Raw genomic sequence first — 110101 nt, 5'->3', positions numbered from 1 at the left:
CATCCGGCACCGGGCCCGATCCGGCCGATGTCAGCGCGGTCATCGAGCGGGCGATGGCGCGCCGAGCGGAAAGCTGAGGCGCGCGATCGGATTTGGGGCCGGCTACGCCGGTTGGGGAGCGGCGCCGGCCATGGACCGGGCGTAGCGCGCCGGGTCCAGGCGCATGGTGAGTGCCGCCACGAACGCCACGCAGCCAAGGTGGTACCACCACCCGGTCACGAAATCGCCGGTGTGCGAATGCAGGGCCGCGGTGATCCACGGCGCCAGCGAGGCCAGCAGGAAGCCGCCGCCCTGCATCAGCGCGCTCAGCGCGCCCGCGCCGTCGGGGTCGGGCAGGTGGTCAAGGGCGACCACCAGGTACAGGGCGAAGCAACCGCCCAATCCCGCTCCGCCGATGGCAGCCCAGGCGTAGGGCGACCATTCGGGCCACAGCGCCAGGCCGGCAAACCCCACGGCCTGCATGGCCAGGGCCGCGGCCATCCACAAGCGGCGGTCCTGCCGGCTGGCGGCGAGCGTCGGCAGCAGTAGCGCGGCGGCGGCCTGGGCCACCGCCATCACGGCCACCAGGCTGCCGCTGCGCGCCACGCTCCAGCCATGCTGCTGGTAGAACGGCGCCAGCCACGCCACGAGCGAGGCATAGCCTCCGTTCATCGCGCCGAAGCAGGCCATCAGCATCCATGTGCGGCGGCGGCGCAGCAGCTGGCTGGCCGGCCGGTGCGCGGCACGGGCCGCGGATGCGGCTGCCCCTGGGGCCGGCAGGGCGCGCCAGGCCAGGACAAATGCCGCCGCGGTGGGCAGCGCCCACCAGGCCAGGCCTTGCTGCCAAGCGCCGGACAGATCCGAGATCAGCGGGGCCAGCTGCGCGCCCAGCGCGCCGCCGCCCATCAGCGCGGCCGAATACAAACCCATGACCGGGGCCACGCGCCGCGGGAATTCCTGCTTGATGATGCCCGGGAAGGCCGCCTGCACCACGGCCACGCCAAGCCCGCACAGGGCCGCCGTGGCCACCAGGATCGCGCCATCGGTCGCCAGCGCGCGCAGCGCCGATCCTAGGCACAGCGTGGCCAGCGCGGCCAGCACCGCGCGGCGTGCGCCAAGCCGCTGGCGGATGGCCGGGGCGGCAAACGCCCCGGCACCCATCAGCAGCATGGGCAGCAGCGTCAGCCACGCCATGCCTTCGTAGTCCAGCCCGGTGCCGGCGCGAATGGTGGTGGCCAGAGGCCCGACGGCGGTCAGGAACGGCCGCAGGTTCAGGCCGATCGCCACGACCGTGGCCAGGATCAGCCAGCGCGGCGGTGCGCGGTGCGAGACGTCGAACGACATGTCTTCACGCGCGCGGCGCACGCGAGCCGTAAAGCTGCACGGCGGCGATGTCCACCGGCACCCGCTGCAACGGCAGCGGCGGCGGCACCAGGGGCAGGCGCAGCGCCTGGTAGGCGGCGTCGCTGGACAGGCCGTAGGGCGCGGCGTCGTTGTTGTCGAAGGCGTAGTAGACCGCCTGCACGCCGGCCATGGTCATCGCGGCCAGGCACATCGGACACGGATGGCCGCTGGCATAGACCACGCTGCCGCGCAGGTCTGGGCGGCCGAGCTTGCGGGCGGCGGCGCGCAGCGCTTCCATTTCGGCATGCGTGGTCGGGTCGTGGCTGTGGACGATGTCGTTGACGCCGGTCGCCACGACTTCGCCGTCGATCGCCAGCAGCGCGCCGAACGGGCGGCCGCCGCGGTTCCGGTTGATCAGCGCGAGGTCGACGGCCTCGCGCATGAGTTGTTCGTGGGTTGCCATAGCGTAGCGAAAGTAAGCGCACGCTGACCGCAGAGTTCCGTCAAGGCGGCCCGCGGGGAGGGCGCGAATGGAGGAGAGCCGCCAATCTACGCCGTGGCTTGGCAATTGGGAAATTAAATGATGAAATCCCCGGCAGTGGAAAATCCAATACCTGACTGCCGTGCATGACGCCCGCCTCGATCCCGCGCTGTTGCAGAGCTTTGTCGCCGTGGCCGAGAGCGGAAGCTTCACGCGCGCGGCGCAGCGCGTTCACCTGACCCAGTCGACCGTCAGCCAGCAGGTGCGCAGGCTGGAGGAGCAGCTGGGCTGCCAGCTGCTGGACCGGGGTGGCCGCTATGTCACGACCACGCCCGAAGGCGAGCGCCTGCTGGGCTACGCGCGACGCCTGCAGCAATTGATGGCCGAAGCCGTGGAGCAGGTGCGACAGACGTCAGGCCAGGGCGAGATCCGGCTGGGGGTGCCGGAGGATTTCGCGGCGCAGCCGCTGACGGCGATGCTGGCGGGGTTTGCGGATACCTGGCCGGGGATCCGGCTGGAGGTCACCAGCGGTCTCAGCCACGATCTCTGGCAGGGCTTCCAGGACGGCGAACTGGACCTGGCACTGGTCAAGCAGCGCGTGGGCCATGCCGCCGGCATGGCTTGCTGGCCGGAGCCGCTGGCGTGGATCGACAGCTGCACGCGACCAGCCGTGGCGCGCGACCCGGTGCCGCTGGTGGCATTCCCGAGCGGCGGCCTCTACCGGGGCGAGATGACGCACGCGCTCGACGCCAGCGGGCGGCGCTGGCGCATCGGCTTCGTCAGCGCCAGCCTGGCCAGCATCAGCGCTGCCGTGGCCGACGGGTTGGGCATCAGCCTGCTGCCGCGCCGGCTCGCAGCGGCGCCGCATCGGCTGCTCGACGATCAGCCGTGGCTAGGCGCCGTGCCGGCCATCGAACTGACGCTGCACGCCCAGCCGGAGCCCTCCGCCGCCGCGCGCGACATGATGGAGCGGCTGGTCGCGCTGTGCGACCAGGCCATGGGCGCGAGCGCGGCGCCGCTCAGCTGAAGAATTCGCGGAAGTACCCGGCGCAGGTGCCGGTCTGGCGGAAGGTGTAAGGCAGTTCGACCATGGCGGCGGCGTCGAGCGAACCGAACGGGATGTCCGGCTCGTTGTCCGGGCGGGCGATGTCTTGCTCCTTGCTGTCAGGGTGCGGCGAAGTCATGTCAGGCTCACTGGTGGCGATGAGTTTGGCGGGTTGCCGCCTGACCCACATCCTAGCGGGCTTGCCCCCGGCGATCAGCCTGCCGCAGTGCAACACACTGTTTCCGTGTTGCGTCCAATGCGCGGCACGCATGGCAGCGGGGCGCGACGCCGGGGACAGACTATAGTGACTTAGGGGGTGCGGTCCTGCCCCATGTGTCGAATTTGCCGACCACGCCGACACGCCGTCACGCCTATACGCCGACAGCCGGCCACCCTGCAGGAGCGCGCCATGCCATTGCCGCCGTGCTTTGCCGACCGACGTGAGGCCGGCCTGTACCTTGGGCGCCGCCTGGCCGAACTCGGTGTGGGCCAGCCGCGCGACGGCGTGCCCGCGCTGGTGCTGGCGCTGCCGCGCGGCGGCGTGCCGGTGGCGTTCGAGGCCGCGCGCGCCATCGGCGCGCGGCTGGACGTGCTGCTGGTGCGCAAGATCGGCGCGCCGGGCTATCCTGAACTGGCGCTCGGCGCCGTCGTGGAAGGCGATGCCGGACGGGATCCGCATACCGTCGTCAATGACGATCCGTGGGTGCGTCGCACGGTCGAAAGCGGGACCTTCGCTGCCGAACGGGGGCGACAGATCGACGAGATCGTGCGGCGGCAGCAGCGCTACCGTAACGGCGCGCCGCTGCCGCGCCTGGCGGGGCGCACGTTGATCGTGGTCGACGATGGCGTGGCGACCGGCGCGACCATGCGCGCCGCGCTCGAGGGCCTGCGCATGGCGGGCGCCGCGCAAGTGATCGCCGCCGTACCGGTAGGGGCCGCGGAAGGGCTGGCCAGCCTGGAAGCCGCCGCCGACCAGGTGATCTGCCTGAACACGCCGGCCAACTTCGGTTCGGTGGGCGCGTTCTACCTCGACTTCACCCAGACCAGCGACGAAGAAGCCCTGGCGCTGCTGAGAGAGGCAGCCAACTGGCCGCCGCAGGGCCCGGCGCAGGGCCCGACATAGGCGCCGGGCCGGTCGTCAGGCGCGCGCCAGCCTGGCCTGCAGATGCGGGATCAGCCCGCCCGCGCTCAGGATCTCGCGCAGGAATGCCGGTACCGGTTCGCAGGCGACGGTGGTGCCGTCGTCCAGCTGCAGCACCGCGTTCTCCAGGTCGACCCGGGCCGGCGCGCCATCCGCCAGCCGGCTGGTGTCCGGGCAGACCAGCACCGGCAGGCCGAGATTGATGGCATTGCGGTAGAACAGGCCGCCAAACGATGGCGCCACCACGGCTTGCACGCCCAGCTGGCGCAGCGCCTGCGGCGCCTGCTCGCGCGACGAGCCGATGCCGAAGTTGGCGCCCGCTACCACCACGTCACCGGCGCGTACCTGGCCGGGGAACTCCGCACGCAGGCTTTCGAGGCAATGCGAGGCGAGGACCTCCGGCGCGGCCTTCATCCATACCGCCGGGGCCATGGCGTCGGTATCGATGTCGTCGCCAAAGCGCCAGATGCGGCCGGCGCGCGCGGGGAGGGAAGGCTCGGTCATGCGGAAAACGGGTTCAGAGCAGGGTGCGGGGATCGGTGATGCGCCCGGTCACGGCGCTGGCCGCCACCGTCAGCGGCGATGCCAGCCAGACGGCGCTGCCGCCATCGCCCATGCGCCCGGGAAAATTGCGCGCGGTCGAGGCAATGGCGCGGCTGCCGGCGGGAAAGCGCGCGGCGCCATAGCCGGCACAGGCACCGCAGGCATTGGGCAGCAGTTCGGCACCCGCTTCGGCCAGGATGGCGAGGATGCCCTCGCGTTCCGCCTGCTGCTGGTCGCGCACCGAGGCGGGCGCCACTTGCAGGCTGACGCCGGGCGCGACGCGCCGGCCCCGCAGCACCTGCGCCGCCATGCGCAGGTCGTCCAGCTTGGCACCGGTGCAGGCGCCAAGGTAGGCAATCTGCACGGCTTCGCCGGCCGCCTGCTCCACTGGCGCGCTGTTGGCCGGCGAATGGGGCGCGGCCACCTGCGGCACCAGAGCGCCGGCATCGAAGACATGGGTGGCCAGCAGCGGCGCGCCGGCATCGGTGCGCCACCAGGCCAGGTCGATGCCGGCCAGCGTCGACGCCGGCACGCCCGCCGCCGAGAGCCAGTCCAGCGTGGTGGCGTCGGGCGCGACCAGGCCCGTCTGGGCGCCAAGCTCGGCGCTCATATTGGCCAGCGTCATGCGTTCCTGCATGGACAGGGCCGCCACCGCGCTGCCGGCGTACTCGACGGCTTCATAGCGGCCGCCGCCCAGGCCCAGGCGCGCGCACAGGAACAGCATCATGTCCTTGGCGCAGACGCCGGGCGCCAGCGCGCCGTCCCATTGCAGCCGGATGGTCTGCGGCACGCGCAGCCAGATTTCGCCCGTGGCCAGCACGCCGGCCATCTCGGTGGCGCCGACGCCGAACATGTAGGCGCCGAACGCGCCGCCGGTCGGGCTGTGGCTGTCGCCGCCGACGATCAGCCGGCCCGGCAGCACATGGCCGTGCCCGGGCAGCACCACGTGGCAGATGCCCTCGCCGTCGATCAGGTGCGCGCCGCTGCGGCGTGTCCAGTCGCGGGTGAAGTGCAGGATCGCTTCGGCCGAGGGATCTGCGGCGGGCACGAAGTGGTCGGTCACGACCACGTAGCGCGAGGGGTCCCACACGGTGGCGCCCAGCGCTTCCAGCAGCGGCGCGACACGGCGCGGCCCGCTGGAATCATGCGACATCGCCAGGTCGACCCGGCACATCGCCAGCGCACCCGGCTCGACATGTGCCTGCCCCGCGGCGCGCGCCACCAGCTTCTGGGCCAGCGTTGCCGGACGGGCGGGCGCCGAGGCCGCGGCCACGTTCATTCCGAGGTGGCCCCCGAGTACTTCACCACGGCGGCCCAGCGCTTCACGTCCTGCTTCACGAACGCGGCGAAGGATTCCGGCGTGGTGCCGAGCGGCTGCGCACCGTCCGCTTCCAGGCGCTTGCGTACCGCCGGCGCCTCCAGGCCTTGGTGGGCCGCCTGGTAAAGGGCTTGGGTCACGTCTGCCGGCAACCCGGCCGGTCCGAACAGGCCGAACCAGGCGCTGGATTCGAAGCCCTTGACGGTGGCGCCGATCGGGGCGGCGCCCGGGAACTGCGGCAGCGGCGCGGGGCTGGTCACGCCCAGTACCTTGAGCTTGCCCGCGCGCACGTGCGGCAGGACATTGAGCGTGCTCGCGAACATCAGGTCGCACTGCCCGGCAAGCAGGTCCGTGATGGCGGGCGCGGTGCCCTTGTACGGAATGTTCACGATGTATGTGTGGGTCATCATCTTGAACATGTCGCCGGCCAGGTGCACCGACGAACCGACCGAGCCGATGGCGAAGTTCAGCTTGCCGGGCTGCGCACGCGCCAGCCGGATCAGTTCGGGGACGTTGTTGGCGGACAGCTTTGGATTGGCCACCAGCACGCTGGGCACCGTCGCCACCAGCGTGATCGGCGTGAAGTCCTGCAGCGGATCGAACGGCAGCTTCTTGTAGAGCGTTGCGTTGATGGTATGGCTGGTGAAGCTCATCAGCAGCGTGGACCCGTCGGGCGCGCTCTTGGCGACCAGGTCGGCGGCGATGTTGCCGCCCGCGCCGGGGCGGTTCTCGACCACCACCGGCTGGCCCAGCTGCTGCGACATTTCCTGGGCTATGCTGCGCGCCAGCGTGTCCGTGGTGCCGCCGGCCGGGGCCCCGACCAGGATGCGGATGGCCTTGCCGCCGGCGATCTGCGCATCCGCCGCCATCGGGAACGCGCACAGCGCCAGCACGCAGGCGCCTGCGGCGGCACGAAGTCGGGTGGCGAGTGAACGTCTGTGGGTAGACGTGCGCGGACGGAACGACGGCATGACGGCTGCTCCCTGCGAAAAGTGAAAAAGTGATCACGAATGCGCATTATCGCCCGGGACCGCGCTCGCGTGGGGCGGTCCCGATGGCGTGGCAGGGCGTTGAGGCGCCTGCCGTGGCCTGGCGCGCGGTGTCAGTCGCGCAGGCCCGGGCGGGTTTCGTTTTCCACCCAGACGTTGGTGCTGTCCTCACCGGCCGGCGACAGTTCCATGCGGTACTCGTAGCGATCCGGCCGGTACTGGCCCAGCAGGAACTGGACCGGACGGCCATCGGCGTCCTTGACCACGCGGCGGACCGCCAGCAGGGCGCCGCCCACCGGCACCTCGAGCAGCGGGGCGACCACCACGTCGGCCAGCCGCGCCGACAGGACCTGGCTGGCGCGGCCAAGCCGCACGCCGCTGCTTTCGAGCAGGCGCAGCACCGGCTGCTCCTCGAGCGCCTTGCGCGTGAGCGGTCGGCCCAGTTCGGCGGGCAGGTAGACCGTGATATGCGAGAGCGGCCGGTTGCGGTAGTGCCGCACGCGGATGATCTTCACCACCGGATCGCCCGGCGAGAGGTCGAGCGCCTCGGCCACTTCCGGCGTGGCGTGGACCTCGTCGATCGAGATCACCTTCACCGCCGTCTTCTGGCCCATGTCGATGATGTTGTCGAGCAGGCTGGCGCTGCGCTCTTCGGTCGTCGAGACCGGCCTGACCGGATGCGGGTTGACGAAAGTGCCCAGCCCGCGATGCCGGCGCACCAGTCCTTCCTGGACCAGCCGGTCGAACACCCGCCGCATGGTCACGCGCGACGCGTGGAACTGTTTGGCCAGGTCAATTTCGCCCGGCAGCGGTCCCTGGCCGAAGCGGCCTTCGACAATCTGCTGGCGCAGTACCACGTAAATCTGGTGATACAAGGGGACGACGGCTTCGCTCATGGTTTCGCTTGCGGAGACATGACAAGTCTGTAATGCCTCTAATGTACTGTAGATCAGACATAAGTCCTAGATGGACTGTGCAATGAGTGCGTTTCGGCACCGTGGCGGCGGTGAATCTGTTGCAACGGTGCACCTGAGGCCCGAACGCCGCATTCCGGCTGCGTGCGGACGCACGCAATGTCTTGCCCGAGCCGCTGCCACGGGGCTTTGCGGCATGCGATCCCAAGGCGATTTCTGCAGATTGCCACGCCCCCGAACGCCTGCCGGTCTGTGCATCGCCGGGCACCCTGTTTCAGTGCCGATACGCACCCAGGCGCATCGGCCATTCCCGAGTGGGTCGGGTAAGCCACTGAAAACAATAAGCTTCTGTCCCGGGTCGAAAAACCGCCCAGCAGGCACGCGGGAGTCGGTGTCACATCGGTGTGACATGTCGCTTGCGATGCACTGCGGCGAAGGTGGGAGAGGATTGCCAATGGCCCCGGAAAGTTCCCCGCATCGGGTTGGCAAGCCCTTGTCCTGCAAGGGATTGTCCATTCGCGTCTAGAAGCTGGCACCGATTATGCGCAAGGGGAGTCTGGTTTGGCACTGTGCCGGACCGAACCTCCAGCCATCACTCGGGATGGGTGTTGCGCGGAGGCTGAGCCGCTGTGTGAAATTCTCCTGGGAGCTTCATATGAAAAAGACTTTACTGGCGTCGGCGATTGCCTTGGCATTCGGTTTTGGCAGTCAAGCGATGGCGAACCCGACAACGAATGCGGGCGATAGTGGCACGAGCAATACGCAGACCGCGACTGCCAACTCGACTCAGGGCGGCGGCGGTGCACAGGCGAATGAAAATTCACGTTCCCTGAACGTGACCGGCAATACCTCCACCTCCACTTCCAACAGGACATCGAACCGGACGTCGAACCGGACCCTCACCCGCGCGGATCAGGATATGAGCGGTTATGGCAATGCGGCCGCCGCCAACGGAAGCACGGCCCAGGCCAATTTCTCGAATTCATTCAACCATAGCAAGGCGCTGGCCATCAGCAAGCTGAATGGATACGTTTCCAATAACTCGTTCGCCGGCGTGGGTAACCAGGCCTGGAACACCGGCACTACCAGTGCTGGCGCGGGCGGAGCCGGCGGTGCTGGCACGGGCGGAGCCGCTACGGGCGGGACCGGTGGACACGGTACTGGCGGAAACGGCGGAAACGGTGGTAATGGCGGCAATGGCGGTAGCGGCGGCCTGAATGGCAGTGCGAGCGCCGGACAGGTGACGAATGGCAGCGCTACTGCGGGCGTCGGTGGTACCGGCGGCGGTGCGGGCGGTGCGGGCGGTGGCGGTGGCAGTGCTACGTCGACTGGCGGTAGCACGCTCAGTGCATCCGGCAGCGCCGGCGGCGATGGCGCAAGCGGCACCAGCCGTGGCGGCGGTGCGCTCAGCGCATCGATCGGTGCCGGTGGCCGTGGCGGTAGCGCCCTGGGCGCGAGCGGCGGCTTTGGTGGTTCGGCAGGTGCGGCGGGCGGCGGCACGTCTGCGACCAGTGGCGCGGGTACTGGCAGTTCCGCTGGCGCGGGTGCGGGCGGCGGAGCTGGCTCGCCCACGGCTAACGGTTCTGGCGGTACCGCAAGTGGCAGTGGCGGCGCTGGTGGTGCCGGTACTTCGTCGGCCAGCGCAACAGGGGGCGGAGCCGGTGCAACCGGTGGTGCCGGCGGTGCAGGCGGCGCGGCAACGGCTAGCGGCACGGGCGGCGCTTCCACCAGCAATGCTGGCGCTGGCGGCGCGCAAGCGAGCATTGCCGGCAATGGTGGCGCAGGCGGTACGGCTACCAATGGCAGCGCTTCGAGCACGGCCTCCAACGGCAGCGGCGGCGCCGGTGCTGCTGGCGCTGCTGGCGCTGTTGGCGCGACCGGCGGTGTCGGCAATGGCGGCGCTGGTGCTGGCGGCACGGGCGGTACCGGCAACGGTGCGGTCGGTGGGGTCGGCGGCGCGGGCGGCTATATCTCCGTCAGTGCCGGTTCGTTCCAGATGCAAAACGTCATGACCAGCGTTGGCCAGACCGCTGCCGGCATCATGATCGCCGCGCAGAACAATGGCGCCGGATCGATGATTCAACATAGCGTCAACGTGCAGGCGAACATGAACGTCGGCAAGTGAGGCCTCGCACGGCGCGGTCCGGCCAGTAGCAGTCATGGCCGGCCGGACGGTGCCGTCGCAAAGCTTCACGCGGCCGGGAGCGGCATCTCGGGGGCGCGGTTCGTCCCGGCGTGATGCCGTTCTCCTGGCCTGTCAGCCTGTGAGTATCGCCATGGGCCACCGGATGGGGGCGGAACGTGGCGAGCAACAAGGAGACGCACCATGCGACCGGTTCGCACCGCAGTCACCCTTCTGGGGACGGCATTCCTGGCTTGGCCCTTCGTGCAAGCCAAGGCGGATCCCATGGCGGACCCTGCGTCCGCGGCAGCGCAGGTCAGCGCGGCCAGCGTAATTGGCATCGGCACGCAAGCCGCTGCAAAGACCGACCTGAATACGGGGGCCCAGCGCAATCCGTTTGGCCCGAAGATCGTGGCCGTGGCAAGCGACAAGCTTGATGGCGTGCGTGGCGGTGCGGAACTGGTCGTCAACGACATGCGGCTGCACGGCACGGTGGCGGACAATACGACCAACAACTCGGTGTCCGGCAACAATATCGTGACCGACGGCGCGTTCGCCAATGCGGCGGGCATACCGACGGCAATCCAGAACACCGGCAACAGCGTGCTGATCCAGAACGCGACCATCATCAACGTTCAGTTCAAGTGATGAAGATGCTTCGACGGGGGTGGCTGGGGGTTCTGTCGTTCGCGCTGGCTTTGGGACACACCGCGCCGGCGCTCGCGGACCGGGTGGCAATCTACGGACCCGTCGGCGAGTACTACAGCGTGCCGGTGACGAGCCTGCGCGAAGCCCGCTTCAAGACCACGGTCCGGCAGCAATACGACTTCAGCTGCGGCTCGGCCGCCGTGGCGACCCTGCTGACCTTCCAGTACGGCGAGCCCGTGACCGAGGAACTGGCCTTCGCCAACATGTACGTCAACGGCGACCAGGCAAAGATCCGCCATGAAGGATTTTCCCTGCTGGACATGAAGCGCTTCCTGGAGTCGCGCGGCTATCAGGCCGACGGCTATGAATTGCCCCTGTCCAAGCTGGAGGAGACGCAGATCCCCGCGATCGTGCTGATCTCCGAAGGGGGCTACCACCACTTCGTGGTGGTCAAGGGGGTCAGGGGAGACCGCGTGCTGATCGGCGATCCCGCGCGCGGCACGCGCTCCATTTCGCGCGAGCATTTCGAGAGCGTCTGGGAAGGCCAGCTGCTCTTCGTGATCCATAACCGTACCGATCGTGCGCGGTTCAATCTTGCGGCCGACTGGCGCGTTGCGCCAATGGGCCCCTATTGGATGGGAGTCAACCGGGACAGCTTGTTCTTCACCGTCATGCCTTCGCATGGCGCCAGCGATTTCTGAGGAACACATCATGCTCGAGACGTCCGCTTCATTTCCTGGCCTGGCCGGCAGCCGATGCGGCACGGCGGGGCAGGCCACCGTCCTGTTGCTGCTCGGGGCGGGCATGGCCTATGCTGGTTCCGTGCGCGCGGCCGATGCATCGCCGCCGGACCCGCTCGATGCCGGGGCGGTCCCGGCGCAGGCGGCGCTGGCGCGCGGCGACCGCGCCGATGACATGCCGCCGGACAGCCATGTTGCCGCCGCGCGTAGCGACATGACCGGCTGGAAGCCGGTCGCGCAGGAACGGCTCGAAGACGCGCGGGGCGGGTTCGATGCGGGCGGACTGCAGGTTTCGTTCGGTATCGAACGCGCGGTGTACATCAACGGTGCGCTGGTCGTGGCAACCACCCTTAATATCCCGGATGTGGGGAGGATCACGACGGAACAGGCTTCTCGCCTGGCCTCGACCCTGGGACCGTCGATCGTCAGTGCGACCCAGGGGGCCGCCCTCGGTCCGGCGACCGGTGTGTCGGTCGCGGCCGGCAGCAATGGCGGTGCAGGCGGCGCGGCCGGTGCGAGTGCGGCGGGCGGTGCCGGCGCGGCAGGCGCCAGCACCGCCTCGGCCGCCGGGGCAACCTCGGTCGCGACCGCGGCGGCCGGCGCGGGTGGCATGCCGGTGACGACGGTCAACACCGGAGCCGCCCAGGTTGTCACCAATGGCGCCCTGACCGTCATCCAGAATGGCCCGGGCAATCTTGCGAACGTCGGCGCGCTCGCGGGCTCGCCGGCAACGGTGATCCAGAACTCGCTGAACAACCAGAGCATCCAGAGCGTCATGACAATCGACGCCGGCGTGAATACATTGCAGGCATTCCGATCACAGCTGGCCAACACAGCGCTGAACAGCGCGCTGATGCGGGCCGCGAGCATGAGGTAGTCGTAGCGAAGGCATCGCGCAGTGCAGGCAGCGGACTCCTGTCTAATCAGTCCGCCGTCCGGGGGAGGATAGACGTCATGAAGAAGCGGTCGATGCAGGGCATCCGCAACGCGGGATGCTCGACGTTGCTATTGGTCGGAGGGCTGGCACAGGCCCAGACCTTGCCGGATGCCGGCGCACCGCCCGCACCGGGCATCGAAGCCTTGCAACACCAGTTGACCGAGCAACAGAGTCAGCTGGAGGCCATGAAGCGCGCGCTGGCCGAGCAGGAAGCGGTCATCAGGGAGCTTCGCAGTGTGATCGGCAACGATGTCCTCGCCAGGAAACGCGGGGGCGCGGGGCCGGGCGTGGCACCGGCGGACTATGCGACCAATGCCGCGGCCGCGGCCGCCGCCGCGAGTGCCACGCAGGGTGTGGCGCCCAATGTCGTCAACGCGCCCCAGCAGGTCACGGGCCAGCAGCAGGCCGTTGCGCCACCGCAGCAAGGCCAGCCCCAGCAGGGCGAATCGGCGGACCCGCAGACCGTGGCCGGCGTCGAGGAGCCGGTGGGCCAGCCGCCCGAGCGCAATACGCGGCCGCCTGAAATTGCTCCCATCACGGACCAGCCCGGCGTGCTGACCGGCGAAGGGAAACTGGTAGTCGAGCCCGGGCTCCAGTATGGCTACTCATCCAACAATCGCGTGGCCCTGGTCGGCTACACGGTCATTCCCGCCATCCTGATCGGCCTGGTCGACGTGCGCGAGGTCAAGACCACCACGTACCTCGCCTCGGTTGCATTACGCTACGGCATCACCAAGCGCCTGGAAATCGAAGCGAAGGTGCCCTATGTCCACGCCTCCGGGTCTACCGTCAGCCGCGAGATTTTCACGGGCACCGCGGTCGACAACGTCTTCAATTCCAGTGGCACCGGCCTTGGCGACGTGGAAGCGACCCTGCGCTACCAGCTCAACTACGGCAATGAAAAGATGCCGTACTTCATCGGCTGGCTGCGCTACAAGTCGGCCACCGGCAAGGACCCGTTCGAGGTCGTCACCGATTGCATCACGCGCTGCGTGGGCAACGCGACCGGCACGGGCCTGCCGCTCGGCCTGCCAACCGGCACGGGCTTCCAGGCGCTTCAGCCTGGCATCACCTGGCTGCTGCCGACCGATCCGGCGGTGTTCTTCGGTACCTTCAGCTACCTGCATAACTTCGCGCGCGACAACGTCAGCCGCACCGTGCTGAATGGCCAGAAGGAAGACCTCGGCAAGATCGCCCCGGGCGACATCTTCGAATTCAGCTTCGGCATGGGTCTCGCGCTCAACGAGAAAGCGTCGTTCTCGATCGGCTACGACCAGGCCATCATCTGGCCGACCAAGCAGAACGGGCAGACGGTGCCGGGTTCCGTGCGCGTGACGCAGGGCACGCTGCTGGTGGGCTACTCCTATCGCTTCAACAACCGCTACACGATCAACCTGTCGGTGGGCGCGGGCCTGACGCGCGACACGCCCGACCTGCAGGTTAATGTGCGTCTGCCGATCACATTCTGAAGCGCGTTTCCGGCGTTTGTGACGCGCGCGGCCGATGCGCGCGTCACATCGCCAGGCCACCGGATTGCTTGCCTTGCACTCGCTGCATGAAGGGCGTACAAAGAAACAACCCCCGTCCCACAGACGGTATCCCCACTCCCGGGACGGCCTGATTAAGGAGACAGACATGCGCAAACGCATCTTCTGGTTATTGCCCGATCTGGTCAGCGCCCGACGTACCATGGACGACCTCCTCCTGGCCCGCGTGGAAAACAGCCACATCCACTTCGTGGCGCGCGACGGGGCCGACATAACGGGCCTGCATGAAGCCAACCTGTTCCAGACTTCCGACATCATCCACGCCGCCGAGATGGGGCTGATGGTCGGCGGCGGCGTGGGCCTGGTGGCGGGCGTGGTGGTGGCCATGTTCCCGATCGCCAGCGATACCCCGCAGTGGGGGCTGGTCGGCGTGCTGGCGGTGCTGGGCGCGGTGTTCGGTGCCTGGGCCTCGAGCATGATCGGCAGCTCGGCGCCCAACAGCCGCTTGCGCGCGTTCGAGAAGGACATCGAGGCGGGCAAGATCCTGCTGATGGTCGACGTGCCGCGCGGCCGTGTCGAGGAAATCGAGATGCTGCTGCAGCAGGCGCATCCGGAAGCCGCGTTCGCCGGCCTGGATCCGGCCGTGCCGGCATTTCCCTGAGCCACGCGATTGCCATCCTGAACCCGGTAGTTCGATCCCTCCGGGCGCGCCCGTGCGGCGCGCCCTGATGCGCGGTTGCGCCTTCATTCCTGCCTCACGCCCGCACCGGCGGTCGGTGCCGGTGTGAGGCCGCAGCAACACTCCCCCGTTCCCCGTTTGCTCCGATACCCTGCTTGGGGTAATTTGCGAAGCGTCGCTCGCGCCTCCACGCCAGCGACAGTCACGCTACAACTACAGACACGCCAACCAGGCGGAGGGGTCGAGACGATGAAGGCAACATGGATGGCGTGCGGCATGATGGCCGCCGCGCTGGGGTTCGCCGCGCCTGCGGCAATGGCGGAGCCGGGGGTCAGCAAGGCGGCGATCCGCATCGGGCAATCGGCCGGCGTGACCGGGCCGGTGGCGGGTTCGGTCAGGGAACAGATCGAAGGCGCGCAGGTATACCTGCGCGCGGTCAATGCGAACGGCGGTGTCGCGGGGCGCCGCATCGAACTGGTGACGCTGGACGACGGCTTCGACGCCAAGCGCACGCCGGACAACGTGCGCAAGCTGTTGCAGGACGAGAAGGTCTTCGCGCTCTTCATGGTGCGCGGCACGCCGCAGAACGAAAGCATCCTGCCGATCATCGCGACCGAAAAGGTGCCGCTGGTGGCGCCGCTGACCGGCGCGATCACGCTGCATCGCCCGGTCAACCGCTACGTCTTCAACGTGCGCGCCAAGTACCAGGATGAAGTCGCGCGCGCGATCAACCATCTCGCGACTTCGGGCATGACGCGCATCGCCATCGTCTATGCCAGCGACGGCTTCGGCAAGGACGTATACGAGGGCTTCAACATCGCGCTGCAGGCGCGCGGCGTGCAACCGGCTGCATCCGCCAGCTTTGCGCGGCCGATGGGCGACATCACGCAGCAGGTGGCGACGGTGAACAAGGCCGATCCGCAGGCGGTGCTGGTGATCGGCTCGGGTTCGGAGGCCGCGCGCGTGATTCGCGATATGCGCAAGGCCGGCAGCCAGGCGCAGTTCGTCACGCTGTCGAACAACGCGGCCGATTCCTTTATCAAGGAACTGGGGCCGGATGCCCGCGGGCTCATCATCACGCAGGTCGTGCCGGGTATGAACTCGAGCCAGATGTCACTGGCCAGCGAATACCGCAGCCTGGCGCGCCAGCAGAACGTGGACCCGACCAATGCCGGCATGGAGGGCTTTATGTCCGCGAAGGTGCTGGTGGAAGGCCTGCGCCGCGCGGGCCCCGACCTGACCCGCGAACGCCTGGTCGCGGCGCTGGAGAACCTGCGCGACTATGACCTTGGCGGCATTCTCATCAGCTACAGTCCGGCCCGCCACACGGGCTCGTCCTTTGTCGAGATGTCGATTGTCTCGTCGACGGGCAAGCTGATCCGCTGAGTCATCGAAGGCAGGGCGTACCCGTTTCTGCGTGGTGCTTCGCCCTGCCTTGCAAGGCCGGCCGCACACACCCTGCCGGGCGGCAAACATCCCCAAAGCGTACCCAATTCTGCGTGCCTTCAACCCCGGCGGCGACGGTAGTGTTCGCGCAGGCAATCGACCATTGCCGCCGCCGCGGCGGAGTCGCCACGCTCGCGCAGCCGCACCAGGCAGATATCCCTGACCAGCGACGGCATCTGCAGCGGTCGTATCGCCAGCCCTTCGCGCTGGAACTGGAACAGCGCCAGCGACGGCACCACGCTCACGCCCAGCCCCGCCTGCACCAGCGCGGCAACCGTGGCCAGGTGCTCCACTTCCATCACGCTGCTGAGCTTGAGCGGATGCAGCGCGGCATCCAGGTGCTGGCGCACGCTGCTGGTCCGCGACAGGTGGATGAACGGCTGGCCCGCCAGCATCTGCGGCGTGATGCGGCGCTTGCGCGCCAGCGCATGCGTCGCGGGACAGACCAGGTGGAAGGTGTCGTGCACCAGTGGCTCGACGCTCAGGTCATCGTCCTGGGCGGGCGCCGGGGCCAGCGCAAAGTCGGCGCGTCCGCGCCGTACCATATCGATGCAGCCGTCGGCCAGCTGGTCGAACAGCTCCAGCGCAATGCCCGGGTAGCGCCGGCGAAAGGCTGCCAGCAACGGCGGCAGGTCGCCACCGGCAATCGACGGCAGCGCCGCGATGCTGACGCGGCCCTTGCGGCGCTCGGCGTGGTCGCGCAGGTCCGCGAACGCGGTTTCGAAATCGGCCAGCAGGCGCCGCGCGGTTTCCTCGAAGCGCACGCCGTCGGCGCTCAGTTCGACATGCCGCGTGGTGCGCTCGAACAGGCGGCTCCCGGCCTGCTCTTCCAGGGTCTGGACCAGCGCGCTGAATGCCGATTGCGACAGGTGGCACGCACGCGCGGCGCGCGTGAAGTTGCGATGGGTGGCCAGCGCCACGAAGGCGCGTAGGTGCTTGACGGAGAGGTTCATGGCGGTCCCGCCGGATTCATCCGGAGAGTCGATAGATTAATCCAAATAATCTGTTTTTTGGTTGATTGAAGCCGGCCTAGAATGGGCCGTAACACGATGCAACCGTCCCAGACACCATGACCGCTCCCCTGCTGATCGGCTCCGGCGCCGGCTTCTCCGGCGACCGCACCGATGCCGCCCTGCCAGTCGTGCGCACGCTGATCGCCGCGGGCGCACCGGCCGCGCTGATCTTCGAGACGCTGGCCGAGCGCACGCTGGCGCTGGCGCAGCTGGCCCGCCGCAACGATCCCGCGGCCGGCTACGAGCCGCTGCTCGATGCATTGCTGACGCCCGTGCTCGGCCTCTGCCTGGCCCACGGCATTCCCATCATCGGCAACTTCGGCGCGGCCAATCCGCGCGGTGCGGCGGCGCGCGTGCGCGAGCTGGCGCACGCGCTTGGGCTGCCGGCGCCCCGCGTGGCGGTGGTGGAGGGCGATGACCTGTCGCACGATGCCGGTCGCGCGCTGCTGCGCGATATCGTCGGGCCGGCGTTTGCCGAGGCGCGCTTTGTCTGCGCCAACGCGTATATCGGCGCGCGCGGCATTGCCGACGCGCTGCGGGCCGGCGCGCAAGTGGTGGTCTGCGGCCGCGTGGCGGACCCGGCGCTGGCGGTGGGCCCGGCCATGGCGCACTTCGGCTGGTCGTGGCAGGACTGGGACCGCCTCGCGGCGGCAACCATGGCCGGGCACCTGCTCGAGTGCGGCGCGCAAGTCACCGGCGGCTACTTCGCCGACCCCGGCAGGAAGGACGTGCCGGACGTCCACGCCGTGGGGTTCCCGATCGCGCAACTCGACGAAGCCGGTGGCATCGAGATCTTCAAGGCCGCCTGCACCGGCGGCTGCGTGGACCTGCGCACGGTCAAGGAGCAGTTGCTGTACGAGGTGCACGATCCGGCTGCGTACCTGACGCCCGACGTGGTCGCGGATATCAGCGCGGTCACCGTCGCGCAGATCGGTCCGGATCGCGTCGCCGTGCGCGATGTGCGCGGCCATGCGCGGCCGGAGCAACTGAAGGCGAACCTGTTTTTCCACGGCGGCTGGATGGCGGAAGGCGAGATTTCCTACGCCGGCCCGAATGCCGCCGCGCGCGCGCGGCTGGCCGCCGATATCGTGCGCCGGCGCATGGCGCTGCTCGGGCACGATGTGCCCATCCGCTTCGACCTGATCGGCGTGCTCAGCGTACTCGCCGACGATGCCGGCCGCATGCTGGCGCAACCGGGCCCGCATGAAGCGGCCGCCGAGGACGTGCGCCTGCGCGCCGCGCTGGCGCACGAGGACATCGCGGTGGCGCAGGCCCTGCTGCGCGAAGTCAACGCGCTGTATACGTGCGGCCCCGCGGGCGGCGGCGGCGTGCGCACCGCGCAGCGCGCGCGGCTCAACGCCATGTCCTGCCTGGTCCCGCGCGATGCGGTGACGCCCGGCCATACCTTCATCGATTGAGCGGAGCCCCGACATGACCGCCACTGCAACGCTCTACCAGTTCGCCCACGGCCGCACCGGCGACAAGGGCAACCGTTCCAACATCAGCGTGATTGCCTACGACGCGCGCGATTTCGATCACCTGGTCGAACACGTGACCGAGGACGCCGTGCGCGCGCTGTTCCGCGATCGCCAGCCCACCGCCGTCACGCGCTATCTGGTGCCGTCGCTGCAGGCGATGAACTTCGTGATCGACGGCGCGCTGGACGGCGGCGTCAACGATGCATTGAATCTCGACGCGCACGGCAAGGCGCTGTCGTTCCGCGTGCTGCAGTTGCAGATCCCGTTGCCGCCGCGGCTGGCCGCAGGCAGCTGAGCAAACGCTTGTCCGCTTATACATCGAATAACACCCCTCAACAGGAGACATCCATGCCAGGTATCCACAGGATCCTTACCGCTGCTGTACTCGCACTGTCCGCGCTGCCTGCTGCACAGGCGTTCGCCGAGTACCCGGACAAGTCGATCCGCTTCGTCGTGCCGTTCGCGGCCGGCAGCGCCACCGACCAGCTTGCGCGCGCGATCGGGCAGGCCGTGACGGTGGACAGCAAGGTCACCGTGGTGGTCGACAACAAGCCTGGCGCCAACGGCTTCATTGCTGCGAGCGATGTCGCCAAGGCCAGTCCCGACGGGTATACCGTCCTCATCACGACCAACACCACGCACGCCGCCAACGAGCACCTGTTCCGCAAGCTGCCGTATGACCCGGTCAAGGACTACGCGCCCATCACGGCGCTGGGCCGCGGCGGCCAGATCATGGTGGTGAACCCGCAGCTTCCGGTTAAGACCGTGGGCGAGTTCATCGCGCTGGCCAGGAAGCAGCCGGGCAAGCTGAGCTTCGGCAGCGGCAGTTCGTCGTCGCGCATCGCCGGCGAGCTGTTCCAGCAGATGGCGCATGTCGAGCTGCTGCACGTGCCCTACAAGAGCAACCCGCTGGCCGTGACCGACCTGCTCGGCAACCAGATCCAGATGATGATCACCGATACCGCCACCGGCCTGCCGCAAGTCAAGAGCGGCAAGCTGCGCGCGCTCGGCGTCTCGGGCAAGACGCGTTCGCCGCTGGCGCCCGATGTCCCGACCATCGACGAAGCGGGCGTCAAGGGTTATGAGATGAGCTACTGGTTCGCGGCGTACGCGCCGGCCGGCACGCCGCCGGCGGTGGTCAACAAGCTCAACGCGATGCTGGTGAAGGCCGCGCGCAGCGACACCGCCGCGAGCTTCTACCACGGCACCGGCACGGAAGTGTTCACGAGCACGCCGGCGGAACTCGCCCGCTTCCAGCAGCAGGAGTCGGCCAAATGGGGCCGAATCATCAAGGCCGCGAATATCCAGCCTGAATAAGGGGAACGCGATTTTCGCCTGCAACGGGGCCGCTGGCCCCGTTTGCCTTACCTTTGTTTTACGCAGAAGTAGGTACGGTCTTGCATGGGAGCTAACCGCTAGCCCTTGTCGCGCCTTAAGATACGCGTTCAGCTGTCTGCACCGGAGAAATTTCCGCGCGCCCCCGGCGCATCCAGCCGCCGGCGTCCAGAACGCAAATCAAACAAGGAACGTGACATGAAGCTGCCGAATGCCTTGCCCCATCGACTTGCCCGGTCCCTTGTAGTGGGAGCGGCCCTTGTCGGCACGGCGTTGCCGCTGGCCCTGCCCGTTGCGCATGCCGCGCCGCCCGCGCAGGCCAGGACGCAGGCGCCGGGCTACTACCGCATGATGGTGGGTCAGTTCGAGGTGACGGCACTCTACGACGGCTACGTCGACCTGGACCCGAAGCTGTTCAGGTACACCAGCGCGCGCGAAGTGCAGCGCCTGCTGGCGCGCGGCTTCGTCAGCGCGACGCCCGGCATGCAGACGGCCGTCAATGCGTATGTGGTGAATACGGGCAGTCATCTCGTGCTGGTCGATACCGGCGCCGCGCGCTGCTTCGGGCCGACGCTGGGCCAGATCCTCACTAACCTGCGCGCGGCGGGCTACGAGCCGGCGCAGGTCGACACCGTGCTTCTCACACACCTGCACGGCGACCATGCCTGCGGTCTCGTTTCCGGCGGGCAGGCAGTGTTTGCCAACGCCACGGTATACGTGGACAAGGCCGATGCCGACTACTGGCTGGGCGATGCCAACGCGGCCGCGGCCGGCAAGGACGGCCAGGCCTTGTTCGGCATGGCGCGCGATGCCGTGGCGCCATACCAGGCCGCCAACCGCTTGCGCACGTTTGATGCGGCCGCGGGTACGGCGCCGGTGCCGGGCGTGCGCACCGTGGCTGCCTACGGCCATACGCCGGGGCATACGGGCTACCTGTTCACGTCGGGCAAGGAAAGCCTGCTGCTGTGGGGCGATATCGTCCACAACCACGCGGTGCAGTTCCGGCGGCCGTCCGTATCGCTCGAATTCGATGTCGACAGCCACGCCGCGGCCGTCACGCGCAGCCGGATCCTGGCCGATGCGGCCAAGGGCAGGTTGTGGGTCGGCGGCGCGCACTTGCCGTTCCCCGGCCTTGGCCATGTGCGCCGGGACACGGTCGGCTATGCGTGGGTGCCGGTGGAATTCGGCCCGATCCGCGCGGACACGCTTGCGGCGCCGCGCAACTAGACGAAACTAAGCGCAACTAAGCGCAACAGCTCGGATGCGCTGTTGACCACGGCCCTCGGCAGCCCGCCCACCCAGCTCGGGCTCAGCGGGGCATCGGCCAGCATGACGCTCGCGCAGCTGATCGACCCCGGGGTGCTGGCACCTGCGGCATCGTCGGCGGCAGAGGTCGGGATGAGCGTGGCGAACCTGCTGCTGGCCGGGGCGCAACTCGCCAACGGCAATTCCGCGCTGACGGTGCCCGTCACGGGTACGCTGCCGGCGGGTCTTGGCGGCCTGAGCGTAAAGCTGCGCGTGATCCAGCCGCCGGTGATGGCCGTCGGTCCAGCGCGCAAAGTCGGCGACAGCCCGATGGCCGCGCAGAAGGACTTGCGCGATGCCGTGCGGCAGGGCCGGTTTCGCGCCGACCTGTTTTTCCGCCTGGCGGTGACCGAGATGCGTATCCCCAGCCTGGAGAAGCGCGGCATGGCCGACAAGGTGGCGCTGCTGACGTCTTTCCTGCGCCACATGATGGGGACTGCCGCCTTCGACGCCTTGCCGCCGATGCCGGACTGGCTCAAGGGCGCGGTGGGCACCGCGTTCTTCGCCGGCAACGTGCGCGAGCTGCGCAACCTTGCCGAGCGCGTGGGCATTGCCGTGCGCCAGGCGGGCGACTGGGACCCGGACCGCATCCGCCCGTTCTTCACCATGCTGCACCCCGGCGCCTTCGACGGCAGCGACCGCCAGGCCGACTGGCGCGCCGATGGGGAGGAACGCCGCCGCATCCTGGCCGCGCTCGACGCGAATGGCTGGCGCCGCCAGGACACCGCCGCCAGCCTGGGCATCAGCCGCAAGGTGCTGTGGGAAAAGATGCGCAAATACCAGATTGCCGACAGCGAGGCCGAGCCGGCCTGAGCGCGTGGCAATGCCCTAGTTCAGGTTGGTGACGTAGCTGGCCAGGTTGCGGATATCGTCGTCGCTGAGATTGCGCGCGACGCTGGTCATGTTGCCAGCATCATTGGTGCGCCGCCTGGCACGGAAGTCTTCGAGTTGCTTCACGATGTAGGCGTAGTGTTGCCCCGCCACGCGCGGAATCTCGTTCTGGCCCGAGAACCCGCCAAGATGGCACATCGTGCACAGCACCTCCTGGGACTTCTTGCGGCCGGCTTCGACGCGTGCGGCCTCGACCTTGAACGTGGACGGCAGCGGCTTCTGCGCAGCGAAATAGTCGGCCAGGTCCTGCATGTCCTCGCGTGAGAGCGGCGCGACCACGTCCGCCATCTTGGGGTCGGTGCGGCGGCCTTCCTTTATGTCGCGCAATTGCAAGTAGATGTAGCGGGCGCTCTGCCCGGCCAGCACAGGGTGGCTAGGGTCGGTCGAGTTGCCTTGCGGACCGTGGCACTCCATGCACACCTTCGCCTTGGCCTGTCCGGTGGCCGCGTCCGCGCGGGCCATGCCGCTCATGCCGAAGGTGCACAGCAGCAGGCCCAGCGCCGGCAGCCACCTTGATGGACGGTTGTGTCGCGCTGGGATCAGGCCAGTCACATTGCCAGGGTTGGGCTTACTGCACGGCAAAGACAAAGATGCTGTTCCCCCGCTTGAAATCGAGCTGCGTATTGCCGCCCGCGGCTACGGCGATGTACTGCTTGCCGCCGACCATATAAGACACCGCCGGCGCATTGACTCCGGCGCCACACTGGAACTCCCACAGCTTCTTGCCGGTCGCCGCGTCAAAGGCGCGGAACAGGCCATTGCCTTCGCCGTTGAACACCAGGCCGCCCGCGGTGGCCAGCACGCCACCGATCAGCGGCTGCTCGGTCTTGAAGTCCCACTTCACCTTGCCCGTGTCGATATTGACTGCCGACAGCTTGCCCCACTGCTGCTCGCTCGGGATCGTCTTGAAGGCGCCGCCCAGCCAGAGCTTGCCGCCCGGGTACGGCGCGTCTTCCACCTGGTACGTCATCGGCTGGTGCAGGTTGGCCGCATAGGCCAGGCGCAGTTTCGGGTTGAAGGCCATCGGCGACCATTCGACGCCGCCGTTGGCGCCCGGCAGCATGCGCGCGCCGGCAGCCGTCGGCAGCGTCCACATGTTTTCCTGCGGCACCATGGCGTCGGAGAAGCGGATCAGGCGTCCGTCGCGGCGGTCATGCACATAGACGTGCCCGGTCTTTCCGCCATGGATCACGCCGGGAATCATGGCGCCCTTCTCGTCGCGCACGTCGACCAGGATCGGCGGGCTGACCGCGTCGAGGTCCCAGACGTCATGGGCGATATATTGCGAGTGCCACTTGTAGGCGCCGGTGTTGAGGTCGACAGCGACGAGCGAATCGGTGTATAGGTTGTCGCCGGGGCGGATCGCGCCGTACAAGTCGGGCGACGGGTTGCCCACCACGAAGATCACGAGCTTGTTGGCGCGGTCGACCGCGGGCGCCATCCACACGCCGCCGCCGAGGGTCTTGTAGAAGTCGCCGCCCTTGTCGGCCAGCATCTTCTTCTCGGCGTCGATATTGCGCTTCATGTCGCGGCCGGTGGCATCCTTGGTGGCCCAGACGCCTTCATGGCCCTTGTCGGGAATCGTGTAGAACGTCCACAGCAGCTTGCCGTCGTTGGCGCCGAACGCCTTGACGAAGCCGCGGATGCCGTACTCGCCGCCATTCGTGCCGATCAGGATCTTGTCGTCGACCACCACCGGCGCCATGGTTTCCGAGTAGCCCAGTTCAGGATCGGCGATCTGCGTTTCCCACAGCAGCTTGCCGGTCTTCGCGTCCAGCGCCACCAGCTTGGAGTCGAGCGTGCCCATGTAGAGGCGGTCGCCGCTGATTGCCACGCCGCGGTTGTTGGGGCCGCAGCAGAACGTCGTGACCGGTCCCATCTTGTGCTTGTAGTGCCAGAACTCCTTGCCGGTCACCGCGTCGACGGCGTAGACGTGGTTATACGAAGTGGTCAGGAACATCACGCCGTTGACCACGATGGGCGCGGTTTCCATCGACTCCATCACGGCCGTCTGGAACACGAACGCGGGCCGCAGCTTGGCGACATTCTTGGTGTTGATCTGGCTGCCGGCGTAGTAGCGCGTCTGGCCATACGAGCCGTTCGAGTGCAGCCAGTCGTTGCCGTTGGTCAGCGCGCCATCGAGCTGTGCCTGGGTGACCGGACGCAGCGCGGCGGACATTGGCGCCCCCGCGGTGGTCGCGCCGCCTTGTATCTCGTCGGCGCCATAGGCGGCGCAGGCAACGGTCATGAACAGCAGGGGAATGGCATGCCGGGAGAGGCGACGGACAGAGAGCATGGGACGCTCCTTTTTCGATTCTTGTAGCCCCGGCGCGCCTGTTTCGTGCGCCGGTTCACGGCGCGATCAAGGACATCGGCGCGGCAGACAGGCTCGCCCGCGCAACGACGTGGTCCGAGGTGAGGGCAGTATAGGCAAGAATGTGCACAAGACAACCAATGCGCGTGGAGTTATGCGCTGCGACGCAAAATCGCGCAATGATCTGTGCAATGCAGCATTCATCGCTTCGCTTGAATTTGTGCTTTGCGCACACCAAACTTAGCGGCAGCCGCATCGGGCTGAACCGGAAGGAGTCGCAGATGGACCGAGCAGTGCAGAGAGTTTTCATGATGGGGCTGTGCTTGCTGGGGGCACTCTGTCTGCAGGGACCCGCGCAGGCTCAGGATGATGTGAGCCTGAACGCCCGCTTGCTGGCATCGGCCCGCGCCGGTGACGAGGCTGGCGTGCGCAGCGCGCTGCAGCAAGGCGCCGCGGTCGATTCGCGCAACCGGATCGGCGACACCGCGCTGATCACCGCGGCCAAGCGCGGGATGACCGGCATGGCGCGCACGCTGGTCGATCACGGCGCCAATGTCAGCCAGCCCAACCTGCAGGGTGTCACGCCGCTGATGGCGGCAGCCTTCGGCGGCTACCAGGACATCACCGCCATGCTGCTGGAACGCCATGCCGACCTTAACGCGGCGGACCGCATCAGCAAGACCGCGATGGTCTACGCCGCCGCGCAGGGCCAGGCTGGCGTGGTGAAGCAGTTGCTCGACGCCGGCGTGGATGTCAACGCGCGCTACCAGCATGGACTCACGGCGCTGATGTGGGCGGCCGGCTATGACAAGGGCGACGTCGTGCAGCTGCTGCTGTCGCGCGGTGCCGATGCGAGCTTGCAAGACGACCGCGGCCTGACCGCGCGCGCGATTGCCGAGCAGGCCGGCGCGAAGGCCGCGGCGGCCGTCATGGCCGCGCGGCAGTAGCCTCCCCGTCAGGGAGCGTCAATCGAGCCGATGCTCTTCGGATACGTCACGACCCCCCACGCGAGCGGCAGGCCGTCGATTTGCTGCACCGGCTGGTAGGTGCGCGCGTCGAACACCTGCACGGCATTGGAGCGCCCGCACGCGACCAGCAGGCGGGCGTCGTCGGGCGTGAAGCTGAAATGCCAGCAGCGCTTGCCTACGGCAATATCGGCCAGCGGCGCATAGCTTTGTCCATCGAACACCTGCAGGGTGTCCGCGCGCGAGGCCGCCACGAACACGCGGGCGCCGCTGCGATCGAATGTGACGCCATAGGGCCCGGTGCGCGTTGGCACTGTGCGCAGCACGCGGTAGTCGTCGGCGGCCAGCACTACGAACGCGTTGGCCGATTCCAGCGTCACCACATAGAGGCTGCCATCCGGGCTCGCACGGATGCCGCGCGGACGCGAGCCGGCGGGCATGGAGAGGCGTTGCTGCTGCCGGCCACTCGCCTTGTCATAGACAGTGACCGTATCGTCGCCTTCATTGGTGACCAGCATCAGCCGCCCGTCGCGCGAGAACTCGATGCCCTCGGTTTCCAGGCCGCTGCGGATAGTGCGCGCCACGCGCCAGGTGCGCAGGTCGACCACGGCGATTTCTGCTGGCAGCGGCGAGTCGTCGTCCTTCTTGCCCGCTTGTGCGGGTGGCGTCGGTGCGCCAGGCTTTCCCGGTGGCCCGGCGCGCTCGCCGGGCTCGAAGGTGACGAAGGCCTGGTCGCCGGCCACGCGCACGAACTCCGGGTTCTGGCCGATTGGCACACGCCTCACCTCCTTGCCGGCCGCCACGTCGATCACGGACATATCGCCGGTTTCCTTGTTGGCCGTCAGCAGGTACTTGCCGTCCGGGGTCAGTCCCAGCCCGCGCGGCCCCTTGCCCGCGATGGCCGGGCCCGGCAGCCGCTCCATGCGGTCGAGGTCGATCACGGCGATGCCGGCTCCTTCGGTCGAGACAAAGGCCAGCGCCGCGCGGGCCTGCCCCGTACCCGCCAGCGCGGCGGCAAGCCCCAGCAGCGCGGCGGCACACCGGAATGTCGAAGGTGAGGTCATGGTGGCTCCTTGGTGGGAAATGGGTGATATCGGGGCGTGACGGCGCGGTTCATCGTCCGTCCCACTCGTAGCGCACGCCGACCAGGAACAGCCGCGGCGCACCGGGCGCGACAAAGCGCTCCACCGGCACCGTGGCGCCCGGCTGCAGTAGCGCTCCGCCCGGGAACAGGTTGTAGCCGGCCTGGCCATAGGTGGCGTAGCGCCGGTCGAACACATTGTCGATACGGCCATAGACCTGCCAGCGCGGCAGGAACTGCCAGCTCGCGCGCAGGTTCAGCAGCAGGTAGCCGCCGGTATCGGACAGGCCCGGGTGCTGCGCGCTCAGCGCGCCATCTTCGTTGCCGGCCACCGGCCGCGACGACGACACCAGCAGGTCGCCGCCCACGCTGAGTGCCGCGGTGGCGCGCCAGTCGGCGCCGAGCTTGAAACTATGCAGCGGGATGCCCGCCATGCGCGTGCCGGGCCGCACCGCCACGGGCGCCGCAAATGGCGTCTGCAGCGTTCCTTGCGCCTGATAGGTGGCCTGCGTATAGCTGTAGCCCGCGCGCAGCGTCAGGCGGCCGAGGCGCTGGCGCACGCCCACTTCCACGCCCTGGTTGCGCGTCTTCGGAAAGTTGGAGAAGTAGCCCAGCGGGCTGACCGGGGAACGCTGGAACACGATGTCGTCGCGATTGTCGCTGCGGTACAGCGCCAGCGTGATCTCGCTGGCATCGGCAGGCTGCCAGCGCCCGCCGAACTCCAGCGTGCGCGTGACCACCTGGCGCAGGAACGGGTCGGCCTGCAGCCCCGTGGGCAGCTGGCAGGCGTTGGCGGGATCGGCGCAACCGAGCTCGATGGCCGTAGGCATGCGCGTGCCCTGCGAGGCCGAGCCGAACAGCACCAGCCGGTCGAGCAGGCGGTGCGTCAGGCCCAGGGAAGGGTTGAGCCGCGAATAGGTGAAACGCTCGTCGGACTGCGTGGGGAGGCTGAGCAGCGTATGGCGGCGGCCCTGGTTCCAGCGCGCGGCCAGCGTCAGGAAGGTGCCTTCCAGCAAGCGCATGGTGTCGGTGGCAAACAGGCCCACGGTGCTGTCGCGTCCGTCCAGCGCGGCCTGCGTCAGTACCGGCGCGCCGGCATCGGCAACCGTATTGCGGGCATCGTCGAAGCTGCCCTGCTGCGTGGTCTGCGTATAGCGCGAACGGTTCAGGTCGAGCGCGGCGCCGAGCGCGAAGCGGTGGGTCTCGCCGTCATGCGACCATTGCATCGACGCGCCGTAGCCGGTCTCGCGCACCGTGGCGCTGTTGAGCACGGCATTGGCCGGCGCATTGTCGGCCTCGCATTCAGCGCTCCCGGCCTGGCCCTGGCAGCCGAGCGCGGTGTCGAGGTAATCGTCGCTGATGTCGCCGCTGTTGGCGCGGGTGCGGGTCTGCCGCAGGTAGAGCGTCAGCTGCAGCTGGTCCTGCGCGTCGAACTGGTGGGCGCCGTTGAGGGTCACCTGTAGCGAACGCGAGCGCGTCACGTCGGGCGCGGTGTAGGTCGCGCGGCGGTCGGCGGCATAGAGGCTGTCCGGCGTCAGGCCATTGCCGCGCAGCCGGCTGTCGCTGCCCAGCACGCTCACGTTCCATTGCGTGCCGCTGGTGGAGCGGCCCAGCTTGAGGAACACGTTGCCCAGGTCGCTGTCCGAGCGGTCGCGCCAGCCGTCCTCGCGCCAGCCCGTGCCGGCAACGTAGGCGTGCCAGCCATCGCCGAGCCGCTGGCCCGCGCTGACATCGAGGCGCGCACGGCCGTAGCTGCCCACGCTCAGGTCGGCCTCCACGCCCGGGTGGGTCTCGCCGGACTTGGTCTGCAGGGCCAGCGCGCCGCCAAGCGTATTGAGCCCGTAGAGCGGATTGCTGCCCGGCACCAGCGTTATGGTGCCGAGCGCGGCTTCCGGGATCGCGGCCCAGTGGATGACATCGCCCAGCGCCGCGTTCTGGCGCACGCCGTCCAGGTACAGCGACAGCCCCTGCGCGGACCCGAGCGTGGGGGACAGCCGGTAGCCGCGATAGAGGATGTCCTGCGCGAACGGATTGCCCTGCCCGTCGTTGACCACTACGCCGGTCATGGTTTCGGCCAGGAAGGCCGACAGGTTCGGGGCCTTGACGCGTTCCAGGTCGCCGTCGGTCGCGGTCTGCGCATTGCCGGCAAAGGCCTGCCGCTCGATCGTGAAGCCGGGCAGCGGGGTCGGCGCGACGACCGTGACTTCGCGCAGGTTGTGGACCTGGTCGGCCGCTGTTTCGTTCGTCGCTTGCTGCGCTGCCACAGACCATGACACGGGCAGTGCCAGGGCGCCCAGGCAGGGCACGAGCCGGAGCGGACGAGTGCGGCAACCTGTGCGGCAACGGCTGCGGGCCATGGGTTCCCTGTCGCGCTGCGTCGCGCGGGCAAATTGCTGCGGGCTGGACGTAGTGACTGCGAGTGGCGCAAATGCTACCTAATCTAGTCCAGCGGGCAGGGACTGCCAAGTTGCGCGGCTGTGGGCCCGCTGTTTTTTGCCTAGAGTTTTCAGACGGCCCCGGGGTTGCGCGTGTGCCGAGTCCTGTGTCCCGTCTCGCGAACCATGAGGAATCGCCCATGCCGATCACCGAAGCTGATGTCGATCACGACCGCCGCCGCCTGCTTGGCGCCGGCGCCCTCGCCATGCTCGGCCTGGGCGCTTGCGCGCAACGCAGCGTTGGCAGCGGTGGCGGGCAGCCGGTCAGGATCGGCGTGATCGGTTCGGGGCGGATAGGCGGGACCGTCGGCGGCCTGTGGGTGAAATCGGGCCACCCGGTGTTGTTCTCCTCGCGCCATCCCGAGTCGCTGAAGGCGCTGGTCGATGCGCTGGGCCCGCTGGCGCGCGCAGGCACGGTCGCCGACGCCATTGCGTTCTCGGACGTGCTGTTCCTGGCGACGCCTTACAAGGCGCTGCCGGAACTCGGCCAGGAGAACCCAGGCGCCTGGCGGGGCAAGATCGTTCTGGATGCGACCAATGCCATCGTCCCCAAGGACGGCGCCATGGCCGAGGAGGCGCGGCGCAACGGCATCGGCATCACCACGAGCAAGTACCTCGCGGGTGCACGCGTGGTGCGCGCGTTCAACTTCATGGGCGCGGCCAACTTCGCCAGGGAACACCATCGCGAGGGCGAACGCATCGCCGTGCCGATTGCCGGCGATGACCCGGCCGCGCTGCGTGTGGCGGAGCAGCTCGTGCGCGATGCGGGGTTTGAACCGGTGGTGGTGGGGCCGCTGGCCAGCGCGGACAGGTTCGCGCCGGGCGGGCCGCTGTTTCGCCAGATCGGCAGCGTGGAGGAGATGCGCAGGAAGATGGGCGCGCAGTAGGCAACAGAGCCGCGTGCGGCGACAGGCTCAGGGCCGGCGGCGTTCCATCGCCACCATCGACGGCGTGAAGCCGAGCTGGCCGAAGAATGCCGCCTCGGACGAGCGCGCGGCGCGCAGGACCCAGATGATGTCGGGATCGTTGCCCATGACCTGGCGCACCAGCGCCCGGCCGATGCCCTGGCGGCGATGACTCGGTGCGACCACGACCATGGACAGGAAGCCATCGGAGACGTCATCGCAAAGCGCGCGCGCGAAGCCGACGATTTCACCCTTGTCGACGGCCACGGCCACATGCTGCGAATTGGCGACCAGGCGGGCGAAGCGTTCGGCGCTGCCGACGCGGTTGTTCCAGCCGTTGGCGATCAGTAGCTGCCTGGCGGCTTCGACTTCTCCAGGCAACAGATTACGGATTTCCATCGGCGGCTCCCCTAGCAAACGCATGTACGGCCCATCGCAGCCCCCTGCCAGGGGCGCCGCGAGTAGAGTACGGCACGGGAAGCCCGGCCGCGCAATTGGCGGAGTGTAGCGAGCGGGCGCAGACACGTCAATTTGCCACCGCACGCACGCGGTGGCCGCGCCGCTGGCGCTGCCGCGCGGTATGATGGCTGGCATGAACGCCCCCATCTTCTCTTCTGCCCACCCGGCCGATCAGCTGGCTGAGTTCTCCGACGCCGACGCGGCGCTGGCCCGGATCCGCGAGATCTACAACGCCTCGGTGAGCGCGGTGCGCGCGCGCTTCGACGCGTTCGCCAACGGCAAGCCGCTGCCTTCCGCGGCCCACGCGTGCTACCCGTACCTGGGCATCTCCGTGAACATCGAAACCATGGTGACCGACAGCCGGCCGTCATGGGGCACGGTGGCCTATCCGGGGGTCTATGGCACCACGGTGACGCGCCCGGACCTGCTCGCCGATTACTACCGCGACCAGATCGAACGGCTGATGCGCTACCACCGCGTGCCCGTGGTGGTGGGTCTGAGCCGTCGGCCGATTCCGCTGCCTTTCGTTATCGAAGCCTCTACCACCGACATCAGCTACACCCAGGCGCGCGAACTCGAAGTGTCGTTCGTGCTGCCGGAGCTGAGCCGCATCGACGATTCGATTGCCAACGGCACGTTCGAGCCGGTGCCCGGCGAAGCGTGGCCGCTGTCGCTGTTCCCGGCCGAGCGCGTGGACCTGGCCTTGCAGCGCCTGTACCACTACACCGGCACCGCGCCCCAGCATTTCCAGCGCTTCGTGCTGTTCACCAACTACCAGCGCTACGTCGACGAATTCATCGCGCTCGGCCGCTCGCTGATGGCCAGCAGCGACGGCGGCGGGTACGCGCGCTTTGTCGAGCCTGGCGACGTGGTGCAGGAGCTTGGCGCCGCCGAGCCCGACGACGCCGACCGCCCGCGCGCGCTGCCGCAGATGCCGGCCTACCACCTGGTGCGCGACGACAAGCTCGGCGTGACGCTGGTCAACATCGGCGTGGGCCCGTCCAATGCCAAGACCATGACCGACCACCTGGCCGTGCTGCGTCCGCACTGCTGGATGATGGTGGGCCATTGCGGCGGCCTGCGACGCTCGCAGCAGCTTGGCGATTACGTGCTCGCCCACGCCTATGTGCGTGACGACCACGTGCTCGACCATGACCTGCCGCCGTGGGTGCCGGTGCCGCCGATCGCGGAGATCCAGGTGGCGCTGCAGGAGGCGGTGGCGCGCATTACCGGGCTGTCGGGCGGCGAGATGAAGACGCGCATGCGCACGGGCACGGTGGTGTCCACCGACGACCGCAACTGGGAGCTGAAATCGAAGGCGCTGTATGCGCGCTTCAACCAGTCGCGCGCGATCGCCATCGACATGGAAAGCGCGACCGTCGCGGCCAACGGCTTCCGCCTGCGCGTGCCCTATGGCACCTTGCTGTGCGTGTCGGACAAGCCCTTGCACGGCGAGCTCAAGCTGCGCGGCATGGCCAATGCGTTCTATCGCCAGCGGGTCAGCCAGCACATGACCATCGGCCTGGAGGCCGTCCGCATTTTGCGCGAGAACGGCGTCGAGCAGCTGCATTCGCGCAAGCTGCGGAGCTTCGACGAGCCGGCGTTCCGCTGAATCACCGGCCGGGCAACCCAACGAAAAAGGCCAGCGCCTGAAGCGCTGGCCTTTTTCATTTGGGCAAGGCCCGATCAGAACCGGTAACCCACGCCCATGCTGAACAGCCACGGATCCAGGTTGACCTTGGAGACATTGACGCCGCCGGCCTTCACGTTGCTGGCCAGCCAGACCTTCTTGACGTCGGCATTCAGGAACCAGTTCTTGGTCAGCTTGTAATCCATGCCGATCTGCAGGGCCGGCGCTACGCTCCAGTTGTCCAGCTGGAGCGTATTGTTGGCGATGTCCGTGCCCCAGATGCGCGTGAAATTCAGGCCCGCGCCCACGTACGGACGGAAGGTGCCGTCCGGCAGGAAGTGGTACTGCACCAGCAGCGTGGGCGGCAGGTGCTTGAAGGTGCCGATCTTGTTGCCATTCAGGTAGACGTCCTGCTTCTGCGGCACGGTCAGCACCAGTTCAGCGGCGATGTTGCGCGTGAAGAAGTAGGTGACGTCGAGTTCGGGGATCCATTTGTTGTTGACCGTGATCGCATCCGACGGTACGCCCAGCGCCGGAATGGCATCCGACTTGTCGGCCATGTCCAGGTAGGTGGCGCGCAGGCGAACCATCCAGTTGCCCTGGGTCTCGCCATCGGCGGCGAAGGCGGGCGTGGAAACAGCGCCAAGCATGGCAAGCGCGGCGATAGCAGTGCCGGTGACCCGGGCCCGGAGAGAGATCTTGTTCATGGCTTTTTTGCTTTGGTCTGGTAAAAAATCGAAGCCAGTTTGGCCGAGCGGGCGCGGCACGACATTGACCGAGAACAAGAGAGACCCTATCGGAAGAAGGGTCGTCGCGACGACGCCACAGCGCGGCCCGGGCATGCGGCCGCAGCGTCTAAACACATGCGGATTTATTCGTGGCACGTCCGCAAGGCACGCCTTAACCTTTGCGTCATGGCCGCAGCCGCGGCCGGAACCAGGCATGTCGTGGGCGTCCGCAAGGACGTCTTTCCGGGCGTGTCCCGTGGGGGCGGGGCACACCGGCTTTCTTTGCCTGTCCTGCGCTGGCCTCTCGCTGCCGCACATTCCTTCCGATCTATTTCCGGCCGATCGCCACGATCGACACCGCGTCGCGGAGCGTCGCAGCGGGTCGCATTCGGGAATGTCCTCTGAGCCAAAGGGATAGGCCTTTTGTCCCGCCACGTTTTCATCCATCGCGCCATGCGCGTCGGCGGCCGGCGCAGCCTCAGCCAAAGGATGAGCCCATGTCGGTTATGTACGCCGGCGCTCAATCGTCTGGCCGGTACAGCGACGCGGCCATTGCGCCTAGTCTGGTAGCGCGGGAAAAAGCGAACGACAAACGGGGGGAAGAATCATGACGGCAAGGACCTGGCTTGGCGGGCTCGTGTGCGCGGCGGCGACATGCCTCGTCGCGGCGTGCGGGGGCGGAGGCGGAAGCTCGGGCAGCGCCACCCCCACGGCGACGCCCGCTGTCAGCTATACGGCAAAACTTAACGTGACCTCGGCCGAAGTCGGCGTCGGCCGCACGCTGACCCTCAGCGCGGTGGCCGTCGACAACAGCGGCAACGACGTGACCTCGTCCACCAGCTTCGCCTGGACTTCGGCCGACAACGCCGTTGCCTCGGTCGTGGGCAGCACGGCTACGATCGGCGGCGCGGTGGTGACCGGCGTCAATCCCGGTACGACAACCGTGCAGGTGGTGGCCACGGTCAAGGCCGCCGACAACTCCACCGTGCAACTGCCGGCGCAGTCGGCGACCATCACCGTGGTGCCGGCCTCGGCCACGACCTATAGCCTGTCGATCCCGAATACCTCGTTGTCGATGACCGATGGGCAGACGCTGCCGGTCAAGGTATCGCTCGTCGACAACAACGGCAACGACGTGTCGGCGAACGGAAGCGGCTGGGCGTGGACCAGCAGCGGCACCGCGGTGCAGGTCGCCCCGGCGCTGAACAGTGCAACGCTGAGGGCCAGCAACAGTTCCACCACCGCTGCCGCGACGGCCAACGTGTCGGTGTCGGTGACGGCGCCGGATGGCCGCGCGCTCGGCGGCGTGATCTTCGTCACGGTGCAGAAGAATGGCACGGCGACCTACCGCGTGGTCACTACGCAGAACGGCGACCCGGTCAATGCGCTGCAGGTGCTCAGCGGCTATCCGGCCAGCTTCAGCGCCCGCGTGCTGCGCAACGACGACCAGGATGTGACCGCGGACTTCGACGGGACCTGGACGTACGTGCCGACATCGTCGAGCCTGTCCGCCGCGGAAGCCGCGGGTACGCATGACGTGACGGCCAGCACCAGCCTGGCCAAGGGCGCCGGTCCGGTGCAGGGCACGCTCACGGTCACGGCGGTCAGTACCAAACTGGCGGCGAAGCCGACGGCCAGCCTCAACGTCGTGGAGAACCCCGAATGGGCGCTGATGCCTGACGTCCAGCAACCGCTGACGCTGACGATGATCGGCATCCCCATCCCGGTCACCGTGGGCCTGAAGAACTTCGGCAATGACCAGCCTTCGACGGCGTGCACGGGCTGGACCTGGGTGGCCAACGGACCGGTCACGCTGTCGCCGGGCATCGGTGACAACCAGCGCAGCGTGTCACCGACGGCCACCGGCGATTTCACGCTGACCGTCAGCTGCACCAACGTTGCGGACGGCAAGCTCATGACGGTGAAGCTGGTCGGTACCGTCAAGTAGCCCCCAACGCGGGCGTGTTGTCCTGCTGTCCCGAACGCCCTCCGCAGGAGGGCGTTCTGCATTCCGGCCAGGCAATCCGACGCGCAGGGTTATCGAGCGTACCCGTTTCTGCGTGCTCGCGAGGCCGTCATCGCTGCGCCGTTCCGATGGCATCGCGCGTGCGCTTTTGCGTGCTTGGGGAACGGAAGCTGGAGCGAAGTTACCCTGTGCGGCATGGCAAGCGTACCCGTTTCTGCGTGCACCGGCGCAAGGGGGCCATCGCCTCAACAGGCATGCGATATGGGCCCCATAGGGCATGTCACGAAAGGCGCGAGAGCGGTCGCGGAGGCGGCAAAAGGGCGGGAGCGTACCCGTTTCTGCGTAGCGATCCCACGGGGAGAAACGAGCGCCAGAGCGCCCGAATCAGCGCTTGCGTACCAGCTGAATGACTTGTTCGGCGGGTTTGTCCGGCAGGCCCTGGGGGCTCGCGGTATTGGAGGCGCAGGTGTTGCAGCCGCCGTCGTCGCAGCCGCTGGCGCAGCCGGCCGCGGCTTGCGGGGCCAGCCGGCGCACCAGCCGTGCGCGCCAGCCGGTGGCCGCCGGGCCGCCGAGGCGCGCGGCCAGTCCGGCCTTCAGGCGTTCGCGCGTGCGCGGCGCGTAGCGGGCCGCCACCGACACCGCGCATGCCAGCACGATCAGCGGGACCAGCAGGGATTCGACCGCGTGGTAGAGGCTCATGGCGTCAGCTGAACATCAGGGCGACGCGGTAGGTGATGAACGCGGCCAGGTAGCCCAGGCCGGCCAGGTAGGCGGCCGAAGCCGCCATCACCTTCCACGAGTTGGTCTCGCGGCGGATCACCGCCAGCGTGGAGATGCACTGCGGCGCGAACACGTACCAGGCGAGCAGGGCGAGCGCGGTAGCCAGCGACCACTGCTGGGCGATCATAGGGGCCAGCTGCGCCGTCACGGCGTCATCGCTGCCGGACAGCGCGTAGACCGTTGCCAGCGCGCCCACGGCCACCTCGCGCGCCGCCAGGCCCGGCACCAGCGCAATGCAGATTTGCCAGTTGAAGCCCACCGGCGCGAACACATGCTCCAGCGCCTTGCCGATCATGCCCGCAAAGCTGTAGTCGATCGCCGGACCGGTCGCGCCCGCCGGCGGTGCCGGGAACGTTGCCAGGAACCACAGCAGCACGGTCAGCGCCAGGATCACCTTGCCGACGCGCGCCAGGAAGATACGGGCACGCTCCCACAGCCCCAGCGCCACGTCGCGCGGGTTCGGAATGCGGTACGACGGCAGTTCCATCAGCAGCGGATGGTCGGTGCGGTCGCGGCGGAAATACTTGAGCGCGTAGGCCACTGCCAGCGCGCTGACGATGCCCGCCACGTACAGCGCGAACAGCACCAGCCCCTGCAGGTTGAACAGCCCCATCACCGTGCGTTGCGGGATGAACGCGCCGATCAGCAGCGCATAGACCGGCAAGCGCGCCGAGCACGTCATCAGCGGCGCCACCAGGATGGTGGTGAGCCGGTCGCGCGGATCCTGGATGGTCCGCGTGGCCATGATGCCCGGGATCGCGCACGCGAAGCTCGACAGCAGCGGAATGAACGAGCGGCCCGACAGCCCGGCCCCCATCATGAGCCGGTCCAGCAGGAAGGCGGCTCGCGGCAGGTAGCCGGATTCCTCCAGCGTCAGGATGAACAGGAACAGGATCAGGATCTGCGGCAGGAACACGATCACGCTGCCCAGGCCGGCGATCAGGCCGTCCACCAGCAGGCTCTTGAGCATGCCATCGGGCAACTGCGCGCCAATCATCTCGCCGATCCAGTGCACCCCGCCTTCGAGGCCGTCCATCAGCGGCGCGGCCCACGAGAACACGGCCTGGAACATCAGGAACAGCAGCACGGCCAACAGCAGCAGGCCCAGCACCGGATGCAGCACGATGCGGTCAAGCTGGTCGTCCAGCGCGGCGGTGCGCGCGGGCATCGACACCGCGGCTTGCAGCAGCCGGTTGACCTCGGCATGCACGTCGAGGTCATCGGCCGGCGGCAGCGCCGGCGGCGCGGGCGGCAGCGTGCCATCGAGCACGCCGAGCAGCGCCGCGGCGCCTTCGCGCTTGATCGCCACGGTCTCCACCACCGGTACGCCGAGCGCGGCCGCGAGCTTGTCGCGGTCGATATGGATGCCGCGACGCGCCGCCGCATCGCTCATATTGAGCACCACCACCATGGGCAGGCCCAGCCGGCGCAGCTCCAGCACGAAACGCAGGTGCAGGCGCAGGTTGGTGGCGTCGACCACCGAGACCAGCAGGTCGGGCTTCGGCTCGCCCGGGCGCTTGCCCATGCAGATGTCGCGCGTGATGGCCTCGTCGAGGCTGGCCGCGTGCAGGCTGTACGCGCCCGGCAGGTCCAGGATGCGGATCTGCCTGCCGGCCGGCGAAACGAAGAAGCCTTCCTTGCGCTCCACCGTCACGCCGGCATAGTTCGCCACCTTCTGGCGGCTGCCCGTCAGGCGATTGAACAACGCGGTCTTGCCGCAGTTGGGATTGCCCACCAGCGCTATTCGCAAGGCGGAGGGCAAGGCGGAAGAAGAGGGAGCTGCAGACATAGTCGGGAAGAACTCAGGCGGAGCGTTGAGCCGCCTTGGTATCGGGCTGGCCGGCGGCCTCGCTGGCCGGAGCAATGCGGCTAACGGTGGCGCTGACGACTTCGACGCCGATGCGTGCGGCCTCGGAACGGCGCAGCGCGAAGCGCGTGAAGCCGACCTGCGCCACGAGCGGGTCCATGCCGAAAGGGCCGAAGGCGATCACTTGCACCACTTCGCCAGGGACGAAGCCAAGTTCGCGCAGGCGGCGCGCCACCGGGTCACCGGGCGTGGCGTCGACCACCGATTGCACTACGGCGGGCGTGCGCCGTGGAAGTTCAGACAACTGCATCATGCTTCCAGTCCGAAGGCGCGGACTGCCGCCGCGCAGACGGCGCGATCCCGCCAGGGTACGTAAATGAAAATCGTTTTCATTGTATCTCAATTGGAGCATCGTGTCGGCGCAAGGCGCGACAGGCAAGGCGAGTGGATAGCACAGAATGCCGCGCAGAGGCAAAGGGTGCGGCTGAAATCGGGCACGCTGGACGGCTTCGGCGTGCCGCGAGGTCGCCTGAAAGGTGCGATCGGGAAATCACAGTGCCCTGGTCTCATGTGCCGAACGGCGGGGGCGGCTTCGATTACTACATTTGTGTTATTGGTGGGACAAAGTCCGGCATGTAAGCTGCAATCACGCTGAACACCCCGTTCCACGCGTACTTCACAGCCACCTGTCCCTGGACCGGTGGCTTTTTCTTTTGGGGCGCGCCAGCCCCTCAGGCGTGCGCGGCCGTGGCCGTGCGCACCATCGCCACGAAATGATCCCGGGCCGGATGGTCCGGCGCAGCCTTCCACGCGCAGTAGACCTCGGACGGCACCCCCGCCGCATCCGCTAGCGGCCGGAACGCCGCTCCGGCCATGCCGGATCTTGCCAGGGCGGCCGGGACGACGGCCACGCCCATCCCTTGAGACACCAGCGACACCACCGACAGCCAGTGGCGTACCTCGTGCCGGATCTGCGGATAGAAGCCGCGCGCCGCGCACATTTCGAAGATCCGGCTGTAATAATCGGGCGAAGCCTTGCGCGAGAACAGCACGAACGGTTCGGCCCGCAGGTGGGCCAGTGCCACCTCGGCCTGTGCCGCCAGCGCGTGGTCCTGCGGCAGGCAGCAGACGAACGGCTCGCGGTGGACCAGCACCGCGTTCAGCTCGTCCGGCAGGCGCCCCGTATGGACAAAGCCGGCGTCGAGTTCGTTGTGCAGGAGGGCGTCGATCTGTTCCTGCGAGTTGAGCTCGGTCAGCGCCACCTGGATGCCCGGAAAGCTCGCCTGGAAGTCGCGCAGGTACTGCGGCAGGCCCCGGTACAGCATCGACCCGACAAAGCCCACGCGCAGCCGCCCAACCGCGCCGGCCTCGATGTCGCGCGCCAGCACGCGTGCCGCCTCGGCCTGCGCCAGCAGTGCGTTGGCCGATTCGCGGAAGGCCCGCCCGGCCGCCGTCAGCCGCACGCCCCGGCTGTCGCGCTCGAACAGCTTTGCGCCGACCGAGGCCTCCAGCTGCTGGATATTGAGCGACAGCGGCGGCTGCGAGATGGACAGGCGCTTCGCGGCGCGGCCGAAGTGCAGTTCCTCGGCCAGGACCAGGAAGTAGCGCAGGTGTCGGAATTCCATGGCGATATAAAAAACATATTGATCGAGCCAATTTTAGAATTAGACGCGAATCCATGGGAATCCAATAATGGGTGCACACAGGTCCGCGCGCCGGCAAGCCAGCCGGGCGGAAGGCGGGCCAGGCCAATCCCAGGAGACCTACATGACCAGTGCCGTGCGTCATGCCGCACCCCAAGCCCAATCGGTGGCCCCGCAGGCCGAACACCCGGTGCCCGACCGCCAGGGCGGCAGTCTCTATACCGCCGACCCGGAACTGCGCGCGCTGCTGCCGCTGTACCTGCCGGCGGACCTGCTGAACGTGCTGCAGCCGCGCCTGGAGCGCATGGGCGAACTGGCCGGTGGCGTGCTGGACGAGCTGGCCATGCTCGCCGACCAGAACCCGCCCACGCTGACCCACCGCACCCGCAACGGCATTGACCAGCAACTGGTGCACAAGCATCCCGCCTACGTGGAACTGGAGCGCGTGGCGTTCTCCGAGTTCGGCCTGGCCGCGGTGTCGCATCGCGCCGGTGTGTTCGGCTGGGACAAGCCGATGCCGCCGGCGGCCAAGTACGCGCTCACGTATATGCTGGTGCAAGCTGAGTTCGGACTGTGCTGCCCGCTGTCGATGACCGATTCGCTCACGCGCACGCTGCGCAAGTTCGGCGATCCGGCGCTGGTCGAGCGCTTTATGCCCAACCTGACCACGCAGGTGTTTGAAGACCTGTTCCAGGGCGCGATGTTCATGACCGAGCAGGGCGCCGGCTCCGACGTGGCCGCCACCGCCACGCGCGCCGTGCGCGACCCGCAGGCGGAAGGCGGCTGGCGTCTGAGCGGCGACAAATGGTTCTGCTCCAACCCCGACGCCGGGCTGGCCATGGTGCTGGCGCGTTTCGAGGACGAGGCCGGCAACGCCGTGCCCGGCCACAAGGGCGTGTCGCTGTTCCTGCTGCCGCGCAAGCTGGCCGATGGCAGCGACAACCGCTACCGCATCATTCGCCTCAAGGACAAGCTCGGCACGCGCTCGATGGCCAGCGGCGAGATCCGCCTGGAAGGCGCCAGCGCCTGGCTGGTTGGCGAACCGGGCCGCGGCTTCGTGCAGATGGCCGACATGATCAACAACTCGCGCCTGTCCAACGGCGTGCGCGCCGCCGGCCTGATGCGCCGCGCGCTGACCGAGGGCCTGTTCATCGCCCGTGAGCGCAAGGCCTTCGGCAAGCGCCTGGAAGACATGCCGCTGATGCGCCGCCAGCTGCTCAAGCTGACGCTGCCGACCGAACAGGCGCGCACCATGGTGTTCCAGACCGCCGAAGCGCTGCGCCGCGCCGATGCGGGCGAAGCGAACGCTTACCCGCTCATGCGCATCCTGACGCCGCTGATCAAGTTCCGCGCCTGCCGTGACGCCCGCAAGGTTACCGGCGACGCCATGGAGATCCGCGGCGGCTGCGGTTACATCGAGGAATGGAGCGACCCGCGCCTGGTGCGCGACGCCCACCTCGGCTCGATCTGGGAAGGCACCAGCAATATCGTCGCGCTGGACGTCCTGCGCGCGATCCGCCGCGAAGGCTCGCTGCCGGCGCTGCGAGCGCACCTGGCCGGCCTGCTGGCCGACACCCCGCTGCATGCCACCGCCCGCGCCACCTTTGAATCCGCGATCGAGCGCGCCGCCGCGTTTGCCGCGAGCGCGGCCGAAGCCGGCGCCGAGGGCGACCTGCTGGCCCGCCAGGCGGCCTCGGGCCTGTATCACGTGACCACGGCCGTGGCGATGGCCTGGGAAGCCGGCCAGACCGGTTCGGTGCGCCGCATGCGGCTGGCGCAACTGGTGCTGCGCCACCGCGTGCTGCCGCAAGACCCGATGTCCGCGCAGGCTGAGCCGGAATGGCTGGCCGAAACCGTCGCGCCGCCGGCCGATGGCGTCGTGCGTGCCGCCGGCGCGGTGGACCAGGTCAACGTGTTCTGACCTTTTCCTGCATCTGAAAATTTTCCAGCCCCCGACGGCACCGCAAAGCGGTGCCGTCCACCGCATCGGCCGACATCCCCGGGGCCATGCGAGACGACTCATACCAGGAGACAAGCCATGCAACTCTGGCACCGTATCGCGGCCATCGCCGCCTGCACGCTCAGCGTCAGCGCCACCCCCGCCTTCGCGCAGAAGGACTACCCCTCCAAGCCGATCATGATGGTCGTGACCTACCCGCCGGGCGGTCCCACCGATGCCATGGCGCGCACGCTCGCCGCGGCCCTCAAGACCAGCCTGGGCCAACCCGTGGTGGTCGAAAACCGCGCGGGCGCGGGGGGCAATATCGGCGCCGAAGCCGTGGCGCGCGCCGAGCCCGACGGCTACACGCTGATGTTCGGCACCTCGGCGCCGCTCGCCATCAACGTGAGCCTCTATCGCAAGATCAACTACGACCCGGTCAAGAGCTTCGCGCCCGTGATCCAGATCGGCCAGCTGCCGAACGTGCTGGTGGTCAACCCGAGCGTGCCGGCCAAGAACGTCAGCGAGCTGATTGCCTATGGCAAGGCGCATCCGGGCAAGCTCAGCTATGCCTCGTCGGGCAACGGCGCATCGTCGCACCTGGCCGGCGTGCTGTTCAACAACCTGGCGGGCACCGACTTCCAGCACGTGCCATACAAGGGCACAGGCCCGGCGCTCAATGACCTGCTGGGCGGTCAGGTCAGCATGACCTTCACCGACGTGCTGACCGCGCTGCCGTTCATCAAGAGCGGCAAGGTGCGCGCGCTGGGCGTGACCACCAAGGCGCGCTCGCAGGCGCTGCCCGATGTGCCGACGGTCGCCGAGCAGGGCGTGGCCGGTTTCGACGTATCCGTGTTCTTCGGCGTCGTCGTTCCGGCCGGCACGCCCGCGCCGGTCATTGCCAAGCTGAACCATGCCTTCGCCGAGGCGCTGCAGAAGCCCGAGGTACGCAAGACGCTGCTGGCGCAAGGCCTGGAGTTCGCACCGTCCACCACGCCCGAGCAACTCGGCAGCTTCGTCAAGTCCGAGGTCGGCAAGTGGCACACGGTCGTGCAGAAGTCCGGCGCGCAACTCGACTGACCGGGAGCGATGTCATGACGCAATCCAAGACGGGCGCGCTGGCCGGCATCCGCGTGGTCGACCTGTCGCGCATCCTGGGCGGTCCGTACTGCGGACAGATCCTCGGTGACCACGGCGCCGATGTGCTGAAGATCGAACCGCCGCAGGGCGACGACACGCGTACCTGGGGCCCCCCGTTCAAGGACGGCGTGGCGTCGTACTACTTCGGGCTGAACCGCAACAAGCGCGTGATGAAGCTGGACCTCACGGCCGACAACGACCGCAGCGTGCTGCTTGCGCTGCTCGAAGACGCCGACGTGCTGGTCGAGAACTTCAAGACCGGCACCATGGAGAAATGGGGGCTTGGCTTTGACACGTTGTCGGCGCGCTTCCCGCGGCTCGTGCATTGCCGGGTCTCGGGCTTTGGCGCCGATGGTCCGCTCGGTGGCCTGCCCGGCTATGACGCCGCCGTGCAAGCCATGGCTGGCCTCATGAGCATCAACGGCGAGGCGGATGGCGATGCCTTGCGCGTCGGGCTGCCTGTGGTCGACATGGTGACGGGCATGAACGCCGCGCTCGGCGTGCTGCTGGCGCTGCAGGAACGCGAGCGCAGCGGGCACGGGCAGTTCGTCGAAGCCGCGCTGTATGACTCCGGCCTGTCGCTGCTTCATCCGCATGCGGCGAACTGGTTCATGAATGGCAAGACGCCGGTGCGGACCGGCAATGCCCATCCGAATATTTATCCGTACGACACGGTTGCCACGGGCACGGATCCGATCTTCCTTGCTGTTGGCAATGACCGGCAGTTCCGCATTCTGTGCGAGTTCCTTCAGGTGCCCGCATTGGCGGATGACGAGCGCTATGCCACGGCCGGGGCGCGTTCTGTGAATCGTGTCGCCCTGAAGGCCGAGCTGGAAGCGCAGATGCGCGAGAGGGACGGCAAGGTGCTGGCCGATACCCTCGTCGCTGCAGGCGTGCCGTGCGCGCCGGTGCTGTCGGTGCCGGATGCCTTGCAGCATCCGCATACCGTGCATCGCGAGATGGTGGTCGAAATGGAGGGCGGCTATCGCGGCTTGGGCGCGCCCGTGAAGCTGAGCCGGACACCCGCGACGTATCGGTTCACGCCGCTGACGGAAGGGGATCGGTTCCTGCCGAAGGAGGATTGAATCGGACTCGGGTGCCATCCACGACCGAGTGGACCTGGATGGCATCCCCGATTCAATCAAGGCGCCCGCTCACTGCATCTGGATATTGCCGCGCTTCACTACCGCGCGCCATTTGACCAGATCCGCTGTCAGTACCGTCGCCACCCGCTCAGGCGTGCCTCCGAGCGGGCTGGCTCCCATCTCCGTAAAGACCTTCACAGTCTCTGGATCGGCGACCACGTTGTTGATCGCCACATTCATCCTGCGGATGATTTCGTTCGGCGTTCCCTTCGGCGCAAGGACCGCGAACCAGGTGGACGACTGCAGCGAAGGAAAGCCAAGCTCGGCCGTGGTCGGCACGTCCGGCAGCGCCGGCGAGCGCCGGGTCGACATGATGGCCAGCGCCCTGACCTTGTTGGCCCTGACCTGGCCGACGATGCCGGGCACCAGCTGGAACATGGCCTGGATGTCATTGGCCAGCAGGTTCGTGGTGGCGGTCCCCGGCGCACTGTAGGGAACGTGCGTCATCTCGGCCCCGGTCTCGCGATCGAACAGCTCGCCGGCCAGGTGCATCGAACTGCCGTTCCCGGAGCTGCCGTAGTTCAGTTCTCCCTTGTGCGATCTGGCATAGGCGATGAAGTCCTGCAGCGACTTCACCGGCAGGCTGCTGTTCACCACCAGGATATTGGGGACATCCGCAATCAGGGCCACGGGCTCGAAGCTGGTTTGCGGGTTGAACGGAAGATTCCGGTACAAGCTGGGATTGACGGCGAGCGTGCCGGCCCACGAGAGCAGGAACGTGTATCCGTTCGGTGCCGCCGCAGCTGCCGCGCCGGCACCGATATTGCCGTTGGCGCCGCCGCGGTTGTCCACGATCACCGCCGCGTTCAGCTCCTTCTTGAGGCGCTGGGCAAGCACGCGCGCAATCGTGTCGCCGGTGCCGCTGCCACCGGGCGCGGGAACGATCAGCATGATGGGTTTGGAAGGCTCCGGCCAGGTGTCGGCGATGCCGGCCTGGCTGGCACAGAGCACGGCCGCGACAACGCCAATCTTGATGAAGTGCAAGCATTTCTGTCTCCTTTGAATGATCTGGCGATACAGGCGACGATGCGTCGCGGGTCTTATGCAAGCTGCATTTCTGCAAGCTGCGCGGCGTCCAGTACCGCCTGGATCGATGCATCGGGCGTTTGCACCGGCAGCACGCAGCCCGGTCCGAGGATGAGCTTGCGGCCCCCTGTCTGGGCACAGGCATCCCGCACTTCGTGGGCAATGGCGCCGGGTCCCCCGTGCAGCAGCGTATGGTGTTCATTGAGACCGCCGACCAGCACGCCGGGGAAATGCCGCCCGGCGCGCCGCAGGTCGGGGTCCGTCAATCGGTCATGCCAGTTGAATAACTCGACGGGGTAGTCCGACAGCAGCGGGAACATGATGTCGTCGCCATGGGCATGCAGCATGTTCGCGCGGCACTGGCCGCGAATCGCATGGAGGACCTCCAGGTCGTACTTTTTCCCGAATCGCTCGTACTCGGCGGTCGTCAGCAGGCGGTGCGATGCCAGTTGGGTCGCGAAGAAGATGCCGTGCGCGCCGGCGCGCATGGCTTCGAGGCAGAAGTCGATGGTGACGTCCGTGATGACGCGCAGCGCCGCATCGACGGCTTCCGGATAGCATCGGATGTCGGTAAACAATCGTTCGGTCGCAAGCTTGCGCGCCGTGGTGAGCGGGCTGAACACGGTCTGAAGGATGGGAACAGAGCCGCCGAGATGCCGCGCTGTCTGCGCGAGTGCGAAGTTCTGTTGGCCATAAGCCCCGAGTCGCGGATCGATCCAGCGAATCCGCTCCCAGTCGTCGGTCCGCATCACGGCAGGCTCGGCCACAATGCGCGCGCCGTTCGCGGCGCCTGCATAGGCAGTCTTCGCGCCCCAGTCTTCCACGCCATACGTACCGGGCGGCATGAACTTCAGCAGGTCGAACTGCCATTTCTGTTGCCACGCCAGCGTCAGGCGTGTCAGCTTGCCCGCATCCATGTCATCCACGGGAAAATGGCGCCACAGTGAGACCGGCACCCGGTCGGCGGCTTCACCGCGCAAGGTGGCTTCAAGGCGACGCCAGGGGGTCATCGTGTTCATGTGCCGCCTCCTTATGCAGCCGCCGTCTCGACGACGGGCAGCACGTGATTGATGCCGGTGGCCATCTCCGAGGTCGCGACGCCGTAGATGTGCACGGAAATGGCGGTGCGCGCCTGGGCGTTGCCGACACGGTGGATCAGGTGCAGGCCGGCCGTACCGCTGCTGCCTTCGCCGACCTTGCGGCAGGCACTGCCGGCGGGCACTGCGGCCGCGCCCTGGGGGGCGTACTCGAAGTACTCCTCCAGCAGTTCGCCTTCCACGACGGAAAGCGCGCACCACGTGTGATGCGCATGCACCGGGCTGTGCTGCCCCTGCATCCAGACCAGCGCCACGATGGTGTAGCGGTCCGCCGCGTCGCTGTGCAGGACGTGGCGCACATAGCCGTCGCTGCCGGGCTCGCACATCGCCCGGGGCAAACAGTTTCTGTCGGGGAACGCGTCGCGGATCATCCGCTGGATGACGCGCGGATCAAAGCATGCTTCGGAAGCAAGCAGTGAGTCGATGCCGCTGGCAAGGCTGGCAATTCGCGATGTGGGCGCTTCGATGATTCTCGTCATGGATGTCTTCCCGTATTTGCATTCCTCAAAGGCTCGGACAGAATGGCGACTGCCCGAACTTTGGCGAACTTTCGCGTAATCGTGCGGTACTGACAAACGAGTTGTTCCAACAGCAGGGTTTGAGAAATGCAAAAGCTGATGCATTGCAGCATCATGGATCTGAGGCTGCTAGTCGCCGTGGCGGACGCGGGGAACATGTCGAAGGGCGGCGCGCTTTGCTTCCTGGCGCCGTCGAGCGCGAGCCTGCGCATCAAGCATCTGGAGCAAGTCGTCGGAACGCGGCTGTTCCGGCGCGAAGCGCGCGGTGTCTCGCTGACCCGGGCGGGCCAGATCATGGTCGACCACTGCCGGCGCTGCCTGACGGAAATCGAGCAGATGCAGGCGAGCCTCACGCCGTTCTCGGAAGACGTGCATGCGCAGCTGGTGCTCTACGCGAACAGCAGCGCCATCGCATCGTTCCTGCCGGCCGACCTGCAGGGCTTCCTGCAGTCGCATCCGAAGGCACGCATCACGCTGGAAGAGCACCTTAGTCGCGACATACTGGTCGCGGTCGTGGAAGGGCGCGCGGATATCGGCATCCTGACCCAGGACGAGCCGCATCCCGACCTGGTCCACTACCCTTACCACGAAGACGAAATCGTCCTGCTTATGGCAGATTCCCAGCCGTGGAAGAAAAAGGCGCCGGTAGCGTTCCTCGACTGCCTGGCCTTTCCCTTTGTCAGCCAGCAGAACGGCTCCGCCATTCATTCCTTCTTGCTCAGCAAGGCGAGCGAGCAGGGCCGGCGTGTCGATGTGAGGATTCAGGTAGCCGGCTTCGCCGCGGTGGCATCGATGGTGCGGTCCGGCGTGGGCGTGGCGATTGTCCCGCGTTCAGCGCTGGCGGCGATCAATGTGGACGGCTTGCGTGTCGTGGCACTCAGCGATGCGTGGGCCAGGCGAACGCTCAGCCTGTGTGTGCGGCGGGACGTGCTGGGATCGAGAAACTACGTGACCGACCTGGTGGAAGTGCTGCGGCAAAGCGGCGAGTAGATCGCCGGCTACGCCGGCGAAACCACAGCGCTTGCAAGGCACGGAGGCATCAGAACAACGTATACCCCCCGTCAATCACAAACGTATCCCCGGTGTGGTACGCCGACGCCGCGCTCATCAGGTACACCGCGATACCCGCGAAGTCGGAGCCCTCCCCCCAGCGCCGCATCGGCACGCGCTTGCCGACCATTTCCTGGAACGTCGTATTGGCCTGCGCATTGGCGGTCATTTCCGTCTTGATCCACCCCGGCAGCACGGAGTGCGCGCGAATCCCGTGCCGCGCATATTCCACCGAAAGCCCGCGCATCATGGAAATCAGCCCGCCCTTGGTCGCCGCGTAGTGCTCGTTGCGCGCCGCGCCCTCGATGGCCGCGACGGAGGCTGTGCCGACCAGGACGCCGCCGTTCCCTTGTGCCAGCAACTGCCGCGCCGCCGCGCGCAGCGTAAAAAACGCCCCATCCAGGTTGACCCGCAACACGCGATGCCAGTCCTCCGTACCCATTTCTTCGAAGCGTGTGCCGCGCGCTGAAATACCCGCATTGGCGAAACAGCCGTCGAGCCGGCCGAGCGCGGCCAGCGTGCCATCCATGGCCGCGGCGACGGAAGATTCGTTGCTGACATCGCAGATCGCCGTATGGACCTTGCTCCCATACTGCGCCAGCCGCTCGGCGGCGGCGGCATTCTTCTGCGCGTTGGTCCCCCAGATCGCGACATCGGCACCTGCCTGGGCCAGGCCCTCTGCCATGCCGAGGCCGATGCCGCCGTTGCCGCCGGTGACGAGCGCCACCTTGCCGGTAAGGTCAAATGGGGTGAAAGCCATGATCTGTCTCCTTTGAGGATAAAGCGCCCGCTCTTGGCGGCGGGCGGATCAGATCATGCTAAGAGGCGATGTTGCGGGCAGGCATCGTCGGATGCGACGAAACCCGCCTGTAGCCCCGCAGGAGGCTTAACCCGGGATCATCCCCGGCAGCACATAGGCCTGCACCACCGTGATGATGCCGATGATCACCGCGAACAGCAGGCTATGCTTGACCGTGAAGCGGAACAGTTCCGACTCCTTGCCCACCAGCCCGGTCGCCGCGCACGCCACCGCGATCGATTGCGGCGAGATCATCTTGGCCGTCACGCCGCCCGTGGTGTTGGCGGCTACCAGCAGCGTGTCGGACACGCCGATCTGGTGCGCCGTGGTGTTCTGCAGCGAGCAGAACAACGCGTTCGACGACGTGTCCGAGCCCGTCAGGAACACGCCGAGCCAGCCCAGGAACGGCGAGAAGAACGGGAACGCCGCGCCGGTCCCCGCGAGCAGCAGCGCCAGCGTGGACGACATGCCCGAGTAGTTGGCCACGAACGCAAATGCCAGCACCAGGCCGATCGACAGGATCGGGCGGCGCAGTTCCACCAGCGTTTCACCGAAGGTCGACACCAGGTCGCGCGGCTTCATGCGCAGCAGCACGGCCGAGATCAGTGCGGTCAGCAGGATGGCCGTGCCCACGGCCGACAGCAGGTCGAGCTTGAACACGGCTTCATACGGCTTGGGCGATGCCACGATCGGCGCGGCCTTGACGACCAGCTGGTCCAGCCCCGGCACCTTGAACTTCAGCACCGTGCCGGCCAGCGCGCCGTTGCCGGCGAACAGCGCCTTGAACGGCTGCAGGCTCCACACCGTGACGATGGCCGTCAGGATGCCGAACGGCGCCCACGCGCGGATCGTCTGCGCAGCGGTGTACGGGGACTTGCGGTTGCCGCCGCTCTGCACGCCGTTGCTGAAGCCGCCGCCACCAAACGCCGACATCGCCATGGTGCCGCCGCCGACATTGCCGCCCGCACGCTGCGAAGCGCTGCGCGGCTTCCACACCTTCAGGAACGCCGCCAGCGACACCAGGCTCACCAGCGCCGAGGTAATGTCCGGCAGCTCGGGCCCGATATGGTTCGACGTGAAGTACTGCGTCACGGCAAAGCTGGCACCGGTCACCAGCGCGGCCGGCCACGTTTCGCGCACGCCCTTGGCGCCGTCCATCATGAACACCAGCCAGAACGGCACCATCAGCGACAGCAGCGGCAGCTGGCGCCCCGCCATCGCGCCGATGTGCATCGCGTCGATGCCCGTTACCTGCCCGGCCACGATGATGGGAATGCCCATGGCACCAAAGGCCACCGGCGCGGTATTGGCGATCAGGCAGAGGCCCGCCGCGTAAAGCGGATTGAAGCCCAGGCCCACCAGCAGCGCGGCGGTGATGGCCACCGGTGCGCCGAAGCCGGCCGCGCCTTCCAGGAACGCGCCGAAGGCAAAGCCGATCAGCAGCATCTGCAGCCGCTGGTCGTCGGTGATCGACAGCACGGACGCGCGGATCACGTCGAACTGCCCCGTCTTGACCACGATCTTGTACAGGAACACCGCGGTCACGATGATCCACGCAATCGGCCACAGGCCGTAGGCAAAGCCGAAGCCAGCGGCGGCCAGCGCCTGCTGCGCCGGCATGCCATAGGCGAAGATCGCCACGCCGAGCGAAAGCAGCAGCGTCACCGCCGCGGCTACATGGCCTTTCAGGCGAAACAACGCCAGGGCCACGAAAAAGAACAGGATGGGAATGGCCGCCGCCAGGGCGGACAGCCACAGGCTGCCCAGCGGTGTATAGATTTGGGTCCAGGGTTGCATGCTCGGTCTCCTACTTCATTGGTGTTTCGGTCGATCTTTGTTGTTGTGGCAAACGCGTGCGCGCCGACGCTTCGCTGGTTTGCTCTCCTCTCCCAGTTGCGGGAGAGGGGCTGGGGGAGAGGGCAGGCCGTTGCTATGCGATAGCGCATCGCTTCGTGAACGCGCAGGCCCTCTCCCCAACCCTCTCCCGAAAGGGGGAGAGGGGGCACACAGTCGGCCTCGTTGCAGGCCTGCAGCAGTCCCTACTCCGGCTGCCCTTTCTCTTTCAGCAGATCCGACAGACTCCGCGCCGCCGGCGTCAGCGGCGTCCGATGCTGTGTCCACCCCATCTGCTTCGCCGGCGTCAGCGCACGCAAGCGCGTAGCCGCCCACCGGAATAGGCGATAAGCCTTCGGATGCGAGAACGCCCCGCTCCAGAAGCGCCAGATCAGATGCTCTGCGCGGCTGAACTTGGCGCCCTGGCCACGCAGCGGGTGCGTGACCTGTTCCTCGGGGTTGCGATTGGCTTCCGTGCGCAGGCGCACCAACAGTTGCGGAATCGGGATGCGCACCGGGCAGACCTCTCCGCATGCGCCGCACAGGCTCGATGCCGTGGGCAGGTCCGCGGTCGCTTCCAGTCCCAGCAGATGCGGCGAGATGATCTTGCCGATCGGGCCCGGATACGTCGTGCCATAGGCATGGCCGCCAATGCGCGTATAGACCGGGCAATGGTTCATGCACGCGCCGCAGCGGATGCACTGCAGCGTCGCGCGCAGCTGCTCGTCGGCATAGGCTTGCGTGCGGCCGTTGTCGAGCAGGACCAGGTGTACTTCGCGTGGGCCGTCGCGCTCCCCTTCGCGGCGCGGGCCCGAGATCAGGTTGAAGTAAGTCGTGATGGCCTGCCCCGTAGCCGAACGCGTCAGCAGGCTCGATAGCGGCACGATGTGTTCGAGCCGCGCCACCACCTTCTCCATGCCCATGATGGCGATATGCACGTCCGGCACCGTGGTCGAGAGGCGCCCGTTGCCCTCGTTTTCCACCAGCCACAGCGTGCCCGTATCCGCCGCCGCGAAGTTCACGCCAGAGAGGCCGATATCCGCCTCGACAAACGCCTGGCGCAAGGCGCGACGGCCGGTCTGTATCAGGGCGTTGACGTCCTCGGTATAAGGCGTGTCGGGGATGTGCTGCTCGAACAGCGTGGCGATATCGCCCTTGGTCTTGTGGATCGCCGGCATGACGATGTGCGACGGCTTTTCACCGGCCAGCTGGACGATGTACTCGCCCATGTCCGACTCGATGCAGGCCACGCCGCGCTCGGCCAGGTAATGGTTCAGCTCGATTTCCTCGCTGGCCATCGACTTGCCCTTGATCACGCGCCTGGCCTGCTTCGCTTGGGCAATGCGATGGATGATCGCGTTGGCCTCGTCGGCGGTCTCGGCCCAGTGCACCTGCACGCCGGCAGCGATCAAATTGCCTTCAAGCTGCACCAGCAGGTCGGGCAGGTTGGCAAGCGCGTGCTGGCGAATCGCTTCGCCCAGGTCGCGCAGGTGTTCCAGCTCATCGGCATCCGGGAACTGCGCCAGGCGCTTGCCCTGCAAGAAATCCATCGCGCCGCGAAAGCTCTTGCGCAGCTTGGGGTCGTCCAGCGCCTCGCGGGCGCGCGTCTTGAAGTCCTGTGACGGGACGAAGTGCAGCGTGCTTTCGCTCATGCCTGGCTCCCTGCGTCGATGTCATCGACGATGACGACCCACATCCGGCGCGGACCATGCGCGCCATAGGCCAGGGTTTGCTGGATATCGGACGTCTTGGACGGGCCGGACACCATGACGAGGTTCGTGGGCATGCCATCGCGCCAGCGTTCGCTGCGCGCGGCCGTGTGCAGGTCGGCATGCAGCGTGGAGGCATGCACCAGCGCCACATGCAGCGGCGGCACCAGCGACACCGTGCGCGGCGAGCCCGCATCGGGCGCCAGGATCAGCGTGCCGGTGGCGGCAAGGCCGGAGCGCGCGACCGTGAAGCCGGCATCGACGGTGTCGAACAGCTCGGCTTTCCATTGCTCGATCGGGCGGTCATAGCCGATGGCTTCCACCTGCGGCGGCAAGGCTTGCTTCAGCGCTGCGCCGGCCGGCTGCGACGGGTCCAGCAGCAGGCGCCGCACACCGGCCTGCGCGAGCTTGTCCGCGAGCAGCGCGGGCCATGCCGAAGCGGTGGTGCGCCAGACCTCGGCGTGCGAGGCTACCAATGCGGCCTGCATCGATGCAACGCGTGCCTCGAATCCATCTGCAATGGGTGCGCATGCGGCGTAGTGCGCGTCGATGCGGCCATCGATCTGCGCGGTGGTTGTCGTACTGGTTGCCGGCGCGGCGGCACGCAGCCGCCCCAGCATGCGTTCGCGTGCGGTGAGTGCGGTCATGCGGCACCTCCGGTACGGCGCCACAGGAAACTGGCAAGGTGTTCGACCTCCAGCGGCGCGCCGTCATGCGCGGCGGTATGCCCGATATTGAGCAGGCAGCCGCAATCGGCCGACACCAGCCGGTTGCAGCCCGTGGCGCAGGCGGAGGCGACCTTGTCGCGCACCATGGCGCCGGAGATGTCCGGGTGCTTGAGCGAGAACGTGCCGCCAAAGCCGCAGCACTCGGATTCGCGTTCGTGTTCCACGCGTGTCACGCCGGGCAGGGCATCGACCATCGCCACGCCATGGGTGCGCGTACCCATTTCTCGACGCGCGCCGCAGGAGGTATGGAGCACGACGCGCTCTGCGGCCAGGCCGCCCGGCAGCGCGTGGCTGAAGTCGACCTTGAGCACGTGCAGCAGGAATTCGGTGAGTTCGTAGATGCGCTCGGCCAGCGCGCGGGCCTTGGGCCCGGCGATGGGGTCATCGGCAAACAGCTGCGGCCAGTGGTGCCGCATCATGCCGGCGCAGGAGCCGGATGGGACGATGACCGGCCACGGCTCGCTGAACAGGTCCAGCTGTGCGCGCGCGACGCCGCGGGCCTGGTCGGGATTGCCGCTGCTGTAGGCCGGTTGCCCGCAGCAGCTCTGCGCGCGCGGAAAATGCACGGTCAGCCCTTCGCGTTCCAGCAGCCGCACGGCGTCGAGGCCGGCCTGTGGCACGAACAGGTCGACCAGGCAGGTCGCAAACAGGTAGACCTGCCTAGGGGCAGCGGTGGGGTATTGCCTGTCCTTCATGTCTCGCTCCATACGCGCTGGCATCGCACGTTCGGGGGCATAATTCCCGCTTCCGCGCTACAGTACAAATTGGTTGGACCACTTTGCGCCGGGATCACATCGGCCGGCGCGGGCGGTCGGGCAACGTCAGGAAGGGAAGGAGCGATGGCAACGGGGACGCACGGAGGCGGGCGCGGACGCGTCGAAGCGGTAATGCGGCGCATGGAGACGGCATTGCTCGACGGCAGCTGGCCCGCGGGCGCGCGGCTGCCGGCCGAGCGCGTACTGGCCGAGCAATACGACGTGGCGCGCAACACCGTACGTGAAGCGATCCAGCGCCTGGCCGCGCGCGGGCTGCTGCAGAGCCGGCGCGGCGCGGGCGTCTACGTGACCGACCAGCTGCGCTCGGGCATCGCCTCGCCATGGGGCCAGCTCGTGGCCGACCATCCGGCGCTGCGCGATGACATCCTGGAATTCCGCCGCGTGCTGGAAGGCGCCACCGCCTACTTCGCGGCGCTGCGCGGCGACGATGAAGACCGCGAACGCATCCGCGGCCTGATGGCGGAACTCGAACGCGCTCGCCTGGTGGACGACAAGCAGGCCGAGGCCGAGGCCGACACGCGCCTGCACGACGCCATTGCGCAGGCCTCGCACAACACCATGTTCCTGCACCTGCATACCAGCGTCATCAGCATGCTGCGCGAACACATCACCATCAGCGGCACCGGCTTGCGCGAAGAGGGCGAGGCCATGTCCGCGCTGCTGCTGCTGCAGCACCGCACCGTGTGCGATGCCATCTGCGCGCGCCGCCCCGAAGAGGCGCGCACGGCGATGCAGACGCATATCGATTTTGTGCGGACGTGGGTGGAGAGCGGTGGCGGGGCGGACAAGAGCGTGGACTAGTTTTAGTTCTACCACCGGGTGCGGGACCGCACGTCCGGGCCTCGCCTCACACCAGCCCGGCGAGGGTCAGCTCGCGCTTCAGGTAGGCGTAGAAGATCGGCCCCGCAATGACGCCCGGAATGCCGTACAGCGTTTCCATCAGCAGCATCACGATCAGCAACTCCCACGCGGCTGCCTGGATGCGCGCGCCGATGATGCGCGCGTTCAGGAAATACTCGAGCTTGTGGATCACCACCAGGAAGAACAGCGACGCCACCGCAATCGGCAGCGATACCGACAGCGACGCCACCACGATGGCCGTGTTCGAGATCAGGTTGCCCAGCACAGGCAGCAGCCCGGCCACGAAGGTAATGACCACCAGCGTCTTCGACAACGGCAGGTGCACATCGAACAAACGCAGCACCACCAGCAGGTAGATGGCCGTCAGCATCGTATTGATGATCGAGATCTGGATCTGCGCGAAGATGAACTGCGCAAACGCCTGCTGCAGTGCCCGCGCGCGCGCCACCAGCGCTGTCGCCAGCGGCCGGCGGTTGGGGCGCGACACCGCGCGGTAGAGTGCGACCATGGCGCCGATGACCATGCCGATGATGATATGCAGCAGCGTGCGCAGGACCTCGGCCCCCAGCTTCTGCGCCATCTGCGCGTGTTCGCGCAGCCAGTGGATCAGGGTGTTGGCGAGCTCCTCGACGGTGCTCGGCAGCGCGCCGCTGACCCAGTCGGGCAACTGGCCGCGCGACTGGTCAATGATGTCGGCAATGTGGTTCATCAGGGTGTCCAGCGTGCCTTCGCCACTGACAAAGCGCACCAGTGCCCAGATTCCGAGCGACAGCGCCAGCAGGATCACGATGGAAAGGATGGCGACCGCCAGCGCGTCGTGCCGCTGGTTCAGGCGCTTCAGGCGCGGGGCGAGCACGTCGACCAGCGAGTACAACAGCAGGCCGGAAAGCAGCGCGGCGACCAGGTTGGCCTGAAGCACCGTCCATAGTGCCAGGGCGGTGAGCAGGTAAGACGCGCCGACCACGGTGAACCACGCCGCGGGAAGCAGGCGAGGGGCGGGCGGCGGGGGTTGGTGATCCATCTGACTCTCCGGCGTAGGGGCTGCCCCGGCGGCATCTGGACGTGCCGGATGCACGATGCTGTCGACGGTAGCGGGAGGTCGATTTTCAGGGCTGGATTGAGACTAGGCAAGCACCTCGAGGCCCATCACGTGGCGGACAACCATGCAAGTCACTGGAAAGGCGCGCGCCTGCCCCACGTTTTCTCGCTTGATGGCACGGAAGCCGATCTCCTAGCATAGAGTCGCCGGCCATTCGACGCGCAAGGCGGAGTACCTGACATGACGGTTACGCATCAAGGGACGGCCGCGAAGACTCAGGAGGTGAAGGCTATGTCTTCCACAAGAATTGAGATGTACGACCACGACGGCGATGGAGTCCTGACGATTCGGGACGATGGCGCCGAATTTTCAGGGGCCACGCTCGACCTTTCGAATCTGTTCGGTGAAGACGTGGTGGCGGAGCTTGACAAGCACCAGTTGCTCGAATGGTGCGAGACGGTCGCGGCCCATCTCCGTAGCCAGGGCGTGACGCCAAGTACAGCCGCGCCAGACAGGTGCGCTGGAAAAACCAGTCAGAGCCGGACAAAAAAGGAACCCGGCGTCGAGGAACTCTTGCAGTCGACGCCTCCGGCATAGGGTTGCAGGCGGCCGCGTGTACGTGGATGGTGGCCAGTTGGTGCAGTCGTTCCTGCGCGACGGACTGATTACCGACCTTGTCGTCACCACCGTGCCGGTGTTGATCGGGGCGGGCAGGCCATTGTTCGGCGCCCTGCCACGCGACTTGGGCCTGGCGCTCGAATCGAGCCGCCACTTTTCCTCTGGGCTGGTGCAGTCCAGCTATCGCGTGCTGCGCGGATGAACGGCCACGCGTGGCCGATTGATGGGTGCGTCCCGCTCGCGGCAGGCAAGCCGCTCCCCTTGCACGCTTACTTCAAGCCCAGCGTGAACGGCAGCAGCAGCGCATTCACCAGCAGCAAGCCATAGGCGACAGTCATGGCCGCCGGGATGTGCGATCGCGGCGCGCCCTGCGCGCGCGCGGCACGGCGCTTCCACAGGAACCCCGCACCCATGCCCAGGATGGCAAGCCCGGAAAACAGGCTCTCCATGGCCATCGCCGCCGGATCGCGTTTCCCCGCGCTGCTGTCGATGTCTTGCGCGACGGCGGGGACAGCCAGCGGTTCGGCGGCGGCGGTCAGCTGCGTCAGTTGCGTCAGTTGCGTCGGGTCGGCAGGTTCTGGTCTGGCTTGCATGACAGGTGGCTCAGGCGGTGTCGCTTCCGCTTGCGCGGGCTGCGCCGGCGCAGCGTTCGCCGGCTCGTGAACAACGGGGTCTGGCGTCGCCGCAAGCGCGGGGGGCGGGGCGGCTGGCCGGACCGGCGCATGGCGCATGGCCTCCCGGTCCCGCCAGAATTTGGCAAACAGGCTTTCCAGGCAGCGTGCCGATTCGCAGGCATCACGCCGCACGCGCCATGCCGCAATGTCCGCGTCCTGGATGGTGCCCTTGTGCAGCATCCTCTGCTGCTCGGCGTAGAGGCGCTCGTAGCGCGCCGAGAGCGCGGAGGACTGGCAGATCAGGTGCCCCTGATGTGTGGGGGCAGGCCGTGAGTCGTCGTCGGCCAGCTTGCATCGCATTCCCGCGCCATACGGGTCTTCGCAGTGAATCGAAGATCCCCCGCCCCGCGGCTTGCATGCGATGTCGGAGGCCCATGCACCGGTGACAGCACCAAGGCTCATGGCGAAGCCGACGACCACGATCGTGGTCCGGCGCACGATGACCCTCTTCATTCTGATTCCCCTTCGAAACGGCCCGAGGTTCCAAGCTAGTCGATAGCCTGCGGGGTACCCAAGTTCGCGCTAAAGCGCGGGTGCGGTAGCGCACTTGGCACGGCGTTGGCGGGGAGAAATGCCTGCTGTCCTGCGCATCGGGCAGAGCGTCGTGTCGGCGCATTCTCCACTTGGCAGCAAATGCAAACTTGGCGGTGCGCAATGCAAATCAGGGCGGCGGCGAAGACCCTATATTGGCCCGGAGCGAACCCACGGACGCGGATCGCGAACCATCCCCACGGAGGAAGACATTGACAGTGAGCGTTCTAAGAAGCATACAGTCCGCCGCCTATGCACTGGGCGGCCAACACGCGGCCGCAAGAGCGAGGCATCTCGCGCGCGATATCCGTGCATTCATCAGCGAGGCCGGCGCCACTTCGAATGACGTGGACGGGGATGATCGGGTGAAAGCGAAGATCTGGCAGAGGACGCGTCGTTGCTCCGAGAAGGAGCTGCTGTTTCTCTATGCCGTGGACAAGGAGGTAGCGATGATTTGCGAAAGCGTCGCGCGACAGCACCTCCAGATGGACATGCTATAGCCGCGCGCAGCCGCATTTGCGGGACTGATCAGCGACCGGGCTTGCCGTATCGTGCTACGATCCGCGCAAATGAAAAAGCCCATCTACTACACCTGCCAGAACCAGTCCTGCGGAGCCCGCTGGGAGTCCACCGAAGTGGTCGTCGCCAACGAGGGCCAGGGCCCACTGTTCCGCTGCCCGATCTGCGGCGCGCGCAATGCGCTGGCCGCCCGCGAAGAAAACGGCGTGACCGTCTATCGTCAACGTCGCACGACGGGCTCCTGACTGCCTGCTTGCCAGCGTCGAATCCCGATTGGATCGGCGCCCGGATATGGAAACAATTGCACCAGTTGCGAGGCAAAACTTGCAGGTGCGCCTTCGTGCTGGCTCCACGCCTCTTATGCCCACGCGCGCGATGCCAGGCCGCTCAGGCCGGATCGCCCCAGCTCACATCGCCTCGGCATGGATTTTGCGACACACCGGGTACTTCGAGTGAAAAGTGCATAGCGAGGAGGTTCTCATGAACATAGTCTGGCTTGTTGGAGCGGTAGTGATCATCCTCGCCATCCTGAGCTTCTTCGGATTGCGATAGGTTCTTCCGGCCGATGGCGGGGGCTGCGAACGGCCTCCGCTCTTTACTTCGCATCGTTGTAGACCGTCGCCCGCGATACACCGAGATGTTGGGCGATGGTGTCCATGGATCGCCGCAGGTCCAGATAGCCCTCTTCCCTGAGCTTCTGCATGAGTGCCTTGCGTTGCTCGGTGCGCAACGCTTGCGGTGTCGTCGCCAGGTTGACCGCGAACTTGTCGATGCGCTCGCGGATCGCGTCGGCGCTGGCCGGGTCCAGCGATTCCTTGGCCGCCTCCCCCTTCGTACCGGAAAATTGTTCGAGCAGGCTGGCGATGCCACGAAACATCGTCACGTCGACGTTCAGGCAAAGGGCGGCAAAGTAATGGCCCGCCGAATCCTTGATGCCGATGGATGTGCTCTTGGCGCGCCTGCCGTCCGAAAACTGGTTGGCGTAGTTCGCCAGGACCTGCGGATAGTTGTCATCGGCAATCCGGGCCAGACCAAGTTCCGTGGCGGGATCCCCCACATTGCGGCCGGACAGGTTGTTATGGATCGCAAGAATCGCGTGCCTCGGAGAACGCAGGTCGTGAACCACCACTTCGGTGAACGGCGCCAGCGTTTCTCCCAGTCCCGCAGCAATCTGCTTTACCTGTTCCAGTATCGCTTGCTGCTCGACCGTGAACTTCTGTTTGGCCATATCTATACATTTCATCCATTTTTGCACGCATTGTATCGGTTATAGGCGAAGCGAAGTGCGGGCGCTTGGCCCGGCTCCTGTCGTCTGCTATACCTCCAATGGTTGTCATGCCGGAGGTGACCGTGCCGCTTGTTTTCCGACCCGCACGCGCTGACGAACTGGCGCGCGCCGAAGAACTGGTAACCCGCAGCATCAACGACCTGACCGTGCGCCACGGGTTCGGGCCGATCGCCACGACGCGGTCTCCGGAGTTCCAGGCGTTCTGCCTTCGCGACGACCCGCGCGGCGTGTGGGTGGCGGAGGAAGCGGGCGAGATGGTTGGCTTTGCCCTGAGCTGGGTCTGCGGTCGGCTCTGGTTCCTGGCGGAACTGTTCGTTGCGCCCGGCCAGCAGGGGCGGGGCATCGGCAATGCATTGCTGGAGCGCACCCTGGAGCAGGCGAGCCAGGCCGGTGCGACCGAAAGAAGCCTGATTACGTTCGCCTTCAATGTCGTGTCCCAGGCGCTGTATGTGCGGTACGGCTTGCTTCCGCGCGTGCCGATTCACTTGTGCAGCGCGGAGCGGGAAGCCATGGCGCGCCATGCGCAAGGACCGGTGCTTCGCGCGACGCCGATCCAGGCCACCGCCCTCGATCTGGAAACGCTGCGGCAGATCGACATCGCGGTCCTGGGCGTTTCGCGGGAAAAGCACCACCGGTACCTGCTTGGCGTTCCCCAGATGGAAGGTGTCTTCTTCGAGGATGGAGGCGAGCGCGTCGGCTATGCCTACGTTGCCGCCACGGGCCACATCGGCCCCATGGCGGTCATGCACGCGCCTGCAATGCCCGGGGCATTCCGTACCGCGCTGGCGATGGCCATCGCGGGAGACGCCAGGCAGATCTCCGTATTCGTTCCGGGGACGAGCGATGCCCTTGCGATTGCGACCGGCCTGGGGATGCGATTCGCGCTGCCAATGGTGTTGATGGCTACGCACGACTGCGGCGACTGGACGCGTTATGTCCCGCGAAATCCGGGCTTCATGTGAGGCCACGCGGCCTGCGCCGGGGCAGGCCTGCGCGGCGCGGCACGGTTCAGAAAATGTCTTCCACGTGGTCCTGTTGCGAGCGAATATCTTCCGGACTGAGAACGATATAGCCGAGGGACCTCAGTAGCTGCACGGCTTCCAGTTCGGCATCGAGATACACCGGCCGTTCAGGGCGTCGCAAGCGCGGCACGGCCAGTTGCGGGAAGGTCGGATGGGCGTTCGACGCGTCATGGCTCTCGAGGCGCCTGGCCGTATGGACGCGGTAGTGATCGAGGTCGCTTTTCCAGCAGACGTCCGCGGCGGCATTGAACCTGGCGGTGCAAAGGCGCAAACGCTTCAGCGCGGTCAGCCAGCGCACGAAGGCGTCGCGATCCGATGGCTCGTAACCCTTCAGCAAGACGTCGATATGGTCCAGCACCGTGTCTCCTGCGGCGGCCTGATCGTCTTCCAGCAGGGAGAGCTCGAGCGCCGCGCGCTGGTACCCGTCCTGGTCGTAGAGCGCGCATTCGCTGGCCAGCACGCCTTCATGCAGCAGCTCGCACAGCAGGGCCCATGTCCTGGGATTCTTGTCGAGCCTGCCTTCGAGCGTGGGATCGAGCTGGCCAAGAATTTCGGGGATGGGGCGATCCGCATTCGACTGGATGGCCTGCACAAAGGCCGTCGCGTTCTCCGATGGCCTGTCGCCGCGTGCCAGCCGCTGCGCGGACGCGTCCTTGAGTTCGCGGATTTCCGCAGCGGTATCGACCGCTTGCTTCCATGCATAGGCTTCGAGGTTCGCCGACAGCTTGCGCGCCGGCCTGGCCAGTTGCCCGGCCAGCGTCTGGACCACGCTCACGCATAGCTTGCAGCGGCACTCCAGGCGGCCCGCGTGCAGAAAGCCGGCGTACAGCCGTTCCTGATGTCCGCAGTGACGGCATTCGACAGAGAATCCGCCCTGCCGCGCCGGCCGCTGCATGGCGAGCAGGCCGTCGACCTGATACTGCGCCTGTCCGTCGCAGCAGGGACACATCCATTGCAGCTTGTGCGCGCCGTCACGCGGGGCCACCGCGCGGTCAAACTGGCGCTCGATGGCACTGCGCGGAATGCCCTGCGATCGCCCGAGCACGTCCGCGGAGTAGCGCCAGTAGCAGTAGGAGTGCGCGGCGGCGGCCGCCTCCGGGCCCAGGCGCAGCAGCGCTGGCAACAGGCCAGCGCTGCGCCGGATGTCGTCCGCGTGCACATCGATCAGCGCTGCCCCGCCCGGCAACACGGCTTCCAGGGCGGCGCGGCTTTGCGCCAGGAAATCCGGCACGTGAACCCGCCGGATAAGGTCCTCGTTCTCGAGCCAGAAGAGGTGCCCGGGGAGGGTCTCCAGCGCCTCGACGCCGGCCCTGACTTCCGATATGCCCGGACAGGCAAGAAATGTGAAAGGCCTACTGAACAGGAAATTATCAGCCATGCGTTTGACAGCGGTATCACCCGCCCACGAGCCTTCAATCACCCCGCTTGGGACCGATTCACCCCTAAACCTTGGCAAAGACGATCTCGGCGGACAACGCTCTTTTCATGGCGCGGTCCGCTGTTGGGGACTTTCCCCTTCTTGTTCTTTGTGGGTATTTTGAATCTCGCACAGATTTGCACCTGTTGCAGGAACAGCATAGGCGATGCCGACGCATCTTTGCAACTTGGGGACGCTGGCCATGGTGCTGCGCGTAGCATCAGTGCGCCGTAGTTCGGAGTTGAAAAGCACAACGCTGCTTCCCTGAACGGACGATCTCGCGGCGCTACCTCTGCGCCAGATTCTCCGAATCTCGCCCAGCCATGCCATCTCCGGCCTCGGGGTCGGGTTCACCATCCCGGGTCGCAATCAACGCCTTCGGCGCCAGCGGAATCAGCGGCAGGATCAGCGCATACACCACGGTGGTTGCCATCACGCAGTAGGTGAATCCGTGCGTGGCGTCGCTGTTGTAGATCCATGAGCCCAGCAGATCGCCGGCGCGCGCCGAGAGCGCGAGAACGCCATCCACCAGCATCATCAAGGTGCCTTGCAGGCCCGGCGGACAGGACCGGATCGCAAGATCGAAATACGCTGCGGTGGCGATGCCGCCCATCAGTCCAATTGGCGCCGCCAGGACCAGGGCGAGATCGGCCGAGTGGATGAATGCCAGCGGAATCATCTGCGGCACCGCGATGATCGTTCCCCACCACAGCAGCTTGCGCAGCGATACGCGCTTGCACAGGAAGCCATAGAGCAGAAAGGTCGGCACGAAGGCGGCGGCGAAGATGCCGTTGTAGTAGGAATAAATCGAATCCGAGGCATGCAGCGTATTGGACAGGTGGAACTGCAGCGGGGTGGCGGAGCCTGGCGCAAAGTTCCACAGAAAGCAGATAAGCACCGCCGGATAGACCGCCTTATGACTGGCCAGTCGCCGGACATTGCCAACGAAATCCGTACTTCTGGCCAGCGGCTTGTCGTAGAGATGCCCGAACACGGACGCGGGTTTCCATCGTGCCAACACCGCTATCAGCAGGTTGAACGCCGCGACCAGGAAGAAGGCGTCCTTCGGGGCAAGATGATCGGACACATAGCCCGAAGCAAAGGCTCCCGCTACAACCGGCACGGATCCGATCACGTTCCAGAGTGCGCTCAGGCGTCCGGACATCAGCTTCTCCTGTCCAACCAGGGCGATCAGCCCCTGATAGGCCGCGGCGACAAAGCGGGACGACGTCATCGCCAGCAGCATTCCGATCAGCAGCCTAGCGTATGAGAAGCCCGAGAATGCCATCCAGAGGCATGCCGCGGCGGTGACCGGCGCGAACAGCAGGAAGAAGCCGCGATCGCGCAGTCCCATCGGGTTCCATTGGTCGCGCGCCAGGCCAAAGGCGAAGGCAAGGTAGACGGGAATGCCGGTCAGCAACCGGAATACGGAGATCTGCGTCGCCGTCGCGTGCAATGCGTTCTTGAGTATGTATGTCGTCTGTATGTCCACCAGCGCGCCGGCCGGCGTGGCCAGATAGATGAACAGGGTCATCCAGCCGAAATACAGCAGGGTTCGGTTGCTGCCTTCAGAACCATTACGATCATTACGACCGGGGTCTGCCTGCATGTTGCGGCTCCGGTTGCCGCCTGGGTGTTGAGCCCGCAAGCCAGTCTCGCGCGGCTCGATCAGACAACGATAAAAGAATAGGCGGTGCACACGTCAGCGCTGGGCAAGAGACTGAACTTCCACGCCTCGGCGAGGCGTTCTCGCCATATGGAGGCAATGTATGCCAGCCCCGGTGCGCGGATGTCCGTAGAGTGCGATGGCCTGCTGTCTTGAGACGGGACTAGCCGAGCCACGACAACGCATCAGCGAGCGACAGCACCGTGCTGCGCGAATCGAACGCCGTGGAAAAGAGATGATCGTGCGCGACCGGGTCGGGGTCGTAGCAGCAGTCCTTGACCGTGAGCAGGCGGAAGTCCGCATCGCTCGCGTAAGCCACCGACGACAGCACCACGCCGGTAGACGCAATCCCCACCATGAGCAAGGTATCGATACCCTGGGCGGACAACCGCAACTGCAGGTCGGTACCAAAGAACACGCTGGCACGATGTGCGATGATGACCGGTTCCGTGGCCTGCCGTCCGAGCTCCGGCGAGACCTGGTCGTTGACGAAAAGACCGAGCCGCTTGATCCCTTGCCCGTTCCGGTTCATCGGACTGATTTCCGGATAGCCCGGACTGAAGTGGATCTTCGCGAAATAGATGCTCACACCGCTGGCCCGCGCGGCGTCGCACAGTCTGCGCGTATTGGCCAGCAGCGCGGGGGCGACCGATGGGAACAGCGCCAGGATGTCGGTCTGATAGTGCATGACCAGCAGAGCCGTTTTTGCGGGAACAATTGGCGACATAGGGCTTCGCGATGAAGGAGCGACGATCGACTCTATCATGCAGGCGCCGACCCACCCAGGCTAATGCAGGTGCCGCAATTTCTCCGGATTGCGCACCACATAGATCGCCGCGATCTTTCCGTCCTCGATGTCCAGCGCGGTCGTCTGCAGCTCCCCGTCCGACTCCAGCGTGACAAAGCCGGGCAGTCCGTTGATCAGGACCGCGCGCACGAAAGTGGAGCCACCCTTCTGGAAGAACTTCGACAGCTGCCCGTGGACCCGCATGACCTCATCGAAGCCCAGCACCGGGTGGCCGATGGCAGGACGCTTGCCGCCGCCGTCGGCATGCAGGCTCACGTCGGCGGCCAGCATGGCGCCGAGCGCGCGCATGTCGCCGCTGCGCGAGGCGTCGAAGAACGCCTTCGCCAGTTCCATGCCGCGCGCCTTCTCGACCTGGAAGCGCGGGCGCGATTCGCGCACGTTGGTGCGCGCCCGCGCCGCGAGCTGGCGGCACGCGGCAGGCTCGCGCCGGATGGTCTTCGCGACCTCGTCGAACTCCAGGCCGAAGACATCGTGCAACAGGAAGGCCGCGCGCTCGAGCGGCGACAGGCGTTCCAGCGCCAGCATCAGCGGCAGCGTGACGTCTTCGGGCTCGTCTTCCTCGAGCACGGGATCGGGCAGCCACGGGCCGATATAGGTCTCGCGCTGGTGCCGCGCGGACTTGAGCTGGTCCAGGCACATCCGCATGACCATGCGGCGCAGGAACGCCTCGGCCACGCGCACCTCGGCACGTTCAGCGTTAATCCAGCGGAGGTAGGCGTCCTGCACGATGTCCTCGGCATCCGCGACGGAGCCGAGCATGCGGTACGCGACGCGGATCAGCTTGCGCCGCAGCGGCTCGAAGCTCGCCGCGGCATCCGTCAGGCTGGTGTCCGTCATCAGGCCGAAGCCCGGGCGGCTTTCGCCGCCGCGGGATCGATCCACAGGCCGAAGCCGACGGCCAGGCGGTTCCAGCCGTTGATGACGTTGATCATGAGCGTGAGCTTCACTTGCTCTTCCCGGGAAAAGTGGTCGTTGAGCGCCGTGCGGGCGCTGTCGAGCGCGTGACCTTCCGATAGCCGGGTCAGCGCGTCGGTCCAGCCGAGCGCCGCGCGTTCGCGTTCGGTGTAGCACGGCGCCTCACGCCAGGCGGACAGCAGGTAGAGGCGCTGCTCGGTTTCGCCTTTCTCGCGGGCATCGGCTGTGTGCATGTTAATGCAGTTCGCGCAGGCATTGATCTGCGACGCACGCACTTCAACCAGCGACACAAGGCTCGGTTCGAGGCTGCCCGCCACGGCGAGCGATGTGCCCATCCAGGCCTTCATCTGGGCGGGGGCGGCGGTAAACGGGTCGAGCTTGGCAGTCATGGTGGCATCTCCTTTCAAGGGGTTACGACGACATGACGAGCCAGCCGCCCCCCTGTGTGACATCGCCGGGGATTTTTTTTCGAATGGCCCGTGACCGGGCCTGCCTGACCCTTCCGATTGGCGGGCCAGCGCCATTGGGCTGTCCGATTTCCCACGTAGAATCTGCCTCCGCCGCCATGTATCGGTGCAATGTCTTAACATTTCGGATGCACGTCGATCTTCTTACTCTTTACCTCCTGGCGATCGGGACGCTGCTCGCCAGTGCGGGCATGACGCTCTGGGAGCATCGCTCCAATCCCCGGCGCAGCAGGTCGTTGCGGATCCTGGCGGCAGGGTTTGCAACGCTCGCGCTGGGCTGCGCCGCCGTGCTGTGCCGGCGGGAACTGCCGGGCGCGCTGGGCGCGGCCCTCAGCAATCTCGTCATCCTCAGTGGCTATCTGCTGGTTCTGGGCGGCGTGGCATCGTTGCGCGGCCGGCGGTATCGTGCCGCGCCGGCTGGCCTGCTCGTCTTGATGGCGCTGGTCTGGGCGGTTGCGGGATCGCGCTGGCAGGACGTCGTGTGGAACTACGTCTGTGCATTGCCGATCGCGCTCGTCAGCGCCATGACCGCCTGGGAGATGCTGCGCTGCGAGGCGATGAAGCGGCTGCCTGTGCGGATGATCGTCGTGGCGGTGGCCGGCGTCCATGCCGTGCTCTATGCCGGCCGCGCGTTCGTGCTGCCCTGGCTGGTCGTCGAGTACGGGCCGGCGATCCAGGCGATCGCGAGCAAGGCCACGGTCTACGAGGGCGTCTTGTACTCGGTGATCCTGCCGATGGCGCTGCTCAAGCTGATCCGCGAGGAAGCGCACGGCCAGCTCCTGCGTGAATCCCAAACCGACTACCTGACCCGTCTCGGCAATCGCCGGTGGTTCTTTGAAGAGGGCGCGCGCGTCATCGATGCCGGGGCAGGGCGCGGCGCGGTGTCCGTGCTTGCGTTCGACCTTGACCAGTTCAAGGCCATCAACGATCTCTACGGCCACCAGACTGGTGACAAGGTGCTGAAGTCCTTCGCCGAAACCGCGCGAACCGTAGTCGGACCCGACGCGATCCTGGCCCGGATTGGCGGCGAGGAATTCGCCGCGCTGCTGTCCGGCGACGATGCCCTCCGCGCCAGGGCACTGGGCGAGACCGTCGCCAGGCGCTTTGCCGAGGCGACGACCAGCCATGCCGACAATCCCGGCGTGGCGGCAACGGTCAGCATCGGCCTGGCGCAGTTCGAAGGCGAAGTGCCGGCGCTGGCCGACGGGCTCGCCGCGGCGGACCAGGCCTTGTATCGCGCGAAATCGCTGGGCGGCAACCGGCTCGAACTCGCGTAAGGCCAGAGGCGTCGCGCCCGCCGTCAGCGGCTCATGGTGCCCTCATGGTGCCCTCAGGGAGTCCTGCAGGCTGAGCAGGTTCTGTGGCGCCACGCGGATCAGTCCGCCGCGCGGGCTGTCGATATCCGCGATCAGCGCGAGCGAAAGCGCTACCGTCAGCGGCAGGATCAGCAGCAGCCCGATCCGCGCGCGTGCGGTCCGCGCGCCGTAGCCCTGCATCACGCTGCTGAACACGGCGATGGCGATCATCAGCCCCCACGCCGCCACCGGAATGCGGTTTCGCCACGCGGCTTCCGCGTACCCCTGCGCGTTGATGACGTCGTTCATGCCGCTGACGGCCAGCGCGGTGATCGGGGTCGGCGTTTTCCGCGCGGCGTCGCGCACGACCTTCCACATCTCGTCCTCGAGCTGCGCCGTGGCGGTGCCGATCGCCTCCAGGCCCTGTCCGTCGTGCGCGCGGTAGTAGCGAATGCGCTGGTCCAGATAGCGGGCCAGCAGCGTCCGGGCCTTGTCGCCGCCTTCCGCGTCCATCAGGTCGGCCCGCAGGTATTCGGTGCCGATCGCGTTGGCCTCTTCTTCTTCCAGGTTCTTGCGCTGGTCGTAACGTCCCACCGCCATCGACAGGGTAAAGCCGATCAGCAGGGCCAGCAGCGTCAGCGTGGCGCCCTGGACGATGGTGAAGTCCTCGCGGTGATCGTCGGCGATCGGCCGGATGCGGCGCAGCACCAGCGCCCCGACAGCCGTGGCCGAGGCTAGCAGGACCAGCAACAGGACAAAGAGGACGGCCGGATGTCGCAAGAGCTGGCTCATAAGCATCCACAAGGAGACGTGCAAGCGGATGGCGCCGGCCCCGCTGAGCGCGATGCCTCATGATCGGCGCATGCCAGGGGAAGCAGGAATGGACCGACGCCCGCTACGGGTAAGCCATTCTATGAACAGTCGCCGCGGCTGAAGCGATGCGTCGAAAAGTTTCAGCCGGCAGAAGAAACCGCTTAAGTCGTCGACGCCAGCCCGGGCGCCACCGCAGGGAAGGAAGGCCGCTGCCATGCACGGTGCGATGGGCTGGCGATGCGAGGCGCCAGGCAGGGAGGACTACAGGCCCGCCCGGGCGGCTTCGATGGCGGCGATGTCGATCTTGCGCATGGTCATCATCGCGTCGAAGGCGCGCTTGGCTGCGGCGCGGTCCGGGTCGGTATAGGCCGCGGTGAGCGCGCGCGGGGTGATCTGCCAGGACAGCCCCCAGCGGTCCTTGCACCAGCCGCAGTCGCTTTCCTGGCCGCCATTGTTGACGATGGCATTCCACAGGCGGTCGGTTTCGGCCTGGTCGTCCGTGGCGATCTGGAACGAGAAGGCTTCGGAGTGCTTGAAGTTCGGACCGCCGTTCAGGCCGATGCAGGGAATGCCGGCCACGGTGAATTCGACGGTCAGGACATCGCCCGCCCTGCCATCGGGATAGTCGCCCGGCGCGCGATGCACGGCGTGGACCGCGCTGTCAGGAAAGGTCTTGGCGTAGAAGTTGGCGGCTTCAAGGGCGCCGCCGTCGAACCAAAGACAGACCGTGTTCTTGCTGATCATTCCGAGTCTCCTTGAAAGGTCGAACAAAGGCATGTGTCGCCGTCACGGGCCTGGCGGATGTGACGGATGCCGGGGGTCGGGTGCCTCCACTGTCTCACACTCTCGTGGCGCGGAGATGTCCGAACTTTTCACCCAGTGAAAATTCCACGCGTTTGATTGACGCCATTTCCGGCCGCTTCCTACCATGGGCGCCAGAGTTTCCCTCGATGAAACCCCTTCCAGCGCACATCGCGCCCAGGAGACAGCCGATGACTGCCTTTGCGCGTCAGCCCATGCTGGCGGCCCTGCCGTTTCTCTGCGCCATGCTTGCCGCGCCCGCAAGCGCCGCCGAAGCGTTCCCGACCAAGCCGATCCGGCTCGTGGTGCCGTTCACGCCGGGCGGTACCACCGACATCCTCGCGCGGCTGGTGGCGCAGAAGTCGGGCGAGGTGCTGGGGCAATCGGTCGTTGTCGACAACCGGCCCGGTGCCGGGGGCAATATCGGGGCCGAAGCCGTCGCACGCAGCACGCCGGACGGCTATACCCTGCTGATGGGAACGCTTGGCACGCAGGTTACCAACCAGTTCATCTACGCGCGCATGCCCTATGACAGCGCGCACGAATTCGCGCCCGTGACCCTGGTGGCCAATTCGCCGAACGTGCTGCTCGTGAACAGCACGCTGCAGGCCAACTCCGTGAGCGAGCTGGTTGCGCTCGCGAAGAAGGAGCCGGGAAAGATCAACTACGCGTCGACCAGCACCGGTGGTTCTCCCCATCTCTCCGGCGAGCTGCTGAATGCAATGGCGGGCATCACCATGCAGCACGTGGCCTACAAAGGCGCGGCGCCCGCGATGACGGATCTGCTCGCGGGACAGGTCAACCTGATGTTCGACAACCTGCCCTCCGCGCTCGCGCAAATCCAGGCGGGCAAGGTGAAGGCGCTTGCCGTGACCAGCGTGAAGCGGGCATCGGTGCTGCCTGCCGTGCCGACCGTGCGCGAATCGGGACTGCCCGGCTACGAGGTGAACTCGTGGTTCGGCTTGCTGGCACCGGCGGGCACGCCGCCGGAGCGCGTGCGCCAGCTCCAGCAGGCCGTCGACAAGGTGCTGGCGATGCCCGACGTGCGCAAGCGCATCGAGCAGCTCGGCGCCGAGCCGGGCGGCGAAGGCTCCGCCGCGTTCGCCGCGCAGATCAAGGCCGATACCGAGAAGTGGTCGCGCGTGATCAGGACCGCTGGCATCAAGGCGCAGTGATTGGCTCATCCGCATTGCAATCCACTCGGCAACTCCGACACTTGACATCATGACCCAGAAGACTACGCTTCGCATCGGCTCCGGATCGGGCTGGTGGGGCGACCGCGTGGAACCCGCGGAACGCTCCGCGCGGCTTGGCAAGCTCGACTACCTCTGCTTCGAAACCATGGCCGAGGCGACCGTATCGGCCGCGCAGGTGCGCAAGCGGCGCGATCCGTCGTTCGGCGGCTACGACACCTATCTCGATGAACGCATGCGCGCCGTGCTGCCTCATTGCATCGCGAACGGCACGCGCATCATCAGCAACCAGGGGTGGATCCATCCGCTCGGCGCGGCCAGGCGCGTGGCCGAGCTATGCCGGGAACTCCGGCTGCCGGACGTGAAGATCGCCGCCGTGACCACGACCGATCTCACCGGCAGCATCTGCGAACTCGATCTCGCCTTGCTGGAGAGCGGCGAGCACGTGTCGACGCTGCGTGAAACGCTGATCAGCGCGGAACCCTACGAGGGCGTCGGCCCTATCGTCGAAGCGCTGCGTGCGGGGGCCCAGATCGTGATCACGGGCCGCGTCGCCGATCCGTCGCTGTTCCTTGCGCCGATGATTCACGAATTCGGCTGGCAGGCCGACGATGTCGTGCGGCTGGCGCGCGGCAGCGCGATCGGCCACCTGCTCGAATGCGGGGCGCAGGTGACGGGCGGCTACTTTGGCGATCCGGGCTACAAGGACGTGCCCGAGCCGTGGAACCTTGCGTTCCCGATCGCCGAGGTGGAATCCGACGGCAGCGCCGTGATTTCGAAAGTGCCGGACAGCGGCGGCCGCATCGACCTGCAAACCGTCAAGGAGCAGATGTTCTATGAAGTCCACGATCCGCGCCGCTATATCACGCCGGATGTGATCGTCGACTTCTCGACCGCCGTGCTGGAGCAGGTGGGCCCCGACCGCGTGCGCATCAGCGGCGTGAGCGGACTGCCGCGCACCGATACACTCAAGGTCTCGCTGGGCTGCGCGGAAGGCCATATCGGCGAAGACATGTTCTTCTATGCCGGCCCGGGCTGCCTGGAAAAGGCCAAGCTGGCAAAGCGCATCCTGGAGCAACGCTTCGCCATGGCGGCCTTGCAGGCCGACGAACTGCGCATCGATTTCCTGGGCGTCAATGCCGTGCATGGTGCGGCGTCCCCCGAGCCGGCCTGCGAGCCCAACGAGATCGCGGTGCGCGTGGCGGCTCGCACGCGCACGCGTGAAGAAGCGGCCAAGGTGGGCCGAGAGATAGACAGCATGGCCGTGTGCGGGCTGGCCTCGACCGGCAAGCGCGTGCCCCACCAGGACCGCACGCGCGAGATCATCGGCGTGTGGTCGGCACTGGTGCCGCGCGCATTGATCCGGTCGCAGGTCCAGTTCCTCTGATGGTCCAAAACGAACCGGGAGACGTCATCATGCGCGTACCGCTGCGCCGCCTCGCCCACAGCCGTTCCGGCGACAAGGGCAATACTTCCAACACGGCCGTCATTGCCTATGCGCCGGAGTTCTATCCGCATATCAAGCAGCAGCTCACGGCGGACGCCTTCAAGGCGCACTACGGCACGCTGATCACCGGACCGGTCACGCGCTACGACGTGGACGGCCTGCAGGCGCTCAATTTCGTCGCCGAAGGGGCGCTGGGCGGCGGCGTATCGCGCAGCCTGGCCATCGACAACTACGGCAAGGCGCTGGCCAGTGCCGTGCTGCGCTTCGAGGTGGAGATTCCTGACACGCTGGCATCGCTGCTGCGCGGTCCACGCTGAGCGCCAGCGGGCACCACGACGCGCGTCCACGCGCCGGTGATGCGGCGCGCTTCCTGCCGGAGCTGGCGCGCCATGGCGGCTTCGCGGCCGCGGATGCGGCCGCTCAGCGCCGCCACGCTGAGCGCGCCGATGGGCCGCCCTTCGTAGTCGAGGATCGGCACGGCGATGCCGCCCATGCCGTCCACCACCCAATCCAGGAACAGCACATAGCCGCGCGCGCGTGCCGCGTCGGCCTCGGCGGCGATCGATGGCGCGTCGAGCCGGGGATAGCTTTCGAGCTTGCGCGCGGTCTGCTGCAGGCGCCGCGCGCGCTCGGCCGGCGATAGCCACGCCAACACTGCAAGGCTGCCTGCGCCGACACCGAGCGGACGGCGTGTGCCGACCGTCACGTAGTTCGCATGCACCGGGAACGTCCCCGTGACGAGGTCCGAGCATACCGCCTCGCCCCGGCTGGCCTCGGTCAGCACCGCGGTGTCTTCGAACGACTCCTGCAGCCGCTGCAAGGCCGGATGCGCCAGCTGGCGCAGGTCGACACGGCGCTGCCCGACGTCGGCCAGCTGGAACACCTCGGGACCGATGCCATAGCGCCGCTTGTCATCGCGCGTGGCGAAGCCTTCCTGCACCAGCATGTCGAGCAGGCGCGACGTGGTGGCGGGGTCGAGGCCGGTGGCGCGCGCCACGTCGCTCATGCGGCGCACTTCCGGGTCGGAGAGCGCGCGCAGCACCGCAAGCGCGCGCTGCACGGGGGAGGGGCGCGACGTCATGGCGCGGTGCCTAGCCGAGGGTCCGGTCAGCCATGCCTGGACGCCCCCAGGGTGTCGCGCTTGATCTTCTTCGCGAGCGACCACTTGTGGACTTCGGTCGGGCCGTCGTAGATCCGGAACGCGCGCAGTTCGCGGAACGCCTGTTCGACGATGGTGTCGCGCGACACGCCGTTGCCGCCCAGGATCTGCACGCAGCGGTCCGCGACGCGGAACAGGGCTTCGGACACGGCCACCTTGGCCATCGAGCTTTCGGTGGTGCCGGCGGATCCCGTGTCGAGCACGCCGGCGCACCAGTCGATCATCAGCGCCGCCTGCTGCAGGTCGATCAGGTTTTCGGCCAGCATGAAGCCAACGCCCTCATGGTCGATCAGCAGCTTGCCGAAGGCCTTGCGCGTGGTGGCGTAGGCCCGCGCGATCTCGTCCGCGCGCGCGACCGTACCGAACCAGCGCATGCAATGCGACAGCCGCGCCGGCGACAACCGGACCTGCGCATAGCGGAAGCCTTCGTTGGCTTCGCCCAGCACCTGGTCCGCCGGCACGCGCAGGTTGTCGATCACGACCAGCGCATGGCCGCCCGGCATCGAGCTGTCGATGGTGTCGATCACGCGCTCGGTGCGGATGGCTGGGTGGGGCAGGTCGACCAGGAACATGGTGGCCTGCGCGCGTTCGCCATCGCCGGTACGCGCCATCACGATGCCGACCTTCGCGCCTTCGGCGCCGGTGATGAACTTCTTGCGGCCGTTGATGACCCACTCGTCGCCATCGCGAACGGCAGTGGTGCTCAACATCGTCGGATCCGACCCCGCGCCGCCGTCTTCGGCGGGCTCGGTCATGAAGAACGCCGAGCGCGCGTCGCCGCGCACGAGCGGCTCAAGAAAGCGTGCCTTCTGCGCGGCGGATGCCACCTTGCCGAGCAGGAACATATTGCCCTCGTCGGGCGCCATGGTATTGACGGCGACGGGGCCGAGCGGCGACAGGCCCGAGCGCTTGAGCACGGCGGCGGTTTCGCGCTGGTCCAGGTGGCTGCCATCGGCAAGGATGTGCGGCGTCATGACGCCTGCCGCGCGCGCCTTAGCGCGCAGCTCCTCGACCAGTTCGGCGGTGGGGCCGTGCGCGGTGCAGCGCGGATCTTGCTCGTACGGGGCCACGACATCGCGCACGAAGCGCTCGACGCGGTCAGCGATCTGCTTGCTGCGCTCGGTAGGGCAGGGTGTGAACATGGTTGCGTTTTCCCTCAGAGGGTATTGACGAGGTGGCCGCCGTCGACGGCCAGCACGGCGCCCGTCATATAGCGCGAGGCATCGGAGGCGAGCAGCAGCAGCGGCCCGTCCAGATCTTCGAGCTGTCCCAGGCGGCGCTGCGGAATGCGTTGGATCAGCGCCTTGCCGGCATCGGCCTGCCAGAAGTCGCGGTTGAGTTCGGTGTCGATGTAGCCGGGGGCGATGGCGTTTACGCGAATGCCATGGCGCGCCCATTCCAGCGCGAGGGTCTTGGTCAGTTGCACGACGCCGGCCTTGGACACGGCATAGGACACCACGCCGCCCGCCTGCCGCAGCCCGAGGATCGACGCCACGTTGATGACGCTGCCGCCGCCGCGTGCGCGCATGCCGGGGGCGAGGGCTTGCGCCAGGAAGAACATGCCCTTGAGATTGGTGTCCATCACGCTATCCCAATCTGCTTCGGCATGCGTGAGGGCGGGTCCCTCGCGAACCAGGCCGGCGTTGTTGACGAGGATGTCGATGGGCCCTGCGTTTTCCGCCAGCGCGCCGCGCGATGCGGCACTGGTCACATCCAACGCCACGCACCTGGCGGGGCCGTACTGTTCCACCTGCTTCGCGACCGATTGCAGCGCGTCGATGCGCCGTGCCGCCAGCACCACTTCCGCGCCATGTGCGGCGAGCCGCTGCGCAAAGTGCGCCCCCAGCCCGCTCGATGCCCCGGTAACCAGCGCCCGCTTGCCGGCAAGGCCGAGCAACGTCTCTCCCATCAAGGTCTCCGTCTGTTTGCATGACAGGACCGGATTGTAGGATGATTTCATCCTATGTCAACGGCTTCGGACATTGATGCCCGGCCAATCCATTAGAATCGCGCCCGTGCCAAGAACGACCTTCTCTTCCCCTGATATGTCCAGCGATACGCCCGTTGCGTCCGGCCCGGCGGGCCGCAGCGCTTCCGATACAGTGTTCTTCGGCATCGTGAATGGTCTGGAGTTGGGCGGCTTTTCGCCTGGCCAGCGGCTGGTGGAAACCGACCTGGTGGCGCATTTCGGCGTCGGCCGCAATTCGGTGCGCGAGGCACTGCAGCGGTTGGCGGCCGAAGGCATTGTCGATCTTCCGCGTCATCGGGGCGCGATCATCCGGCGGTTGAGCCTGCAGGAAACCCTGGACGTGCTGGATGTCGCGGAACGCATGACTGGCCTGCTCGCGCGCGCGGCCACGCGCGGCTGTGCGAATCGCCAGCTTGTGCAGGCCTTGCGGGCTTCGGTACAGGGACTGGTCGCGGCGGAAAAGGCTCATGACGTGGAGGCCTTTTCCGGTAGCCGGCGGCACTTTTACCGCACGCTGCTGGAGATGGGCGACAACCGTGAATTGCGGCGACTCTTTCCAACCATCCACATGCCGATCGTGCACGCGCAGCACCGGCTCGCTTCGCTGCCACGGATGCGGCTGGATGACTATCGGCGTATTGCAACGGCCGTGCTTTCGGGCGATCCTGAAGCGGCCGAGGCGGCCGGGGCGGCGCATGTGCAGAATGTGAGGGGAGCGATTTTGGGCAGGGAGACGATGGCCAGGGTTTGACGGGGTGTCGTGCTTGGCAGACGCCGCTGTTTCGCAGGCGTAGCCTGCGTCATAAAACGCGTTGACTTGTCCTAACGGACGAATATTGATCGTGCTTCGGGCCCCGTCATAACCAGAGAACCCCACCGGCTACGCCAGCCCGCCAAGCACAACCATCCCCGGAATCCCTCCTTCACCAAAGCCCGATTTACCTTCAATGGGTTATGGGCAAAGGCCGATGCCAACCAGCATACTGACCCCGCATTCATCAAAGCAGCCACGTGCACGCGCTTGGGCAAGAACAAGAAAACAAGCGCCGCAATTTCAGCCATCCGACGGCAGCCGGTACGAAGGTACTCTGAACCGCGCCGCCGTGGGTTTTTGCGGGGAGGTGGGATATGTTTGCCGGATTCCAGGCATTGCCGGGCACCATCGTGCCATTCCAGTACGACATGCTGTTGGTGGGACTGTCTTTCCTGATCTCGGTGTGCGGCGCCTACGCCGGGCTGCGATGGTCGCGCCGCATGCGCGGGCGTGACGGGCGCGTCGATATCGACCGCCTGTTATGCGCCGCGGCCAGTATTGGCGGCGGCGCCGTATGGTCGATGCACTTTATCGGCATGGTCGCCTACCGCACGCCAACCCATCGCGAATTCGACATGTTGCTGACCCTGCTGTCGCTGCTGGCGGTGATGGTGCCGGTCGGCGCAGGCCTTGTCATCGCCTCGCGCCGACAAGGCAACCGCACCCGCAATGCCGTCAAGGGCGGCGTGCTGACAGGCCTCGGGGTCGTCGCCATGCATTACACCGGCATGGCGGCGATCCACTCGAATACGCTGTTCGACTGGAATCCCTTCATCGTCGGACTGTCCGTCCTGATCGCGGTCGTGGTCTCTGTGATCGGCCTGTGGCTGGCGACCACGGTAAAGAGCGGCCCGCTGCAATTTGGCGCCGCCATCGTGATCGGCCTCGCGGTTTGCGGCATGCACTATACGGGTATGTCGGCCGGCACCATGATCTGCACCAGCCCAACCTACTCGCCGGATCTCTTCGCGATCGAGGGCGGCAATGTCGGCTATGCCGTGTTCGCGATGACCCTGGTCATGCTGATGGTGACCCTGCTGATCGAAGCCAGCCGCAGCGGCCGCATCGCGCGTGCCGCGGAGGCAAGGACGCGTTGAACGCGCCTATGCTGCGGTGAAGGCCAGCGCCAACGCGTGCTCGCGCACGTCCGCCGGCCAATCCGCGATCAGTGCCCCGACGCGCGCGCGATCATCCGCGAACAAGGCGCGCGTTGCTTCCTCAAAGCCCGGCAGGTCGCCGGCAATTGCCGACATGAAGTGATACGCGCGCTCCTGCGCAACGCGGCGATGGTCGCGCTGCGCGTTGGCGCGCCGCGCCTCTTCCACCAGCTTGCGCAACGCCACCGAAGCGCCGCCAGGCTGCTGCGCGAGCCAGTCCCAGTGGCGCGGCAGCAACGTGACCTCGCGCGCGACCACGCCAAGCTTCGGGCGGCCTCGGCCGCGAGGTTCGTTCTGCGCGGCTTCATCGTCGACGTGTCCAGGGCCAGTTGCCTCCGTGCCCACGGCCGCAAAGCGCGCGACGACCTCTTCATCGGTGCTGCGCAGGTCGATATCGATGGAGCGTCCCGTCGCATTGTCGAACACCAGGAGGGGCCCGGCGGCCCTTTGCGCGGCCGCACGCCTGACCGCGAGCGCGACGGCGCCAAGCGGACCGGAGGCGATGCGACGATGCCCGTCGAAGGCGATATGGGACGAAATCAGAGCGGCTGGGTGCATGGCGGGCTGCCGTGGTGGTGAAGTCGCCCAATTTATACCCGGATAAAATAATTGTCAATAATATCCGGGTAAAAGTATCGCTACTTGCCCCCGGGCGCCTGCCTACACGAGCGTGACGTCCGTAGCCCCCGACGCCACTTCGATCACCTGCACGCTGGCCGTGGCTGGTTGTGCCGGCGCCGTAGTGCCCTGAAGCGGCTTCATCACATGGAAGGCGCAACTGAGCTTCGCAGGGGTGAGCGTCACCAGCGCATAGCCCTCGGCGTTGGTCTCGACGTGCCGCAGCCACGGGTTGAAGGTGCGCAGCGTGGCATTGAGGGCGTTCACCACCGCGCCGCCCGCGTTGGTGTAGATCAGGTCGTGCAGCGCCGCGAAGGCCTGGTCGTTGTCGACCAGCGCGCGCAGCCGGCTCAGCAGCGTGTTGCTCGACACCCCGGCCGTGACGAGGTCGACCATGACCGGAGCCGGGCTCGCGGCATCGTAGTCGTCCATCACCTGTCCGGCGAAGAACGCATGGATATCGCCGCTCAGCGTGACCACGTTGCGCACTCCGTGGGTCTTCAGGAACGCCATCAGGTTCTTGCGCTCGGCGTTGTAGCCGTCCCATTGGTCGGCATTGAGGATGAGGCGGTCAAGCAGTTCGATCGGCGGCAGGCGCTTGTCGATGAACGGCTTGATGGTCGAGTCGAAGGTGGCGCTGCTGATGCCCACGCGCGACGCCACGTTGCGCAACGCGGTGTACGCCAGTCCCGCCAGCGTGCCCGCTGCCCTGGCGCCGCGCAGGTCGCTGGCCAGCGCCGCGGCCGCGTCGGCCACCACAGGTGCCAGCAAGCTGTTGAGTTGCGCGAGTTCCTTTGCGATCAGGTCGGCGAGCGCTTGCGGGATGTCCACCTGCATGCGCAGCATGGCCAGTTCGTTGCCCCACAGCTTCCACGTGGTGTTGGCGCCGCCGACGTGGTCCTGCCACCAGGCGCGCTGGGTGTCGCCCAGCATGCTCACCGGCGTCAGCGCGTTGCCGGCGGCCGCGATCTTGTCGGCCTCGGCGGTGGCCAGCTTGTCGGCTCGCACAAACTGCCGGCTGCCGACGGCGCCCCCGGTCGACGCCTCCGGAATGATGTGGTCGGCACGGTAGAGGCGTTCGTCGGTCATCAGCAGCGTGGCCAGGTTGCCGAACGTGAACGACCGGTAGATCTGGATGTTCTGGAACGAAGGATTGTTCAGGTCGATCGTGACATCGGCCGGCAGGAACTCGAACCACGCCTGGTTGGCGCTGCGCCGCCGCGCGGTGCGCGGTGTCGCGTCGTCGGTGGCGCTGTAGGTCTGGCGATCCTGCCAGCAGTTGTCGGAGAACTCGTGGTCGTCCCAGATGGCGATCACCGGGAAGGCTGCGTGCAGCGCCTGCAAACGCGTGTCGCTGCGATAGTTGCGGTACAGGTAGCGATAATCGGCGAGCGTGGTGGCATACACCGAGCCGTCCGGCAGCGCGGTGCCGTTCGGCAGTTGCAGGACGCCATGCCGGTCCTCGACGTTGCCGTTGCGCGAACCGCCGGGCACGGCCTCGTAGATGTAGTCGCCCACGTGGACGACGAAGTCCAGGTCCTGCTGGGCAAGTTCTTCCATGCCGGCCCAGTGGTTGACGTTCCAGTCCTGGCAGCAGATGAAGGCAAAGCGCAGTTGCGACAGCGGCGTGCCGGCGGGCGCGGCGGTGCGCGTGCGGCCGACCGTGCTGGCGCGGTCGCCGAGCAGGAAGCGGTAGTAGTACTGCGTCGACGGCGAGAGACCGGTGACCTTGTTGCGCAAGGTGTAGTCCCAGTCGGGCAGCGCGGAAAGCAACTGATTGACGAGCAGCGTGCCGAAGTCCTGCTGCACCGACACCTGGAGCCGCACCTGTACCGCCCGCTGGCCGTTGCTGCCGTCCACGCGCGTCCAGACCACCACGCTGTCAGGCTTCGGGTCGCCCGAAGCGACGCCGTGCAGGAAGTTGAAGTTCTCGGGATTTCCCATGTCGGAGGGCTGTGGCTCCGAGTCGCCGCCTCCGCCGCATGCGGCGAGTCCGCCGGCGGCTACGGAAACGGTCATGAAACTTCCCCACTTGAGGAACTGGCGGCGGTCCATGGCGCTTCTCCTTATGCTAATCCCGCATGGGTGGCATCTGGATACTAGGTATCGCACTGCGCGGTCGCTGTCGGTGTCGGGCCGACATCGCTATAGGAGAAGGATGACGCCGGAACGCGGATGTCAGGATTGGCTCGCATTGGCGCGGCACTACCGGAGCAATATCCTCGCATTGCGGACAGGCAGCCGGTTGCCTGCAAATCCGAACGCCTATAGTAGCCATACCGGCACACACCCATCGCTCCCGGAGCCCGCGCCCATGGCTTTTGTCCACACGGTTGGCCAGCACCGCCACGTCTTCGCCGACCTGCGTACCTTGCTGGCCAAAGCCAGCCCTGCCCGGTCCGGCGACTGCCTTGCCGGCATTGCCGCCGGGAGCGAGGAAGAGCGCATGGCGGCGCGCATGGCGCTGGCCGCCGTGCCGTTGTCGCACTTCTTGTCCGAAGCGCTGGTCCCGTATGAGGACGACGAGGTGACCCGCCTGATCCTCGACAGCCACGATGCCGGCGCCTTCGGCGAGATCGCCTCCCTCACGGTGGGCGACTTCCGCAACTGGCTGTTGCTGCACGAGACCGACAACGCCACGCTCGCACGCGTGGCGCGCGGCATCACGCCGGAAATGGCGGCGGCGGTCAGCAAGCTCATGCGCAACCAGGACCTGGTCGCGGTCGCGCGCAAGTGCCGCGTGGTCACGCGCTTTCGCAGCACGGTCGGCTTGCCGGGCCGCTTGTCCGTGCGGCTGCAGCCGAACCATCCGACCGACGATCCCAAGGGCATTGCGGCGTCGATCATCGACGGGCTGATGTATGGCTGCGGCGATGCAACCATCGGCGTCAATCCGGCATCGGACAACCTGGCCGCGATCGTGTCCCTGCTGCGCATGATCGACGACCTGCGCTGCCGTTTTGATATCCCCACGCAGTCCTGCGTGCTCGCGCATGTCACCCACACCCTGCGCGCCATGGAGCAGGGCGCGCCGGTGGACCTGGTGTTCCAGTCGGTGGCGGGCAGCGAGCACGCCAACGCCGCGTTCGGCATCAGCCTGTCGCTGCTGGCCGAGGCGCATGACGCCGCGCAGTCGCTGGCGCGCGGCACGGTGGGCAACAACGTGATGTACTTCGAGACCGGGCAGGGGAGCGCGCTGTCGGCCAACGCGCACCATGGCGTGGACCAGCAGACCATGGAAGCGCGCGCCTATGCGGTGGCGCGGCGATTCTCGCCGCTGCTGGTCAATACCGTAGTGGGGTTTATCGGCCCCGAGTACCTGTATGACGGCAAGCAGATCATCCGTGCCGGGCTCGAAGACCATTTCTGCGGCAAGCTGCTGGGCGTGCCGATGGGCTGCGACGTCTGCTACACCAACCATGCCGAGGCCGACCAGGACGATATGGACACGCTGCTGACGCTGTTCGGCGTGGCGGGCATCAACTTCATCATGGGCGTGCCAGGGGCCGACGACATCATGCTGAACTACCAGAGCACGTCGTTCCACGACGCGCTGTACCTGCGCGAGGTACTGGGCCTGCGGCCCGCGCCCGAGTTCGAGGCCTGGCTGCAGCGCATGGGCATTGCCGATGGCAGCGGACGCCTGCTGGAGTCCACCGATCGGCAGCCGCTGCTTGAACTGGCGCATTCGCTGTAGCCGCGGACATGGCCAAGCCTGCATCCTCCGTCACGCAACCCAATCCCTGGCAGCAGTTGCGCCAGTTCACGCGTGCGCGCATTGCGCTCGGCCGCGCCGGGCACAGTCAGACGACTGACACCGTGCTGGCCTTCGGTCTGGCGCATGCGCAGGCACGCGATGCGGTGCACCTGCCGCTGGACCGCGCGGCCGTCGAAGCCGCGCTCGCGCAGGCCGGGTTTGCCAGCGTGCCGGTCCACAGCGCCGCGCCGGACCGCGCGCATTACCTGCGCCGCCCCGACCTGGGCCGCAGGCTGGATAAAGCCAGCCGTGCGCGGCTGGCGAAGGCGCATGCCGATCCGGTGCCCGATGTGGTGTTCGTGATTGCCGACGGCCTGTCCGCGCTGGCTGCGCAGGGCCACGCGGTGCCGCTGCTGCTTGCCGTGCGCGAACGGTTGCCGCGGGACTGGACCGTGGCGCCGGTCGTGATCGCCGAGCAAGCGCGCGTGGCGCTGGGCGATGAAGTGGGCGAGCTGACCGGCGCGCGCCAGGTCGTGATGCTGATCGGCGAACGGCCGGGGCTCAGTTCGCCCGACAGCCTCGGCCTCTACCTGACCTATGCGCCGCGCGTCGGCCGCACGGACGCGGAGCGCAACTGCATCTCCAACGTGCGCCCGGAAGGCTTGCCCTACGCGCAGGCCGCCGAGCGGCTGGCATTTCTGCTGCGCGGCGCGGCCGCGCTTGGTTGTTCCGGCGTGGCGCTCAAGGATGACAGCGCACCGGCGCTGCCGGGCGACGCGGCCGCAACGTCATGACACGGAGAACGATATGCAAGCCGATATCCACCTGCAGGCCTGGCTGGAATCGCATGCCGCCAATGGGGTGACGATGATCGCGGCCTATGTCAGCGCGGCCCGTGAGGCGGATCTGCAGTACGACATCCGGCTGCGCAGCAGCGGGCAGGGCAACTCGTCGGCCATTGCGCAGAGCGGCACGGTGCACGTGCAGCAAAACCAGCCCAGCCAGGTGTCTTCCATGGCGGTGATGCCGGTGCCGGGCGGCAGATGTGAAGTGGGGCTGACGCTGCGGGACGGGAACACGGTGGTGGCACGGTACACGCTAGACTGCAGCGCAAAGTAAAACGGCCGGCGCAGGGCCGGCCGTTGTCCGTTGCAAGGATCGCGGCTACATCATACGCCGCGAGAAATGCCCCGGTTCGGCATCCGACATGAGGTTCGAGAACTGGTCCATGCTCATGTGCACCAGTTCCTGGTGGTCGCCCGCCTCGAAATACACGTCGGGGTGTTTCATTAGGCTGTCGTCGACATAGGTCTGCATGCCATACGCCATGGCCACGGGCGGGATCGCGCCGAGGTCGCAGTCCTTGAAGACCTCGCGAATTTCGTCTTCATGCGCCAGCACCAGCTTGCGGCCGGTCTGCTCGCACAGCGCAGCCATGTGCAGGTGATGGTTCGACGGGATCACTGCGGCGACATAGCCATTCTCGTCTTCCAGCAGCAAAGTCTTGGCCAGGCGGTCTCCGGGTACGTGCGCAGCCTCGGCAGTGGCCATGCTGCTGAGGGTGTAAGGATGGTGGACGATGTCGTACTGCGTATTCTTGCTGCTCATGCAGCTCGCCAGCGTGCTTGCCAGGGCCATGATTGCTCCTCTGGATGCGAAGGCCGGTCACTCCCGGGCAACCGGCGGGGACAAGGGTTTTCCTTGTGTACCTACTATAGACGGTGGTATCAGCCCTGGCGTGGCGCGGCGCTATCGTGCAGCCGCGGCCACACGGCCTGGAGTTCGGCCTTCAGGAAGGTCAGCAGGCAGCGCGTGGCCAGCGTCTGGTACCGGTTGGGCATGGTCAGCATATAGAGCTTGCTGCCGAACACGCTGATGCGATAGCCGTCGAGCAGCGAGGTGAGCGCGCCGCTGGCCAGTTCGTCGCCAACGGCGTAGATCGGGAACAGCCCGATGCCCAGCCCGGCCATTACGCCCTCCTTCAGGAACGCGAAGTTGTCGGAACTCAGCGTGGGCTCCAGCACGACCTGCTCGCGTGCGGCGCCGCCATGCGGAGGCGTGCCCGATACCTTGAGCTTCTGGCCGACCGGCGACGCGCACACCACCGCATGCCCGCCCAGTTCCGCCAATACCTTCGGCGCCGGGTGCGCCGCCAGGTAGGCCGGTGCGCCGCAGACCACCCAGTCGACTTCGCCGATCTCCGTCGCCACCACCGAATCGGGCGGCGTGGAGATGATGCGCAAGGCCACGTCGACGTCTTCCGACACCAGGTTGTGCACGCGGTTGTCGAACACCACGTCGAGCAGGATGTCGGGATAGCGCTGCTTGAACTGCACCAGCAGCGGCGACAGCATGGTGTGGCCGAGGCCGGTCGGCACCGACAGGCGCACATGGCCCTGCATGCTCTTGCCCATATTGCTGATGAGCGCATTGGCCGCCGCGACCTCGCCCAGGATATTGCGGCCGTGCTCATAGAGCCCGGCGCCCACGGGCGTGGGTTCCACGTGGCGCGTGGTCCGCCGCAGCAACTGGACGCCAAGCTCTTCTTCGAGCGCCTTCAGGTGGTAGCTGACATTGGCCCGCGTCATCTTGAGCTTGCGCGCGGCGGCGCTGAGGTTGCCGGCATCGACGATGTCGACGAACAGGCGCAGGGCGTTGAGATCCATGGATGGGGAAAGAAGGCGGTTCAGGGTGCGGGCTGCCGGTGGCAGCATCCGCACCCGTAGTGTGCCACGCGCAGCCGGCGACACCTGCCGCCGGCACGGCGTTCAGTGCTCGTGATGGAGGTACCTGGCCTGGCGTGGCAGGCGCAGGCTGACCAGGAAGGCAACCACCATCATGGCGGTGACATACCAGTAGAACGCGGTCTCATGGCCGACGGATTTGAGTCCCAGCGCCACGTATTCGGCCGTGCCGCCAAACGCCGCGTTGGCAATCGCATAGGCCAGGCCGACGCCAAGCGCCCGCACTTCGGCCGGGAACATTTCTGCCTTCACGATACCGCTGATCGACGTATAGAAGCTGACGATGGCCAGCGCCACGGCGATCAGCACGAACGCCAGTTCCGGGCTCGACACGGTTCGCAGCGCGGTCAGGATCGGCACCGTGGCCACCGCGCCCAGCGCACCGAACAGCAGCATGTTGTTGCGCCGGCCGATGCGGTCGGACAACGCGCCGAACACGGGCTGCATGCACATGTACAGGAACAGGCATCCGGTCATCACGTAGCTGGCCGTCTTGATCGACATGCCGGCCGTGTTGACCAGGTACTTCTGCATATACGTGGTGAAGGTGTAGAAGATCAGCGAGCCGCCGGCGGTGTAGCCCAGCACGGTGAAGAAGGCGGCCTTGTGGTTGCGGAAGATCTCCGCGACGCTGCCGGCTTCCTTGCTGCCGCGCGTGGCCGCGGACGAGGTCTCGTGCAGCGTGCGGCGCAGGAACAGCGCCACCACCGCGGTGATCGCGCCGACCACGAACGGAATGCGCCAGCCCCAGGCCTTGAGTTCGGCGTCATCGAGCAGCTGCTGCAGGATCACCACCACCAGTACCGCCAGCAACTGGCCGCCGATCAGCGTGACGTACTGGAACGACGAGAAGAACCCGCGCCGTCCGCGCAGCGCCACCTCGCTCATATAAGTCGCCGTGGTGCCGTACTCGCCGCCAACCGACAAGCCCTGGATCAGGCGTGCGAGCAGCAGCAGCGCCGGCGCCCAGTTGCCGATGCTGGCATAAGTCGGCAGGCCGGCAATCAGCAGCGAGCCGAAGCACATCAACAGCACCGAGATCAGCATGGAGTTCTTGCGCCCATGCCGGTCGGCAATGGTGCCGAACAGCCAGCCGCCGATCGGCCGCATCAGGAAGCCGGCCGCGAACACGCCCGCGGTGTTCAGCAGCTGCGCGGTGGGATCGGCCTTGGGAAAGAACGATGGCGCGAAGTAAATCGCGCAGAACGCGTAGACGTAGAAGTCGAACCATTCGACGAGGTTGCCTGACGAGGCGGCAACGATGGCGAAGACGCGTTTGCGCACCTCTTCGGGCGTAGGCGCGGCGGCCTGGTTGGAGTCGGCTGTGAGATCGGTCATTTTTTGTCTTGGCAATCAGGGAGCGGCGATGCACGGGGGCGCGGGCCGCGATCAGCAGGGCCGCAGGCTGGCTCGCGCCGTTGGAACGCCGCCTGGTTCCGGAGTGGGGCGGCGAGTAGAGGATCGGCGTCAGCCCGTGCTGGCTGGCGTGAATCGACGCACACTGCGGCACGTTGATGGATGACAGCCTACCCCGATCAGGGACCGCTGCACACCCCGGCACGGTGCACATATCTATTGCGCTGCAACATTCGTTACGAGGCGACGGGGCTGGCGGCAGATTGTCCTGGGCCTTGGACACACTGTCTCGCTGGTGCGTCTCTGCCTCAGCATGCCGGACCGCTTGAAACACGCGTGACGGTGGACAATGATGAGCCTGAGCGCCCTCATTTCCATGCCGATGTCCTCTTCCCTGCGCAGATGGCTGTGCCTGATGCTGTTCGTGACGATCGAGCCATCGTGGGCCCAGGACCTGGTCGAATGCAGGCGCATCGACAAGGAGCAACTGGCCTCCGCCAGCACCGAGACGCTGCTGTTCCTGCGCTGCCGCGCGCGCCGCATTGCCTACGAGGCCCCGCGGCTCAAAGGCGTGTCGCAGCGCGCCAGGGACGACGTCATGTTCGCGTGCCTGGACCAGGCCGATGCGGTCGAGCATCAGCTGCGCGTGCGGCATGGCTATACGCGCGAGTCCCTGGCGCGCGAACACTGCGAATAGCAGCCGGGAAGGCGCAGCGGCGGCTGTCCCACCAGCTGGCCCTCCGGCCGCAGCAGCGGTGCCAGGCCATCGCCGAAGATCTCGCCCCAGTGGCGGCGGAAGGCGCCGTACCGGACCAGCTCGATGAATTGCGCGTTGAGCGTTTCCGGGACGCCGATCGGGTACCCGTTGGTCAGCGAATGTAGCGCGCGACGTCAGCCGGCTTCGCGCGCCGCCGCCCGCAGGCACTCCTTGAACAGTTCGACGGCGCGCACAGCGAGCGAGCCAGGCACGGCGAAGAAGCCGACATCGCCGAATGCCGGCGCGTGCTCCAGCGGGATGATGGCAAGGCTGCCGGTGTCGACGAATTGCCGTGCGGCGGAGCGCGGCATCAGCCCGATGGTCGCCTGATCGAACATCAGCGCGACATTGGTCATGACCGAGAGCGATTCGACCACATCGACGAGTCGCGCGTGGGCCACCACAGCAGCAACAAGGCCATGCTTTACGCGCTGCGGGGCACCTACGCGTTCTCCAGGCGCACCTCGGTCTACGGCACGATGGGCTTTGTCGACAACAGCGGCCAGTCCGCCGTGGCGGTTGACGGCGCGGCGGCTCCGCCGCCGGGATCGTCGCAGCTTGGCGCGATGCTGGGGATCAAGCATATCTTCTGAGGACCATACGGCACTCATGGCGGGGCAGTTGAATCCGCCATTGGCCCTCGGTACCTGTGTCATCGGCGAAAAGCGGCACTCTCGCGATCATCCCTTCACGCGGCGCGGCACCAGCCCCGCCGCAGCCACCGCGCGAGCCGCCAGCAGTGGCCGCGCATCCCGCACGACATCCTGCGTGGCCCTCTGCAGCACGAATTCGCGAAAGCGCTGCGCGGCGGTACGTGACGTGATTTCGCCATTCCAGACGGCCACCACCGGCTCGACGCGGGCATCCAGCTCGAAGCGCAGCACCCGGGCGACCTTGGCCGACATCAGTTGTGCCGCGATGCGTTCGGGAAACACCGACAGGTAGTGCCCGGTCTGCATCAGGCTGGCCGTGGCCGCCACGTCGCTGGTGCGGATGCCGCGCGACGGCGCCGGCGCCCCCAGCGCGTGGAAGGCCATCTGCAGCAGATGAAGCATGCGCGACCCCGTGGCGGGAATGCACCATTGCTGCTCGGACAAGGCCTGCGCCGTCAGCTTGCGGCGCGCCAGCAGCGGGTGATCCGGGCTGGCGACGACAACTACCTTCTGCGCGGGCACGACGGGCGTGCTGCGCAGCGCGGGCTGCGACAGGCGCGGATCGCCGTACGCGAACAGCAGGTCCAGCGAGCCGTGCAGCAATTGCTCGGCCAGTTCGCCAATGCCGCCTTCGATCACGCTGATCTCCACGCGCGGGTTGTCGCGGTAGAAGTCACTCATGGCCTGCGCCAGGAACGGCTGCACCGACATGGTCCGGAACGCCAGCCGCAGTTCGCCCTGACTACCCGCGCGTACCGCCTGCATGGACTCGGCAAGGCGTTCGAGCTGCGCGAGCAGCACCTGCGCGTGGGCTGCCATCTCGCGGCCCGGTTCGGTCAGTTCGAGTCCGCGGCGCCCGCGCGCGAACAGCACCATGCCGGCGATGTCCTCGATCTCCGCCAGCGTTTTCGATACCGCGGCCGGACTGACATGGAAGCGCGCGGCGACCGCCGCCGCCGTCTGCATCTCGCCCAATGCCACGATGACGCGCAGGTGGCGCAGCTTCAGACGGCCAAGCGGGAAACTGGCGGATTCGAGCGGATCGGCGGAAGGCATGGACGGCATGGAAGGCATATCGCAGCTTGCTTTGAAGTTAACCATTTACTCAACTTGGCGACATTTTAATTCGCTTTTTGTGCAAGTCGAGTTGGCCTATAGTCGGCCGGGTCCGAAACGTTCAAGACGAGGCACCCAGACCTCGGAAGGAGACTGATGATCCGTACAACCCGACTTTCCGCCGTGCTTCGTGGTGCTTTCGCCGGCATGGTCCTGGTGGCGATGACGTATGCCGGTGCTGCCGCCGGCGCGGCGTGGCCCGACCGGCCGTTGCGCCTGGTGGTGCCATTCCCGGCCGGTGGTTCCTACGACATCGTCGGCCGCACGCTGGCACGCAAGCTCGAAACGCGCCTTGGCCAGCCCGTGGTGGTGGAGAACATCGCCGGCGGCGCCACCGTGCCGGGCGCGCTGTCCGTGCTCAAGGAAAAGGCCGACGGCAACACGCTGCTGCTCGCCAGCGACGGCACGCTCAATATCAATCCGCACACGATCAAGGGCTTGCGCTACCGCCCGGACAGCGATTTCACGCCAGTTACCGTCCTGACTACGGTGCCGCACTGGATCATCACGCGCACGGATCGCAAGCAGACGAACCTGGCCGAACTGATGGCATATATCCGCGAGCATCCCGGCAAGGTGTCGATCAGCATCAATACCGTCGGCGGCGCCGCGCATCTCGCCCTGGCGGACTGGAAGCGCCGCAACGGGCTCGACTTCACCATCGTGCCCTACCGTGGCTCGCCGCCGGCCATGGCGGACCTGATCGGGGGCCAGACCTATGCGCATGTCGACGTGATCGGCTCGTCCATCAACTATGTCAACGACGGCAAGGCCAGGCCGCTGGCCGCGTTGCAGGCCAAGCCCGTGGCGCAGTTCCCGAACCTGGCGTTGCAGAAGTCCGACAGCAAGGACGGCCTGCTGATCGGCGCCAACTTGTCGCTCGTCGTCAAGGCGGGCACGCCGCCCGAGACCATCGACCGCCTTTACAAGGAAGTGAAGGCCAGCGTCCAGGAGGCTGACTTCCAGGCGCGGCTGCAGACGCTTGCGTACGCGTCCGTGCTGACGCCCCCGGCGGAAAGCCGCCGCTTCCTGCACGCGCAGACGCTGCGCTATGGCGCGATCGCGCGCAACGTCGATCTCGAAGCCAACTGATTCTCGCGGCACGGCCCGCACAGGAGTCCATACCATGCATTTTGTCATTGCCCTGATGCGGCATGAAACCAATACCTTCTCGCCGATCCCGACACCGCTGCACGCCTTTAATCGCGGCAGCACCGATGGCCCCCTGCACGGCGATGACGCCGTGCGCGCTTGCCGCGGAACCAACAGCGCCGCAGCGGCCTTCATGGATCTGGTTGGACGCCAGGGCGACACGTTCGTGATGCCGCTGATGGCCAACGCGGTGCCCAGCGGGGTGGTCACGGCCGACGCGTTCGAATCGATGGCGGCAACCATTGTCGCGGCGGTGCGTGAAGGCTGCGATGCGGTGATGCTCGACCTGCACGGCGCGATGGTGGCGGAGTGCTATCCCGATGCCGAAGGCGAACTGCTGGCGCGCATCCGGGCCGTGGCGCCCGATGTGCCGATTGCCGTTTCGCTCGACTTCCACGCGAACTTCAGCGCGGCGCTGATCGACAATGCCACCGTCATCGCGGGCTACTGCACTTATCCGCACGTCGATGTCTACGAGACCGGCGCCCGCGCCGCGCGCACGCTGATGGCCTCGCTGCGCGGCGAGGCCCGACCGGTGATGCTGTGGCGCACGCTGCCGATGCTCACGCACATGCTGCGCCAGACTCCGCGCGAACAGCCGATGAAGGACATCATGGACCGCGCCATGGCCGCCGAGCGCGATGGCGAAGTGCTGAACGCATCGGTGTTCGGGGGCTTCCCGCTGGCCGACATTGCGCATACCGGGCTGACCGTCGTGATCGTCGCCGATGCCGACCGCGCCGATGCAGGCCGCCGGCTGCTCGACGATCTGTGCGGCATGGCGTGGGAACGCCGCGCCGATTTCGTGTTTCCAATCGAGCCGATGGAGGCCTCGATCGCGCGGGCGCGCAACGCCGAGGCAGGACCGGTGATCCTGGTCGACCACGGCGACAACTGTGGCGCCGGTGGCCCGACCGACGAGATGACGGTGCTGGCCGAAGTGCTGCGGCAAGGGCTGGAGGGCGTGGTGGCCGGGCCGTTCTGGGACCCGGCCGCGGTCACGCAGCTGATCGATGCGGGCGTCGGCAGCACCTTGACGCTCGATGTCGGCGGCAAGACCGATATGCCGGCGCTGGGCCTGAAGGGCCGCCCGCTGACGCTGACGGGCCGGGTCCAGTGCATCACCGACGGCAACTACCAGGTGACCGGGCCGATGTTCACGGGCATGAGGCTGAGCCTGGGCCGCACCGTCGTGCTGGACGTGGACGGCACGCTCGTGGTGGTATGCGAAAAGCCGCAGGAGCCGTTCGATACGGGCGTGTTCACGCACGCGGGCATCGACCTGTCGCGCCGCAAGTACGTGCTGATCAAATCGCGCCAGCATTTCCGCGCGGGCTTCGAGCCGATTGCGAAGGACATCGTGCTGGTAGCGGGCCCCGGCGTCTGCAGCTCCGACTACAGCCTGTTCCCGTTCCGCAATCTGCGGCGCCCGATCTATCCGCTCGAAGTGGATACCACACTGCAGGCCGCCTGAGCAAAGGAGCCAATATGCCGTACCGAATCGTCCCGAGGCGCCTCGCGGCTGCTTTGAGCGTGGCCCTCGGCGTCAGCGCCGTACCCAATGCGGCCGCGGCCGCGGGCAGCGAGACCCCCACGCGCATCGTAGTCGGCTTCGCGGCCGGCGGCGCGCTCGATATCTTCGCGCGCACGCTGGCGGAAAAGCTGCGCGTATCGCTGAACACGCCGGTGCTGGTCGAGAACCGCCCGGGGGCTTCGGCGCGGCTGGCGCTGGACACGGTCAAGCGCGCGCACCCGGATGGAAAGACCGTCCTGATCTCGCCCGCTCCGCCGTTCACCATTTTTCCGCTGACCTACAAGCAACTGCCTTACGATCCCGACAAGGACCTTGTGCCGGTCGCATATCTGGCGGACGTGCCGCTGGTTGCGTCGACGGGGGCGGGCCAGCCCTATCGCACCATGCAGGAATACCTGGCGTGGGTGAAGCGCCAGCCGGCCAGGGGCGGTGTCGGGCTGGTCACGCTTGGCGGCACCATCCACTTCGGCGTGCTGACGCTGAGCAAGGAAATCGGCGTGCCGCTGTTGCCGACCGCTTATCGTGGCGCGGTGATGATGCTGACCGACGAGATCGGCGGGACGCTGCCGCTTGGTATCGATGCCGTTGGCGGCCAGATGGAGCTGTACCGCGCCGGCAAGATTCGCTTCCTTGGCGTCACCGGCACGAAGCGAACGTCATTGCTGCCCGATGTGCCGACGCTTGCTGAAGCCGGCGCACCGGGGTTTGAATTGGCATCGGGCTGGTACTCGGCCTTCGTCCCGGCGGGCACGCCGCCGGCGACTGTAGCGCAGCTTGAAAAGGCCTTGCTTGACGCGACCCGGTCGACGGATGTCCGCGAAAAGATGGCGGCCCTGGGCATGGAGGTGAACGGTCAATCGGGCGCCACGCTGCGCAAGATGATCCGCGACCAGCGTGCGCAGTGGAAGCCCGTGGTCGAGGCGTCGGGCTTCACGGCCAGCGATTGATGGCGGAAGGGGAGGTGACTATTCGATGGTGGCAGGCCCCGGCGTCTTCTGTTCGGACTAGCCTGCAGTCCACCTCGGACCTGGACGGAAAACTTCAAAATAGGTCTTGTAATGAGATCGATTCCCATTTACTATGACATCACTGTCTGACGCAGCGGCAACGCAGACCAGACAACCCGGTCAGCCTGGCACCGTCGCGGTACGCGGCGAGCCCGCCGGACTGCCGGAAAGAATTTCCGGATCGTCGCCAGCAGGGCGGCATCCCGTTACCGACTTTTGTGGGGACCGCTCCGTAACGCGGAGCGTTTGGCAGTAGCCAGTCGCCGGATGGTCGGGAAAGCAACCAGACCCCGCTTTCCCCACCGCGTCATCCGTCGACAAGCCAGGCCGCCTTTTTATTCCGCGCGCCGTACAGCACGGCGCCACGTCCGGGACGGACCGCAAGGGCGTTCCGGACGCCTTCCAGCCATTTCAGCCGTTTTCCCGACGCCGTCCGCGGACGGCGCCCGCAGCCGCATGCCATGCCAACCGTGATGTCCGATCCTGCCCATCTCAAGCGCGCCGGCCTCAAGGCGACGTCGCCCCGCATGCGCGTCCTGGAGGTGTTCCGTACCTGCGAGCGGCGCCACCTGAGCGCCGAAGATGTCTACCGCATCCTGCTCGCGCAGGACGACGACGCCGGGCTCTCGACCGTGTACCGCGTGCTCAACCAGCTGGTCCAGGCCGAGATCCTGCTGCGCCACAGCTTCGAGTCGGACCACGCCGTGTTCGAACTCAACGAAGGCGGCCACCACGATCACCTGATCTGCGTGAGCTGCGGACGCGTCGAGGAATTCCGGGATGAGAGAATCGAGCAGCGCCAGCGCCAGGTCGCGGCCGACAACGACTTCGCGCTGCGCGAACACATGCTGGTCCTGTACGGCATCTGCCCGGAATGCCGGGCGGAAACGCCAGCCGGCTGACAGGCGCGGCGCCACTTAGCGGAGCCGATCATGGAGCGACTGCCCAAGCCCCGGTCCGAACTGAAGCGCCTGATCAACCTCTGCCTGCGCCAGGAGCCGGGCTGCCAGGACTGCCAGCTGCGCGCGCTATGCGTGCACCGGCCGGACCATACCGGCTGCAACTGGAGCGCCGAAGTGGATTTTCCCGAGCGCACCGAAGCCGATGCGGTGCGCAACCTGCGCCAGGCGCGGCGCGTGGTGATGCTGGTGCGCGAGCGCTACAACGTCGTCGCCAGCACCTGAATCTCTGCCTCTCAGCCGCGCGCGGCCTCGGGTTGCGGTAGCGGCCGGGTCGGGCGCAGCACCATCCACACGGCGCCGCCGATCAGCGCGCCACCGGCCAGGTGCGCCCAGGACAGCGACTCGTTGAGGAACAGCGCGCCCCAGACAATGCCGAACGGCGGAATCAGGAACGTGACCGTCAGCGAGCGCACCGGGCCCAGATCGGCAATCAACCGGTAATAGAGAATATAGGCCAGCGCGGTGCAGACCACGCCGAGCCCGAGCATGGCGCCCCACACCCCGGCGCCGGCATCGGGCAGCGTATTGTGCTGCACCAGCGAGCCAAGGCTGAACGGCAGCAGGAACAGCGTAGCCCCGACCAGGCTGCCGGCGGCGACCAGGCGGCTGTCCAGCCCGCCGCGTTCGGTGATCCAGCGCCGCGTCAGGAAACCGGCCAGCCCGTAGCAAGCCGTCGCCACCAGGCAAGCCAGCGCGCCAAGCAGCACGTCCGCCGAAAACGCAACGGGCCCGGTGCGCGTGAGCACTGCCACGCCCGCAATGCCCAGCATCACGCCGGCCGCCTTGGCGCGCGTCAGGCGCTCGGCGAAAAACAGGGTGCCGATCAGCACACCCATCAGCGGCGTCATGGCATTGAACACGGCGGAGTATCCCGCCGGCAGCCAGAGCGCGGCAATGGCATACATGGCGAACGGAATACCGGAATTCACCACGCCCAGCGTAAGCACGGCCGGCCATTTGCCGCGCATGTCGCAGCGCAAGCCGAGCAAGGGCAGGCAGGCGGCGAGCGTGACCGCGCCAATCAGCACCCGCACGAAGGCAGCTGTCAACGGTCCGAGCACGGGCGCCCCGATACGGATAAACAGGAAGCTGGCGCCCCAGAGAGCGGCCAGCGAGAGCAGGCGGACAAGATCGGCGGGTTTCATGGTCTGGCGTCTGGACATCGGCATGGCGGATTAAACGCCCTCGTCCGGTTCAGCCGCAAGCCGTTTTCGGACTCGTTCATTCAGGGCGGCGAAACCGGCGCATCTCGCGAAAAACGCATAAATCATCATGAAAAGCGGCAGTTTCTTTCGTTTTTGCATGGAAATTGGCCGATCCATTTGCACCCCTGCGACGTGACCTTGCAAGGAGCTTTCAGCGGCACCCCTCCATAGAGGGGGATATGCGACAGGCGCGTGACAATGGCACTTCGATCAAACTAAAATCTGGTCTGCGCCAGAGTTAATTGACCCCTCCGACGCATTCCCGACAAGCCGCCAGGAACCTGGCGGCTTCTTTTTTGCCGCAACCAGGCGCAAGCTTGGCATTTGCCGGCATGCCTGCGAGTTGCCACGGCGATCCCCGCCGGTCGCGGATGCTCCACATTGCATAACTTGCGTCAACCGGCCTTCACCGTTCCGCGTTGCCTGCGACATGAAACGACAGTTCCTGGGCTTGCTCGCCCGTGTTTACGTCCTGCAGTTCGCCATGGAAGTCCCTGCGACCGTGGCCATGCTCGCAGAAATGTTGATGGAATATGGCTTCCAGGTCGATATCGGCAGCGTGAGGCCGCTGTTGCGTGCCTTGCAGATGGAAGGCTACCTGCAGAGCGTATTGCGCGACGGCATCGGCCGCGTCTATCTGCTCACCGAGCAGGGCCGTGAAGAATTGCGGTCCAGCCGCGAGCGCATCGACGACCTGTACCGTCGCCTGCACGCGCCGGATACGGAAACCACGGCTCCGACACAAGCCTGAATCTTCCGCGCGCTTGCCGCGCAACGTCCCAGCCTGTCCGCGTGGACGTAGCGTACCCATTTCTGCGCGACGCGGTCGGGCATGGGCGTGCCACCCCAACGCCAAGAAAAATGCGCTGACCGAGGCATCGTCCCGGCCAGCGCATCGACGCGCCCTTGCCTGCGGCGCTGACTACTTCTCTGCCTTCCCTTCGTAGCGCTTGCTCCACTGCCTAGGATGCGATCACGATTCGCGGTCGCCCACACGAAGTCATTCTTGATCAGAACAGCAAACTATTCCGATGGGGCTATCGGCTGATTTTGGGTCCGGTGCCGGGTTCACCGGGTTCGCCGGATTCAGCGCCGACTTCGGCGTCCGCTTCGCGCCAGGCATCGGCAGGCATCATGCGTTCGAAGCCGCTGTCGAGCACTTCGCGCAGCGTCTCGGGTCCGACCGCGCGGCAGAACAAGTAACCCTGCAGGGCATCGCAGCCGCGCTCGCGCAGGAATCCGAACTGCGCCATGGTTTCCACGCCCTCGGCCACGACCTTGAGGTGCAGCTGGTGGCCGAGCGCGATGATCGCCGCCGCCACGACCTGATCATGCCCAGGGGTGGCGACGTCGTCGACGAAGGATTTGTCGATCTTGAGCCGGTTGATCGGCAGCCGCGTCAGGTAGTGCAGGCCCGAATAGCCGGTGCCGAAATCGTCGATCGAGATCTGCACGCCCAGCTCGCGCAGCCGGTGAAAGGTGTCGATGGTGGTCTCGGCGCCGTCGACCAGGATCCCCTCGGTCACCTCGATGGCGAGGCTCGCCGGCGGCAGTCCGGTCTGCTGCAGGCAGCGCGCGACCACTTCGGGAAACCCGGCCTGGCGCAACTGCAGCGGCGAGATGTTCACGGCCACCTCCATATCGCGGCCCAGCGCCAAGCGCAGCGCCTGGATGTCGCGGCAGGCCGTGGCCAGCGTCCATTCGCCAAGCGCGCCGATCAGGCCGCATTGCTCGGCGATGGGGATGAACTCGGCCGGCGACATCGTGCCGCGCTCAGGCGTCTGCCAGGCAATCAGCGCTTCCACGCCGGTCACGGCCAGCGTGGTGGTATCGACGATGGGCTGGTAGCGCAGGTTGAACTCGTGCTCGTCCAGCGCCCGGCGCAGCAGCCCCTCGATGGTGAGTCGTGCAAGGGCCGCTTCGCCCATCTCGCTGGCAAAGCGGCGCTGCTGCGCGCGGCCGCCCTGCTTGGCGGCGTACAGGGCGGCATCGGCCGACTTGAGCAGGTCGGTCAGCGATTCGCCATCGGTCGGGAACATCGCGATGCCCAGCGACGGCGTCACGCGCAGCCGCTGGCCGTCGATATCGAGCGCTTCGGATACCCGCGCCAGGATTTTCGAGGCGGCCAGCTCGGCTTCGCTGTCCTGGCGCAGTCCGCTTAGCACCACGGCGAACTCGTCGCCGCCCATGCGCGCGACCAGGTCGCCGTGGCGTACGGCAGCCTTGAGTCGGTCGGCAATGGAACGCAGCACGTCGTCGCCGACCGGATGGCCCAGCGAGTCGTTGATATGCTTGAAATGATCGAGATCGAGCAGCAGCAGGCCCACGCGCTCGCCGTGGCGCCGCGCGTGCAGCAGCAGCACTTCGCAGCGCTCGGTCAGCCCGACGCGGTTGGGCAGGCCGGTCAGCGCGTCATGCATCGCCAGGTGGCGGATGTACTCGTCCACGCGGTGGCGTTCGGTCAGGTCGCAGGCAATGGCCTGGTACGCGCGCGGCTGGCCGTCTTCGGCCGGCAACGTGCACAACGTCACCTGCACCGGCAGGCGCGAGCCGCCCTTGCGCACCCACGTCCATTCGCGCTCGTCGACCAGTCCCAGGCGGGCCTTCGCCACCAGCGCGGGCAGCCCCGGTGCGACGGCTTCCCCGAGTTCGCGGGTCAGCTCGCGCGCGCGTTCGGCCAGTTCATCGGCCACATGCAGGTCGGCGTAGCGCATGCCGACGGCCATCCCTGGGTCGGGATACCAGAGCATGTGCTGGCCCGCGCGGTTGATGCCGGTGATGCACCCGTCTTCACCGAAGGTGATGACGGACATGGGCGCGTGGTCGGCCAGGCTTGCATAGCGGCCGGCCTGCACGGCAGCCTGCTGGCGCGCCTGCCACAACTCGTCCAGGTCGGTCAGGATCCAGAGGGAGCGGGCGGGCTCGCCGGCACCGTTGCCGGGCAGTCGCGCCATGCCGGCCCGCAGCGGGAAGCGGCTGCCATCCGCGCGCACGCCTTCCAGCTCCCGCTGGGCCGACGCCCGTCCGGACCGCGCGACCGATGCCATCGCAATGCCGGCCACCCCCGGCACCAGCCTGGCCAGCGCGCGGCCCTGCAATTCCTCGGCACTGGTGCCGAAGAGCTGTGCCGCGCGCGCGCTCGCGATGGTTACCCTGCCCTCGGCATCGGTCACCAGGAAGCCGTCCGCGGCAAGCGCCATGCAGGCCTTCAGCATGGCGTGGTCGGCTTCGCGGCGGTTGTCGGCCGCGATGGCGTCCTGCCGGGCGGCCTGGCGCTGGCGTGCCAGCGCAAAGGTCAGCAGCGTCACCAGCAGCGTGGCCAGCGCCCCGGCGGCAGCCACCATGCGGGCGCGGTTGGTGCCCTGGGCCGCTTCGAATGCCGGGCGCGACGCCGCGCGCAAGGTCCAGGTCCGCCCGCCATAGTCGAACTGGCGCTCGGCGGCGAGCATGGGAAGGTGCCCGTCGTCACGGCGCTCGCCGTCGGTGAGATCGCCGGACAAGACCCGGCCGCGCGCGCTGACGGGGCCTTCATGGAGTGCCAGCACCAGCTCGCTGGCGGCGCGTCCCGTCACGCTGCGCATCAGGTCGCCCAGCCGCAGCGACGTATAGACATAGCCGATGACTGCGGCGCGCCGATCCTCGGCATTGCTGAACGCCTCGCCGCCATACACCGGCAGGGCCACCAGCGCGCCAAGCTGGTGCGTCGGCGACTCGGCCTCGCGCTGCAGCTCGAGCCCGCCGGTCGCGCGCGGCTCGCCGCTGTCGCGGGCGGCTTCCAGCGCGGCGCGGCGCGGCGGGTCGGACAGCAGGTCGAAGCCGAGCATCCGGGCGTTGCGCCCGGCCAGTGGCTCGATATAGAAGACGGGCACGTAGAGATCGCGCAGCCCTGGCGGCGTAATGCTGAAATCGGGCAGGCCGTCGCGGCGCGCGGCGGCGGCCAGGCGGGCCGCGCCATCGCGTGGGACCGCCGGGGCATAGCCGACGGATTGCGTGCCGGGCGGCAGTTCGTCGAACTGCGCCGCGTACAGGTAGTTGCGCCACTGGGCGCGCGACGTGGCCGGGTGGGCCGTCATCAGCGCTGCCACGCCACGCAGCAACTGGTCGTTTTCCTGCAGCCGCGCGCGCAGCGCGACCGTGGCATCGGCCAGCAGCGCGTCGAAGCGCTGCTGCGCCAGGCGCTGTTCGGGTTGCGCCGCCTGCCGCCAGGCCGCCGCCGTCAGCAGCGTGCCGCCCGCTGCAACCAGCAGCGCGAGCAACACGGGCACGGCGGACGAGGGCAAACGCAGTTTCATGGCGGACGGGATTCGTGGATTGCCGCGCGGCATATGCCCGCGCCCTTGCAGGCATCGCGGCACTATACCTTGGCACGTCGCACGCGCACAGTCCCGCACCGCACCGCACCGCACCGCACCGCACCGCACCGCACCGTCCCCGTTCTCCCAACGGGACAGCCCGGCAGGTGGGCAATGTCACCCCACACACATTGCCTACCTGCCGTGACGCCGCCGGGTATGGTAGGGTTGTGCCGCTTGCGTTTCATCGCGCCCCCGCCTGCGCGGACACGGCCCGCGGCAAGCCGAATTCCGAACATCGCCCCCGCATGCCCGTCTTCTTGCCCACGCTGAAAGCGCGTATCGCGTTGATCACCACGGTTTTGGCCGCGGTGTTCGGCACGGGCATCGTGCTCACTTCGCTGTACGCGGTGCACCGCGACCTGCATGACGTGCTCCAGGACGAGCAGGACTCGATCGTCAAGCTGTCCGCCGACCAGCTCGACACCGCCATGCAAGACCGCATCATGCTGCTGAAGCAGCAGGCCGGACAGCTTGGCGGCCTGCTCGCCATGGCGCGCGGCACGCAGTCGCACGCCGCGCTGATCCAGGCACTGGCGCAGGTCCGGCGCGCCATTCCCGTTCCTGGCGCGTTCAACGGCCTGATGGTGGCCGACGCGCGCGGCACCGCGCTGGGCGACGGCGGCATGCTCGCCGAAGTCGGCGACCGCGGCTATTTCCGCGAAGCGGCACGCACGCACGCGCCTGTGGTCAGCCCGCCGATCCGGGCGCGCACCAACGACCGCCTGGGCGTGATCGTGGCGGTGCCGGTCCTGTCGGCGCAAGGGCAGTTTGCCGGCCTGGTGGGTGGCTGGCTCGACCTGTCGAGCTCCAACTTTCTCGCGGAAGTCCTGCACAACCGGCTCGGGACCACGGGCTTCTACTGCCTGGTGTCGGCAGGCAGCCGCCCGGTCTACGTGCAGCATCCCGATCCGGCGCAGGCGCGCCAGCCCGCCCGCGCCATTGGCGATACCTGCGGCCAGGAGGACCGCGCCGCGCTGTTGGAATTCCTGACGCCCACGCGCCCGGTGGTCTCGCGCTACCTGATGTCGACCACGGGCTGGGAACTCGTGGCGCTGCTCCCGGCGCGCGAGGCCTACACGCCGCTGCACCGCATGCAGGAGCGCCTGCTGCTGCTGGCGGGGCTGGCGCTGCTGCTGGCGGCCGCGTCCATCTGGCTGGCCGTGCGCTACCTGCTGACGCCGCTGACGCGGCTGCATGAGGTGGTCCGGGACAGCGCCTCCGACCTGTCTGCCTTCGAACGCCTGCCCGAGCGGCAGCATCGCGACGAGATCGGCGACCTGGCGCGCGCGTTCACCCGCCTGATGCGCGACGTGCGCGACCGCCGCCACGAACTGGACCGCAGCGAGCGGCGCCTGCGCGCCGTGACCGACACGCTGCCGTCGCTGCTGGCCTTTGTCGATACGGAGGAGCGCTATGTGTTCAACAACATCGCCTATGAACACACCTTCGGCATGACGCTGGACGAACTGCGCGGCAAGACCGTGCGCGAAGTGCTGGGCGAAACGCGCTATGCCAGGGCCCAGCCGTTCCTGCAGCGCGCGCTGGCGGGTGCCGTGGTGACCTTCGAGTCCGAAGACAGCGATCCTGAATACCACTGCATGGAAACCAGCTACCGCCCCGAATGGAGCGCGGATGGCAGCGAAGTGGTCGGCGTGCATATCCACGTGCAGGACATCACGCCGCGAAAGCTGGAAACCCTGCGCCTGTCGCATATTTCCAGCACCGACCACCTGACCCAGCTATTGAACCGCAGCGCGTTCGAAAGCCGGCTGCAGCACGCCATGGCGGACTGCCGTGAAACCGGCGGGATGATGGCGTTGCTGTACCTGGACATGGACCGCTTCAAGGCGGTCAACGACGTCCACGGGCATGCGGCGGGCGACCTGCTGCTGCAGGCTTTTGCCAAGCGCGTGCTCGGCTGCGTGCGCAAGCAGGACGCGGTGGCGCGCGTCGGCGGCGACGAATTCGCAGTCATCCTCGAATGCGTCGGCAGCGCGGCCGCGGCGCGCAGCGTGGCCACCGCCATCCTGTGCGCGGTAGGGCAGCGCTTTGAGTTCGAGGGCATGTTCGCCGATGTCGACGTCAGCATCGGCGTGGCGTTGTACGACGGCGGCCCGATACAGGACAGCGAGCTGCTGCGCCTGGCTGACGTGCTGCTGTACCGCGCCAAGAGCGCCGGACGGGGCCGGTACGAGATCGGCCCGCCGGAACTGGTGACCGTCGACAGCGCTCAGTGAACCGTGCCGCGCGGGGTGCCGCCCGCGCTACCGGGGTCTTCGCCGCCGTCGCTGCCAGGCTCGTACGCCACATGACGGCCGTCGCTGGACTGGTAGCCCAGCTGCGCGTCGGCGCCGAGCATCTTCTGCCACGCGATCATGGCCTCGGCCACGGCGTTGGACTCGCCCTTGAAGACCACCACATCGTTGCCGCAGGACGGGCACTGTCCGCCAAAGACGGCATCGATGCCGGGCAGGCCGGGCACGTCCAGCTCGTCGAATTCCTGAAATGCTGTCTTGCAATGGCCGCAGACCAGTTGCGCCGGGCGCAAGGCCTCTTTCTTCGCACGCGCCTCTTCCGCCCGCTGCTCGGGGGTACCCCGCCGTTTTGCCTCGCCCATGATGTCCTTCCTTTCCTGCCACATGTGAATGCCGTGTTTCCGATTAGAGCATGGCTTGGGGCGGCTAGTGCCGCTGCCATGGCCATTCCTGCGATCGGGCGTGCGGCGAAGGCGGCATTGTAGATCACTGCTGTGCAGCAAACCCGTCCCGGCAGGACGCGTCGGCGCCTGCTATTGTGGATAACGGTTGCCCGCGACTGCCGTTTCAGTCACCGCGGGTTTCTGCCTGTTGCCGTCACCGACCCCCAATGGAGGACGCTCACATGATCCGACCCACCGTGCAGGAAAACGCCCGCCGCTACGCCGACTGCATTGCCGCCTGCAATGCTTGTGCCGCCGCCGCGCTCAAGTGCGCCGCGGCGTGCCTGGAAGAGCCTGACGTGCGCAAGATGGCGCGCTGCATCGCGCTGGACATGGACTGTGCCGGCATTGCGCAGCTTGCCGCGTCGTACATGCTGCGCAACAGCGAATTCGCTCCGCTGGTCTGCGAGGACTGTGCCGAAGTCTGCAAGTGGTGCAAGGAGGAATGCGAGCGCCACGATGCCGAACACTGCCAGGAGTGCGCGCGCGCGTGCGCGGCTTGCATGGAGGCGTGCCTGAAGATGACGGCCTAGCCATCCATGGATCCAGGGCCGGCGCCATCAAGGATGCCGGCCACATCACTCGACGCCTGCCTGAGCCGGCGTCCGCTTGCGGCATCCGGCTTCGCGGGATCCCCCGGCTTGTCCCTTGCCACCCCATGCGACGGCGCTGCCGGGCACGATCAAGCACTATTCTGAAGGACAGCCTTGGGCGGTGATGCCGCGCCACGGCAGATCACCTCTCTCCCCGTTGCCAGGAGCTTGTCAATGTCCGCACCGTCTCCCTCCGCCACCCGCATCGAAAAGGACAGTCTCGGCGATGTGCCGGTACCCGCCGATCACCTGTGGGGCGCGCAGACCGAACGCTCGCGCCAGAATTTCCGCATCGGCATTGAAAAAATGCCGCCGGCGCTGATTGAAGCGTTCGCCATCCTGAAACTGTGCGCTGCGCGCGCCAACCGCGAACTGGACGTACTGCCGCAGGAACTGGCCGGCGCCATCGAACAGGCCGCCGGCGAAGTCATCGAAGGCCGCTGGCCGGACGAATTCCCGCTGTCGGTCTGGCAGACCGGTTCGGGCACCCAGACCAATATGAACCTCAACGAGGTCATCTCCAACCGCGCCATCCAGCTGCTCGGCGGCCAGGTGGGCAGCAAGAAGCCGGTGCACCCGAACGACCACGTCAACGCGAGCCAGTCGTCCAACGACAGCTTCCCGACGGCCATGCATATCGCTGCCACGCGGGCGATCCAGCAGAAGCTGCTACCTGCATTGGAACTGCTGCAGCAGACCTTCGCGCGCAAGGTGGATGCTTTCGCCGACATCGTCAAGGTCGGCCGCACGCACGTGCAGGATGCCGTGCCGCTGACCCTCGGCCAGGAGTTTTCGGGTTATATGACGCAGGTGGCCGACGCGCAGTCGCGGCTGCAGCAAGCCATGCTGCGCGCGATGCCCGTGGCGCAGGGTGGCACGGCGGTGGGCACCGGCCTGAACGCGCCGCCCGGATTCGCCGCCGCGTTCGCGCGCGCGCTGGCCGACTACACCGGCCTGCCATTCGAGCCGGCGCCGAACCGCTATGCCCTGCAGGCCGCGCACGACGCGCTGGCGGACCTGTCCGGCGCGCTCAACACCACCGCGTCATCGTTCCTGAAGATCGCGCGCGACTTCATGTTGCTCGGCTCAGGACCGCGCGCGGGGTTTGCCGAGCTGCAGTTGCCGGCCAATGAACCGGGCTCGTCTATCATGCCAGGCAAGGTCAATCCTACGCAGGCGGAAGCGCTGGCGATGGTGTGCTGCCGGGTGATCGGCAATCACACTACGGTGACGCTCGCCAATGCGCTTGGAACGCTTGAACTCAATGCGTACAAGCCGGTGATCGTCTACAGCCTGCTGCAATCGGTGACGCTGCTGGCCGATGCGGCATCGAGCTTCGCCCAGCATATGGTCGAAGGGGTGGAAGCTGACCGTGAGCGAATTGCCGAACTGCTTGAACGGTCGCTGATGCCCGTGACCGCACTCAATCCGCATATCGGGTATGACAAGGCTGCCGAGATCGCCAAGCTGGCGGTCAAGCGCAATCTTTCGCTGCGCGAGGCGGCGATTGCGTCCGGGCACGTGACGGAGGAACAGTTTGCCGAGTGGATCGATTTGAAGGGGATGACCAGAGAGGTGTAGGGCTGAAAGGCGGGACATTGCTTGGGCGATGTCCCGTCGTCCATCAGCGTGGCGCAGCACGCTGCCTCTACCGGCGTTCGACCACGGAGCACACCAGAATGGATTCAACCGTCGCCCGATCCTGGCTGTCCTTCAGCGAACCCGTTGCCGAGGCACGCGCCGCCGGCCGACCTTTGGTCGCACTGGAATCGACCATCATTGCGCACGGCATGCCTTACCCGGAAAACGTTCGCACGGCGCGAGAGGTTGAGGCCGTGATCCGCGATCTCGGTGCCGAGCCCGCGACCATTGCCGTGATCGACGGGCGCATCCGCATCGGCCTCTCAGGCGATGAACTTGAACGGCTCGGCCGCTCGGGCCAAGCCCACAAGGTAAGCCGCCGCGACCTGCCGGCCGTGCTGGCCAGCGGAGAACTTGGCGCCACGACGGTAGCGGGCACGATGATTTGCGCGGCCCTGGCCGGCATCGAAGTCTTCGTGACCGGCGGCATAGGTGGCGTGCACCGCGGCGCGCAGGAAACCTTCGATATCTCGGCCGACCTGCAGGAACTGGCGCAGACTTCGGTGGCGGTGGTGTGCGCCGGCGCGAAGTCGATCCTCGATATCGGGCTCACGCTCGAGTATCTCGAAACCCATGGCGTGCCGGTGCTCAGTTGCGAGCAAGACAATTTCGCGGCGTTCTACACGCGCGACAGCGGCTTTCGTGCGGATTACAGATTGGATGATCCCGCTGACCAGGCGCGTTTCATCCGCACCAAATGGGATCTGGGCCTCGCGGGCGGCGTGCTGCTGAGCACGCCAGTGCCGGAGTCGGCAGCGATGCCGTCAGGGGAGATCGATGCCTTGACACAGCAGGCGCTCGATGAAGCCCGCGTGCAAGGCATCACCGGCAAGGCGGTGACGCCGTTCCTGCTGGCGCGCATCAAGGCGCTCACCGGGGGGCGCAGCCTTGCGACCAATATCGCGCTGGTGAAACACAACGCCGAAGTCGGCGCCAGGCTGGCCCTGGCACTGCCCCAGGCCGCGCACGGCGCCCGGTCAGCCTAGGATCGGCCCGGCGCGGCACACCGACGCGCGCGAGCCGGAGCCTGCACATCAGTCCTTCGCCTTCTCCGGCGGCAGCGCCTTGCCGAGCAGCTTGCCAAGCAGGCCGGTCTTGCCGGCGTTCTGCTGGCCCTTCGTCTTCGGCAAAGCGCCGGCGCGGTTGGCGCCTGCCTGCTTCATGTTGTTGTTGATCTTCAGGCCCTTGTTCTTTTCGAGATCGGTTTTCTTCACGGACATCATCCCAGGAGTCGAGCCCCGCATTGTACGCAGTGGGCCAGCCCGCGGGGGAAAGCCGGCCGTCTTGCCTACTTGCCGAACGCGCTGAACTTCAGCGCCAGGAATTCGACGAAAAGCCGGATGCGCGACGACAACTGGTGGCGCTGCTGGTACACGGCATAGATATTCGCCTCCGGCGTCGCGTACTGCGGCAGTACCTGCACCAGCCGGCCACTGCGCAGGTAGCGCTCGATATCCCACTCCGCGCGCATGACGATGCCGTGGCCTTCCAGCGCCCAGTGCACGGCGATCTCGCCATCGTTCGTCGTGACGTTGCCGCGCACGTGGATCGACTCCGTGCGCCCTTTGCCGCTCTTCACCGGCGTCAGGCGCCATACGCCATAGGCGTCGCTGCCCTGGCGGATGCCGATGCAGTTATGGCGCAGCAGCTCCGACGGCGTCTGCGGCACGCCACGCTCGCGCAGGTACTTCGGCGACGCGCACAGCAGGCGGCGGTTGGGCGCCAGCAGCCTGGCAACGATGCGGGCGTCGGGCGGCTCGCCAAAGCGCACACAGACGTCGAAGGCGTCTTCGGTCAGCGGCGGCGGGTCGGCCGAGAGCTGCAGCTGCACGTCGACGTCCGGGTACTTGCGGCTGTATTCCGAGATCACGGGCGCCACATGCATGCGGCCGAAGCCGAGTGTGGCATTGACGCGCAGGAGCCCGCTGGGCCGGCCCCTGGCGCTGGTGAGCAGTTGCTGCAAGTCGTCGATCTCGCCCAGGATCCGCCGCGCATGCTCCAGGAACACCTCGCCCTCCGGCGTCAGGCTCATGCGCCGCGTCGTCCGCGTCACCAGCGGCATGCCGATGCGCGATTCCATCTGAGCGAGCCGCTTGCTGACCGCCGCCGTGGTGATGCCCAGGTCGCGCGCGGCGGCGCTCAGGCTGCCGGCCGTCGCCACCGAGGCGAAAAAGCCCAGTTCCGACGGCTGGATACCGCTCGTGGTGGCCATGTCGCTGTTAACTTCAAGTTAATAATGGTTTAACTCTAGCGCCGATCCAAAACCTCGTCTACCGGCCAGAATCCCGTCACGCAATTCAGCGGTGATCCCGACAGGAGACGAAAGATGAAGACGTACAAGATCGCAACGATTCCGGGCGACGGCATTGGCAAGGAGGTGGTGCCGGCCGGGCGCGAAGTCATGGAAGCGCTGGCCGCCGCGGGCGCGGGCTTTCGCTTCGAGTTCGAGGACTTCGGCTGGGGCGGCGACTACTACCGCCAGCATGGCGCGATGATGCCGGCGGACGGGCTCGAGGCGCTGCGCGACAAGGACGCGATCCTGTTCGGCTCGGCCGGCGACAACCAGATTCCCGACCACATCACGCTGTGGGGCCTGCGCCTGAAAATCTGCCAGGGCTTCGACCAGTACGCCAACGTGCGCCCCACGCGCATCCTGCCCGGGATTGACGGCCCGCTCAAGCGTTGCGCGCCGGAGGACCTCGACTGGGTCATCGTGCGCGAGAACTCCGAAGGCGAATACTCGGGCGTGGGCGGCCGCGTCCACCAGGGCCATCCGATCGAAGCCGCGACCGACGTGTCGATGATGACCCGCGTCGGCGTCGAACGCATCCTGCGCTTCGCCTTCAGGCTGGCGCAATCGCGTCCGCGCAAACTGCTGACGGTCATCACCAAGTCCAACGCGCAGCGCCACGCCATGGTGATGTGGGACGAGGTGGCCGTGCAGGTCGCGAAGGATTTCCCGGACGTCACGTGGGACAAGGAGCTGGTCGATGCCGCCACCGCGCGCATGGTCAACCGTCCGAAGACGCTCGACACCATCGTCGCCACCAATCTGCACGCCGATATCCTGAGCGACCTGGCCGCCGCGCTCGCGGGCAGCCTTGGCATCGCGCCGACCGGCAATATCGATCCCGAGCGCCGCTACCCATCCATGTTCGAGCCGATCCACGGCTCGGCGTTCGACATCATGGGCAAGGGCCTGGCCAATCCGGTCGGCACCTTCTGGTCGGTCGTGATGCTGCTGGAACACCTCGGCGAGCAAGCCGCCGCACAGCGTCTGATGGCCGCCATCGAAGCCGTTACCGCGAACCCCGCGCTGCATACCGGCGACCTCGGCGGCAAGGCCCGCACGGTGGACGTGACCCGGGCCGTCTGCGACTACCTCGCCGCGAACCAGCAGGTCAAGGCGGCCTGAGCCGTACCACCGCCCGGCGCTCGCCGGGCCATGCCAGGCACACCTGGCCCTGCGGAGGCACACCACCGCCCCCAAGAGCGGCGTCCGCAGGCGCATTCCGCAGAACCAGCAGGAGACAGCAATGATTCAACGGCTACTAGGAAAGCTGTATGTCCAGGTATTGATCGGCGTGACAGCTGGCGTCTTGCTCGGCGTGTGGGCGCCCGATATCGGCAGCAGCCTGCAGCCGCTTGGCGATGTGTTCATCAAGCTCATCAAGATGGTGTTCGCACCGATCATCTTTGCGACCGTGGTGCTGGGCATCGCCCGCATGGAAAACATGAAGGAGCTGGGCCGCGTCGGTGTACGGGCGCTGCTCTATTTCGAACTGCTGTCCACGTTCGCACTTGCGCTCGGCCTGATCGTCGTGAACGTGGTCCAGCCCGGCGCCGGCATGAATGTCGATGCCTCGCACCTCGACGCCAAGGCCATCGCCAGCTACACGCACGCCGCCGAGCAGCCGCATACGTTCATGGAATTCCTGATGAACCTGGTGCCGTCGAGCGTGATCGACGCGCTGGCGCGCAACGACATCCTGCAGATCCTGGTGTTCGCCACGCTGTTCGGCATTGCGCTGTCGCATATCGGCGCGCGCGCCAGGCCCGTGGTCGACTTCCTGGAGTCCTTCACGCACGGCGTCTTCACGATCGTGGGGATGATCATGCGCCTCGCGCCCATCGCCGCGTTTGGCGCCATGGCCTTTACCGTAGGCAAGTATGGCCTGGGCTCGGTGGTATCGCTCGGCAAGCTGATGGGCACGATGTACCTGACCTGCTTCCTGTTCGTCGTGATCGTGCTCGGCGGCGTGGCACGGGTGTCCGGCTTCAGCCTGTGGAGGTTCCTCAAGTACATCCGCGACGAACTGTTCACCGTGCTCGGCACCAGCTCGTCGGAATCGGTGGTGCCGCAGCTGATGCGCAAGCTGGAGAACGCCGGCGTGTCCAAGCCGGTTGTCGGCCTGGTGGTGCCGTCCGGCCTGACGTTCAACCCGGATGGCCAGTGCATCTACTACACCATGGCCGCGATCTTCATCGCGCAGGCCACCAATACGCCGCTGACGCTGATGGACCAGATCGTCGTGCTCGGTGTGCTGCTGCTGACGTCGAAAGGTTCGGCGGGCGTGACCGGGTCGGGCTTCATCACGCTGGCGGCAACACTGGCCTCGCTCGGCAAGATCCCCGTGGCCGGCATGGTACTGCTGCTTGGCGTGGACCGCTTCATGTCGGAAGCGCGTGCCATCACCAACACGATTGGCAATGCGGTGGGCACGCTTGCGATTGCACGCTGGGTCGGCGCAGTCGATCAGCAGCGCCTGCAGGATGCGCTGGACGGCAAGGTCGTCGACGAGGAGCCGGGCGAGGGTCGGCAGCCGGAAGCGGCGGCGATCGGCACCCGCATGACCCGCGTCGCGGATGCGCACGCCGGACTCCAGCACTGAAATGACGGAACCGACCATGGATGCCCTGCAGGCCCGTGCGCTGCTCCAGAACATGTTCCGCGCCGCCATCGACGCCGCGCAGCCCTCGCTGACGCTCGCCGCCCACCTGCCCGAACGGCCACGCGGCCGCACGCTGGTAATCGGCGCGGGCAAGGCCTCGGCGGCCATGGCCCATGCCTTCGAGGCCGCATGGCCGTGGCCCGCCGAAGGGCTCGTGGTGAGCCGCTACGGTTTCGCGGTGCCGTGCGAGCGCATCGAGATCGTCGAAGCGGCGCACCCGGTGCCCGATGCGGCTGGCTTTCACGCAGCGCGCCGGATGCTCGAAATGGTCTCGGGCCTGACGGAAGACGACCTCGTGATTTGCCTGGTGTCGGGTGGTGGTTCTTCGCTGCTGCCGTTGCCGCTGGCCGGCGTGTCGCTGGAAGACAAGCAGGCGATCAATCGCGCGCTGCTCGCCTGCGGCGCGACGATCACGGAGATGAATTGCGTGCGCCGCCATCTCTCCGCGATCAAGGGCGGCCGGCTGGCGGCGGCGTGCCACCCGGCGCGCGTCTGCAACCTGCTGCTGTCGGACGTGCCCGGCGACGACCCGATCGATATCGCCTCCGGCCCGACGGTAGCCGACCCCACCACGCGCGACGACGCCAGCGACATCATCCGGCGCTACGGCATCGACGTGCCGCGCCATGTGCTCGATGCCCTGGCCTCCGACGCGGCGGAAACCATCAAGCCCGGCGATCCGCGCCTGCCGCGCATGCAAACCGCATTGATCGCCACGCCGCGGCTAGCCTTGCAAGCGGCTGCGCAAGTCGCGCGGAACGCTGGGCTGCCCGTATTCGTGCTCGGCGGTGCGATCGAGGGCGAGGCGCGCGAGGTCGGCAAGGTACTCGGCGGCATCGCGCTCGAAGTCGCCAACCATGGCCAGCCGTTCCCGGTGCCGTGCGTGCTGCTCTCTGGCGGGGAGACCACCGTGACGGTGCGCGGCAAGGGGCGCGGCGGACGCAACGTCGAATACCTGCTGTCGCTCGCACTCACGCTGCGCGGCAAGGCGGGCGTCTATGCGCTCGCCGGCGACACCGATGGCGTGGACGGCCAGGAAGACATCGCCGGCGCCATCGTCACGCCCGACACGCTGCAGCGCGCGTGGAGACTGGGAATCCGCCCGCAGGATGCGCTGGCCGCCAACGACGGGCACGGCTTCTTCGAAGCGCTCGGCGACGCCGTCGTCACGGGCCCCACCATGACCAATGTGAACGATTTCCGCGCGATCCTGATCGCGCGCTGACCAGGAGTAAAGCATGAGACGTCTTCGCAACGCCAAGATCGTGGCAACACTGGGGCCGGCAAGTTCGACACCCGAGAGCATCGATGCGCTGTTCGAGGCCGGCGCCGATGTATTCCGGCTCAATTTCAGCCACGGCAGCCATGACGACCACAAGCAGCGCCTGGACAGCATCCGCGCCATCGAGCGCGAGCGGGGGCGCCCGATCGGCGTGCTGCTGGACCTGCAAGGCCCCAAGCTGCGCATCGGCACGTTTGCCGATGGCCCCGTGCAACTGGCCGCGCAGGCGCCGTTCCGCCTCGACCTCGACGCTGCTATGCCGGGTTCGCAAACTCGCGTCAGCCTGCCGCACCCGGAGATCTTCGCCGCGCTGCGCGAAGGCACCGAACTGCTGCTCGACGACGGCAAGATCCGCCTGCGCGTGGAGCAGTGCGGCGCCGACTTCGCGCAGACGACCGTGATCAGCGGCGGCGCGCTGTCGGATCGCAAGGGCGTCAACGTGCCGGGCGTGGTGCTGCCGCTCTCGGCGATGACCGGGAAAGACCGCCGCGACCTGGACTTCGGCCTCACGCTCGGCGTCGACTGGATCGCGCTGTCGTTCGTGCAGCGGGCCGAGGACATCCAGGAGATCAAGCAGATCGTGCAGGGCCGCGCCGGCATCGTCGCCAAGCTCGAAAAGCCCGCGGCAATCCAGAGCCTCGAAGCCATCGTCGCCGAAGCGGACGCCGTGATGGTCGCGCGTGGCGACCTGGGCGTGGAGATGCCCGCGGAACTGGTGCCATCGCTGCAGAAGCAGATCGTGCGCGCCTGCCGCAAGGCCGGCAGGCCGGTGATCGTGGCCACGCAGATGCTTGAATCGATGATTGCGTCGCCCGTGCCGACGCGCGCGGAGGCTTCGGACGTGGCGACCGCCATCTACGACGGCGCCGATGCCGTGATGCTGTCGGCCGAGTCGGCTTCCGGCCGCTACCCGGTGGAAGCCGTGACGATGATGGACAGCATCATCACGCGCACGGAATCGGATCCGCTTTACCACGACGCCATCCAGGCGTCGCATACCCCGCCGCGCGCCGAGGCCGCGGATGCCATCGGCTACGCGATCCGCCATGTCGCGGGCCTGCTCAAGGTGCCGGCGACCGTTGCCTACACCAGCTCGGGCTACTCGGCCCTGCGCATGGCGCGCGAGCGTCCCGAAGTGCCGATCCTCGGCATGACGCCGCGCGTGGCCACCGCCAGGCGGCTGGCGCTGGCTTGGGGCGTGCATGCCGTGCTGTGCCACGAAGTGGTGGACGTGCTGGAGATGACGGAGCTGGCCAGCCGCACCGTGCTGGAGGAGCGTTTCGGGCATCGCGGCGAATCGATCGTCATCTCGGCGGGGCTTCCATTCACGGTTGCCGGGACCACCAACTTGCTGCGCATCGCACAGGTGCAATGAATCGGCGAGGCGGAAGACACCACCATTGCCGATCCCGCAACACGGTCTTACCCAAACGCAAACCATAACCATCCCAACAGGAGACAGCCAATGCGCACACCCCTCGCTTTGCGGCACATCGTTCGCCTTTCGGTGCTGACGGTCGGCTTTGCCGCCTCTTCGGCCGCGCTATCGCAGGAATGGCCCGCGCGGCCGATCAGCCTGGTGGTGCCGTTCCCGTCCGGCGGCACGACCGATGTGCTGGCACGCGCGATCGGGGACCAGTTGTCGAAGACCCTCGGGCAGCCTGTCATCGTCGAAAACCGGCCCGGCGCCGGCGCGACCGTGGGCGCGGACTACGTGGCCAAGGCGAAGCCGGACGGCTACACGCTGCTGATGGGGGCCGTGCACCACACCATTGCAACCAGCGTCTACAAGAAGCTGCCCTACAGCTTCCAGAAGGATCTCGCTCCGGTGGCCACGGTGGCGATGGTGCCGAACGTGCTCGTCATCAATGCCGCCAAGACGCCGGCGAAGAACGTCTCGGAACTGGTTGCGCTGGCGAAGCAGTCGCCGACGGAGTTTGCGTATGGCTCGAACGGAAACGGCACGGCGCAGCACCTGATCGGCACGCAGTTCCAGGCGGCGACCGGCGCACCGTTACTGCATGTGCCTTACAAGGGCAGCGGTCCGCTGACGACAGATTTGCTGGGCGGACAGGTGACGATGTCGTTCGATACGCTGACCACCGTGCTGCCGCACATCAAGGCCGGCAAGCTCAGGGCCCTGGCGGTGACGACCGCGAAGCGATCCAGCGTGCTGCCGGATGTGCCGACGCTCGAAGAGTCTGGGCTGAAGGGCTTTGATATCGGCACGTGGTTCGGCGTGCTGGCGCCTGCCGCGACGCCGAAGCCGATCGTGTCCAGGCTCGGCGCCGAGATCGTGAAGATCGTTAAATCGCAGGATTTTCAGCAGCGCATGCTGGCTGCGGGCGCGGAGCCCATGGTGGGCACTGCTGATGCGTTTGCAAAGCGCATCGATGATGAGACGGTCAAGTTCGAGAAGCTGGTGAAGGAAGGGAAGGTGGCGATCGAGTAGCTGGATATTCGCGCAATTCGGCGAAGACCGAAAAAAGGCCGCGATGCAATCGCGGCCTCTGTCGCTGGCGTGGCGCGAAATACCCGCTATGCCACCCGCTTCGCATTGATCACCGCCTCCGCCACGCTGGCCGGCGCTTCGGCGTAGTGCTTGAACTCCATCGTGAAGGTCGCGCGGCCCTGCGTGAGCGAGCGCAGCGACGTGGAGTAGCCGAACATCGTCGCCAGCGGCACCTCGGCCCGCACCACCTTGCCGCCGCCGCCGGCGATCTCTTCCATGCCGTGCACCATGCCGCGCCGCGACGACAGGTCGCCCATCACATTGCCGGTGAATTCCTCCGGCGTTTCCACTTCCACCGACATCATTGGCTCAAGCAGGATCGGCTTGGCCCGCTTCATGCCCTCGCGGAACGCCATCGAGCCGGCCATGCGGAACGCATTCTCGTTCGAGTCCACGTCGTGGTACGAACCGAATACCAGCGTGGCCTTCACATCGACAATCGGGTAACCGGCCAGCACGCCTGCGGTCAGCGTTTCGCGGATGCCC

102 protein-coding genes and 3 pseudogenes (1 of these 105 running past the window's edge) are annotated in these 110101 nt (G+C 67.1%); 53 read left to right on the top strand and 52 right to left on the bottom strand.

Going from position 1 to position 110101, the window contains the following annotated elements; all coding sequences use genetic code 11:
• Window positions 1-102 precede the first annotated feature (102 nt).
• Window positions 103-1323 (bottom strand): cyanate transporter, encoded by a 1221-nt coding sequence (locus ACIGJC_RS27960; RefSeq protein WP_483712777.1) that lies wholly within the window; start codon window positions 1321-1323, stop codon window positions 103-105.
• Between the two features lie 4 nt (window positions 1324-1327).
• Window positions 1328-1765 (bottom strand): nucleoside deaminase, encoded by a 438-nt coding sequence (locus ACIGJC_RS27955; protein WP_483712776.1) that lies wholly within the window; start codon window positions 1763-1765, stop codon window positions 1328-1330.
• Between the two features lie 181 nt (window positions 1766-1946).
• Here ACIGJC_RS27955 and ACIGJC_RS27950 point away from each other — a divergent pair, with 181 nt between their 5' ends.
• Window positions 1947-2831 carry a LysR family transcriptional regulator gene (locus tag ACIGJC_RS27950; RefSeq protein WP_483712775.1) on the top strand — a complete coding sequence of 295 codons (885 nt, stop codon included), beginning with the start codon at window positions 1947-1949 and terminating at the stop codon, window positions 2829-2831.
• Here ACIGJC_RS27950 and ACIGJC_RS27945 read toward each other — a convergent pair.
• Window positions 2824-2988, bottom strand: coding sequence for a hypothetical protein (locus ACIGJC_RS27945; RefSeq protein WP_483712774.1), 165 nt, complete (start codon window positions 2986-2988; stop codon window positions 2824-2826). The two genes, ACIGJC_RS27950 and ACIGJC_RS27945, sit on opposite strands and share 8 nt — an antisense overlap.
• Before the next feature lie 270 nt (window positions 2989-3258).
• On the opposite strand from ACIGJC_RS27945, the gene ACIGJC_RS27940 reads away from it, so the two are divergent.
• Entirely contained in the window at window positions 3259-3972 is a 714-nt protein-coding gene (locus tag ACIGJC_RS27940) for a phosphoribosyltransferase (protein WP_483712773.1), read from the top strand.
• Between the two features lie 15 nt (window positions 3973-3987).
• On the opposite strand, the gene ACIGJC_RS27935 is transcribed toward ACIGJC_RS27940, so the two are convergent.
• The 4 genes from ACIGJC_RS27935 to ACIGJC_RS27920 all read right to left on the bottom strand — a co-directional run bounded on the left by ACIGJC_RS27935 (window position 3988) and on the right by ACIGJC_RS27920 (window position 7736).
• Complete coding sequence (locus tag ACIGJC_RS27935; RefSeq protein ID WP_483712771.1) at window positions 3988-4494, bottom strand: LeuD/DmdB family oxidoreductase small subunit; 507 nt, start codon at window positions 4492-4494, stop codon at window positions 3988-3990.
• Window positions 4495-4507: 13 nt separating this feature from the next.
• Window positions 4508-5812, bottom strand: a complete 1305-nt coding sequence (locus ACIGJC_RS27930; RefSeq protein ID WP_483712769.1) for a 3-isopropylmalate dehydratase large subunit — start codon at window positions 5810-5812, stop codon at window positions 4508-4510.
• Window positions 5809-6822 (bottom strand): tripartite tricarboxylate transporter substrate binding protein, encoded by a 1014-nt coding sequence (locus ACIGJC_RS27925; RefSeq protein WP_483712767.1) that lies wholly within the window; start codon window positions 6820-6822, stop codon window positions 5809-5811. The genes ACIGJC_RS27930 and ACIGJC_RS27925 overlap by 4 nt, the downstream gene beginning before the upstream one ends.
• Before the next feature lie 131 nt (window positions 6823-6953).
• Window positions 6954-7736, bottom strand: a complete 783-nt coding sequence (locus tag ACIGJC_RS27920) for a GntR family transcriptional regulator (protein WP_483712766.1) — start codon at window positions 7734-7736, stop codon at window positions 6954-6956.
• A 673-nt stretch (window positions 7737-8409) separates the two neighbouring features.
• Between ACIGJC_RS27920 and ACIGJC_RS27915 the strand changes: the two genes are divergently transcribed.
• The 7 genes from ACIGJC_RS27915 (at window position 8410) to ACIGJC_RS27885 (ending at window position 15753) form a co-directional block, all read left to right on the top strand.
• Window positions 8410-9879 (top strand): hypothetical protein, encoded by a 1470-nt coding sequence (locus tag ACIGJC_RS27915; protein WP_483712764.1) that lies wholly within the window; start codon window positions 8410-8412, stop codon window positions 9877-9879.
• Window positions 9880-10080: 201 nt separating this feature from the next.
• Complete coding sequence (locus ACIGJC_RS27910; protein WP_483712762.1) at window positions 10081-10524, top strand: hypothetical protein; 444 nt, start codon at window positions 10081-10083, stop codon at window positions 10522-10524.
• The gene (locus ACIGJC_RS27905) at window positions 10524-11225 is read left to right on the top strand and encodes a C39 family peptidase (RefSeq protein WP_483712760.1); all 702 of its coding nucleotides are present in this window, start codon (window positions 10524-10526) and stop codon (window positions 11223-11225) included. The genes ACIGJC_RS27910 and ACIGJC_RS27905 overlap by 1 nt, the downstream gene beginning before the upstream one ends.
• A 10-nt stretch (window positions 11226-11235) precedes the next feature.
• The gene (locus ACIGJC_RS27900) at window positions 11236-12141 is read left to right on the top strand and encodes a flagellin (RefSeq protein WP_483712759.1); all 906 of its coding nucleotides are present in this window, start codon (window positions 11236-11238) and stop codon (window positions 12139-12141) included.
• Window positions 12142-12218: 77 nt separating this feature from the next.
• Entirely contained in the window at window positions 12219-13670 is a 1452-nt protein-coding gene (locus tag ACIGJC_RS27895) for an acetate kinase (RefSeq protein WP_483712757.1), read from the top strand.
• 166 nt (window positions 13671-13836) lie between these two features.
• Entirely contained in the window at window positions 13837-14349 is a 513-nt protein-coding gene (locus tag ACIGJC_RS27890; protein WP_483712756.1) for a DUF1269 domain-containing protein, read from the top strand.
• 267 nt (window positions 14350-14616) lie between these two features.
• Entirely contained in the window at window positions 14617-15753 is a 1137-nt protein-coding gene (locus ACIGJC_RS27885) for an ABC transporter substrate-binding protein (protein ID WP_483712754.1), read from the top strand.
• Between the two features lie 119 nt (window positions 15754-15872).
• On the opposite strand, the gene ACIGJC_RS27880 is transcribed toward ACIGJC_RS27885, so the two are convergent.
• Entirely contained in the window at window positions 15873-16766 is an 894-nt protein-coding gene (locus ACIGJC_RS27880; RefSeq protein WP_483712753.1) for a LysR family transcriptional regulator, read from the bottom strand.
• A gap of 116 nt (window positions 16767-16882) precedes the next feature.
• On the opposite strand from ACIGJC_RS27880, the gene ACIGJC_RS27875 reads away from it, so the two are divergent.
• The 5 genes and pseudogenes from ACIGJC_RS27875 to ACIGJC_RS27855 all read left to right on the top strand — a co-directional run.
• A complete protein-coding gene (locus ACIGJC_RS27875) occupies window positions 16883-18244 on the top strand; it encodes an acyclic terpene utilization AtuA family protein (RefSeq protein ID WP_483712751.1) in 1362 nt (453 codons plus the stop codon).
• A 13-nt stretch (window positions 18245-18257) separates the two neighbouring features.
• Window positions 18258-18599 carry an AtuA-related protein gene (locus ACIGJC_RS27870; protein ID WP_483712750.1) on the top strand — a complete coding sequence of 114 codons (342 nt, stop codon included), beginning with the start codon at window positions 18258-18260 and terminating at the stop codon, window positions 18597-18599.
• Window positions 18600-18652: 53 nt separating this feature from the next.
• Window positions 18653-19621, top strand: coding sequence for a Bug family tripartite tricarboxylate transporter substrate binding protein (locus tag ACIGJC_RS27865; RefSeq protein ID WP_483712748.1), 969 nt, complete (start codon window positions 18653-18655; stop codon window positions 19619-19621).
• Between the two features lie 216 nt (window positions 19622-19837).
• Entirely contained in the window at window positions 19838-20866 is a 1029-nt protein-coding gene (locus ACIGJC_RS27860; RefSeq protein ID WP_483712747.1) for an MBL fold metallo-hydrolase, read from the top strand.
• 351 nt (window positions 20867-21217) lie between these two features.
• Window positions 21218-21757 (top strand): annotated as a pseudogene (locus tag ACIGJC_RS27855) (helix-turn-helix domain-containing protein); the annotation flags it as partial.
• Window positions 21758-21772: 15 nt separating this feature from the next.
• Here ACIGJC_RS27855 and ACIGJC_RS27850 read toward each other — a convergent pair.
• Window positions 21773-22306: a c-type cytochrome gene (locus ACIGJC_RS27850; RefSeq protein ID WP_483714423.1), complete on the bottom strand. Its 534-nt coding sequence runs from the start codon at window positions 22304-22306 to the stop codon at window positions 21773-21775.
• A gap of 97 nt (window positions 22307-22403) precedes the next feature.
• Complete coding sequence (locus ACIGJC_RS27845) at window positions 22404-24083, bottom strand: outer membrane protein assembly factor BamB family protein (protein ID WP_483714421.1); 1680 nt, start codon at window positions 24081-24083, stop codon at window positions 22404-22406.
• Window positions 24084-24430: 347 nt separating this feature from the next.
• Here ACIGJC_RS27845 and ACIGJC_RS27840 point away from each other — a divergent pair, with 347 nt between their 5' ends.
• On the top strand, window positions 24431-25096 hold the full coding sequence (locus ACIGJC_RS27840; RefSeq protein ID WP_483712745.1) for an ankyrin repeat domain-containing protein: 666 nt from the start codon (window positions 24431-24433) through the stop codon (window positions 25094-25096).
• Window positions 25097-25104: 8 nt separating this feature from the next.
• Here the strand turns inward: ACIGJC_RS27840 and ACIGJC_RS27835 are convergent, their stop codons facing one another.
• Together ACIGJC_RS27835 and ACIGJC_RS27830 are read right to left on the bottom strand one after the other, a co-directional pair.
• A complete protein-coding gene (locus ACIGJC_RS27835; RefSeq protein ID WP_483712744.1) occupies window positions 25105-26178 on the bottom strand; it encodes a YVTN family beta-propeller repeat protein in 1074 nt (357 codons plus the stop codon).
• A 49-nt stretch (window positions 26179-26227) separates the two neighbouring features.
• Complete coding sequence (locus tag ACIGJC_RS27830) at window positions 26228-28471, bottom strand: TonB-dependent receptor (protein WP_483712742.1); 2244 nt, start codon at window positions 28469-28471, stop codon at window positions 26228-26230.
• 299 nt (window positions 28472-28770) lie between these two features.
• Between ACIGJC_RS27830 and ACIGJC_RS27825 the strand changes: the two genes are divergently transcribed.
• Window positions 28771-29517, top strand: a complete 747-nt coding sequence (locus tag ACIGJC_RS27825) for an NADPH-dependent F420 reductase (RefSeq protein WP_483712741.1) — start codon at window positions 28771-28773, stop codon at window positions 29515-29517.
• Window positions 29518-29544: 27 nt separating this feature from the next.
• Here the strand turns inward: ACIGJC_RS27825 and ACIGJC_RS27820 are convergent, their stop codons facing one another.
• The gene (locus ACIGJC_RS27820; RefSeq protein WP_483712739.1) at window positions 29545-29934 is read right to left on the bottom strand and encodes a GNAT family N-acetyltransferase; all 390 of its coding nucleotides are present in this window, start codon (window positions 29932-29934) and stop codon (window positions 29545-29547) included.
• A 184-nt stretch (window positions 29935-30118) separates the two neighbouring features.
• On the opposite strand from ACIGJC_RS27820, the gene ACIGJC_RS27815 reads away from it, so the two are divergent.
• Window positions 30119-31606 carry an AMP nucleosidase gene (locus tag ACIGJC_RS27815; RefSeq protein ID WP_483714420.1) on the top strand — a complete coding sequence of 496 codons (1488 nt, stop codon included), beginning with the start codon at window positions 30119-30121 and terminating at the stop codon, window positions 31604-31606.
• A 74-nt stretch (window positions 31607-31680) separates the two neighbouring features.
• On the opposite strand, the gene ACIGJC_RS27810 is transcribed toward ACIGJC_RS27815, so the two are convergent.
• Window positions 31681-32331: an OmpW/AlkL family protein gene (locus ACIGJC_RS27810; RefSeq protein WP_483712738.1), complete on the bottom strand. Its 651-nt coding sequence runs from the start codon at window positions 32329-32331 to the stop codon at window positions 31681-31683.
• A 628-nt stretch (window positions 32332-32959) separates the two neighbouring features.
• On the opposite strand from ACIGJC_RS27810, the gene ACIGJC_RS27805 reads away from it, so the two are divergent.
• Window positions 32960-34300 (top strand): hypothetical protein, encoded by a 1341-nt coding sequence (locus ACIGJC_RS27805; protein ID WP_483712737.1) that lies wholly within the window; start codon window positions 32960-32962, stop codon window positions 34298-34300.
• Between the two features lie 402 nt (window positions 34301-34702).
• Here the strand turns inward: ACIGJC_RS27805 and ACIGJC_RS27800 are convergent, their stop codons facing one another.
• From ACIGJC_RS27800 to ACIGJC_RS27785, 4 genes are all read right to left on the bottom strand, one after another.
• A complete protein-coding gene (locus tag ACIGJC_RS27800) occupies window positions 34703-35017 on the bottom strand; it encodes a DUF6587 family protein (protein WP_483712735.1) in 315 nt (104 codons plus the stop codon).
• Between the two features lie 4 nt (window positions 35018-35021).
• The gene (gene feoB, locus ACIGJC_RS27795; RefSeq protein WP_483712733.1) at window positions 35022-36887 is read right to left on the bottom strand and encodes a ferrous iron transport protein B; all 1866 of its coding nucleotides are present in this window, start codon (window positions 36885-36887) and stop codon (window positions 35022-35024) included.
• Window positions 36888-36900: 13 nt separating this feature from the next.
• A complete protein-coding gene (locus tag ACIGJC_RS27790; RefSeq protein WP_483714419.1) occupies window positions 36901-37215 on the bottom strand; it encodes a FeoA family protein in 315 nt (104 codons plus the stop codon).
• A gap of 421 nt (window positions 37216-37636) precedes the next feature.
• Window positions 37637-38530 (bottom strand): LysR family transcriptional regulator, encoded by an 894-nt coding sequence (locus ACIGJC_RS27785; protein WP_483712731.1) that lies wholly within the window; start codon window positions 38528-38530, stop codon window positions 37637-37639.
• 142 nt (window positions 38531-38672) lie between these two features.
• Between ACIGJC_RS27785 and ACIGJC_RS27780 the strand changes: the two genes are divergently transcribed.
• The 3 genes from ACIGJC_RS27780 (at window position 38673) to ACIGJC_RS27770 (ending at window position 42712) form a co-directional block, all read left to right on the top strand.
• Window positions 38673-40469 (top strand): acyl-CoA dehydrogenase family protein, encoded by a 1797-nt coding sequence (locus ACIGJC_RS27780; protein ID WP_483712730.1) that lies wholly within the window; start codon window positions 38673-38675, stop codon window positions 40467-40469.
• A 117-nt stretch (window positions 40470-40586) separates the two neighbouring features.
• Window positions 40587-41567: a Bug family tripartite tricarboxylate transporter substrate binding protein gene (locus tag ACIGJC_RS27775; RefSeq protein ID WP_483712728.1), complete on the top strand. Its 981-nt coding sequence runs from the start codon at window positions 40587-40589 to the stop codon at window positions 41565-41567.
• A 14-nt stretch (window positions 41568-41581) separates the two neighbouring features.
• Entirely contained in the window at window positions 41582-42712 is a 1131-nt protein-coding gene (locus ACIGJC_RS27770) for a CaiB/BaiF CoA transferase family protein (protein ID WP_483712727.1), read from the top strand.
• A gap of 69 nt (window positions 42713-42781) precedes the next feature.
• On the opposite strand, the gene ACIGJC_RS27765 is transcribed toward ACIGJC_RS27770, so the two are convergent.
• From ACIGJC_RS27765 to ACIGJC_RS27755, 3 genes are read right to left on the bottom strand one after another with little or no spacing between them, the layout of a single operon-like run.
• Window positions 42782-43756, bottom strand: coding sequence for a Bug family tripartite tricarboxylate transporter substrate binding protein (locus tag ACIGJC_RS27765; RefSeq protein ID WP_483712725.1), 975 nt, complete (start codon window positions 43754-43756; stop codon window positions 42782-42784).
• Between the two features lie 56 nt (window positions 43757-43812).
• A complete protein-coding gene (locus ACIGJC_RS27760; RefSeq protein ID WP_483712724.1) occupies window positions 43813-44817 on the bottom strand; it encodes a uroporphyrinogen decarboxylase family protein in 1005 nt (334 codons plus the stop codon).
• An 11-nt stretch (window positions 44818-44828) separates the two neighbouring features.
• Window positions 44829-45374, bottom strand: a complete 546-nt coding sequence (locus tag ACIGJC_RS27755) for a cysteine dioxygenase family protein (protein ID WP_483712723.1) — start codon at window positions 45372-45374, stop codon at window positions 44829-44831.
• A gap of 126 nt (window positions 45375-45500) precedes the next feature.
• Between ACIGJC_RS27755 and ACIGJC_RS27750 the strand changes: the two genes are divergently transcribed.
• The gene (locus tag ACIGJC_RS27750; RefSeq protein WP_483712722.1) at window positions 45501-46403 is read left to right on the top strand and encodes a LysR family transcriptional regulator; all 903 of its coding nucleotides are present in this window, start codon (window positions 45501-45503) and stop codon (window positions 46401-46403) included.
• Window positions 46404-46452: 49 nt separating this feature from the next.
• Here the strand turns inward: ACIGJC_RS27750 and ACIGJC_RS27745 are convergent, their stop codons facing one another.
• The 5 genes from ACIGJC_RS27745 to ACIGJC_RS27725 all read right to left on the bottom strand — a co-directional run bounded on the left by ACIGJC_RS27745 (window position 46453) and on the right by ACIGJC_RS27725 (window position 52227).
• Entirely contained in the window at window positions 46453-47223 is a 771-nt protein-coding gene (locus tag ACIGJC_RS27745; protein ID WP_483712720.1) for an SDR family NAD(P)-dependent oxidoreductase, read from the bottom strand.
• A gap of 126 nt (window positions 47224-47349) precedes the next feature.
• Complete coding sequence (locus ACIGJC_RS27740; RefSeq protein ID WP_483712719.1) at window positions 47350-49059, bottom strand: lactate permease LctP family transporter; 1710 nt, start codon at window positions 49057-49059, stop codon at window positions 47350-47352.
• Window positions 49060-49301: 242 nt separating this feature from the next.
• The gene (locus ACIGJC_RS27735; RefSeq protein WP_483712718.1) at window positions 49302-50747 is read right to left on the bottom strand and encodes a LutB/LldF family L-lactate oxidation iron-sulfur protein; all 1446 of its coding nucleotides are present in this window, start codon (window positions 50745-50747) and stop codon (window positions 49302-49304) included.
• Complete coding sequence (locus tag ACIGJC_RS27730) at window positions 50744-51451, bottom strand: LutC/YkgG family protein (protein ID WP_483712717.1); 708 nt, start codon at window positions 51449-51451, stop codon at window positions 50744-50746. Before ACIGJC_RS27730 ends, ACIGJC_RS27735 begins: the two co-directional genes overlap by 4 nt.
• Window positions 51448-52227 carry a (Fe-S)-binding protein gene (locus ACIGJC_RS27725; protein WP_483712716.1) on the bottom strand — a complete coding sequence of 260 codons (780 nt, stop codon included), beginning with the start codon at window positions 52225-52227 and terminating at the stop codon, window positions 51448-51450. Before ACIGJC_RS27725 ends, ACIGJC_RS27730 begins: the two co-directional genes overlap by 4 nt.
• A 192-nt stretch (window positions 52228-52419) precedes the next feature.
• Here ACIGJC_RS27725 and ACIGJC_RS27720 point away from each other — a divergent pair, with 192 nt between their 5' ends.
• Window positions 52420-53109: a FadR/GntR family transcriptional regulator gene (locus tag ACIGJC_RS27720; protein WP_483712715.1), complete on the top strand. Its 690-nt coding sequence runs from the start codon at window positions 52420-52422 to the stop codon at window positions 53107-53109.
• A 46-nt stretch (window positions 53110-53155) separates the two neighbouring features.
• Here ACIGJC_RS27720 and ACIGJC_RS27715 read toward each other — a convergent pair whose 3' ends face one another.
• Window positions 53156-54190, bottom strand: coding sequence for an AI-2E family transporter (locus tag ACIGJC_RS27715; protein ID WP_483712714.1), 1035 nt, complete (start codon window positions 54188-54190; stop codon window positions 53156-53158).
• 258 nt (window positions 54191-54448) lie between these two features.
• On the opposite strand from ACIGJC_RS27715, the gene ACIGJC_RS27710 reads away from it, so the two are divergent.
• Both ACIGJC_RS27710 and ACIGJC_RS27705 read left to right on the top strand, forming a co-directional pair.
• Entirely contained in the window at window positions 54449-54805 is a 357-nt protein-coding gene (locus tag ACIGJC_RS27710; protein ID WP_483712712.1) for a hypothetical protein, read from the top strand.
• 13 nt (window positions 54806-54818) lie between these two features.
• Window positions 54819-55028 (top strand): annotated as a pseudogene (locus ACIGJC_RS27705) (dihydrofolate reductase family protein); the annotation flags it as partial.
• 67 nt (window positions 55029-55095) lie between these two features.
• Here ACIGJC_RS27705 and ACIGJC_RS27700 read toward each other — a convergent pair.
• Complete coding sequence (locus ACIGJC_RS27700) at window positions 55096-55953, bottom strand: GntR family transcriptional regulator (protein WP_483712711.1); 858 nt, start codon at window positions 55951-55953, stop codon at window positions 55096-55098.
• A 647-nt stretch (window positions 55954-56600) separates the two neighbouring features.
• On the opposite strand from ACIGJC_RS27700, the gene ACIGJC_RS27695 reads away from it, so the two are divergent.
• Window positions 56601-56795 (top strand): hypothetical protein, encoded by a 195-nt coding sequence (locus tag ACIGJC_RS27695; protein WP_483712709.1) that lies wholly within the window; start codon window positions 56601-56603, stop codon window positions 56793-56795.
• Window positions 56796-57145: 350 nt separating this feature from the next.
• Here the strand turns inward: ACIGJC_RS27695 and ACIGJC_RS27690 are convergent, their stop codons facing one another.
• A complete protein-coding gene (locus ACIGJC_RS27690) occupies window positions 57146-57778 on the bottom strand; it encodes a helix-turn-helix transcriptional regulator (protein ID WP_483714418.1) in 633 nt (210 codons plus the stop codon).
• 122 nt (window positions 57779-57900) lie between these two features.
• On the opposite strand from ACIGJC_RS27690, the gene ACIGJC_RS27685 reads away from it, so the two are divergent.
• Entirely contained in the window at window positions 57901-58800 is a 900-nt protein-coding gene (locus tag ACIGJC_RS27685; protein WP_483712707.1) for an N-acetyltransferase family protein, read from the top strand.
• 46 nt (window positions 58801-58846) lie between these two features.
• Here the strand turns inward: ACIGJC_RS27685 and ACIGJC_RS27680 are convergent, their stop codons facing one another.
• The 5 genes from ACIGJC_RS27680 to ACIGJC_RS27660 all read right to left on the bottom strand — a co-directional run bounded on the left by ACIGJC_RS27680 (window position 58847) and on the right by ACIGJC_RS27660 (window position 64055).
• A complete protein-coding gene (locus ACIGJC_RS27680; RefSeq protein ID WP_483712705.1) occupies window positions 58847-60238 on the bottom strand; it encodes a hypothetical protein in 1392 nt (463 codons plus the stop codon).
• A 325-nt stretch (window positions 60239-60563) separates the two neighbouring features.
• A complete protein-coding gene (locus ACIGJC_RS27675; RefSeq protein ID WP_483712704.1) occupies window positions 60564-61886 on the bottom strand; it encodes an MFS transporter in 1323 nt (440 codons plus the stop codon).
• Between the two features lie 220 nt (window positions 61887-62106).
• Window positions 62107-62709, bottom strand: a complete 603-nt coding sequence (locus ACIGJC_RS27670) for a cysteine hydrolase family protein (protein WP_483712702.1) — start codon at window positions 62707-62709, stop codon at window positions 62107-62109.
• A 21-nt stretch (window positions 62710-62730) separates the two neighbouring features.
• Window positions 62731-63588, bottom strand: coding sequence for a sigma-70 family RNA polymerase sigma factor (locus ACIGJC_RS27665; RefSeq protein ID WP_483714416.1), 858 nt, complete (start codon window positions 63586-63588; stop codon window positions 62731-62733).
• Window positions 63588-64055: a carboxymuconolactone decarboxylase family protein gene (locus ACIGJC_RS27660; protein WP_483712701.1), complete on the bottom strand. Its 468-nt coding sequence runs from the start codon at window positions 64053-64055 to the stop codon at window positions 63588-63590. Before ACIGJC_RS27660 ends, ACIGJC_RS27665 begins: the two co-directional genes overlap by 1 nt.
• Before the next feature lie 206 nt (window positions 64056-64261).
• On the opposite strand from ACIGJC_RS27660, the gene ACIGJC_RS27655 reads away from it, so the two are divergent.
• Window positions 64262-65410, top strand: a complete 1149-nt coding sequence (locus ACIGJC_RS27655) for a GGDEF domain-containing protein (RefSeq protein ID WP_483714415.1) — start codon at window positions 64262-64264, stop codon at window positions 65408-65410.
• A 42-nt stretch (window positions 65411-65452) separates the two neighbouring features.
• On the opposite strand, the gene ACIGJC_RS27650 is transcribed toward ACIGJC_RS27655, so the two are convergent.
• Together ACIGJC_RS27650 and ACIGJC_RS27645 are read right to left on the bottom strand one after the other, a co-directional pair.
• Entirely contained in the window at window positions 65453-66220 is a 768-nt protein-coding gene (locus tag ACIGJC_RS27650; protein ID WP_483712699.1) for a bestrophin-like domain, read from the bottom strand.
• A 282-nt stretch (window positions 66221-66502) separates the two neighbouring features.
• Window positions 66503-66985: a VOC family protein gene (locus ACIGJC_RS27645; RefSeq protein ID WP_483712697.1), complete on the bottom strand. Its 483-nt coding sequence runs from the start codon at window positions 66983-66985 to the stop codon at window positions 66503-66505.
• Window positions 66986-67233: 248 nt separating this feature from the next.
• On the opposite strand from ACIGJC_RS27645, the gene ACIGJC_RS27640 reads away from it, so the two are divergent.
• Genes ACIGJC_RS27640 through ACIGJC_RS27630 form a run of 3 tightly spaced genes read left to right on the top strand, consistent with a single transcriptional unit; the run spans window position 67234 to window position 69999 of the window.
• On the top strand, window positions 67234-68217 hold the full coding sequence (locus ACIGJC_RS27640; protein WP_483712695.1) for a Bug family tripartite tricarboxylate transporter substrate binding protein: 984 nt from the start codon (window positions 67234-67236) through the stop codon (window positions 68215-68217).
• A gap of 49 nt (window positions 68218-68266) precedes the next feature.
• Window positions 68267-69622 (top strand): acyclic terpene utilization AtuA family protein, encoded by a 1356-nt coding sequence (locus ACIGJC_RS27635; RefSeq protein ID WP_483712694.1) that lies wholly within the window; start codon window positions 68267-68269, stop codon window positions 69620-69622.
• Between the two features lie 29 nt (window positions 69623-69651).
• Complete coding sequence (locus tag ACIGJC_RS27630; RefSeq protein ID WP_483712692.1) at window positions 69652-69999, top strand: AtuA-related protein; 348 nt, start codon at window positions 69652-69654, stop codon at window positions 69997-69999.
• Here ACIGJC_RS27630 and ACIGJC_RS27625 read toward each other — a convergent pair.
• The 3 genes from ACIGJC_RS27625 to ACIGJC_RS27615 are packed head-to-tail and all read right to left on the bottom strand — an operon-like array spanning window position 69912 to window position 72750.
• Window positions 69912-70763, bottom strand: coding sequence for an IclR family transcriptional regulator (locus tag ACIGJC_RS27625; RefSeq protein ID WP_483712690.1), 852 nt, complete (start codon window positions 70761-70763; stop codon window positions 69912-69914). The genes ACIGJC_RS27630 and ACIGJC_RS27625 overlap by 88 nt on opposite strands.
• Before the next feature lie 26 nt (window positions 70764-70789).
• A complete protein-coding gene (locus tag ACIGJC_RS27620) occupies window positions 70790-71983 on the bottom strand; it encodes an acyl-CoA dehydrogenase family protein (protein ID WP_483712689.1) in 1194 nt (397 codons plus the stop codon).
• 14 nt (window positions 71984-71997) lie between these two features.
• Window positions 71998-72750 (bottom strand): SDR family NAD(P)-dependent oxidoreductase, encoded by a 753-nt coding sequence (locus ACIGJC_RS27615; RefSeq protein ID WP_483712687.1) that lies wholly within the window; start codon window positions 72748-72750, stop codon window positions 71998-72000.
• A 136-nt stretch (window positions 72751-72886) separates the two neighbouring features.
• Here ACIGJC_RS27615 and ACIGJC_RS27610 point away from each other — a divergent pair, with 136 nt between their 5' ends.
• The gene (locus ACIGJC_RS27610) at window positions 72887-73561 is read left to right on the top strand and encodes a GntR family transcriptional regulator (RefSeq protein WP_483714414.1); all 675 of its coding nucleotides are present in this window, start codon (window positions 72887-72889) and stop codon (window positions 73559-73561) included.
• A 377-nt stretch (window positions 73562-73938) separates the two neighbouring features.
• On the top strand, window positions 73939-74721 hold the full coding sequence (locus ACIGJC_RS27605; protein ID WP_483712686.1) for an MHYT domain-containing protein: 783 nt from the start codon (window positions 73939-73941) through the stop codon (window positions 74719-74721).
• Window positions 74722-74727: 6 nt separating this feature from the next.
• Here ACIGJC_RS27605 and ACIGJC_RS27600 read toward each other — a convergent pair whose 3' ends face one another.
• A complete protein-coding gene (locus ACIGJC_RS27600; RefSeq protein WP_483712684.1) occupies window positions 74728-75339 on the bottom strand; it encodes a DUF2239 family protein in 612 nt (203 codons plus the stop codon).
• 102 nt (window positions 75340-75441) lie between these two features.
• On the bottom strand, window positions 75442-77454 hold the full coding sequence (locus tag ACIGJC_RS27595; protein WP_483712683.1) for an alkaline phosphatase D family protein: 2013 nt from the start codon (window positions 77452-77454) through the stop codon (window positions 75442-75444).
• Between the two features lie 259 nt (window positions 77455-77713).
• Here ACIGJC_RS27595 and ACIGJC_RS27590 point away from each other — a divergent pair, with 259 nt between their 5' ends.
• The 3 genes from ACIGJC_RS27590 to csgH are packed head-to-tail and all read left to right on the top strand — an operon-like array spanning window position 77714 to window position 80215.
• Window positions 77714-79096, top strand: coding sequence for an ethanolamine ammonia-lyase subunit EutB (locus ACIGJC_RS27590; RefSeq protein ID WP_483712682.1), 1383 nt, complete (start codon window positions 77714-77716; stop codon window positions 79094-79096).
• Between the two features lie 8 nt (window positions 79097-79104).
• Window positions 79105-79890 carry an ethanolamine ammonia-lyase subunit EutC gene (gene eutC / locus ACIGJC_RS27585; protein WP_483712681.1) on the top strand — a complete coding sequence of 262 codons (786 nt, stop codon included), beginning with the start codon at window positions 79105-79107 and terminating at the stop codon, window positions 79888-79890.
• A 13-nt stretch (window positions 79891-79903) separates the two neighbouring features.
• A complete protein-coding gene (csgH, locus tag ACIGJC_RS27580; RefSeq protein WP_483712680.1) occupies window positions 79904-80215 on the top strand; it encodes a curli-like amyloid fiber formation chaperone CsgH in 312 nt (103 codons plus the stop codon).
• Window positions 80216-80260: 45 nt separating this feature from the next.
• Here csgH and ACIGJC_RS27575 read toward each other — a convergent pair whose 3' ends face one another.
• From ACIGJC_RS27575 to ACIGJC_RS27565, 3 genes are all read right to left on the bottom strand, one after another.
• A complete protein-coding gene (locus ACIGJC_RS27575) occupies window positions 80261-80734 on the bottom strand; it encodes an aminoacyl-tRNA deacylase (protein ID WP_483712679.1) in 474 nt (157 codons plus the stop codon).
• Window positions 80735-80823: 89 nt separating this feature from the next.
• A complete protein-coding gene (locus ACIGJC_RS27570) occupies window positions 80824-81762 on the bottom strand; it encodes a LysR family transcriptional regulator (protein ID WP_483712677.1) in 939 nt (312 codons plus the stop codon).
• A gap of 102 nt (window positions 81763-81864) precedes the next feature.
• Window positions 81865-83178 (bottom strand): MFS family transporter, encoded by a 1314-nt coding sequence (locus ACIGJC_RS27565; protein ID WP_483712676.1) that lies wholly within the window; start codon window positions 83176-83178, stop codon window positions 81865-81867.
• A 367-nt stretch (window positions 83179-83545) separates the two neighbouring features.
• Between ACIGJC_RS27565 and ACIGJC_RS27560 the strand changes: the two genes are divergently transcribed.
• Entirely contained in the window at window positions 83546-83893 is a 348-nt protein-coding gene (locus ACIGJC_RS27560; protein ID WP_483712675.1) for a hypothetical protein, read from the top strand.
• A gap of 194 nt (window positions 83894-84087) precedes the next feature.
• Here the strand turns inward: ACIGJC_RS27560 and ACIGJC_RS27555 are convergent, their stop codons facing one another.
• On the bottom strand, window positions 84088-84354 hold the full coding sequence (locus ACIGJC_RS27555) for a hypothetical protein (RefSeq protein WP_483712674.1): 267 nt from the start codon (window positions 84352-84354) through the stop codon (window positions 84088-84090).
• On the opposite strand from ACIGJC_RS27555, the pseudogene ACIGJC_RS27550 reads away from it, so the two are divergent.
• A pseudogene (locus tag ACIGJC_RS27550) lies at window positions 84352-84546 on the top strand (porin); the annotation flags it as partial. The gene ACIGJC_RS27555 and the pseudogene ACIGJC_RS27550 overlap by 3 nt on opposite strands.
• An 87-nt stretch (window positions 84547-84633) precedes the next feature.
• On the opposite strand, the gene ACIGJC_RS27545 reads toward ACIGJC_RS27550, so the two are convergent.
• Entirely contained in the window at window positions 84634-85680 is a 1047-nt protein-coding gene (locus ACIGJC_RS27545; RefSeq protein ID WP_483712672.1) for a LysR family transcriptional regulator, read from the bottom strand.
• 138 nt (window positions 85681-85818) lie between these two features.
• Here ACIGJC_RS27545 and ACIGJC_RS27540 point away from each other — a divergent pair, with 138 nt between their 5' ends.
• The 5 genes from ACIGJC_RS27540 (at window position 85819) to ACIGJC_RS27520 (ending at window position 90599) form a co-directional block, all read left to right on the top strand.
• Window positions 85819-86814, top strand: a complete 996-nt coding sequence (locus ACIGJC_RS27540; RefSeq protein ID WP_483712671.1) for a Bug family tripartite tricarboxylate transporter substrate binding protein — start codon at window positions 85819-85821, stop codon at window positions 86812-86814.
• 34 nt (window positions 86815-86848) lie between these two features.
• On the top strand, window positions 86849-88348 hold the full coding sequence (locus tag ACIGJC_RS27535; protein ID WP_483712670.1) for a M81 family metallopeptidase: 1500 nt from the start codon (window positions 86849-86851) through the stop codon (window positions 88346-88348).
• A gap of 14 nt (window positions 88349-88362) precedes the next feature.
• Window positions 88363-89355, top strand: a complete 993-nt coding sequence (locus ACIGJC_RS27530; RefSeq protein ID WP_483712669.1) for a tripartite tricarboxylate transporter substrate-binding protein — start codon at window positions 88363-88365, stop codon at window positions 89353-89355.
• A 521-nt stretch (window positions 89356-89876) separates the two neighbouring features.
• Window positions 89877-90317 (top strand): ferric iron uptake transcriptional regulator, encoded by a 441-nt coding sequence (gene fur, locus ACIGJC_RS27525; RefSeq protein ID WP_483712667.1) that lies wholly within the window; start codon window positions 89877-89879, stop codon window positions 90315-90317.
• Window positions 90318-90347: 30 nt separating this feature from the next.
• Entirely contained in the window at window positions 90348-90599 is a 252-nt protein-coding gene (locus tag ACIGJC_RS27520) for a hypothetical protein (RefSeq protein ID WP_483712666.1), read from the top strand.
• Between the two features lie 11 nt (window positions 90600-90610).
• Here the strand turns inward: ACIGJC_RS27520 and ACIGJC_RS27515 are convergent, their stop codons facing one another.
• Entirely contained in the window at window positions 90611-91522 is a 912-nt protein-coding gene (locus tag ACIGJC_RS27515; protein WP_483712665.1) for a DMT family transporter, read from the bottom strand.
• 490 nt (window positions 91523-92012) lie between these two features.
• On the opposite strand from ACIGJC_RS27515, the gene ACIGJC_RS27510 reads away from it, so the two are divergent.
• Window positions 92013-92333 (top strand): PadR family transcriptional regulator, encoded by a 321-nt coding sequence (locus ACIGJC_RS27510; protein WP_483712664.1) that lies wholly within the window; start codon window positions 92013-92015, stop codon window positions 92331-92333.
• Window positions 92334-92619: 286 nt separating this feature from the next.
• Here ACIGJC_RS27510 and ACIGJC_RS27505 read toward each other — a convergent pair whose 3' ends face one another.
• Window positions 92620-95874 carry a bifunctional diguanylate cyclase/phosphodiesterase gene (locus ACIGJC_RS27505; RefSeq protein ID WP_483712663.1) on the bottom strand — a complete coding sequence of 1085 codons (3255 nt, stop codon included), beginning with the start codon at window positions 95872-95874 and terminating at the stop codon, window positions 92620-92622.
• 308 nt (window positions 95875-96182) lie between these two features.
• On the opposite strand from ACIGJC_RS27505, the gene ACIGJC_RS27500 reads away from it, so the two are divergent.
• Window positions 96183-98174 carry a sensor domain-containing diguanylate cyclase gene (locus tag ACIGJC_RS27500; protein WP_483712662.1) on the top strand — a complete coding sequence of 664 codons (1992 nt, stop codon included), beginning with the start codon at window positions 96183-96185 and terminating at the stop codon, window positions 98172-98174.
• Here the strand turns inward: ACIGJC_RS27500 and ACIGJC_RS27495 are convergent.
• On the bottom strand, window positions 98168-98554 hold the full coding sequence (locus ACIGJC_RS27495) for a hypothetical protein (protein WP_483712661.1): 387 nt from the start codon (window positions 98552-98554) through the stop codon (window positions 98168-98170). The two genes, ACIGJC_RS27500 and ACIGJC_RS27495, sit on opposite strands and share 7 nt — an antisense overlap.
• Before the next feature lie 263 nt (window positions 98555-98817).
• Here ACIGJC_RS27495 and ACIGJC_RS27490 point away from each other — a divergent pair, with 263 nt between their 5' ends.
• The 3 genes from ACIGJC_RS27490 to ACIGJC_RS27480 all read left to right on the top strand — a co-directional run bounded on the left by ACIGJC_RS27490 (window position 98818) and on the right by ACIGJC_RS27480 (window position 101855).
• On the top strand, window positions 98818-99168 hold the full coding sequence (locus ACIGJC_RS27490) for a four-helix bundle copper-binding protein (RefSeq protein WP_483712660.1): 351 nt from the start codon (window positions 98818-98820) through the stop codon (window positions 99166-99168).
• Between the two features lie 234 nt (window positions 99169-99402).
• Complete coding sequence (fumC, locus tag ACIGJC_RS27485) at window positions 99403-100809, top strand: class II fumarate hydratase (protein WP_483712659.1); 1407 nt, start codon at window positions 99403-99405, stop codon at window positions 100807-100809.
• 98 nt (window positions 100810-100907) lie between these two features.
• Window positions 100908-101855 (top strand): pseudouridine-5'-phosphate glycosidase, encoded by a 948-nt coding sequence (locus ACIGJC_RS27480; protein ID WP_483712658.1) that lies wholly within the window; start codon window positions 100908-100910, stop codon window positions 101853-101855.
• 48 nt (window positions 101856-101903) lie between these two features.
• Here ACIGJC_RS27480 and ACIGJC_RS27475 read toward each other — a convergent pair whose 3' ends face one another.
• Entirely contained in the window at window positions 101904-102089 is a 186-nt protein-coding gene (locus tag ACIGJC_RS27475; RefSeq protein ID WP_483714413.1) for a hypothetical protein, read from the bottom strand.
• Window positions 102090-102157: 68 nt separating this feature from the next.
• Complete coding sequence (locus ACIGJC_RS27470; protein WP_483712657.1) at window positions 102158-103081, bottom strand: LysR family transcriptional regulator; 924 nt, start codon at window positions 103079-103081, stop codon at window positions 102158-102160.
• A gap of 114 nt (window positions 103082-103195) precedes the next feature.
• Here ACIGJC_RS27470 and ACIGJC_RS27465 point away from each other — a divergent pair, with 114 nt between their 5' ends.
• The 5 genes from ACIGJC_RS27465 to ACIGJC_RS27445 all read left to right on the top strand — a co-directional run bounded on the left by ACIGJC_RS27465 (window position 103196) and on the right by ACIGJC_RS27445 (window position 109555).
• Entirely contained in the window at window positions 103196-104284 is a 1089-nt protein-coding gene (locus tag ACIGJC_RS27465; RefSeq protein ID WP_483712656.1) for a tartrate dehydrogenase, read from the top strand.
• 121 nt (window positions 104285-104405) lie between these two features.
• On the top strand, window positions 104406-105761 hold the full coding sequence (locus ACIGJC_RS27460; RefSeq protein WP_483712655.1) for a dicarboxylate/amino acid:cation symporter: 1356 nt from the start codon (window positions 104406-104408) through the stop codon (window positions 105759-105761).
• A 16-nt stretch (window positions 105762-105777) separates the two neighbouring features.
• A complete protein-coding gene (locus ACIGJC_RS27455) occupies window positions 105778-107046 on the top strand; it encodes a glycerate kinase type-2 family protein (protein WP_483712654.1) in 1269 nt (422 codons plus the stop codon).
• 13 nt (window positions 107047-107059) lie between these two features.
• On the top strand, window positions 107060-108478 hold the full coding sequence (gene pyk, locus ACIGJC_RS27450; RefSeq protein ID WP_483712652.1) for a pyruvate kinase: 1419 nt from the start codon (window positions 107060-107062) through the stop codon (window positions 108476-108478).
• Between the two features lie 90 nt (window positions 108479-108568).
• Window positions 108569-109555 carry a Bug family tripartite tricarboxylate transporter substrate binding protein gene (locus ACIGJC_RS27445; RefSeq protein WP_483712650.1) on the top strand — a complete coding sequence of 329 codons (987 nt, stop codon included), beginning with the start codon at window positions 108569-108571 and terminating at the stop codon, window positions 109553-109555.
• Window positions 109556-109641: 86 nt separating this feature from the next.
• Here the strand turns inward: ACIGJC_RS27445 and fusA are convergent, their stop codons facing one another.
• A protein-coding gene (fusA, locus tag ACIGJC_RS27440; protein ID WP_483712648.1) for an elongation factor G crosses the window boundary here: on the bottom strand, window positions 109642-110101 show its 3' portion. The gene runs 1649 nt beyond the window's last position; 460 of the gene's 2109 nt are visible here — the last part of the coding sequence; the start codon falls outside the window, past its right edge — the gene reads right to left on this strand; it ends in the stop codon at window positions 109642-109644.

Source organism: Cupriavidus sp. C3SS-1 (assembly GCF_057073755.1).
This window is presented reverse-complemented; position numbering and strand designations above follow the sequence as displayed.

Excerpts from the sequence above, each read along its gene's own strand:
- ACIGJC_RS27590 (WP_483712682.1), top strand. The coding sequence starts at position 77,714 with ATGGCTTTTGTCCACACGGTTGGCCAGCACCGCCACGTCTTCGCCGAC.
- ACIGJC_RS27465 (WP_483712656.1), top strand. The coding sequence starts at position 103,196 with ATGAAGACGTACAAGATCGCAACGATTCCGGGCGACGGCATTGGCAAG.
- ACIGJC_RS27565 (WP_483712676.1), bottom strand. The coding sequence starts at position 83,178 with ATGACCGATCTCACAGCCGACTCCAACCAGGCCGCCGCGCCTACGCCC.
- fumC (WP_483712659.1), top strand. The coding sequence starts at position 99,403 with ATGTCCGCACCGTCTCCCTCCGCCACCCGCATCGAAAAGGACAGTCTC.
- ACIGJC_RS27650 (WP_483712699.1), bottom strand. The coding sequence starts at position 66,220 with ATGAGCCAGCTCTTGCGACATCCGGCCGTCCTCTTTGTCCTGTTGCTG.
- ACIGJC_RS27930 (WP_483712769.1), bottom strand. The coding sequence starts at position 5,812 with ATGAACGTGGCCGCGGCCTCGGCGCCCGCCCGTCCGGCAACGCTGGCC.
- ACIGJC_RS27895 (WP_483712757.1), top strand. The coding sequence starts at position 12,219 with ATGAAGAAGCGGTCGATGCAGGGCATCCGCAACGCGGGATGCTCGACG.
- ACIGJC_RS27480 (WP_483712658.1), top strand. The coding sequence starts at position 100,908 with ATGGATTCAACCGTCGCCCGATCCTGGCTGTCCTTCAGCGAACCCGTT.
- ACIGJC_RS27645 (WP_483712697.1), bottom strand. The coding sequence starts at position 66,985 with ATGATCAGCAAGAACACGGTCTGTCTTTGGTTCGACGGCGGCGCCCTT.
- ACIGJC_RS27680 (WP_483712705.1), bottom strand. The coding sequence starts at position 60,238 with ATGGCTGATAATTTCCTGTTCAGTAGGCCTTTCACATTTCTTGCCTGT.
- ACIGJC_RS27815 (WP_483714420.1), top strand. The coding sequence starts at position 30,119 with ATGGCTGGCATGAACGCCCCCATCTTCTCTTCTGCCCACCCGGCCGAT.
- ACIGJC_RS27805 (WP_483712737.1), top strand. The coding sequence starts at position 32,960 with ATGACGGCAAGGACCTGGCTTGGCGGGCTCGTGTGCGCGGCGGCGACA.
- ACIGJC_RS27810 (WP_483712738.1), bottom strand. The coding sequence starts at position 32,331 with ATGAACAAGATCTCTCTCCGGGCCCGGGTCACCGGCACTGCTATCGCC.
- ACIGJC_RS27540 (WP_483712671.1), top strand. The coding sequence starts at position 85,819 with ATGATCCGTACAACCCGACTTTCCGCCGTGCTTCGTGGTGCTTTCGCC.
- ACIGJC_RS27690 (WP_483714418.1), bottom strand. The coding sequence starts at position 57,778 with ATGGCCAAACAGAAGTTCACGGTCGAGCAGCAAGCGATACTGGAACAG.
- ACIGJC_RS27535 (WP_483712670.1), top strand. The coding sequence starts at position 86,849 with ATGCATTTTGTCATTGCCCTGATGCGGCATGAAACCAATACCTTCTCG.
- ACIGJC_RS27905 (WP_483712760.1), top strand. The coding sequence starts at position 10,524 with ATGAAGATGCTTCGACGGGGGTGGCTGGGGGTTCTGTCGTTCGCGCTG.
- ACIGJC_RS27885 (WP_483712754.1), top strand. The coding sequence starts at position 14,617 with ATGAAGGCAACATGGATGGCGTGCGGCATGATGGCCGCCGCGCTGGGG.
- ACIGJC_RS27760 (WP_483712724.1), bottom strand. The coding sequence starts at position 44,817 with ATGAACACGATGACCCCCTGGCGTCGCCTTGAAGCCACCTTGCGCGGT.
- ACIGJC_RS27940 (WP_483712773.1), top strand. The coding sequence starts at position 3,259 with ATGCCATTGCCGCCGTGCTTTGCCGACCGACGTGAGGCCGGCCTGTAC.
- ACIGJC_RS27725 (WP_483712716.1), bottom strand. The coding sequence starts at position 52,227 with ATGAAGGACAGGCAATACCCCACCGCTGCCCCTAGGCAGGTCTACCTG.
- ACIGJC_RS27875 (WP_483712751.1), top strand. The coding sequence starts at position 16,883 with ATGACCGCTCCCCTGCTGATCGGCTCCGGCGCCGGCTTCTCCGGCGAC.
- ACIGJC_RS27780 (WP_483712730.1), top strand. The coding sequence starts at position 38,673 with ATGACCAGTGCCGTGCGTCATGCCGCACCCCAAGCCCAATCGGTGGCC.
- ACIGJC_RS27770 (WP_483712727.1), top strand. The coding sequence starts at position 41,582 with ATGACGCAATCCAAGACGGGCGCGCTGGCCGGCATCCGCGTGGTCGAC.
- ACIGJC_RS27945 (WP_483712774.1), bottom strand. The coding sequence starts at position 2,988 with ATGACTTCGCCGCACCCTGACAGCAAGGAGCAAGACATCGCCCGCCCG.
- ACIGJC_RS27490 (WP_483712660.1), top strand. The coding sequence starts at position 98,818 with ATGATCCGACCCACCGTGCAGGAAAACGCCCGCCGCTACGCCGACTGC.
- ACIGJC_RS27695 (WP_483712709.1), top strand. The coding sequence starts at position 56,601 with ATGAAAAAGCCCATCTACTACACCTGCCAGAACCAGTCCTGCGGAGCC.
- ACIGJC_RS27800 (WP_483712735.1), bottom strand. The coding sequence starts at position 35,017 with ATGAGCCTCTACCACGCGGTCGAATCCCTGCTGGTCCCGCTGATCGTG.
- ACIGJC_RS27825 (WP_483712741.1), top strand. The coding sequence starts at position 28,771 with ATGCCGATCACCGAAGCTGATGTCGATCACGACCGCCGCCGCCTGCTT.
- ACIGJC_RS27515 (WP_483712665.1), bottom strand. The coding sequence starts at position 91,522 with ATGAAACCCGCCGATCTTGTCCGCCTGCTCTCGCTGGCCGCTCTCTGG.
- ACIGJC_RS27910 (WP_483712762.1), top strand. The coding sequence starts at position 10,081 with ATGCGACCGGTTCGCACCGCAGTCACCCTTCTGGGGACGGCATTCCTG.
- ACIGJC_RS27475 (WP_483714413.1), bottom strand. The coding sequence starts at position 102,089 with ATGTCCGTGAAGAAAACCGATCTCGAAAAGAACAAGGGCCTGAAGATC.
- ACIGJC_RS27720 (WP_483712715.1), top strand. The coding sequence starts at position 52,420 with ATGCGGCGCATGGAGACGGCATTGCTCGACGGCAGCTGGCCCGCGGGC.
- ACIGJC_RS27840 (WP_483712745.1), top strand. The coding sequence starts at position 24,431 with ATGGACCGAGCAGTGCAGAGAGTTTTCATGATGGGGCTGTGCTTGCTG.
- ACIGJC_RS27715 (WP_483712714.1), bottom strand. The coding sequence starts at position 54,190 with ATGGATCACCAACCCCCGCCGCCCGCCCCTCGCCTGCTTCCCGCGGCG.
- ACIGJC_RS27755 (WP_483712723.1), bottom strand. The coding sequence starts at position 45,374 with ATGACGAGAATCATCGAAGCGCCCACATCGCGAATTGCCAGCCTTGCC.
- eutC (WP_483712681.1), top strand. The coding sequence starts at position 79,105 with ATGGCCAAGCCTGCATCCTCCGTCACGCAACCCAATCCCTGGCAGCAG.
- ACIGJC_RS27510 (WP_483712664.1), top strand. The coding sequence starts at position 92,013 with ATGAAACGACAGTTCCTGGGCTTGCTCGCCCGTGTTTACGTCCTGCAG.
- ACIGJC_RS27700 (WP_483712711.1), bottom strand. The coding sequence starts at position 55,953 with ATGAAGAGGGTCATCGTGCGCCGGACCACGATCGTGGTCGTCGGCTTC.
- ACIGJC_RS27925 (WP_483712767.1), bottom strand. The coding sequence starts at position 6,822 with ATGCCGTCGTTCCGTCCGCGCACGTCTACCCACAGACGTTCACTCGCC.
- ACIGJC_RS27730 (WP_483712717.1), bottom strand. The coding sequence starts at position 51,451 with ATGACCGCACTCACCGCACGCGAACGCATGCTGGGGCGGCTGCGTGCC.
- ACIGJC_RS27655 (WP_483714415.1), top strand. The coding sequence starts at position 64,262 with ATGCACGTCGATCTTCTTACTCTTTACCTCCTGGCGATCGGGACGCTG.
- ACIGJC_RS27735 (WP_483712718.1), bottom strand. The coding sequence starts at position 50,747 with ATGAGCGAAAGCACGCTGCACTTCGTCCCGTCACAGGACTTCAAGACG.
- ACIGJC_RS27505 (WP_483712663.1), bottom strand. The coding sequence starts at position 95,874 with ATGAAACTGCGTTTGCCCTCGTCCGCCGTGCCCGTGTTGCTCGCGCTG.
- ACIGJC_RS27670 (WP_483712702.1), bottom strand. The coding sequence starts at position 62,709 with ATGATAGAGTCGATCGTCGCTCCTTCATCGCGAAGCCCTATGTCGCCA.
- ACIGJC_RS27750 (WP_483712722.1), top strand. The coding sequence starts at position 45,501 with ATGCAAAAGCTGATGCATTGCAGCATCATGGATCTGAGGCTGCTAGTC.
- ACIGJC_RS27740 (WP_483712719.1), bottom strand. The coding sequence starts at position 49,059 with ATGCAACCCTGGACCCAAATCTATACACCGCTGGGCAGCCTGTGGCTG.
- ACIGJC_RS27915 (WP_483712764.1), top strand. The coding sequence starts at position 8,410 with ATGAAAAAGACTTTACTGGCGTCGGCGATTGCCTTGGCATTCGGTTTT.
- csgH (WP_483712680.1), top strand. The coding sequence starts at position 79,904 with ATGCAAGCCGATATCCACCTGCAGGCCTGGCTGGAATCGCATGCCGCC.
- ACIGJC_RS27620 (WP_483712689.1), bottom strand. The coding sequence starts at position 71,983 with ATGTTCACACCCTGCCCTACCGAGCGCAGCAAGCAGATCGCTGACCGC.
- ACIGJC_RS27575 (WP_483712679.1), bottom strand. The coding sequence starts at position 80,734 with ATGGCCCTGGCAAGCACGCTGGCGAGCTGCATGAGCAGCAAGAATACG.
- ACIGJC_RS27785 (WP_483712731.1), bottom strand. The coding sequence starts at position 38,530 with ATGGAATTCCGACACCTGCGCTACTTCCTGGTCCTGGCCGAGGAACTG.
- ACIGJC_RS27500 (WP_483712662.1), top strand. The coding sequence starts at position 96,183 with ATGCCCGTCTTCTTGCCCACGCTGAAAGCGCGTATCGCGTTGATCACC.
- ACIGJC_RS27630 (WP_483712692.1), top strand. The coding sequence starts at position 69,652 with ATGCGCGTACCGCTGCGCCGCCTCGCCCACAGCCGTTCCGGCGACAAG.
- ACIGJC_RS27860 (WP_483712747.1), top strand. The coding sequence starts at position 19,838 with ATGAAGCTGCCGAATGCCTTGCCCCATCGACTTGCCCGGTCCCTTGTA.
- ACIGJC_RS27955 (WP_483712776.1), bottom strand. The coding sequence starts at position 1,765 with ATGCGCGAGGCCGTCGACCTCGCGCTGATCAACCGGAACCGCGGCGGC.
- ACIGJC_RS27605 (WP_483712686.1), top strand. The coding sequence starts at position 73,939 with ATGTTTGCCGGATTCCAGGCATTGCCGGGCACCATCGTGCCATTCCAG.
- ACIGJC_RS27835 (WP_483712744.1), bottom strand. The coding sequence starts at position 26,178 with ATGACCTCACCTTCGACATTCCGGTGTGCCGCCGCGCTGCTGGGGCTT.
- ACIGJC_RS27615 (WP_483712687.1), bottom strand. The coding sequence starts at position 72,750 with ATGGGAGAGACGTTGCTCGGCCTTGCCGGCAAGCGGGCGCTGGTTACC.
- ACIGJC_RS27570 (WP_483712677.1), bottom strand. The coding sequence starts at position 81,762 with ATGGATCTCAACGCCCTGCGCCTGTTCGTCGACATCGTCGATGCCGGC.
- fur (WP_483712667.1), top strand. The coding sequence starts at position 89,877 with ATGCCAACCGTGATGTCCGATCCTGCCCATCTCAAGCGCGCCGGCCTC.
- ACIGJC_RS27560 (WP_483712675.1), top strand. The coding sequence starts at position 83,546 with ATGATGAGCCTGAGCGCCCTCATTTCCATGCCGATGTCCTCTTCCCTG.
- ACIGJC_RS27545 (WP_483712672.1), bottom strand. The coding sequence starts at position 85,680 with ATGCCTTCCATGCCGTCCATGCCTTCCGCCGATCCGCTCGAATCCGCC.
- pyk (WP_483712652.1), top strand. The coding sequence starts at position 107,060 with ATGAGACGTCTTCGCAACGCCAAGATCGTGGCAACACTGGGGCCGGCA.
- ACIGJC_RS27790 (WP_483714419.1), bottom strand. The coding sequence starts at position 37,215 with ATGCAGTTGTCTGAACTTCCACGGCGCACGCCCGCCGTAGTGCAATCG.
- ACIGJC_RS27865 (WP_483712748.1), top strand. The coding sequence starts at position 18,653 with ATGCCAGGTATCCACAGGATCCTTACCGCTGCTGTACTCGCACTGTCC.
- ACIGJC_RS27495 (WP_483712661.1), bottom strand. The coding sequence starts at position 98,554 with ATGGGCGAGGCAAAACGGCGGGGTACCCCCGAGCAGCGGGCGGAAGAG.
- ACIGJC_RS27870 (WP_483712750.1), top strand. The coding sequence starts at position 18,258 with ATGACCGCCACTGCAACGCTCTACCAGTTCGCCCACGGCCGCACCGGC.
- ACIGJC_RS27595 (WP_483712683.1), bottom strand. The coding sequence starts at position 77,454 with ATGGACCGCCGCCAGTTCCTCAAGTGGGGAAGTTTCATGACCGTTTCC.
- ACIGJC_RS27710 (WP_483712712.1), top strand. The coding sequence starts at position 54,449 with ATGACGGTTACGCATCAAGGGACGGCCGCGAAGACTCAGGAGGTGAAG.
- ACIGJC_RS27460 (WP_483712655.1), top strand. The coding sequence starts at position 104,406 with ATGATTCAACGGCTACTAGGAAAGCTGTATGTCCAGGTATTGATCGGC.
- ACIGJC_RS27530 (WP_483712669.1), top strand. The coding sequence starts at position 88,363 with ATGCCGTACCGAATCGTCCCGAGGCGCCTCGCGGCTGCTTTGAGCGTG.
- ACIGJC_RS27625 (WP_483712690.1), bottom strand. The coding sequence starts at position 70,763 with ATGACGTCGCGCCCCTCCCCCGTGCAGCGCGCGCTTGCGGTGCTGCGC.
- ACIGJC_RS27640 (WP_483712695.1), top strand. The coding sequence starts at position 67,234 with ATGACTGCCTTTGCGCGTCAGCCCATGCTGGCGGCCCTGCCGTTTCTC.
- feoB (WP_483712733.1), bottom strand. The coding sequence starts at position 36,887 with ATGTCTGCAGCTCCCTCTTCTTCCGCCTTGCCCTCCGCCTTGCGAATA.
- ACIGJC_RS27960 (WP_483712777.1), bottom strand. The coding sequence starts at position 1,323 with ATGTCGTTCGACGTCTCGCACCGCGCACCGCCGCGCTGGCTGATCCTG.
- ACIGJC_RS27660 (WP_483712701.1), bottom strand. The coding sequence starts at position 64,055 with ATGACTGCCAAGCTCGACCCGTTTACCGCCGCCCCCGCCCAGATGAAG.
- ACIGJC_RS27600 (WP_483712684.1), bottom strand. The coding sequence starts at position 75,339 with ATGCACCCAGCCGCTCTGATTTCGTCCCATATCGCCTTCGACGGGCAT.
- ACIGJC_RS27935 (WP_483712771.1), bottom strand. The coding sequence starts at position 4,494 with ATGACCGAGCCTTCCCTCCCCGCGCGCGCCGGCCGCATCTGGCGCTTT.
- ACIGJC_RS27775 (WP_483712728.1), top strand. The coding sequence starts at position 40,587 with ATGCAACTCTGGCACCGTATCGCGGCCATCGCCGCCTGCACGCTCAGC.
- ACIGJC_RS27890 (WP_483712756.1), top strand. The coding sequence starts at position 13,837 with ATGCGCAAACGCATCTTCTGGTTATTGCCCGATCTGGTCAGCGCCCGA.
- ACIGJC_RS27845 (WP_483714421.1), bottom strand. The coding sequence starts at position 24,083 with ATGACCGTTGCCTGCGCCGCCTATGGCGCCGACGAGATACAAGGCGGC.
- ACIGJC_RS27610 (WP_483714414.1), top strand. The coding sequence starts at position 72,887 with ATGTCCAGCGATACGCCCGTTGCGTCCGGCCCGGCGGGCCGCAGCGCT.
- ACIGJC_RS27455 (WP_483712654.1), top strand. The coding sequence starts at position 105,778 with ATGGATGCCCTGCAGGCCCGTGCGCTGCTCCAGAACATGTTCCGCGCC.
- ACIGJC_RS27850 (WP_483714423.1), bottom strand. The coding sequence starts at position 22,306 with ATGAGCGGCATGGCCCGCGCGGACGCGGCCACCGGACAGGCCAAGGCG.
- ACIGJC_RS27820 (WP_483712739.1), bottom strand. The coding sequence starts at position 29,934 with ATGGAAATCCGTAATCTGTTGCCTGGAGAAGTCGAAGCCGCCAGGCAG.
- ACIGJC_RS27900 (WP_483712759.1), top strand. The coding sequence starts at position 11,236 with ATGCTCGAGACGTCCGCTTCATTTCCTGGCCTGGCCGGCAGCCGATGC.
- ACIGJC_RS27675 (WP_483712704.1), bottom strand. The coding sequence starts at position 61,886 with ATGCAGGCAGACCCCGGTCGTAATGATCGTAATGGTTCTGAAGGCAGC.
- ACIGJC_RS27665 (WP_483714416.1), bottom strand. The coding sequence starts at position 63,588 with ATGACGGACACCAGCCTGACGGATGCCGCGGCGAGCTTCGAGCCGCTG.
- ACIGJC_RS27445 (WP_483712650.1), top strand. The coding sequence starts at position 108,569 with ATGCGCACACCCCTCGCTTTGCGGCACATCGTTCGCCTTTCGGTGCTG.
- ACIGJC_RS27745 (WP_483712720.1), bottom strand. The coding sequence starts at position 47,223 with ATGGCTTTCACCCCATTTGACCTTACCGGCAAGGTGGCGCTCGTCACC.
- ACIGJC_RS27635 (WP_483712694.1), top strand. The coding sequence starts at position 68,267 with ATGACCCAGAAGACTACGCTTCGCATCGGCTCCGGATCGGGCTGGTGG.
- ACIGJC_RS27920 (WP_483712766.1), bottom strand. The coding sequence starts at position 7,736 with ATGAGCGAAGCCGTCGTCCCCTTGTATCACCAGATTTACGTGGTACTG.
- ACIGJC_RS27880 (WP_483712753.1), bottom strand. The coding sequence starts at position 16,766 with ATGAACCTCTCCGTCAAGCACCTACGCGCCTTCGTGGCGCTGGCCACC.
- ACIGJC_RS27470 (WP_483712657.1), bottom strand. The coding sequence starts at position 103,081 with ATGGCCACCACGAGCGGTATCCAGCCGTCGGAACTGGGCTTTTTCGCC.
- ACIGJC_RS27520 (WP_483712666.1), top strand. The coding sequence starts at position 90,348 with ATGGAGCGACTGCCCAAGCCCCGGTCCGAACTGAAGCGCCTGATCAAC.